Source organism: Streptantibioticus silvisoli (assembly GCF_027947535.2).
Classification (GTDB): Bacteria; Actinomycetota; Actinomycetes; order Streptomycetales; family Streptomycetaceae; genus Streptantibioticus_C; species Streptantibioticus_C silvisoli.
In genome coordinates, this window is the sequence record NZ_JAAGKO020000036.1 from 1 (window position 1) to 88600 (window position 88600).

Consider the following 88600-nt stretch of genomic DNA (forward strand, 5'->3'; position numbering starts at 1 on the left):
GTGGGTTGGTGTCGATGGATATGGGGTTGGCGGTGGGTGCGTTGGGGCGTGCGGTGGATGGGGGTGAGGTGTGTGTGACGGTGGCTGATGTGGAGTGGGATCGTTTTGGTGCGACGTTCACGTCGGGTCGCCGGAGTCCGTTGCTTGAGGGTTTGTTGGTGTCGTCGGCCGACGCCTTGGTGACCAGCGGTGTTGCTGGTGGCGTTGTTGGCGGTGTGGTGGGTCGGTTGTCGGGGTTGTCGGGTGTGGAGCGGTTGCGTGAGGTGTTGGGGTTGGTGCGGGCTGAGGCTGCGGGGGTGTTGGGGCATGGGGATGTGGGTGCGGTGGATGGGGGAAGGCCGTTCAAAGATCTGGGGTTCGATTCGTTGACGGCGGTGGAGTTCCGTGACCGGTTGGCGTCCGCTCTGGGTGTTCGGCTGGCGGCGAGCCTGGTCTATGACTACCCGAACGCGGACGTGCTGGCCGAGCACCTTCTCGAAGCGTTGAACCTTGGTGACGCCGGCGATGCGGTGGGTGTGGGTGCGGGTGCCGTGGTGCGGGCGTCGGTCGCGGTGGACGAGCCGATCGCGATCATCGGTATGAGCTGCCGTTTCCCCGGTGGTGTGAGTTCCCCGGAGGACCTGTGGCGGCTCGTCGTGTCCGGTGGCGACGCGATCAGTGAGTTCCCCGGCGACCGGGGCTGGGACACCGACGCGCTCTACGACCCGGACCCGGACCATCAGGGGACCTCGTACGTCCGCGTGGGCGGGTTCCTGGCGGACGCGGCGGAGTTCGACGCGGGGCTGTTCGGGATCTCGCCGCGTGAGGCCGTGGCGATGGACCCGCAGCAACGACTGCTGTTGGAGACGAGCTGGGAGGCGTTCGAGCGGGCCGGTATCGATCCGCGGTCGCTGCGGGGGAGCCAGACGGGTGTCTTCGCGGGCACCAACGGCCAGGACTACGCACGGCTGACCATCGCCGCGGCCCAGGCGCGGGACGGACAGGCCGCCGAGGGACACGTCGCCACCGGCGGCGCGGCCAGCGTGATGTCCGGTCGCGTCGCCTACTCGCTCGGCCTCGAAGGCCCCGCGGTGACGGTGGATACGGCGTGTTCGTCGTCGTTGGTGGCGTTGCACTTGGCGGCGCAGGCGTTGCGGAACGGTGAGTGCTCGATGGCGCTGGCCGGCGGCGTGACGGTGATGGCCACCCCCGGTACGTTCATCGAGTTCAGCCGTCAGCGCGGCCTCGCGGCAGACGGCCGGTGCAAGGCGTTCGCCGCGTCGGCGGACGGTACGGCGTGGGGCGAGGGCGTCGGCGTCCTGCTGGTGGAGCGGTTGTCGGACGCGCGGCGCAATGGTCACCGGGTGTTGGCGGTGGTGCGTGGGTCGGCGGTGAACCAGGACGGTGCGTCGAACGGTCTGACGGCGCCGAACGGTCCGTCGCAACAGCGGGTGATCCGGGCGGCGTTGGCCAGTGCGGGTCTGTCGGCGTCGGACGTGGACGTGGTGGAGGCGCACGGCACCGGCACGGCGCTCGGCGACCCGATCGAGGCCCAGGCGCTGCTGGCCACCTACGGTCAGGACCGATCGGCGGACCAGCCGCTGTGGCTGGGGTCGGTGAAGTCCAACCTCGGGCACACGCAGGCCGCCGCCGGCGTCGCCGGTGTGATCAAGATGGTGATGGCGCTGCGGCACGGCGTGTTGCCGCCGACGCTGCATGTCGACGAGCCGTCGCCACACGTGGACTGGTCGGTCGGTGCGGTGGAGCTGCTGACCGAGGCGAGGGCGTGGCCCGAGCTGGCGGGGCCGCGTCGTGCTGCGGTGTCGTCGTTCGGGATCAGTGGGACGAACGCGCACACGATCTTGGAGGCGGCGGAGGGCGACGCGGGGGCCGCGTCGCTGAGTGTGGCGGAGGACCGTGGCCCGTCGGTGGTGCCGTGGGTGGTGTCGGCGCAGTCGGCTGCGGGGTTGGGTGCGCAGGCGGGCCGGTTGGGTTCGTTCGTGGGTGCGTTGGCCGGTGTGCGGTCGGTGGATGTGGGTGTGTCGTTGGCGGTGACGCGGGCGGCCCTTGAACATCGTGCGGTGGTGTTGGGTGCGGATCGGGCTGAGTTGTTGGCCGGTCTGGGCCGGTTGGCCGAGGGCGGCGACGGCGTCGGTGTTGTTCGTGGGGTCACGGTTTCTGGTCGTACGGCGTTCTTGTTCACGGGTCAGGGTGCGCAGCGGGTCCGTATGGGCCGGGAGTTGTACGACGGGTTCCCGGTGTTCGCGGACGCGTTGGACGCGGTGTGTGCGCGGATGGACGGTGAACTCGATCGCCCGTTGCTCGACGTCATGTTCGGCGACGCGGAGTTGCTGAACCAAACCGCTTATACGCAGGCGGCGTTGTTCGCGTTGGAGGTGTCGCTGTTCCGGCTGTTGGAGTCATGGGGTGTGCGGCCGGACTTCTTGCAGGGTCATTCGATCGGTGAGGTGGCAGCGGCGCATGTGGCTGGGGTGTTGTCGCTGGATGACGCGTGCGTGCTGGTCGGTGCTCGTGGTCGGTTGATGCAGGCGTTGCCGGTAGGTGGGGCGATGCTGGCGGTGGAGGCTGCTGAGGTTGAGATCGCGGCGGAGGTGGCGGAGCGGCCCGAGGTGAGTGTCGCGGCGGTGAATGGGCCGTCGTCGGTAGTGGTTTCCGGTGATGAGGATGTAATCGCTGAGCTGGAATCGGCGTGGCGGGATGCCGGCCGCCGGGTGAAGCGGTTGACCGTTTCGCACGCGTTCCATTCGCCGCGCATGGAGGCGATGCTCGACGAATTCGAAGCCGCCATCGGTGAGTTGGTGTTCGAGGCGCCGCGGTTGCCGATCGTGTCCAACCTGTCCGGTCGTCTGGTGGACCCGGCGGAGATTCGTACGCCTGGGTATTGGGTGCGACACGTCCGCGAGGCGGTGCGGTTCTCGGACGGTGTGGCGGCGTTGCATGCGGAGGGTGTGACGCGGTTTGTGGAGTTGGGGCCGGACGGTGTGTTGACGGCGATGGTCGAGGGGTGTGTTGAGCCGGTGGTGGCGGTGCCGGTGTTGCGTGGTGGTCGGGATGAGACCGGGGCTGTGTTGGCGGCGGTGGCGTCGGTGTTCGTGCGGGGTGCGGCTGTCGACTGGGCTGCTGTTTTCGCCACCTGGCAGGCGCAGGTCACGGATCTGCCGACGTACGCCTTCCAGCGCGAGCGGTACTGGGTGAGCGGGCGACTGGGCCTTGGGGACGTCTCCGGCGCCGGACTGGGGGTGTCGCGGCACCCGTTGCTGGCGGCCGAGGTGTCGTTGGCGTCGGGCGGGGGGCTGGTGCTGACCGGGCGGGTGTCGGTGGTGACCCAGCCGTGGTTGGCGGAGCACCGGGTGCACGGTTCCGTGGTGGTGCCGGGGACGGCGCTGGTGGAGATGGCGTTGCGTGCGGGGGAGCAGGTCGGGTGCGTGCGGCTGGGTGACCTGACGTTGGAGGCGCCCTTGGTGCTGCCTGAACGCGGGGCCGTCCAGGTGCAGGTCAGCGTGTCCGGTGCCGAGGACGACCGCACGGTGGAGATCCACTCGCGGCCCGACAGCGACGGTGCGTCCTGGACGCGGCATGCCGAGGGGCGGCTGGTCGAGGACGTCCAGGGCGTTGTGCCGGGGACCGACCTCTCGACGTGGCCGCCGGTGGGTGCCGAGCCGGTGGGTATCGAGGGTTTGTATGAGGGGTTGGCCGGGGCGGGGTTGGGTTATGGGCCGTTGTTCCGTGGTTTGCGGTCGGTGTGGCGTGGGGTTGATGGGGTGGTGTTCGCTGAGGTGGGGTTGCCGGAGGGGGTTGATGCGGGGGCGTTCGGTGTGCATCCGGCGTTGTTGGATGCGGGGTTGCATGCGTTGGCGGTTGGTGGGTTGTTGGGGGACGGGGGTGGTGTGCGGTTGCCGTTCGGTTGGTCGGGTGTGTCGCTGTTCGCGTCCGGTGCGTCGGGGTTGCGGGTGCGGTTGTCCCGTGTGGGGGTGGACGCGGTGCGGGTGGAGGCGTTCGACGCCGCTGGTGGTGCGGTGGTGATGATCGAGTCGCTGGTCCTGCGTGCGGTGGATGCGGGTAGTGCTGTTGGTGCCGGGGTTGGTGTAGCGGACGGCCTGTTCGGGGTGGAGTGGTCCCGGCTGTTGCTGGATGCCTCCGGGGCTCGGCCCGTCACGGTGTGCGCGTGGGACGAGGTCGTCCGGGCGGGTACGGATGGCGATGTGGCGGCGTGGCTTCCGTCGGATGACGTGGTCGATGTCGTCAACGTCGTCAACCAGGCCCTGGAGACCGTGCGTTGGTGGCTGGCGCAGGAGAGCTCTGCTCGTCTGGTGGTGGTGTCGCGGGGTGCGGTGGTGGTGGGTGACGGTGGTGTGGTGGCTGATGTGGCGGCGGCCGGTGTGTGGGGTTTGGTGCGGTCGGCGCAGTCGGAGCATCCGGACCGGTTGGTGTTGCTGGACGTGGACACCGAGGAGCCGGATGCGGAGCTCCTGAGCGGTGTGGTGGCGTTGGGTGAGCCGCAGGTGGCGGTGCGCGGTGGTGTGGTGTGGGTGCCGCGGTTGGCGCGGGTGTCGTCGTTGCCGGTGGTGTCGGTTCCGGCGGAGGGCGTGTGGCGTCTGGAGCCGTCGGAGCGTGGTGTGTTGGAGGAGGTCTCGGCGGTTGTACGGCCCGTGGAGGAGCTTGCGGCTGGTGAGGTGCGGGTGGAGGTGCGGGCGGCCGGGCTGAATTTCCGGGATGTGCTGTTGGGTCTTGGTACGTATCCGGAGCCGGGATTGATGGGTTCCGAGGGCGCGGGTGTGGTGTTGGAGGTGGGTGCCGGCGTCACGGATCTGGTGGTGGGTGATCGGGTGTTCGGGTTGTTCGCGGGTGGGTTCGGTCCGGTGGCGGTGACGGACGCGCGTCTGCTGGCGCGGATGCCCGCGGGGTGGTCGTTCGTGGATGCGGCGTCGGTGCCGATGGTGTTCATGACGGCGTTCTACGGGTTGTTCGATCTGGGTGGTCTGGGGTCGGGTGAGTCGGTGTTGGTGCATGCGGCTGCTGGTGGGGTGGGGATGGCGGCGGTGCAGTTGGCGCGGTGGGCGGGTGCGGAGGTTTTCGCGACGGCGAGTGAGTCGAAGTGGCCGGTGGTGCGGGGTCTCGGTGTCGGTGAGGGCCGGATTGCGTCGTCGCGTGATCTGGGGTTCGAGGAGGTGTTCCGGGCGGCGTCGGGTGGCCGTGGGGTGGATGTGGTGTTGAACTCGCTGGCGGGTGAGTTCGTTGACGCGTCGGCGCGGTTGCTGGCCGAGGGTGGCCGGTTTGTGGAGATGGGTAAGGCGGATGTTCGTCGGCCGGAGGATTTTGTCGGGCGTTCGTATCGGTCGTTCGATCTTCTGGACGCGGGCCCGGAGCGGTTGCGGGAGATCCTTGAGCGGCTGGTGGGGTTGTTCGAGGACGGTGTCCTGGAGTTCCTGCCGGTGCGTGCGTGGGACGTGCGGGAGGTGGCGGGTGCGTTCCGGTTGATGAGTTCGGGCCGGCACGTGGGCAAGAACGTGTTGACGATGCCCCGCCGGCTGGATCCGCAGGGCACCGTGCTGGTCACCGGTGGTACGGGCGCGCTCGGTGCCCTCGTGGCTCGGCACCTCGTATCGGCTTACGGGGTGCGGCACTTGGTGCTGCTGTCACGGCGGGGCGGGGATGCGCCCGGCGCCGCCGAACTGGTCGCGGATCTGGCCGAACTCGGCGCCGGTGCAAGCGTCGTGGCGTGCGACGTGGCCGATCGGGCCGCGTTGGCCGGGGTGTTGGCGGCGATACCGGTGGAGCATCCGTTGACCGGTGTCGTGCACGCCGCGGGTGTGGTGGACGACGGCGTCGTGGAATCCATGACGCCGGAGCGGATAGTCACGGTGTTCGGGCCGAAGGCGGAGGCCGCGCTGCATCTGCACGAGCTGACGAAGCAGGACGACGTGGCGATGTTCGCCATGTACTCCTCCGCGTCGGCGACGTTCGGCACTCCGGGGCAGGCGAACTACGCGGCTGCGAACGCGGTGTTGGACGCGTTGGCGCAGCGGCGGCGGGCGGACGGCCTTGCCGGTGTGTCGCTCGGCTGGGGCATGTGGGAGCAGGCCAGTGCGCTGAGTGCGAGCCTGGGCGGCGCCGACCGGGCCCGACTGGAATCCACCGGTACCGCCCTGTCCGCCGAGGACGGCCTGGCGTTGTTCGATGGGGCGTTGGGGTGTGGGTTGGCGCATGTGGTGGTGATGCGGTTGGACGTGGGGAGGTTGCGTTCGCGGCTTGGTGGGGAGCCGGTGCCTGCGTTGTTGCGGGGGGTGGTGCGGGGTGTGGTGCGTCGTCGTGCGGTGGGTGCGGTGGGTGGTGCGGGTTCGCTGGCGGAGCGGTTGGCGCTGTTGTCGTCGGGTGAGCGGGAGCGGTTGTTGACGGGGTTGGTGCTGGGTGAGGTGGCCGCGGTGCTGGGGCATGCGTCGGGGGAGTCGATCGAGGCGGGGCGGGCGTTCAAGGATCTGGGGTTCGATTCGCTGACCGCTGTGGAGTTGCGGAACCGGTTGAACACGGTGACGGGTCTGCGGTTGCCGGCGACGCTGGTCTTCGATCACCCGAGTCCGCGGGCGCTGGTGGAGCGGTTGCGGGCTGATCTGGTCGGTGGGCAGGCGGCTGCGGTACGGGTGGTTCCCGCCCGACTGGAGGTGGCGGACGATCCGGTGGTGATCGTGGGGATGGGGTGCCGGTTCCCGGGTGGGGTGGCGTCGCCGGAGGATTTGTGGCGTCTGGTGGTGTCGGGGACGGATGCGATCGGGGAGTTCCCGACGGATCGGGGTTGGGATCTGGACGCCTTGTTCGATCCGGATGTGGAGCGTCCGGGGACGTCCGCTACCCGGGTGGGTGGGTTCGTTCATGACGCGGACGAGTTCGACGCGTCGTTGTTCGGGATCTCGCCGCGTGAGGCGTTGGCGATGGATCCGCAGCAGCGGTTGCTGTTGGAGAGTGCGTGGGAGGCGTTGGAGCGGGCGGGCATCGCGCCGTTGTCGTTGCGCGGTGAGCAGGTCGGCGTCTTCGTGGGTGCGGCCAGCTCGCTGTACGGGCTCGGTGGTGGTCCGCTTCCCGCGGAGGTGGAGGGGCTTTCGCTGACCGGCACGTCGACGAGCGTGGCGTCCGGGCGTATCGCGTACTCGTTCGGCCTGGAGGGGCCGGCGGTGACCGTGGACACCGCGTGTTCGTCATCGCTGGTCGCGTTGCACCTGGCCATGCAGTCGTTGCGCGGCGGTGAGTGCGATATGGCGTTGGTGGGCGGTGCGACGGTGATCGCGACGCCGGGGATCTTCACGGAGTTCAGCCGGCAGAAGGGTGTGGCGGCGGACGGGCGGTGCAAGTCCTTCGCCGCCGGGGCCGACGGGACCGGCTGGGCCGAGGGTACCGGGGTGCTGGTGGTCGAGCGGTTGTCGGAGGCGCGGCGCCGTGGCCACGAGGTATTGGCGGTGGTGCGGGGCAGCGCGGTCAACCAGGACGGCGCGTCGAACGGCCTGACCGCGCCGAACGGTCCCTCCCAGCAGCGGGTCATTCGGCAGGCGTTGGCCAGTGCCGGGCTGTCCGCGTCCGAGGTGGACGCGGTCGAGGCGCACGGCACGGGCACCGCGCTGGGTGACCCGATCGAGGCGCAGGCGTTGCTCGCCACCTACGGCCAGGACCGGTCGGCGGACGAGCCACTGTGGCTGGGGTCCATCAAGTCGAACATCGGGCACGCACAGCCCGCCGCGGGCGTGGCGAGCGTCATCAAGATGGTCATGGCGCTGCGGCACGGCGTCCTGCCGAAGACCCTGCACGTGGACGAGCCGTCGCCGCACATCGACTGGTCGTCCGGTGCGGTGGAGTTGCTGACGGAGAACCGTTCGTGGCCGCGGACCGGAGCACCGCGCCGGGCGGCGGTGTCGTCGTTCGGGGTGAGCGGCACCAACGTGCACACCATCCTGGAGCAGGCGGCGCCGGAACCGCGGGCAGTGGAGGAACCGCCCGCCGAGGCTCCCCCCGCCGTCGTCCCGTGGGTGATCTCCGCACGGACCCAGGACGCGCTTCGGGCGCAGGCGGCACGTCTGTCGGCGTTCGTCGGCGGCACCGTGGAAGGCACACCCGTGGACATCGGCGCGTCCCTGGTGGCCTCACGAACTCCGCTGGAGCACCGGGCGGTCGTGCTCGGAGGTGACCGCGACGCGTTGCTCGCCGCGCTGGCCGACATCGAGCACGGACGGCAGGGCGCTCACGCGGTGCGCGGGTTCGCCGGACATGGCCGGCTGGCGTTCCTGTTCACCGGGCAGGGCGCTCAGCGGGTGGGGATGGGCCGTGAACTGCACGCCGCCTTCCCGGTGTTCGCGGACGCGTTGGACGCGGTGTGCGCGCGGATGGACGCGGAGTTGGAGCGTCCGTTGCGTGAGGTGATGTTCGGCGATCCGGACGCGTTGGATCAAACGGTGTACACGCAGGCGGCGTTGTTCGCGCTGGAGGTGGCGCTCTTCCGTCTCATGGAGGCGTGGGGTGTGCGGCCGGACTTCCTGCTGGGGCACTCCATCGGCGAGTTGGCCGCCGCACACGTCGCGGACGTGCTCTCGCTGGACGACGCGTGCACGCTGGTGGCCGCTCGTGGTCGGTTGATGCAGGCGTTGCCGACCGGTGGGGCGATGCTGGCGGTGGAGGCGAGCGAGGCCGACGTCGCCGCCGAGATCGCCGACCGGCCGCAGGTCGGCATCGCGGCGGTCAACGGACCCACCTCGATCGTGGTCTCCGGCGACGCGGAGGTGGTGGCGGAGCTGGAGGCGGCGTGGCGTGCGGCGGGCCGGCGGGTCAAGCCGCTGACGGTCTCGCACGCGTTCCACTCCGCGCGGATGGACGCGATGCTGGACGAATTCGGCGCTGTCGCGGCCGAGTTGGCGTTCGAGACGCCCCGGCTGCCGATCGTCTCCGACCTCACCGGCCGGCTGGTGGACCCGGACGAGATCCGCACCCCCGCCTACTGGGTGCGGCAGGTGCGGCAGGCGGTGCGGTTCGCCGACGGTGTCGCGACACTGCGGGCGGAGGGCGTGACCCGTTTCGTGGAGCTGGGACCGGACGGCGTGCTGACCGCCATGGTCGGCGACTGCGTCGACGGTGCGGGCGCCGCCGACGACATCGACACGACGCTGTCCCTCGCGGTGCTGCGCGCCGACCGTGACGAACCGGCGACGCTGCTGACCGCGCTGGCCACCGCGTACGCGCACGGCGTGGAGGTGGACTGGCCCGCCCTGTACGCACGTTGGGGCGGCCGGAAGGTCGGGTTGCCCACCTACGCGTTCCAGCGCGAGCGCTACTGGCTGACCCTCGGCCGGCCCGGGACCGGCGCGGCGGACCCGGCCGAGGCGAGGTTCTGGTCGGCGGTGGAGAGCGGGGACCTGGCGGAACTCGCCGGGACGCTGGCGTTGGAGCCGGACGACGGACTGGTCTCCGTCCTGCCGGCGCTGTCCGCGTGGCGCAGGCGGCGGCAGTCGCACTCCGCGGTCAACGGCTGGCGCCACCAGGTGATGTGGCGCCCGCTGGCCGAGTCGTCGGCGACGCTGACCGGCAGGTGGCTGCTGGTCGCGCCGGGTGCGGCCGACACCGCCCTGGCACGGGCCCTGCGGGACGGCGGCGCCGACGTCGTCGACCTCGACCTTCCGGACGACACGGCGCACGATCGCGGCGAACTCGTCCAACGGCTGCGCGCGGTCGGTGAGTTGTCCGGCGTGGTCCTGCTGGGCACCGTCGACGGTGCCCGCCGCGCCGCCGAGTTGCTGCCCGCACTGGCCGAGGCGGAACTCGACGCACCGGTGTGGTGCCTCACCCGTGGCGCGGTCCGGGTGGGCCGGGCGGACCGGGGGGCCGATCCGGCGCAGGCGCAGCTGTGGGGGCTGGGCCGGGTCGCCGCGCTCGAACTCCCGCGTGGATGGGGCGGTTTGATCGACCTGCCCGAGGTACTGGACGAGCGGGCGGCGAAGCGGCTGGTCGCCGTGCTGGCCGGCGGGTCCGGCGAGGACCAGGTGGCCGTACGCGGCTCCGGCACGTTCGGACGCCGGCTGCGCACGGCGTCGCCCGCCGCCTCCTCGGCGCCCCGATGGGTGCCGTCCGGCCCGGTGCTGATCACCGGCGGCACCGGCGCGCTGGGGGCACGGGTGGCCGGGTGGCTGGCCGAACGGGGTGCCGGGCGGCTCGTGCTGCTCAGCCGCCGCGGTCCCGACGCGCCCGGCGCGGCCGAACTCGTCGAGCGACTCGCCGGGCTCGGCACCGAGGCGACCGTGGTGGCCTGCGACGTCGGCGACCGCGACGCGCTGGCCGCCGTACTGGAACGGCATCCGGTCACCGCTGTCGTGCACACGGCGGGAACCGACCGTGGGGCCCGCCTCGGCGAGCTCGACGCGGCCGGGCTGGCAGACGTGCTGCGCGCGAAGGCGGCGGGGGCGACCCACCTCGACGAACTGCTGGCGGAGACCCCGCTGGAGCGGTTCGTGCTGTTCTCCTCCATCGCCGGCACGTGGGGTGGCGCGGGACAGGCCGCGTACGCCGCGGCCAACGCCCACCTGGACGCCCTGGCCGACAACCGCAGGGCCCGCGGCCTGACCGCGACCTCGGTGGCGTGGGGGCCGTGGGCCGACGCCGGAATGGCGGCCGACGCCGACACCGACGCGTACCTGAGCCGCCGGGGGCTGCGCGCCCTCGCCCCGGACCTCGCGCTGACCGCGCTCGGTCAGGCCGTCGACGGCGACGAGAGCGCCGTGACGGTCGTGGACGTCGACTGGGCGCGGTTCGCCGCCGCGTTCACCGCGAACCGGCCGAGCCCGCTGCTCGGCGACCTGCCCGCGGTGCGGGCGGCCGCCGCCACGGACGCCCCCGGTTCCGCGCCCGGCACCGGTTCCCCGTGGGCCGGGCGGCTGGCCGAGCTGCCCGACGCCGAACGGCTGCGGACCGTGCTCGACCTGGTACGTACCCACGTCGCCGCCGTCCTGGGCCACCCGGACGCGGCGGCGGTGGAGACCGGCCGGCCGTTCACCGACCTCGGGTTCGACTCGCTGACCGCCGTCGAACTGCGCACCCGGCTGGCCGCGGAGACCGGCCTGCGGCTGCCGTCGAGCCTGGTGTTCGACTACCCGACGGCCGCCGCGCTGGGCCGCCACCTGCTGACGCTGCTGGTCGGCACGCCGGCGGCCGGGTCCGGCGGCCCGGCCGCCGCGGCCGTCACCGACGACCCGATCGTGGTCGTCGGCATGAGCTGCCGCTTCCCCGGCGGCGTGTCGTCGCCCGAGGAGCTGTGGGACCTGGTGGTTGCCGGCGGCGACGGGATCTCCGGGTTCCCCGCCGACCGCGGCTGGGACCTGGCCCGCCCGGAGGTGACGTACGCGCGGGCGGGCGGGTTCGTGCGCGGCGCGACGGACTTCGACGCCGAGCTGTTCGGGATCTCACCGCGTGAGGCGCTGGGCATGGACCCCCAGCAGCGGTTGCTGCTGGAGGCGTCCTGGGAACTGCTGGAGCGGGCCGGCCTGAGCCCGTGGTCGCTGCGCGGCAGCGCGACCGGGGTGTTCGTGGGCGCGTCCAACTCCGGCTACGGCGTGGGCGCCGACTCCCTCGACGAGGTCGCCGGCCACTACCTGACCGGCACCGCGAACAGCGTCATGTCGGGCCGCATCGCCTACACCCTCGGCCTCGAAGGCCCGGCCGTGACCGTGGACACCGCGTGCTCGTCCTCCCTGGTGGCCCTGCACTGGGCGGCCCAGGCGCTGCGGGGCGGCGAGTGCGCCATGGCGCTGGTCGGCGGCGTGACCGTCATCCCCTCGCCCGCCGTGTTCGACGAGTTCAGCCGGCAGGGCGGTCTCGCGGGCGACGGCCGGTGCAAGCCGTTCGCCGCGGCGGCCGACGGCACCGGCTGGTCCGAGGGTGTCGGCATGCTGCTGGTGGAGCGGCTGTCGGACGCGCGGCGCAACGGCCACCAGGTGCTCGCGGTGGTCCGTGGCTCGGCCGTCAACCAGGACGGCGCGTCCAACGGCCTCACCGCGCCGAACGGCCCCTCCCAGCAGCGGGTCATCCGGCAGGCCCTGGCCGGCGCCGGCCTGTCGGCCCGCGACATCGACGTGGTCGAGGGACACGGCACCGGCACCACCCTCGGCGACCCGATCGAGGCCCAGGCGCTGCTGGCGACCTACGGCCAGGACCGGGAGGCCGACCGGCCGGTGCGGCTCGGCTCGGTGAAGTCGAACATCGGGCACACCCAGGCGGCGTCCGGCATGGCCGGCGTCATCAAGATGATCATGGCCATGCGGCACGGCGTCCTGCCGAAGACCCTGCACGTGGACGAGCCCTCGCCGCACGTCGACTGGTCCGCCGGCGCCGTCGAGCTGCTGACCGAGGCCATGCCCTGGCCGCAGACCGGCGCGCCGCGCCGCGCCGCGGTCTCCTCCTTCGGCGTGAGCGGCACCAACGCGCACGTCCTCATCGAAGCGGCTCCGTCGTCCGGTGACCAGCCGCAGCCCGCCGTCGCCGGTATCCGGCAGACGTTCGGTGACCAGCCGCAGCCCGCGGTCACCGCCACCCCCGTGGTGCTGCCGTGGACGCTCTCCGCCCGCGGTGCGGACGCGCTGCGCGCCCAGGCGGAACGGCTGCGGTCCTTCCTGGCGGCGCCCGGTGCTCCGGCGGGCGCCGACGTCGCCTGGTCGCTGGCCACCACGCGGGCCGGCCTCGATCACCGGGCCGTCCTGCTCGGCCGGGACGACGAGGCGGTGCTGCGTGCTCTGCCCGCCCTGATCGAGGACCGCCCGGCGCCCGGCGCCGTCCTGGGAACGGCCCACGACGGGCGCACCGCGTTCCTGTTCACCGGCCAGGGGGCCCAACGGGCCGGAATGGGCCGTGAGTTGTACGACGCCTTCCCGGTGTTCGCCGACGCGCTGGACGCGGTGTGCGCGCGGATGGACGCGGAGTTGGAGCGTCCGTTGCGTGAGGTGATGTTCGGCGATCCGGACGCGTTGAACCAAACGGCGTACACCCAGGCGGCGTTGTTCGCGCTGGAGGTGGCGCTGTTCCGGTTGCTGGAGGCGTGGGGTGTCACGCCGGACTTCCTGCTGGGGCATTCCATCGGTGAGGTGGCCGCCGCGCATGTCGCGGGCGTGTTCTCGCTGGACGACGCGTGCACGCTGGTCGCCGCCCGCGGCCGGTTGATGCAGGCGTTGCCCGCCGGCGGGGCGATGCTGGCCGTGGAGGCGACGCGGGCCGAGATCGCGCCGGAGATCGCCGACCGGCCGTCGGTCGACATCGCCGCGGTCAACGGGCCGTCGGCGGTCGTGGTTTCGGGTGACGAGGACGCCGTCGCCGAGCTGGAGGCGGCGTGGCGTGCGGCGGGCCGCCGGGTCAGGCGCCTGACCGTCTCGCACGCGTTCCACTCGCCGCGGATGGAGGCGATGCTCGACGAGTTCGCCACCGTCGCCGCCGAGTTGGCGTTCGAGGCACCCCGGTTGCCGATCGTCTCCGACCTGACCGGCCGGCTGGCGGACCCGGCGCGGCTGCGCACCCCCGCCTACTGGGTGCGGCAGGTGCGCGAGGCGGTGCTGTTCGCCGACGGTGTCGCGACGCTGCGCGAGCAAGGGGTCACCCGCTTCCTGGAGTTGGGCCCTGACGGTGTGCTGACCGCCATGACCCGCGGCTGCGTGACCGCCGACACCGTCCTCGCCGTCCCCGCGACGCGCGGCGATCGTCCCGAACCGGACGCCCTGCTCGACGCGTTGGCCCGCCTCCACGTCCACGGCGCCGACGTCGACTGGGCCGCCGTCCTCGGCGGGGGGCAGCGGGTCGACCTGCCCACCTACCCCTTCCAGCGCAAGCGCTACTGGCTGGCACCGGCCGGGCACGAGCGGCGTACCGACGTCGATACCTGGCGCTACGCGGTCGGCTGGCAGCCGCTGTCGTTGCCGACCGGCGCCGAACTCACCGGCACCTGGCTGGTGTTGGCCGCCGCGGAGGCGGACGGCGACAGTCTGGTACCGGTGCTGCGATCCGCCGGCGCCCACGTCGACACGCTCCGCGTGACCGGCCCGGACCGGGCGGCGCTGGCCGAACGGTTGCGGGAGGCGGGCGGGCTCGCGGGCGTCGTCGTGCTGCCGGCGGTGGCCGGGAACGCCGACCACGCCGGTGTGTCCTTCACCGTGACGGCGCTCCAGGCCCTGACCGACGCCGAGGTCGACGCGCCCGTGTGGTGCGTGACCCGGGGCGCGGTCTCGGCGCACCCCGCGGACCCGGCCGCCGATCCCGGGCAGGCCGCGATCTGGGGGCTCGGCCGGGTCGCCGCGCTGGAACTGCCGGCCCGCTGGGGCGGGTTGGTCGACCTCCCGCCGGAACTGGACGCCCACGCCGGACGCCGGCTGGCCGCGGTCCTGGCCGGCGACCGCGGCGAGGACCAGGTGGCGATCCGCGACCTGGGCGCGTTCGGACGCAGGCTGCGCCCGGTGCCGCCGACCCCCGGCACCGCAGCGCGGCAGTGGGACACCGGCGGGACGATCCTCGTCACCGGCGGCACCGGTGCCCTCGGCTCGCAGGTCGCCCGCCGGCTCGCCGAACGCGGCGCACGGCGGCTGGTGTTGGCCAGCCGCAGCGGCACGCTGGCACCGGGCGCCGCCGAACTCGTCGCGGACCTGGCCTCGTCGGGCACCGAGGCGCTCGTCGTGGCCTGCGACACCGCCGACCGGGAGGCGCTGGCCGAACTGCTGGCCGCCCACCCGGTGACCGGCGTCGTGCACGCGGCGGGCGTCCTCGACGACGGCGTCCTCGACTCGCTGACCCCCGGTCGGCTGGACGCGGTGTGGCGGTCCAAGGTCGTCGCGGCCGCCCATCTGGACGAGCTGACCCGGGAGATGGACCTGTCCTTCTTCCTCACCTTCTCCTCGGTGGCCGGCACCCTCGGCAGCCCCGGGCAGGCGAACTACGCGGCGGCGAACGCCTGCCTCGACGCCCTCGTCGAGCGGCGGCGGGCCCGCGGCCTGGCCGGCACCTCGATCGCCTGGGGCGTGTGGGCGAGCTCCGGGATGGCCGCGGACGCCCCCGTCGCGGCCCGCATGCGCCGCGGCGGTGTCCTGGCCATGGCCCCGGACCTGGCGCTCGACGCGCTGACCCGGGCACTGGACGGCGACGACGGCTGCGTCATGGTGGCCGACCTGGACTGGCCGCGGTTCGCCGCCGGATTCACCGCGGCCCGACCGAGCCCCCTGCTGTCCGAACTCCCCGGCGTCGTGACGGCCCCGGGCGCTGAGGACCCGAGCGCCGCCGGCGACCGGGCCGCCGGGCTGCGACAGCGGCTCGCGGGCGCCTCGGCGCATGAACGGGAGCGCGTGCTGCGGGAGTTGGTCGGCGAGCAGGCCGCGCTGGTCCTGGGCCACGACACGGCCCGCGGCATCGATCCGGACCGCGCCTTCCGCGATCTCGGCTTCGACTCGCTGACCGCCCTCGAACTGCGGAACCTGCTGGGCACCGCGACCGGCCTGACGCTCTCCGCCGGACTGGTCTTCGACCACCCGACCCCGGCCGCGCTCGCCGACCACCTGCTGACCGCGCTGGGCGGCCCGGACGACAGCACCGCCCGGGTCGCGACCGCCGCCGCGGCACACGACGAACCCGTGGCGATCGTCGGCATGGGCTGCCGCTTCCCCGGCGGCGCCGACTCACCGGAGCAGCTGTGGGACCTGGTCGTCTCCGGCACCGACGCGATCACCGCGTTCCCCACCGACCGCGGCTGGGACCTGGACGCCCTCTACAGCGCCGACTTCGAGCACACCGGCACCACGTACACCCGCGAAGGCGGCTTCCTGCGCGACGCGGGGGACTTCGACGCCGCCCTGTTCGGCATCTCCCCGCGCGAGGCGCTGGCGATGGACCCGCAGCAGCGGCTGCTGCTCCAGACCTCCTGGGAGGCCTTCGAACGCGCCGGGATCGACCCGCTGTCGCTGCGCGGCAGCAGCACCGGGGTCTTCGCCGGGACCAACGGCCAGGACTACCTGGCCCTGCTGCTCGAAGGGGAACCGGAGCTCGAAGGACACCTGGGCACCGGCAGCGCGGCCAGCGTCCTGTCCGGCCGACTGGCCTACACCTTCGGCCTCGAGGGCCCCGCCGTCACCGTGGACACCGCGTGCTCGTCCTCCCTGGTGGCCCTGCACCTGGCGGTACAGGCGCTGCGCAACGGGGAGTGCACGCTGGCCCTGGCGGGCGGCGCGACCGTGATGGCGACGCCGGGCGCGTTCATCGAGTTCAGCAGGCAGCGCGGCCTGGCCGAGGACGGCCGCTGCAAGGCGTTCTCCGCCGGGGCGGACGGCACCGGCTGGGGCGAGGGCGTCGGCGTCCTGCTGGTGGAGCGCCTGTCGGACGCCATCCGCAACGGACACCAGGTCCTCGCGGTCGTCAAGGGCTCCGCGGTCAACCAGGACGGCGCCTCCAACGGCCTGACGGCGCCGAACGGCCCCGCGCAGCAACGGGTCATCCGCCGCGCGCTGGCCACCGCGGGGCTGACCGCCGCCGACGTGGACGTCGTCGAGGCGCACGGCACCGGAACGACGCTCGGCGACCCCATCGAGGTGCAGGCGCTCCAGGACTCCTACGGTCAGGACCGCCCCGCCGACCGCCCGTTGTGGCTGGGATCGGTGAAGTCCAACATCGGCCACACCCAGGCGGCGGCCGGCGTGGCCGGCGTGATCAAGATGGTCATGGCGATGCGCAACGGCGTACTGCCGATGACCCTGCACGCCGACGAACCCGCCCCGCACGTGGACTGGTCGGCCGGCACCATCGGCCTGCTGACCGGGAACCGGCCGTGGCAGACCGGCGGACGCCCGCGCCGCGCCGGGATCTCCTCGTTCGGGGTGAGCGGCACGAACGCGCACACCCTCATCGAGGAGTACCGGCCCGCCGCCGCCGAAAGCGGTGCGCCGCGCACCGGCGAACCGGTGGCGACACGCCCGTTCCTGCTGTCGGCCAACTCCGACGAGGCGCTGAAGCAGCAGGCCAAGCGCCTGCACGCCTGGCTGGGCGACGACGACACCGCGGCGAGCGACGCCGACGTGGCGAGCGCGCTGGTCACCGCCAGGGCCACGCTGAACCAGCGGGCCGTCGTGCTGGCGGCCGACCGCGCCGGACTGCGGGAGCGACTGGCCGCACTCGCGGCCGGCGACCGGGCGGCGGACGTGGTGCGCGGCCGGCGCGGTCGCGGCGGGCTGGCGTTCCTGTTCACCGGCCAGGGCGCGCAACGGGCCGGCATGGGACGCGAACTCTACGAAGCCCACCCGGTGTTCGCCGAAGCGCTGGACGCGGTGTGCGTCCGGGTGGACGAGGCGCTCGAACGGCCGCTGCGCGAGGTGATGTTCGGCGACGAGGAAGCGTTGAACCGCACGGCGTACGCGCAGGCGGGACTGTTCGCGCTGGAGGTCGCGCTCTTCCGGCTGCTGGAGTCGTGGGGCGTCACGCCCGACTACCTGCTCGGGCACTCCATCGGTGAACTGGCCGCCGCGCACGTCGCGGGAGTGCTGTCGCTCGACGACGCGTGCACGCTGGTCGGCGCCCGCGGCCGGCTGATGCAGGCGCTGCCCCCGGGCGGCGCGATGCTCGCGGTCGAGGCCACGGAGGCGGAGGTCACCGCCGAACTCGTCGGCCGCGAGGCGGCGGTGGCCGTCGCCGCGGTCAACGGGCCGTCGGCGGTCGTGGTTTCGGGTGACGAGGACGCCGTCGCCGAGCTGGAGGCGGCGTGGCGTGCGGCGGGCCGCCGGGTCAGGCGCCTGACGGTCTCGCACGCGTTCCATTCGCCGCGCATGGAGGCGATGCTCGACGAATTCGCCGCCGTGGCAACGGCGTTGACCTTCCGGGCGCCCCGGCTGCCGATCATCTCCAACCTGTCGGGGAAGCCGGCCGACCCGCAGCTGATCACCACACCCGAGTACTGGGTGCGGCACGTGCGCGAGGCGGTCCGCTTCGGCGACGGCCTGGAGACCCTGCGCGAACTCGGCGCCACCGTCGCGCTGGAACTCGGCCCGGACGGTGTGCTCACCGCCATGGCGCAGCGGCCGGACGCGGAGGGCACCAGCGCGATCGCCGCACTGCGGGCCGGCCGCGACGAGGCCGACACGCTGTTGCGCGCGGTGTCGCAGCTGCACGTACGCGGCGTGGCCGTGGACTGGCGGGCCGTGCTGGGCGGCGGCGACCGGGTACCGGTGGCGCTGCCCACCTACGCCTTCGACCGCGTCCGGTTCTGGCCGCGTACCGCACTCGGCAGGCGCGGCGCACCGGAAACCGACGCCTGGCGCTACCGCGTGTCCTGGACACCCGTGCGGGAGACCCGGGACGCCTTCGACGGCACCTGGATCGCCGTCGTACCGGACGACCGCACGGCCCACGGGACGGTCGACGCGACGCTCCGGGTGCTGCGCGCCCACGGTGCGGAGGTGGTCGAGGTGACGCCCACCGCCGCCGACGGACAACCGCTGGCCGAACGGCTCACCGAGGCCGGCCCGGTGGACGGCGTCGTGTCCCTGCTCGGGCTCGACGAGCGCCCCGAGCAGGGCCATCCCCACCTGACCAGGGGAATCGCCGCGACCCTCACCCTGCTGCGGGCACTGGGCGAGGCCCCGGTGCGGGCGCCGCTGTGGTGCCTGACCCGCGCGGCCGTCTCCACCGCGGCCACGGACGCCCCGGCCGGTCAAGCCCAGGCTCAGCTGTGGGGACTCGGCCGGGTGGCGGCCCTGGAGCACCCGCAGATCTGGGGCGGCCTGATCGACCTGCCCGACAGCCTCGACGAAGACACCGGCCGCAGCCTGGTGACCGCGCTGTCCGGCGCCGGGGGAGAGGACCAGCTCGCCGTGCGCGGCGCCGGCCTGTTCGCCCGCCGGCTGGTGGACGCGCCGCTCGGCCGGGTACCCGAGCAGCGGTGGGAACCGTCCGGCACGGTCCTGATCACCGGCGGCACCGGAGCCCTGGGAGCACACGTCGCCCGCTGGCTCGCCGGCCGCGGCGCCCAGCACCTGCTGCTCACCGGCCGGCGCGGACCCGACACCCCCGGCGTGGACGAACTCGTCGCCGAACTCGCCCAGTTGGGCACCGCCGCCACGGTGGTCGCGTGCGACGTCGCCGACCGGGCGTCCCTTGCCGCGCTCGTGGAGTCCGTACCCGCCGACCGGCCGTTGACCGCGGTGGTCCACGCGGCCGGTGTGTCGGTGCCGGCCGCCCTGGAGGAGACGGACACCGCCGCGTTCGCCGAGGCGACCCGGGCCAAGGTGCTCGGCGCCGCCCACCTGGACGACCTGCTGGGCGACGCGCCGCTGGACGCCTTCGTGCTGTTCTCCTCGATCGCCGGGGTGTGGGGCAGCGGCGGCCAGTCGGCCTACGCGGCCGGCAACGCCTACCTGGACGCGCTCGCCGAACAGCGCCGGGCCCGGGGCCGCACCGCGACCTCGGTCGCCTGGGGACCGTGGGCCGGGGCCGGCATGGTGGGCGACGGGCAGAGCGAGGAGTACCTGCGCCGCCGGGGCCTGCACGCCCTGTCGCCGCAGCGCGCGCTCACCGCGCTCGGGCACGCCGTGGACGGCGGGGAGACCTGCCTGACCGTGGCCGACGTGCGGTGGGAGACCTTCACCGAGGCGTTCACCGTGGCCCGGCCGAGCCCGCTGCTCGACGGCCTCGTCCCCGCGGGCCCGGCCGCCACCGCACCCTCCCCGGAGCGGGAGCAGCGCGGGGAGCAACTGCGCGAACGGCTGCGCGCGCTGGCGCAGCCCGAGCAGGAGGCGGTCGTGGTGGCCGTGGTGACCGGCGCGGTCGCCGAGGTGCTGTTGCACGCCTCCGCCGACGCGGTCTCGCCGGAGCAGGCGTTCAAGGAACTGGGCTTCGACTCGCTGACCGCGGTGGAACTGCGCAACAGGCTGGCCGCCGAGACCGGACTGGACCTGCCCTCGACGCTGGTGTTCGACTACCCGACCCCGCTCGACGTCTCCCGGTACCTGCGCCAGGAGCTGGCCGTCGGTCCCGCCTCCGGGATCACCGGTCTGCTCGACCAACTGGAGGCGGTGGAGCAGGCGTTCAGCCAGTCCGAGCCCGACGGGCTGACCAGGGTCAAGGTGGCCGTCCGGCTTCAGGCGTTCCTGTCGAAGTGGGCGGCCGGCGGATCGGCGGCGCCCGAGTCGCCGGCCGGCGGCGACGATCTCGATGATCTCGACGACGCGTCGGACGAGGAGATGATCAAAATGGTGCAGCGGGAACTCGGCCTGTCCTGACCGCGGACACCGGCTGAGAACACGACTGCGAGCACGACTGCGGGGCCCGGCGCGTGCTGCCGGGCCCCGCGGTCGTCACGGTGGCTTCCGCGACGGTCAGGTGCGTGTGGCGTGCACCATGTACGTGACGTTTCGCGCCTCGGTCAGCGGTGCCTGCGTCACGGCCGTCGTGAAACCGGCATCGTGCAGGATGCCGTTGACCTTCTCCAACTGGCCGTCCAGGTCCGCCACTTCCAGGACCGCCTGGTGGATGCGCGGCCACTGGTCCGCGGCGATGCCGAGCAGGACGTCCGCCTCCGCGCCCTCGACGTCGACCTTGAGCAGGTCGACGTCCCGGTCCTCGGGCAGGAACGACGCCAGCCGCTCCACGGTCGCGTTCACCTCCTGGACCTTGTACATCTGGTCGACGGTCTTCTGCGGCACGGCCTCGGCCATCTGGACCATGGGCAGCACCTTGGTCTCCGGGTACCGGGTCGAGTTGCCCGGCAGCATCGGATAGAAGGCGAACATGACGTTGCCCTCCGTCTCGCTGCCCAGCGCGACCTCGTTCAGCGTGATGCCCTCGAGCCGGTGCAGGGCGACGTTCTGACGGAAGACCGCGGCCGACTGGGGCATCGGCTCGAAGGAGATGATCTCCGCGTCCGGGTATTTGCTCTTGATATAGAGGACGAACATCCCGATGTTTCCGCCGACATCCACAATGAAGGGGCGATCGGGGAGATCGACGTCGTAACACCCCTCATTGAATATCTCATCGTGCATGAAGCGGGTTTCCATGATGCTCTGGGCATAGACGTGCAAGCCGCCACCCAGATCGAGGAGTTTGGACATAGGCACTCTTTCGCTGTTCTCCGGCGTACCCCTGGGGGAGCTGCAAAGAGACGGGCCAGCACCGGAATGTGGGGGGTTCGAATCGTAGCCGCTCACCTGTGGCTTTCCAACCTTTGTGACGGATGCCCCTTGTTGTACGGCCCTCGGGGGGCGCGCGCCGCGCCGCCGGGCCGACGACGGGCCGGGAATCCACCGCGTGACCGGCCCGGAAGGCGCCGACGGGCATCCCATAGGGGTGGTTAGGGGGTTGTGTGCGACGCGCGCGGGTTCGTAGGGTCGGAGACGATCTTACTCTTCAACGATTGTGTATGTATTCATTCCTGGAATGGTGACGGTGACCGGCCGCCGTTTCCCCTGAATGGATGGCGCGCGTCAGGTGTCGGGCCTGGCGGTCCGGAGAAGGTGGCATCGAGTGGCGGACGACCAGAAATACCTCGACTACCTCAAGCGGCTGACCGTTGATCTGCGGCAGGCCCGTCGCCGGCTGTCGGCCGCTGAGGCGCGCGAGCACGAGCCGATCGCGATCGTCGGCATGAGCTGCCGTTATCCGGGCGGCGTGCGCACCCCCGAGGAACTCTGGCAACTCGTCACCTCGGGCAATGACGGAATCACCGAGTTCCCCGCCGATCGCGGTTGGGAACTCGACGCGTTGTTCGACCCCGATCCCGACCGCCAGGGAACCTCGTACGTGCGCGAGGGCGGTTTCGTACACGAGGCGTCGGGATTCGACGCCGGCCTGTTCGGGATCTCGCCGCGTGAGGCGCTGGCGATGGACCCGCAGCAGCGGCTGATGCTGGAAACGTGCTGGGAGGTCTTCGAACGCGCCGGGATCGACGCGACATCGCTGCGCGGCACCGAGACCGGGGTCTTCATCGGCTCGTCGTCGTCCGCCTACGGCGCGGGCGTGCGCAAGCTCCCCCAGGGGATCGAGGGCCACCTCCTCACCGGCAACGCCCCCAGCGTGGTGTCCGGCCGGGTGTCGTACACCTTCGGCCTCGAAGGCCCCGCGGTCACCGTGGACACCGCGTGCTCCTCGTCGCTGGTGGCGTTGCACCTCGCCGTGCAGGCGCTGCGCAGCGGTGAGTGCTCTTTGGCGTTGGCCGGCGGTGTGACCGTGATGGCGACGCCGGGGATCTTCACGGAGTTCAGCGCCCAGCGCGGACTGGCCGCCGACGGCCGCTGCAAGTCGTTCGCCGCGGGGGCGGACGGCACCGGCTGGGGCGAGGGCGCGGGCATCCTGCTCGTGGAGCGGTTGACGGACGCCCGGCGCAACGGCCATCAGGTGCTCGCGGTGGTGCGAGGCAGCGCGGTGAATCAGGATGGCGCCTCGAACGGGTTGACGGCGCCGAACGGTCCGTCGCAGGAGCGGGTGATCCGCCGGGCCCTGGTGAACTCGCGGGTCGAGGCGTCCGACGTGGACGTGGTGGAGGCGCACGGCACCGGAACCGTGCTGGGCGACCCGATCGAGGCCCAGGCGCTGCTGGCCACCTACGGCCAGGAACGGCCTGCGGAGCGGCCGCTGTGGCTCGGATCGATCAAGTCGAACATCGGTCACACCCAGTCCGCGGCCGGCGTGGCCGGTGTCATCAAGATGGTGATGGCGTTGCGGCACGGGGTGTTGCCGCGATCGCTCCACGTGGACGAGCCGTCGCCGCACGTCGACTGGGCCTCCGGTGCGGTGGAGTTGCTCACCGAGGCGCGGGAGTGGCCGGCGGTGGAGGGGCGTCCGCGCCGGGCGGCCGTCTCGTCGTTCGGGGTGAGCGGGACGAACGCGCACGTGATCATCGAGGCGCCGGTCGACCGGGTGGAGGAAGCGCCGTCCGAGGACGAGGCGCCTTCGGTCGAGGTGGCGGCTGAGATGGCTGCTGTGGTGGTGCCGGTGGAGGCCGGTGTGGTGCCGTGGGTGGTGTCGGCGGGTTCGGCGGAGGCGTTGGGGCGGCAGGCGGAGCGGTTGGGTTCGCATCTGGCCGGGGTGTCGGATGTCCGTGTGGTGGATGTGGCGTGGTCGTTGGTGTCGTCGCGTGCTGGGTTGGAGCATCGTGCGGTGGTGCTGGGTTCCGATGTCGAGGTGTTGCGGGGTGGGTTGGAGCGGTTGGCGTCGGGTGGCGATGCGCCGGGTGTGGTGCGTCGGGTGGGTGAGGTGGGTTCCGGGGGGGCGGTGTTCGTCTTCCCGGGTCAGGGTTCGCAGTGGGTGGGGATGGCGCGGGAGTTGCTTGACGCCTCGCCGGTGTTCCGGGAGCGGATCGAGGAGTGCGAGCGGGCGCTGAGCGCTTTCGTGGACTGGTCGTTGCTGGAGGTGTTGCGCGCCGAGGGTGATGAGGGCGCGGCGTGGTTCGATCGCGTTGACGTCGTTCAGCCGGTGTTGTGGGCGGTGATGGTGTCGTTGGCGGGGTTGTGGCGTTCCGCCGGTGTGGTGCCGTCCGCTGTGGTGGGGCATTCGCAGGGTGAGATTGCTGCTGCGGTGGTGGCGGGTGGGTTGAGTGTGGAGGATGGCGCGCGGGTGGTGGCGTTGCGGAGTCGGGCTATTGGTGAGGTGTTGTCGGGGTTGGGTGGGATGGTGTCGGTGGCTCAACCGCGTGCCCTGGTGGAGGAGTTGATCGGTGGGTGGGGTGCGGCGGTCTCGGTGGCGGCGGTGAATGGTCCGTCGTCGACGGTGGTGTCGGGTGACGCGGCGGCGTTGGACGAGTTGTTGGAGTTGTGTGAGGAGCGGGGGGTCAGGGCGCGTCGGGTTCCGGTGGACTACGCGTCGCATTCGGTGCATGTGGAGCGGATCCGGGAGCGTTTGCTGGCCGAACTCACCGTTTCCCCGCGGCAGTCGGGTGTTCCGTACTACTCCGGGGTGACCGGTGGGTTGGTGGACACCGCAGGTTTGGATGCGGAGTACTGGTATCGGAATTTGCGGGAGACGGTGGAGTTCGAGGGGGTGACGCGGAGTCTGCTGGAGGCGGGCCGGTCGTTGTTCGTGGAGGTCAGCGCGCATCCGGTGCTGACGGTGGGTGTGGAGGAGACGGTCGCGGAGGCGGGTGCGGCGGCTGCGGTGCTGGGGACGTTGCGGCGTGGTGAGGGCGGCACGCAGCGGTGGTTGACGGCGTTGGCCGAGGGTTATGTGCATGGGTTGCCGGTGGACTGGCGTGCGGTGCTGGAGCCGTTCGGTGGCCGCACGGTCGACCTGCCCACGTACGCCTTCCAGCACCAGCACTACTGGCTGGTGTCGGAGGAGACCGACGCGCCGCTCGCGGTGGACCCGGCCGAGGCCGAGTTCTGGGCGGCCATCGAGCGCGGCGACGTCGACGAGATCGCCGGCACGCTGCGGCTGGAGACCGGCGACGAACTCGCGGCCGTGCTGCCCGCGTTGTCCTCCTGGCGCCGCGCCCGGCGGGACCGGTCGACGGTGGACTCCTACCGTTACCAGGTCTCGTGGAAGCCGGTCGGCGACCCGGCGTCCTGCGCGCTGTCCGGGACGTGGCTCGTCGTCACGCCGCGCGGCCTGGCGGAGAGCGAACCGGCCGCCCAGTGCCTGCTGGCGTTGCGGGAACACGGCGCCGAGGTGCTGGAACTCGTCGTCGAGGACGACGGGATGGACCGCTGGGCGCTGGCGGAACAGCTCGACGACCTGGTGTCGATGGGCGACATGCCCACCCACCTGCTGTCGCTCCTCGGCCTCGACGAGAGCGAGCACCCGGACGAGGCGGGAGTGGGCGTCGGCGTCACCGCCACGGCGTGCCTGGTCCAGGCCCTGATCGACATCGGTCTGGAGATCCCGCTGTGGTGCGTCACCACGGGCGCGGTCTCGACCGGCAGGTCCGACGGCCTGCGCAACCCCGTCCAGGCGCAGGTGTGGGGCCTCGGCCGGGTGGTGGCGCTCGAACAGAGCGCGCGGTGGGGCGGTCTGGTGGACCTGCCCGACGCACTGGACGAGCGCGGCCGGGCCCGGCTCGCCGCCGTCCTTGGCAGCCGCGCCGCCGGTGAGGACCAGCTCGCCGTGCGGTCCTCCGGCGTGTTCGCGCGACGGCTGGGCCGGGCGCCGATGCCCCAGGGTGCCGTCGCGGAGTGGGTGCCGTCCGGCCCGGTGCTGGTCACCGGCGGCACCGGCGCGCTCGGCGCACAGGTCGCGACGTGGCTGGCCGGCCGGGGCGCGCGGCGACTGGTCCTCACCAGCCGCAGCGGTCCCGACGCGCCGGGAGCGGCCGAACTGGTGGCCCGACTGGCCGAACTCGGCGCGACCGCGACCGTCGCCGCCTGCGACGTCGGCGACCGCGCGGCGCTGGCGGCGCTGCTGGCCGAGCACCCGGTGACCGCGGTGGTCCACGCTGCGGGCATCGACGTGTCCATGCCGCTGACCGACATCGAGCCCGGGGACCTCGCCGACCTGTTCCGCGCGAAGGTGACGGGCGCGGTCAACCTGCACGAACTGCTCGCCGACCGGCCGTTGGACGCCTTCGTGACGTTCTCCTCGATCGCCGGGATCTGGGGCAGCGGGAGCCAGGCCGGCTACGCGGCGGCCAACGCGTTCCTCGACGCGCTGGCCGAGCGGCGGCGGGCCGACGGCCTGCCGGCCACCTCGGTGGCCTGGGGCGCGTGGGCGGACGCCGGCATGGCGACCCGCGGAGGCGCGGGGGAGTACCTGCGCAGCCGGGGGATCGACCCGATGCCGCCGCAGCTGTGCGTCGCGGCGCTCGCCGCAGCCGTCGATCGCGGCGAGAGCGGTGTGACGGTCGCCAACGTGGACTGGGAGCGGTTCGCCCCGGCGTTCACCTCCGGCCGCCCCAGCCCGCTGATCGGCGATCTGCCGGAAGTACGGGCCGTGTTGGGCGCCGACGCCGGCCGGACGGCGGACGACGGCGACGTGCTGTCGGCCCTTCAGCGGGAGATCGCGCGGGCCGGCACCGACGAGCGGGCCCGGGTCGTGCTGGAGGTCGTCAGGTCGGCGACCGCCTCCGTGCTGGGCTACCAGGACCTCGCAGCCGTCGAGCCCGACCGGCCCTTCAAGGAGATCGGGCTGGACTCGCTGACCGCGGTCGAGACCTGCAAGCGGCTCAGGACGGCGACCGGCCTGCGGCTGCCGGCCACCCTGCTCTTCGACTACCCGACCCCCCGGGCGCTCAGCCGGTTCCTGGTGGACGAACTCACCGGTGCCGACGCCGGTGCCGCCGACGTGGCGCCGTCCACCGTCGTCGACGCCGACGAGCCGATCGTCATCGTGGGGATGAGCTGCCGCTACCCGGGCGGCGTCGCTTCGCCCGAGGAGCTGTGGGACCTGGTCGCCGCCGGCGCCGACGGCGTGTCGGGCTTCCCGACCGACCGCGGCTGGGACCTGGCGACCCCCGAGGGCGGCTACACCCCCGAGGGCGGCTTCGTCTACGACGCCACCACCTTCGACGCGGGCCTGTTCGGCATCTCGCCGCGGGAAGCCGTGGCCATGGACCCGCAGCAGCGCGTGCTGCTGGAGGCGTCCTGGGAGGCGCTGGAACGGGCCGGGCTGGACCCGCAGTCGCTGCGCGGCAGCCGGACCGGTGTCTTCGTCGGCGCCTCCACCTCCGGCTACGGCGTGGGTATGCGGCTGACGGCCGGACTGAGCGGCCACTACATCACCGGTACGTCGGCCAGCGTCATGTCCGGCCGCATCGCCTACTCCTTCGGCCTCGAAGGTCCGGCGCTCACGGTGGACACCGCGTGCTCGTCGTCCCTGGTCGCGCTGCACCTGGCCGGCCAGGCGCTGCACGGCGGGGAGTGCTCGATGGCCCTGGTGGCCGGCGTCGCGCTGATGACCAGCCCCGACATCTTCGCCGAGTTCAACACCCAGAGCGGCCTGTCCACCGACGGCCGCTGCAAGTCGTTCGCCACCGCAGCCGACGGCACCGGCTGGGGCGAGGGCGTCGGCGTCCTGCTGCTGGAACGGCTGTCCGACGCGCGGCGCAACGGGCACCAGGTGCTGGCGGTCGTACGCGGCAGCGCCGTCAACCAGGACGGCGCGTCCAACGGCCTGACCGCGCCCAACGGCCCCGCGCAGCAACGCGTCATCCGGCAGGCGCTCGCCAACGCCCGGCTCACGTCGTCCGCCGTGGACGTCGTCGAGGGACACGGCACCGCCACCACCCTCGGCGACCCGATCGAGGTGCAGGCGCTGCTGGCCACCTACGGCAAGGAGCGCCCGGCCGACCAGCCGCTGTGGCTCGGATCGCTGAAGTCGAACATCGGCCACACCCAGGCCGCGTCCGGCGTGGCCGGCGTCATCAAGATGGTGATGGCCATCCAGCAGGGCGTCCTGCCCAGGACGCTCAACGTCGACGAGCCGACGGCGCACGTGGACTGGTCGGCCGGCGCGGTGGAACTGCTCACCGACGCCCGGCCGTGGCCGCGGACCGGCGAACCCCGCAGGGCGGCCGTCTCCTCCTTCGGCGTCAGCGGCACCAACGCGCACGTCATCATCGAGCAGGCGCCCGCGCCGCAGGAGGAAGCCCCCGCCGCGCCCGCCGCGACGCCCCCGCGCACGCTGCCCTGGCTCGTGTCGGCCAGGACCGCCGCCGGACTGCGGTCCCAGTGCGCCGCCCTCGCCGCCCACACGCAGGACCGCCCCGACGCGGCCGTGCTGGACGTGGCACGCTCCCTGGCGACCTCGCGGGCCGGCCTGGAACACCGGGCCGTGGTGTTCGCCGCCGACCCCGCCGGCTTCCGGGAGGCGCTGACCGCGCTGGCCGACGGCGACCTGCCGCCCGGCGCCGTACGGGGAACCGTCCGCGAGGGCCGCCTCGCCTTCCTGTTCACCGGTCAGGGTGCGCAACGTGCCGGTATGGGTGCCGGGTTGTACGCCGGGTTCCCGGTGTTCGCGGAGGCGTTGGACGCGGTGTGTGCGGGGTTGGACGGGGAGTTGGACCGTCCGTTGCGTGAAGTGATGTTCGCCGATGGTGCGTTGCTGGATCGGACGGCTTATACGCAGGCGGGGTTGTTCGCGCTTGAGGTGGCGTTGTTCCGGTTGGTGGAGTCGTGGGGTGTGACGCCGGACTTCTTGCTGGGGCATTCGATCGGTGAGGTGGCGGCGGCGCATGTCGCCGGTGTGTTGTCGTTGGATGACGCGTGTGTGCTGGTGGGTGCGCGGGGTCGGTTGATGCAGGCGTTGCCGGCGGGTGGGGCGATGCTGGCGGTGGAGGCTGCTGAGGCGGATGTTGTCGCGGAGATCGAGGACCGTCCCGAGGTGAGTGTGGCGGCGGTGAACGGGCCGTCGTCGGTGGTGGTTTCCGGTGATGAGGATGTGATCGCGGAGCTGGAGTCGGCGTGGCGGGATGCTGGTCGGCGGGTGAAGCGGTTGGCCGTTTCGCACGCGTTCCACTCGCCCCGCATGGAGGCGATGCTCGATGAATTCGCCGCCGTCGCCAGCGGATTGACCCTGAACGCACCACGTATCCCGATCATCTCCAACCTGACCGGTGCCCCCGCCGACCCCGAGCTGATCCGGACCCCCGCGTACTGGGTGCGGCACGCACGGGAGGCGGTCCGGTTCGCCGACGGTGTCCGGTGGCTGCACGACGAAGGGGTCACCCGCTTCCTCGAACTCGGCCCCGACGGCGTCCTGACCGCCATGGCCGGGGAGTGCCTGCCCGCCGGCGACGCCACCGTGCTCGCCCCCGCCCTGCGCGCCGAACGCGACGAGGCCGAGACCGCCCTGCGGATGATCGCCGCCGCGCACGCGCACGGCGTCCGGATCGACTGGTCCGCCGTCTTCGCCGGCTGGGGCGGCCGGAAGGTGGAACTGCCCACCTACGCCTTCCAGCGCGAGCGGTACTGGCTGGACACCTTCGTCGAGCCCGCGGCGTTCGGCGGCGGTGCCGCCGAGGCCGAGTTCTGGGCGGCGGTGGAGGGCGAGGACCTCACCGCCGTCGCCGACGCGCTGCGCCTGGACCCCGACACCGTGGGGGCCGTACTCCCCGCGCTGTCCTCCTGGCGCCGCAAGCGCCAGGAGCAGTCGACGGTCGACGGCTGGCGCTACCGCGCCGCCTGGCGGGCGCTGACCGACCTGCCGGCCGGTACCCTCTCCGGCACCTGGCTGGTCGTCGCACCCGCCGGGTCCCCCGCGGCCGACGATGTCGCCGCCGTCGTACGTGCCCTGGGCGACGGCGGAGCGACGGTCGCCGACCTCGTGCTCGACGTCGAACGGGACGACGCCGCCGCCGTGGCCGACCGGCTGCGGGAGGCGGCCGACGCCGCGGGCGGCCTGGCCGGGGTGCTGTCCCTGACCGGACTCGACGAGGACGGCCACCCCGGCCACCCGGGGCTGACCCGCGGTCTCGCCGCGACGGTCGTGCTGCTCCAGGCCCTGGTGGCGGCCGGCATCGACGCGCCGTTGTGGGCGGCCACCCGTGGCGCCGTGGCGGTCAACCGCTCCGACCGGCCCGCCGCCGCGACCCAGGCCCAGGTCTGGGGGCTGGGCCGCACGGCCGCCCTGGAGTTCCCGCAGCAGTGGGGCGGGCTGCTCGACCTGCCGGAGTCGCTGGACCGGCGCGCCGGCACCCGCCTGGTGGCGGTGCTCGCCCACGGCACGCAGGACCAGGTCGCCGTGCGCGGTTCCGGGGTCTACGCCCGGCGGCTGGCCCGCGCCCCCCTCGCGGCCGGCGCCGAACGGCGTGAGTGGCGGCCGAACGGCACCGTGCTGATCACCGGCGGCACCGGCGCCCTCGGCGCGCGGGTCGCCCGGGTACTCGCCGAACGCGGTGCCCGCAAGCTCGTGCTGACCAGCCGCCGGGGCATCGACGCCCCCGGGGCGCCGGAACTCGTCGCGGAACTGTCCCGCTCGGGCACCGAAGCGGTAGTGGTCGCCTGCGACATCGCCGACCGCGCCGCGCTGGCCGCCCTGCTCGCCGCGCATCCGGTGACCGGCGTGGTCCACACCGCCGGGGTCATCGACTCCGTGCCGCTGGCCGACGCCGGGCCGGCCGACCTGGCCGAGGTGCTGCGTGCGAAGGTGTCGGGCGCGGCCCACCTCGACGTGTTGCTGGCCGGCGTCCCGCTGGAGGCGTTCGTGACGTTCTCCTCGATCGCCGGGGTGTGGGGCAGCGGGGGACAGGCCGCGTACGCGGCGGCGAACGCCTTCGTCGACGCCCTCGTCGAGAACCGCCGCGCCCGCGGGCTCACCGGCACCTCGGTGGCGTGGGGACCGTGGGGCGGGGGCGGCATGCTCGCGGCCGAGGGCGGCGAGGAGTACCTGCACCGCCGCGGCCTGGCCGCCATGGACCCCGAACTGGCGCTGCGCGCGCTCGCCGACGCCGTCGACCACGACCTCGGCTGCGTCACCGTCGCCGACGTCGACTGGGCGCCGTTCGCCGCCGCGTTCACCTCCCGCCGGCCCAGCCCGCTGCTCGCCGAACTGCCGGAGGCCGCCCCCGCGCGCGCCGCCGAGGACGAGCAGGCCGGATCCGCCGAACTGCGCGGGCGCCTCGCCGCGATCGGCCCCGACGACCGGCTGCGCGTCCTGGTGGAACTGGTCAGGTCCGGCGCCGCCGAGGTGCTCGGCCATGCCTCCGCCGAGGTCATCGAGGCGGAACGGCCGTTCAAGGACCTCGGCTTCGACTCGCTGACCGCCGTGGAACTGCGCGAGCGGCTGTCGCAGGTCACCGGCCTCGTCCTGCCCACCACGCTGGTCTTCGACCACCCGAACGCCACGGCCCTGGCCCGGCGGCTGTCCGACGAGCTGGGCATCACCGCCGCGGAACAGAGTCTGCCGCGGACCGGTGGCACCGCCGTCCCCGGTACGGATGAGCCCATCGCGATCGTGGCGATGAGCTGCCGCTACCCCGGCGGCGTCCGCTCCCCGGAGGACCTGTGGCAGCTGGTCGCCTCCGGCACGGACGGCATCGGCGCCTTCCCCACGGACCGCGGCTGGCTGGTCGGCGACGACGACGCCGACCAGGACGACGCGATGACCCGCGAGGGCGGTTTCGTCCACGAGGCGCCGGGTTTCGACGCCGGCCTGTTCGGGATCTCGCCGCGTGAGGCGCTGGCGATGGATCCGCAGCAGCGGCTGATGCTGGAGGCCTGCTGGGAGGTCTTCGAACGCGCCGGGATGGACCCGACCTCGCTGCGCGGCAGCCAGATCGGTGTCTTCGCCGGCATGAACAGCCACGACTACCTCGCCCTGATCTCCGGCGTCGCCGGGGTCGAGGGCTACGTCGCCACCGGCAGCTCCGCCAGCGTGGTGTCGGGCCGGGTGTCGTACACGTTCGGTCTCGAAGGCCCCGCGGTCACGGTGGATACGGCGTGTTCGTCGTCGTTGGTGGCGTTGCATCTTGCGGTGCAGGCGTTGCGGGGTGGTGAGTGTTCGTTGGCGTTGGCGGGTGGTGTGACGGTGATGGCGACGCCGGGGATTTTTGCGGAGTTCAGTGCGCAGCGTGGGTTGGCGGCTGATGGGCGGTGCAAGTCGTTCGCGGCGGGTGCGGATGGTACGGGGTGGGGTGAGGGTGTGGGTGTGTTGCTGGTGGAGCGGTTGTCGGATGCGCGGCGCAATGGTCATCGGGTGTTGGCGGTGGTGCGGGGTAGTGCGGTGAATCAGGATGGTGCGTCGAACGGGTTGACGGCGCCGAACGGTCCGTCGCAGGAGCGGGTGATCCGGCAGGCGCTGGTGAACTCGCGGGTCGAGGCGTCGGACGTGGACGTGGTGGAGGCGCACGGTACCGGCACGGTGCTGGGTGACCCGATCGAGGCGCAGGCGCTGTTGGCGACGTATGGGCAGGGTCGGGCTGCGGGGCGGCCGTTGTGGTTGGGTTCGGTGAAGTCGAACATCGGTCATACGCAGGCTGCTTCGGGTGTGGCGGGTGTGATCAAGATGGTGATGGCGATGCGTCGGGGTGTGTTGCCCGCGACGTTGCATGTGGACGCGCCGTCGCCGCACGTGAACTGGGCTTCGGGTGCGGTGGAGTTGCTCACCGAGGCGCGCGAGTGGCCGCAGGTGGAGGGGCGTCCGCGCCGGGCGGGTGTTTCGTCGTTCGGGGTGAGCGGGACGAACGCGCATGTGATCGTGGAGGCGCCTTCGGTCGAGGTGGCGGACCGTGCCCCGTCGGACGACCTGGCCCCTTCAGAGGACCTGGCTCCCTCGGACGTCCTTGCCGCGTCGGATGTCCTGGCTCCTGCGGCGGCTGCGGCTGTGGCTGGGGCTGTTGTGGTGCCGTGGGTGTTGTCCGGTGGTTCGGCGGGTGCGTTGGCCGGTCAGGCGGAGCGGTTGCTCGGGCTGTTGGAGGGTGTGTCGGAGGCGGCGGTCGTGCCGGGTGTGGTGGATGTGGCGTGGTCGTTGGTGTCGTCGCGTGCGGTGTTGGAGCATCGTGCGGTGGTACTGGGTTCTGATGTTGAGGTGTTGCGGGGTGGGTTGGAGCGGTTGGCGTCGGGTGCGGATGCTCCGGGTGTGGTGCGTCGGGTGGGTGAGGTGGGTTCCGGGGGTGCGGTGTTCGTCTTCCCCGGGCAGGGTTCGCAGTGGGTCGGCATGGCCCGGGAGTTGCTTGACGCCTCACCGGTGTTCCGGGAGCGGATCGAGGAGTGCGAGCGGGCGCTGAGCGCGTTCGTGGACTGGTCGTTGCTGGAGGTGTTGCGCGCCGAGGGTGATGAGGGTGTTGCGTGGTTCGATCGCGTTGACGTCGTTCAGCCGGTGTTGTGGGCGGTGATGGTGTCGTTGGCGGGGTTGTGGCGTTCGGTGGGTGTGGTGCCGTCGGCGGTGGTGGGTCATTCGCAGGGTGAGATTGCTGCTGCGGTGGTGGCGGGTGGGTTGAGTGTGGAGGATGGTGCGCGGGTGGTGGCGTTGCGGAGTCGGGCTATTGGTGAGGTGTTGTCGGGGTTGGGTGGGATGGTGTCGGTGGCTCAACCGCGTGCCCTGGTGGAGGAGTTGATCGGTGGGTGGGGTGCGGGGATCTCGGTGGCGGCGGTGAATGGTCCGTCATCGACGGTGGTGTCGGGTGATGCTGCCGCGTTGGACGAGTTGTTGGAGTTGTGCGGGGAGCGGGGGGTCAGGGCGCGTCGTGTTCCGGTGGATTACGCGTCGCATTCGGTGCATGTGGAGCGGATCCGGGAGCGTTTGCTGGGTGAACTCACGGTGTCTCCGCGGCAGTCGGGTGTTCCGTATTACTCCGGGGTGACCGGTGGGTTGATGGACACCGTGGGGCTGGATGCGGAGTACTGGTACCGGAATCTGCGGGAGACGGTGGAGTTCGAGGGGGCGACGCGGAGTCTGCTGGAGGCGGGCCGGTCGTTGTTCGTGGAGGTCAGCGCGCATCCGGTGCTGACGGTGGGCGTGGAGGAGACCGTTGCGGAGGCGGGTGCGGCGGCTGCGGTGCTGGGGACGTTGCGGCGCGACGAGGGCGGCACGCAGCGGTGGCTGACCGCGCTGGCGCACGGTTACGTGCACGGGTTGCCGGTGGACTGGCGTGCGGTGTTGGAGCCGTTCGGTGGCCGCCGGGTCGACCTGCCCACGTACGCCTTCCAGCACCAGCACTTCTGGCCGGAGACGTCGCAGCTCCCGACGAACGTGGCGTCGGCCGGACTGACGGCCGTGGGGCACCCGTTGATCGGTGCGGCGGTCCAACCGGCCGACAGCGAGGGCACGTTGTGGACGGGACGGCTGTCGCTGGCCACGCACTCCTGGCTCGCCGACCACGCGGTGATGGACACCGTCCTGCTGCCCGGCACCGCGTTCGTGGAACTGGCGTTGCAGGCGGGCGACCAGCTCGGCTGCCCCGTGGTCGACGAGCTGACCTTCGAGGTGCCGCTGACGTTGCCGGAGCGGGCCGGGGTCCAGCTCCAGGTCGTCGCCGGCGCGCCGGACGGTGACGGACGGCGGACGGTCACCGTCCACTCGCGGCCGGAGCGGTCCGGCGCCGACCAGCGGTGGACCCGGCACGCCACCGGCACGCTGGCACCCGGCACCGCCGCTCCCGGCTTCGACCTGGTCGCCTGGCCGCCGCCGGGCGCCGAACCGCTCCCGGTCGACGGCTTCTACGAGGCGCTGGCCGACGGCGGTTACGGCTACGGCCCGGCCTTCCGGGGGCTGACGGCGGCGTGGCGCTGCGGCGAGGAGGTCTTCGCCGAGGTCGCCCTCCCCGACCACATACGCAAGGACGCCGCGTCGTTCGGCCTGCACCCGGCCCTGCTGGACGCGGCCCTGCACGCGGCCGGACTCGGCGGACTGCTCGGCGCGGACGGCCCGGCGAAGCTGCCGTTCGCCTGGAGCGGGGTGTCACTGCACGCCACGGGCTCACCGGCGCTGCGGGTGCGCCTGACGCCGCTGGGCACGGACACCCTCGCGGTCGCGGTCGCCGACGCGACCGGCGCCCCGGTCGCCCGGGCCGAGTCGCTCACCCTGCGCCCGGTCTCCGCCGCCCAACTGCGCGCCAACCGCGGTGGCGGCGCGTCGGACGCGCTGTTCCAGGTGGAGTGGACCCCGGTGACCGCGGACGAGCCGTCGGCGGCCTTCCGCCTGACGGTGGTCGGGCAGAGCGAACCCGTCGAACTCATCGAGTCCGGCAGGCAGGTCTCCTGGTACCAGGACATGGCCGCGCTGATGGCCGCCGTGGACGCCGGACTGTCCGTACCCGAACACGTCGTGTGGTCCCCGGCGGCGGCCGGCACCGTGCGGGAGGCCACCGACGAGGCGCTGGCGACCGCGCAGGAGTGGCTGCGCGACGAGCGCCTCGCCGACGCCCGCCTGGTCGTGGTGAGCCACGGCGCGGTGGCGGTGAACGCCGGGGAGGACGTGCCCGACCTGCCGGCGGCGGCGGCCCGGGGCCTGCTGCGTTCCGCCCAGTCGGAGAACCCCGACCGGATCGTGCTCGTCGACCTCGACGCCCGTCCCGGCTCTTGGCAGGCGCTGCCCGCGGCACTGACCGCGGACGAGCCGCAGGTGGCCGTACGCGCCGGACAGCTGCTGGCGCCCCGGCTGGTCAGGGCCGGCGAGAGCGCGCTGATCCCGCCCGCGGCGGGCGAGCCGTGGCGGCTGGACACCACCGGCCACGGCGCGCTGGACGGGCTGGCGCTGCTGCCCGCGCCCGCCGCGTCCGCGCCGCTCGCCCCCGGCGAGGTCCGCGTCGCGGTACGCGCCGCGGGGGTCAACTTCCGTGACGTGGCGATCGCCCTGGGCATCGTGCCGGACCAGGCCGTGATGGGCACCGAGGGCGCCGGAGTGGTGCTCGAAGTGGGCTCCGCGGTCACGGACCTCGCCGTCGGCGACCGCGTCTTCGGACTCCTCGCGGGCTGCTTCGCACCGGTGACCGTGGCCGAGCGCCGCGCCCTGGTGCGGATGCGGCCCGGCTGGACGTTCGCCGAGGCCGCCTCGCTGGCGACGGTCTTCCTGACCGCCTACTACGGGGTGGTCGACCTCGCCGGCGCCAAGGCCGGGGAAACGCTGCTGGTGCACTCGGCGGCCGGCGGCGTCGGCATGGCCGCCGTACAGCTCGGCCGCCACCTCGGGCTGGAGGTCTTCGGCACCGCGAGCGCCGGCAAGGAGGACGTGCTGCGCTCGTGGGGGCTGGACGACGACCACATCGCGTCGTCGAGGACGCTGGACTTCGCACCGCACTTCCGGGTCACCACCGACGGGCGGGGCGTCGACATCGTCCTGAACTCGCTGGCCGGGGAGTTCGTCGACGCCTCCATCGAACTGCTGGCGCCCGGTGGCCGATTCATCGAGATGGGCAAGACCGACATCCGCGACGCCGCCGAGCTGGACGAGGAGTACCCCGGCCTGTCCTACCGGGCGTTCGACCTCGCCGAGGCCGGCGCGGAACGCCTCTTCGCGATGCTGGCCGAGATCCTGGACCTGCTCGACCGGGGCGCGCTGCGGATGCTGCCCATCACCGCGTGGGACCTGCGGCAGGCGGTGGACGCCTTCCGGTTCATCAGCCAGGCCCGGCACATCGGCAAGAACGTGCTGACCCTGCCCGCCGCCCTGGACCCGCGGGGCACGGTGCTGATCACCGGCGGCACCGGCGTACTGGCCGGGGCGCTGGCCCGGCACCTGGTGCACGAGCACGGCGTACGCCACCTGCTGCTCGCCGGCCGGCAGGGCCCCGCCGCCCCCGGCGCCCGGGAGCTGGCCGCCGAACTGGCGGAAGCCGGGGCACGGGTCGAACTGGCCGCGTGCGACGTGGCGGACCGGGAGGCGCTGGCCGCGCTGCTGGCCGCCGTACCGGCCGAACACCCGCTGACCGGTGTGGTGCACGCGGCCGGCACGCTGGACGACGGGGTCTTCGACACGATGAGCCCGGAGCGGCTGGACGCGGTCCTGCGGCCGAAGGCCGACGCGGCGCTCCACCTGCACGAGCTGACCCGTGACGCGGACCTGGCGATGTTCGTGCTGTACTCGTCGGCGTCGGCCACGTTCGGCTCGCCGGGCCAGGCGAACTACGCGGCGGCCAACGCCTTCCTCGACGCCCTCGCGCAGCACCGCAGGCACCAGGGGCTGCCCGCGGTGTCGCTGGGCTGGGGGCTGTGGGAACAGGCCAGCGCCATGACCGGACACCTGTCGGGCACCGAACTGGCCCGGGCGACACACGCGGGCGGTCCGCTGAGCACGGCCCAGGGCCTGGAACTGTTCGACACCGCCGTCGGACTGGGCCGGGCGCACCTGGTGCCGGTCAACCTCGACCCGGCAGCGCTGCGCGGCCGGCCCGAGGACGCCGCCGGGGTCCCGGCGCTGTTCCGCGCCCTGGTACGCGCCCCGCGCCGCCGGGCGGCCGACGCCGTGCGGACCGCGCCGGCCTCGCTCGCCGACCAGCTCACCCGGCTGCCGGTGGCCGAGCGGCGCCGGACGCTGGTGGAGCTGGTCAGGACGCACGCCGCCACGGTGCTCGGGCACCCCACGCCGGAGGCGATCGGCGCCGACCGGCCGTTCCGGGAGGTCGGGTTCGACTCGCTGACCGCGGTCGAACTGCGCAACCGGCTGGGCACCGCGACCGGGCTGCGGCTGCCGGCGACCGCGGTCTTCGACTACCCCACGCCCGGCGAGCTGGCGGCCCACCTGGTCACCCGGCTCGTGGCCGCACCGCCCCCCGGGCCGGCGCCGGCCGGCGACGTGGTCGACGAGGTCGAACGGCTCACCGCCCGGCTGGAGTCGATGACGGACGACGCGCTGGACCGGGCCCGCCTCGGCGACAGCCTCCAGGCGCTGGTGCGCAAGCTGGCCGCGCTGACCGGCGCCGCGGACGGCCAGGTGGCCGACAAGCTCCAGGACGCGTCGGCCGACGACGTCTTCGCCTTCATAGACAACGACCTCGGCGTCTCGTGAGCGCGCTCGCGCCAGGTGCAATGACCGACGAATAGGACAGGGTCGGATGGCCAACGAAGAGAAGCTGCTGCAGTACCTCAAGCGAGTGACGGCCGACCTGTCCGCGACCAGGCAGCGGCTGCTCGAAGCCGAGGGACGGGCGCCGGACAGCGTCGCGATCATCGGCATGAGCTGCCGCTTCCCCGGCGGTGTCGACACTCCCGAGGACCTGTGGGCGCTCGTCGACGAGGGCCGGGACGCCATCACCGGACTGCCCGAGGGCCGCGGCTGGGACACCGCGGCCGGCGACGCGATGGGCCTGAAGGGCGGGTTCGTCACCGACGCCGACCGGTTCGACGCGGCGATGTTCAAGATCAGCCCCCGCGAGGCGCTGACGATGGACCCGCAGCAGCGCCTCGTCCTCGAGGCGTCGTGGGAGGCCGTCGAACGCGCCGGGCTCGACCCGCTGTCCCTGCGCGGCACCGACACCGGTGTGTACATCGGTGCCGGCGCCTCCAACTACGCGCTGACCGCCGAACTGCCGGAGGAGGCCGAGGGGCACCTGCTCACCGGCAGCGCGAGCAGCGTGCTGTCCGGGCGCGCCGCCTACACCCTGGGCCTGAAGGGCCCGGCCATCACCACCGACACCGCGTGCTCGTCCTCGCTGGTGGCCCTGCACCTGGCGGCGCAGGCGCTGCGGCACGGCGAATGCGGCATGGCGCTGGCCGGCGGTGTCACCGTGATGACCGGCCTGGCCCTGTTCAGCGAGTTCGGCCGGCAGGGCGGCCTGGCCGCCGACGGCCGCTGCAAGGCGTTCGCCTCCTCGGCCGACGGCACCGGCTGGAGCGAGGGCGTCGGCATCCTGCTGCTGGAACGCCTGTCGGACGCCCAGCGCAACGGCCACCCGGTCCTCGCCGTCCTTCGCGGCTCCGCGGTCAACTCCGACGGCGCCTCCAACGGCCTGACCGCGCCCAACGGCCCCTCGCAGGAACGCGTCATCCGCCAGGCGCTGGCCGGCGCCCGGCTCACGCCGTCCGACGTGGACGCCGTCGAGGCGCACGGCACCGGGACCACGCTGGGCGACCCGATCGAGGCCCAGGCCCTGCTGGCCACCTACGGCCAGGAGCGCGAGGCGGACCGCCCGCTGTGGCTCGGCTCGGTCAAGTCCAACATCGGCCACGCCCAGGCGGCGTCCGGGGTGGCGGGCGTCATCAAGATGGTGATGGCGATGCGCGAAGGCGTGCTGCCGGCGACGTTGCACGTGGACGAGCCGACGCCGCACGTGGACTGGTCGGCCGGTGCGGTCTCACTGCTGACCGAGGCACGGCAGTGGCCGGACACCGGGCGTCCGCGCCGGGCCGGGATCTCCTCGTTCGGGATGAGCGGCACCAACGTCCACGTCGTCCTGGAGCAGGCCCCGCAATCCGAGCCCGCCACCGCCGAACCGGTGCCGGACGCGCCGCGCCCGGTGCCCGTCCTGGTGTCGGCCAGGACGGCGGACGCGCTGCGCGCGCAGGCCCAGCGGCTGCTGTCCCGCGTCGAGGGGCCGCACGCGCCGGACCTGGTCGACATCGCGCGCTCGTCGGCCACGACCCGCGCCGCGCTGGAGCACCGCGGCGTCGTGCTGGCCGCCGACCGCGATGCCCTGGCCGCCGGACTGCGCGACCTGGCCGCCGGGCGCACCAACGCCGCCGTGGTGCGCGGCGAGACGGGCGAGGGCGGACTGGCGTTCCTGTTCTCCGGCCAGGGCGCGCAGCGCGCCGGCACCGGACGCGAGCTGTACGACGGTTTCCCGGTCTTCGCGGCCGCGCTGGACGAGGTGTGCGCACGCTTCGCACTCGAACGGCCGCTCAAGGACGTCCTGTTCGACCCGGCCGGCGCCGAGACGCTGAACCGCACCGTCTACACCCAGGCCGCGCTGTTCGCGCTCGAGGTGGCGCTCTTCCGCCTGTGGGAGTCGTGGGGCGTCACGCCGGACTTCCTGCTCGGCCACTCCATCGGTGAACTGGCGGCGGCCCACGTGGCGGGCGTGCTGTCGCTGGACGACGCCTGCACGCTGGTGTCGGCCCGCGGCCGGCTGATGCAGGCCCTGCCGCCGGGCGGGGCGATGCTCGCGGTCGAGGCGACCGAGGCCGAGGCCGTCGAGGCGCTGGCCGCCCACGGCGGCCGGGCCGGCGTCGCGGCGGTCAACGGCCCGACGTCGGTGGTGGTCTCCGGTGACGAGGACGTCGTCGACGAGCAGGAGGGGGAGTGGCGCCGCCGGGGCCGCAAGGTCAAGCGGCTGACGGTCTCGCACGCCTTCCACTCACCGCGCATGGAGGCGATGCTCGACGACTTCGCCGCCGTGGCCGGGAACCTGACGTTCCACCCGCCGCAGCTGCCGATCGTCTCCAACGTCTCCGGTGAGCTGGCCGACTTCGACCTGATCCAGACCCCCGGCTACTGGGTGCGGCACGTACGCGAGGCCGTCCGGTTCGCCGACGGCGTCGCCACCCTGCTGGGCCAGGGCGTCACCACGTTCGTCGAACTGGGCCCCGGCGGCGAGCTGACCGCCGCGGCCAAGCAGTGCGCCGGCGACCGGCGGCTGACGGCGGTGCCCTCGCTGCGCGGGGACCGGGCCGAGCCGAAGGCGCTGCTCGACGCGCTGGCCCGCACGCACGTCGCCGGGCGGCGGTTCGACTGGCAGGCGGTGTTCACCCCGTGGGGCGGCCGCCGGGTGGACCTGCCCACCTACGCCTTCCAGCGCGAGCCGTACTGGCTCGCCGACGCCTCCGGGGCCGGCCGCGGCGGATCGCCGGAGGGCCGCGCCGAGCAGGCGTTCTGGACGGCGGTGGAGTCGCAGGACCTCGACGCGGTGGCCGGCACCTTGGACCTGGCCCCCGGCAGCGGTCTGGAAGCCGTACTGCCCGCGCTGTCCGCCTGGCGCAAGGGCCGTCAGGAGCAGTCCACGGTGGACGGCTGGCGGTACCGGGTGACCTGGAAGCCGCTGACCACGCCGGTGCCGGCCGAACCGCTGGGCACCTGGCTGCTGGCGGTCCCGGCCGGCGGCGCGTTCCGGGAGACCGCCGACGGCGTCGCCGGGGCGTTGCGCGCGCACGGTGCGACCGTGCTGGAACTGCCCGTCGAAACCGGCGAGACCGACCGCTGGACGATCGCCGGCGAGCTGTTCGACAAGGCCGCCGAGGCCGAGGGGTTCGACGGTGTGCTGTCGCTGCTGGCGCTGGCGGAGGAACCGCACCCCGAGTACCCGGCGGTCGCCACCGGACTGTCCCTGACGCTGCTGCTCACCCAGGCGCTGGGCGACGCCGGCATCGAGGCCCCGCTGTGGTGCGCCACGCAGGGCGCGGTGCTCACCGGGCGGGACGACTCGCTGGTGCGCCCCACGCAGGCCCAGGTCTGGGGCTTCGGCCGGGTCGCGGCCCTCGACCACCCCGGGCGCTGGGGCGGCCTGCTCGACCTCCCCGAGACGGTGGACGAGCAGGCCGGCGTGCTGCTGGCGTCCGTGATCACCGGCGCCGACGGCGAGGACCAGGTGGCGCTGCGCGCCTCCGGCGCGGTCGGCCGGCGGCTGGTGCGCGCCCCGCTGACCACCGCGGTCGCGCACACCTGGCGCCCCACCGGCACCGTGCTGATCACCGGCGGCACCGGCGCGCTCGGCGGGCACGTCGCCCACTGGCTCATCGACCGCGGCGCCCGCGATCTGCTGCTCACCAGCCGCCGCGGCGGTACGGCCGACGGCGCCGCCGCACTGGTCGCCGCCCTGGAGGCCCGCGGTGCCCGGGTGACCGTCGCCGCCTGCGACGTGGCCGACCGCGAGGCGCTGGCCGAACTGCTGGCCGCGCATCCGGTCACCGCCGTGATGCACGCGGCCGGCGTCGCGGTGGCCGGTTCCGTCGCCGAGACCAGCGTCTCCGACCTCGAAGAGGTCGTGCGCACCAAGGTGCACGGTGCGCGGAACCTCGACGAACTGCTGGCCGGCACCCCGCTGGAGGCGTTCGTCCTGTTCTCCTCCATCGCCGGGGTGTGGGGCGACGGGGGCGCCGCCGGGTACTCGGCGGCCAACGCCTACCTCGACGCGCTCGCCGAACGCCGCCGGGCCGGCGGACTGGCCGCCACCGCGGTGTCCTGGGGGCCCTGGGGCGGCGGCGGCATGGCGGCCGACAGCGAACTGCAGGAACACCTGGCCCGGTTCGGCCTGGGTCCGATGGCCCCGGCGCTGGCGATCACCGCGCTCGGCCAGGCGGTCGACAGCCCGGAATCCTGCCTGACCGTCACCGACGTCAACTGGGCGCGGTTCGCCCCGGTCTTCTGCTCGGCACGCCGTTCCCCGCTGCTGGCCGAGATCCCCGAGGCCGCCGCCGAACTGGAAGCGGCAGCGCCGGCCGACTCCGAGGGCGGCCGGGTGCGCGCCGACTGGGTCGAGCGGATCACGGCCATGCCCGAACACCGCCGCCCCACCGCCCTGTTGGACCTGGTGTGCGGCGAGGCCGCCGCGGTGCTGGGCTACCACACGCAGGACGCGATCGACCCGCAGCGGCCGCTGAAGGACTTCGGCATCGACTCGCTGACCGCCATCGAGGTGCGCGAGCGGCTGGCCGCCGGCACCGGCCTGCGCCTGCCCACCGGGCTGCTGTTCGACTACCCGACCGCCGAGGCGCTCAGCCGGCACCTGGTCGAACAACTGATCGGCGCGAGCGGTGAGATGGCCGCGCAGTCCGACGTCGTCGCCTCCGACGACCCGATCGCCATCATCGCGATGACCTGCCGGCTGCCCGGCGGGGTGCGCAGCCCCGAGGACCTGTGGACACTGGTGGCATCCGGCACCGACGGCATCGGCGCCTTCCCCACCGACCGCGGCTGGGACCCGGAGGGCTCCGGCGTCTCCTACGCGCGCGAAGGCGGCTTCGTCTACGACGCCACCGCCTTCGACGCCGAGTTCTTCGGCATCTCCCCGCGCGAGGCGGTGGCGATGGACCCCCAGCAGCGCCTGCTGCTGGAGGCGTGCTGGGAGGTGCTGGAACGCAACGGCACGCCCCCGTCCGCCGTGCGCGGCAGCCAGGTCGGCGTCTTCGTCGGCGCCTCCAACTCCGCCTACGGCGCCGCCGTCGAGCTGCCGGCCGACTCGCTCAGCCACGCCCTGACCGGCAACGCCAACAGCGTGATCTCCGGCCGGGTCTCCTACGTCCTCGGGCTGGAGGGACCGGCCGTCACGGTCGACACCGCGTGCTCGTCGTCGCTGGTGGCCCTGCACCTGGCGGCCCAGGCACTGCGCAACGGCGAGTGCTCCCTGGCGATGGCCGGCGGCGTGACGGTGATCCCCTCACCCGCGGTGTTCGCCGACTTCCACCAGCAGAACGGCCTGGCCGCCGACGGCCGTTGCAAGTCCTTCGCGGCCTCGGCGGACGGCACCAGCTGGGGTGAGGGCGTCGCCGTCCTGCTCGTGGAGCGGCTGTCGGACGCCGAGCGCAACGGGCACGACGTGCTCGCGGTGCTGCGCGGCTCCGCCGTCAACCAGGACGGCGCCTCCCAGGGCCTGACCGCGCCCAACGGCCCCTCGCAGGAACGGGTCATCCGCCAGGCGCTGGCCAGTGCCCGGCTGGCCCCGGCGGACGTCGACGCGGTCGAGGGCCACGGCACCGGGACCACGCTGGGCGACCCGATCGAGGCCCAGGCCCTGCTGGCCACCTACGGCCGCGAACGCGACGCCGCGAGCCCGCTGTGGCTCGGCTCGCTGAAGTCCAACATCGGCCACATCCAGGCGGCGTCCGGGGTGGCGGGTGTCATCAAGATGGTGATGGCGATGCGCGAAGGCGTGCTGCCGGCGACGTTGCACGTGGACGAGCCGACGCCGCACGTGGACTGGTCGTCCGGTGAGGTCTCGCTGCTGACCGCCGCGCGGGAGTGGCCGGACACCGGGCGTCCGCGCCGGGCCGGGATCTCCTCGTTCGGGATGAGCGGCACCAACGCGCACATCATCCTGGAGCAGGCCCCGCAGCCGCAGGACAGCGCCGAGGAACCGGCCAGGACCGCACCGCAGTTGGTGCCGTGGGTACTGACCGCCAAGAGCGAACACGCCCTGCGCGCCCAGGCGCTGGAGCTGCACCGGTACCTCGGCGCCCACCCGGAGGCCGAACTCACCGACATCGGCTACTCGTTGGTGACCACCCGCTCCCGGCTCGACCACCGCGCCGTGGTGCTCGACGCGGACCGCACCGGGCTGCTGGCCGGCCTGGAGGCACTCGCCCAGGGACAGCCCGCGCCGAACCTGGTGACCGGCAGCGGCTCGGCCGGCAAGGTGGTCTTCGTCTTCCCCGGCCAGGGCTCGCAGTGGGCGGGCATGGCCCTGGAACTGGTCGACACCTCTGCGGTGTTCCGCCAGCAGTTCGCCATGTGCTCCCACACCCTCGCCGAACACCTCGACTTCAGCCTGCTCGACGTGCTGCGCGGCAGGCCCGGCGCCCCCGACTTCGAACGCGTCGACGTGGTGCAGCCGCTGCTGTTCGCCGTGATGGTCTCGCTCGCGGCCACCTGGCGCTCCTACGGCGTCGAACCGGCCGCGGTGGTCGGGCACTCGCAGGGCGAACTCGCCGCCGCCGTGGTGGCCGGCGCGCTCACCCTGAAGGACGCCGCCCGGATCGTGGCGCTGCGCAGCCGGGCCATCGTGGAGCTGTCGGGCCACGGCGGAATGATCTCCGTACCGCTGCCGGCCGCCCAGGCGCAGGAGCGGATCGAGCCCTACGGCGACCAGCTGGCCGTCGCCGCGGTCAACGGACCCGGCTCGGTCGTGGTCTCCGGCGCCTCGGCACCGCTGGAGGACCTGCTGGAGAAGCTGGTCGGCGAAGGGGTACGGGCCAAGCGCATCCCGGTCGACTACGGCTCGCACTCCGGCCAGGTCGACGCGATCCGCGACCGCCTCGCCGAAGCGCTGGCCGGCATCACCCCGCAGCCCGGTGACGTGCCGTGCTACTCCACGGTCACCGGCGACCTGCTCGACACCGACCGGATGGACGCCGGCTACTGGTTCACCAACCTGCGCCGGACCGTCCGCTTCCAGGACGCCACCGACGCCCTGCTGCGCGACGGCCACCGGCTGTTCATCGAGGTCAGCCCGCACCCGGTGCTGACCACCGCGATCCAGGAGACCATCGAGGCCCGCGGCAGCGCGCTGACGTCCGCCCAGGTCATCGGCTCGGTACGCCGTGACGACGCCGGACGGCGCCGGCTGCTGACGAGCGTCGCCGAGGCGTACGTGCGCGGCGCCGACCCGCAGTGGACCGGGATCTTCGATGGCACCGGCGCCCAGCAGGTCACCCTGCCCACCTACGCCTTCCAGCGCACCCGCTACTGGGCGTCGGCGCCGCCGGCCGCCCCCGTCGCGGCCGCCGCGGCGCCGACCCCCGCCCAGCAGCGGTTCTGGACCGCGGTCGAGGAGGGCGACACCCGCGCCCTCGCCGAGACCCTGCACTTCGACAGCGCCCGGACCGCCTCCCTGCAACAGGTGCTGCCGGCGCTGTCGGGCTGGCACCGCGACGTGCGGGAGCGTTCCGAGGTCGACCGGTGGCGCTACCGGGTCGACTGGAAGGCGGTCGGCCGGCCGCAGTCCGCGGTGCTGTCCGGCCGCTGGCTGCTCGTGGCGTCCACCGCCCAGGCCGACGGCGAACTGGCGCGGGCCTGCGCCACCGCGCTGCGCGAGAACCTCGCCGAGGTCGAACTGCTGTCCGTCGACCCGGCCACCGCCGGCGAGGAGGACTTCACCGCCCGGCTGCGCGCACTGCGGGACGACGGGTCACCGGTCACCGGTGTCCTGTCCCTGCTCGCGCTCGACGAGAGCGCCCACCCCGACCACCCCACCCTGGCCGCCGGCCTGGCCGGCACCCTGTCGCTGCTGCACGCGGTGGTGACGGCCGACTGCGGCGCCCCGCTGTGGTGCGTCACGACCGGAGCGGTGTCCGCCGCGGACGGCGAACCGGTGGCCAACCCGCTCCAGGCGCAGGTGTGGGGCCTGGGCCGGGTCGCCGCGCTGGAGCACCCGCGCCAGTGGGGCGGACTGGTCGACCTGCCGGCCGCCTCCGCCACCGCCGCGGCCGGCGCGCTCGCCGGCGCGCTCGCCCGCGACGACGGGGAGGACCAGCTCGCGATCCGCACCGCCGGCCTGTTCGGCCGCCGCCTGGTACGGGCCGCGACCCAGGACGCGCCCGCCGCGCGGACCTGGCGGCCGGCCGGCACGGTCCTGGTCACCGGCGGCACCGGAGCCATCGGCGGCCACGTCTCCCGCTGGCTGGCCGGCAACGGCGCCGAACACCTCGTCCTGGTCAGCAGGCGCGCCGGGCTCGCCCCCTACGCCGAGGAGCTGGTGGACGAACTGACCGGCCTGGGTGCGAAGGTCACCCTCGCCGCCTGCGACCTGACCGACCGCGCCGACGTACAGCGGCTGCTGGCCGAACTGGCGGCCGACGGCGTCAGCGTCCGCACGGTCATGCACACCGCCGGCACCGGCATCCTCACCCCCCTGGAGGACACCGGCGTCGCCGACCTGGCCCACGCCACCGCCGCCAAGGTGGCCGGCGCCCGGCACCTCGGCGAACTGCTCGACCCCGCCCGGCTGGACGCCGTCGTCCACTTCTCCTCCATCGCCGGCGTGTGGGGCGTCGGCCGGCACGGCGCCTACGCCGCGGGCAACGCCTACCTCGACGCCCTCGCCCAAAGCCGCAGCGCGGACGGCGTCGACGTGCTGTCCGTGGCGTGGGGACCGTGGGACGGCGGCGGCATGGTGCCCGCCGCCGAGGTCGAGCCGATGCTGCGGCGCGGTGTGCCGCTCATCACCCCCCGCCCGGCCATGCTCGCCCTGCAACAGGCCCTCGACCACGACGACACCTTCGTCGCGGCGGCCGAGGTCGACTGGGAGCAGTTCGTCCCGTCCTTCACCTCCCTGCGCCCGAGCCCGCTCATCAGCGAACTGCCCGAGGCCCGGGCACTGCTGACCCGGGCGGCACCGCCCGACGACCCGGCCGGCTCGGGGGCCGCGGCCGAGCTGCGGCAGCGCCTCGCCGCCCTGCCGCAGGCCGAGCGGGAACGCGGCATGCTGGACCTGCTGCGCAACCACGCCGCCGCGGTACTCGGCCACGGCGACGTGAAGACCATCGCCGTCGACAAGCCGTTCCGCGGACTCGGCTTCGACTCGCTGACCGCCGTCGAACTGCGCAACCGGCTCAGCGCGGCGACCGGGCTGAAACTGCCCGCCACCCTGGTCTTCGACCAGCCGACGCCCGCGGCGCTGGTGCGCCACCTGCTGGCGCGCATCACGCCCGAAACGGCCGGGACGCCACTGCCCACCATGGCGTCCCTCGACCAGCTGGACACCGCGCTGGCCGCGCTCGCCGACGACGACATCGCCAAGGTACGCGTCATCATGCGGCTCGAAGCGCTGCTGACCAAGCAGCGCAAGGAGTCCTCCGGCGCCGAGCGGAGCGACACCGGTGGACTGCTCGACCAGCTCGGCTCAGCCACGAACGACGAGCTGTTCGATCTTGTGGACCGCGATCTGGGAGTCAACTGATGGCCGACGAGGCAAAGCTCCGGGACTATCTCGGCAGGGTGATCGCCGAGCTGCACCAGACCCGGCAGCGCCTGCGCGACGCCGAGTCGGGCGAGTCGGAGTCCATCGCCATCGTGTCGATGAGCTGCCACCTGCCCGGCGGCGTGCACAGCCCCGACGACCTGTGGCGGCTGCTGCTCGACGGGGGCGACGCCATCACCTCGTTCCCGGCCGACCGCGGCTGGAGCGCCGACCTGCCCAGCGGCGCGGAAGAGGGCCGCGACTCCGCGGCCCGCGGCGGGTTCCTGCACGACGCCGCCTGGTTCGACCCCGGCTTCTTCGGGATCAACCCCCGCGAGGCACTGGCCATGGACCCGCAGCAGCGGCTCGCGCTGGAGACCGCCTGGGAGGCCGTCGAACGGGCCGGCATCCACCCCAAGTCCCTGCGCGGCAGCCGCACCGGCACCTTCATCGGCGCCAACGGCCAGGGCTACGACGCCGCCATGCAGGCGGCCGGCGCCAGCTCCTCCGAGGGCTACCTGCTGACCGGCGGCGCCACCTCCGTCGTCTCCGGCCGGATCGCCTACACCCTCGGCCTGGAGGGCCCCGCCGTCACGGTCGACTCCGCCTGCTCCTCCTCCCTGACCGCCCTGCACCTGGCCGGCCAGGCACTGCGCGACGGCGACTGCACCATGGCCCTGGTCGGCGGCGTCACCGTGATGCCGCACGCCATCGGCTTCTACGAGTTCGACCGGCAGCGCGGCCTGTCCTCCGACGGCCGGTGCAAGGCGTTCTCCGCCGCGGCCGACGGCATGGGCATGGCCGAGGGCGCCGCGATGCTCCTGGTCACGACGTACACGAACGCGCTGCGCAACGGCTACCCGGTCCTGGCGGTGCTGCGCGGCAGCGCGGTCAACCAGGACGGCGCCTCCAACGGGCTCACCGCGCCCAACGGCCCCTCCCAGGAACGCGTGATCCGCCAGGCGCTCGCCAACGCGCGACTGTCGCCCGAGCAGGTCGACGCCGTCGAGGCGCACGGCACCGGCACCGCGCTCGGCGACCCGATCGAGGCCCAGGCCCTGATCGCGACCTACGGCCAGGACCGCCCCGCCGACCGGCCGCTGTGGCTCGGATCGCTGAAGTCCAACATCGGCCACACCCAGGCCGCGGCCGGCGCCGCCGGGGTGATCAAGGCCGTCCTCGCGCTGCGCCACGCGACGCTGCCGCGCACCCTGCACGCCGACGAGCCCACCCCGCACGTCGACTGGTCGGCCGGTTCGGTGGAACTGCTCACCGAGTCCCGGCCGTGGCCGCGGTCCGAGGAACCGCGCCGCATCGGGGTGTCCTCGTTCGGCATCAGCGGAACGAACGCGCACCTCATCCTCGAACAGGCCCCGGTCACCGAGCCGGCCGCGCCCGACGGCCCGCGTGCCGCGCCGCCGGTGATCCCCCTGCCGGTCTCCGGCCGGACCGCCGACGCGCTGCGTGAGCACGCCGGCCGGCTCGCCGCCCTCGTGCGCGCCGAACCGGGCCTGGACGTGCTCGACCTCGGCTGGTCGCTCGCGACGGGCCGTGCCTCCTTCGACCACCGCGCCGTGGTGCTCGCCGCGGACCGCGAGGCGTTCCTGACCGGCCTGGACGCGCTGGCCGACGGGGGCGCGACCGCGCCCGGTGTGGTGCGCGGCGTCGCGGCCCAGGAGCTGACCGCGTTCCTGTTCACCGGCCAGGGCGCCCAGCGCGTCGGCATGGGCCAGGAGCTGTACGCGGCGTTCCCGGTGTTCGCGCGGGCCCTGGACGAGGTGTGCGCGCACTTGGACACCGCGCTGGGCGGCTCGCTGCGCGAGGTGATGTTCGGCGACGAGGAGTCGCTGAACCGGACCGACGGCACCCAGGCCGCGCTGTTCGCCCTGGAGGTGGCGCTCTTCCGGCTGCTGGAGTCGTGGGGGGTGCGCCCCGACTTCCTGCTGGGCCACTCGATCGGCGAGATCGCCGCCGCGCACGTCGCCGGGGTGTTCTCGATCGAGGACGCCTGCACGCTGGTGGCCGCCCGCGGCCGGCTGATGCGGGCGCTGCCCCCGGGCGGCGCCATGCTGGCGGTGGAGATCACCGAGGCCGAGGCCGTCGAGGCGCTCACCGCCTACGAGGCCTCGGTCGGCGTCGCGGCGGTCAACGGACCCACCTCGGTGGTGGTCTCCGGCGACGAGGAGGCCGTCGCCGGCCTGGAGGCGACCTGGCGGCAGGCCGGCCGCAAGGTCAAGCGCCTCACCGTCTCGCACGCCTTCCACTCCCCGCGCATGGACGCGATGCTCGACGAGTTCGCCGCCGTCGTCGCCGGCCTGACCCCGCACGCCCCCAGCCTGCCGATCATCTCCGACCTCACCGGGCAGCCGGCCGACCCCGACCTGATCCGCACCCCCGGCTACTGGGTGCGGCACGTGCGCCAGGCGGTCCGTTTCGCCGACGGGGTGCGGACGCTGTACGCGGCGGGGGTGCGCACCTTCCTCGAACTCGGCCCCGACGGCGTGCTCACCGCCATGGCCCAGCACTGCCTGACCGAGGACGACGACGCCTGCCTCACCGCCACGCTGCGCGCCGGACGCGACGAGAGCGGCCAACTGCTGCGCGCTCTCGCCACGCTGCACACCGCCGGCGCCGACCCCGACTGGCGGGCCGTCTACGCCGGCTGGGGCGGCACCCGCGTCGACCTGCCCACCTACCCGTTCCAGCGCCAGCGCTACTGGCCGGCGATCAGCGGCGCCACCAACATCGCCGCGGCCGGCCTGGGCAGCGCCGACCACCCGCTGCTCGGCGCCGCGGTGTCGCTGGCCGACGGCGACGGCGCCCTGCTGACCGGGCGGCTGTCCACCGTCACGCACCCGTGGCTGTCCGAACACGTCGTCCTGGGCAGCACGCTGGTGCCCGGCACCGCCCTGGTGGAACTGGCCCTGCGCGCCGGTGACCAGGTCGGCTGCCGCCGGCTGGAGGAACTGACGCTGCGCACCCCGCTCGTGCTGCCCGAGCACGGCGGCGTCCAGCTGCAACTGCGCGTCGGCCCCCCGCAACCGGACGGCCGCCGCACGGTCACCGTGCACTCGCGGCCGGACGGTGCGGGCGACGAATGGACCTGGCACGCCGAAGCCACCGTCGCCCAGGGCGAGCCCGCCGCCCCCGAGAGCCTCACCGCCTGGCCCCCGGCGGACGCCGAACCGCTCGGCGTCGACGGCTGGTACGAGGGCGCGGCCGGCGCCGGACTGCGCTACGGGCCCACCTTCCAGGGGCTGCGCGCGGTGTGGCGGTCCGGTGACGCGGTGTACGCCGAGGTGGAACTGCCCGAACCCGGCCGCGCCGAGGCCGCCGGGTTCGGACTGCACCCCGCCCTGCTGGACGCCGCGCTGCACGCCGTCGGCGTCAGCGGACTGCTGTCCGGCTCCGACGGCATCCGACTGCCGTTCGCCTGGAGCGGCGTCAGCCTCCACGCCATCGGCGCCTCCGCGCTGCGGGTACGGCTGACCCCGGCCGGCGCCGACGCGGTGTCGCTGACCGTCGCCGACGGTACGGGCGAACCCGTCGCGTCCGTCGACCGGTTGGTCCTGCGGCCGACGACCTCCGCCCAACTGCCCTCCGGCGTCCCGCGCGACACCCTTTTCCAGGTGCAGTGGGTGCCCGCCGCACCGCCCGGCACGGCCGCCGACGCCAGCGACGCCGCCGACGGTGCCGACACCGACCGGGCCGCCGCCGACAGCGCCGTCCTCCTGCCGGTCGGGGCCACCGCGGACCCCTCGGCGGAGGCCGTCCGCACCGCCCTGCGCGAGACCCTGGCGGCGCTGCACGACTGGCTCGCCGCCGACCGGCCCGCCGACGCCCGCCTGGTCGTCCGCACCCGCGGCGCCGTGCCCGCGGACGGCACCCCCGTCGCACCGGTGGCCGCCGCCGTCTGGGGCCTGGTGCGCGCCGCCCAGTCCGAACACCCCGGCCGCTTCGTCCTGCTCGACGCGTTCGACGCCGAGGAGGGCGCCGCCGCCGACGAACCCGGACAGCTCGCCGCCGTCCTGGCCACCGGCGAACCGCAGGTGGCGCTGCGCGGCGGCCGGACGCTGGTGCCGCGGCTGGCACCGGCCGCCACCCGGCCGGCCGCCGAACACCGCGCACCCGACCCGGCGGGCACCGTGCTGATCACCGGCGGCACCGGCGTGCTCGGCGCGATCGTCGCCCGGCACCTCGTCGTCCGGCACGGCGTGCGGCACCTGACGCTGCTCAGCAGGCGCGGCGCCGACGCGCCGGGCGCCGCCGAACTCGTCGCGGAACTCGCCGCCCACGGCGCCACGGCCGACGTGGTCGCGTGCGACGCCGCCGACCGCGAAGCCCTCGCCGCCGTCCTGGCCGCCCTGTCGGCGGACCGCCCGCTGACCGGGGTCGTCCACGCGGCGGGCGTCGTCGCCGACGCGACGATCGAGTCCCTGACGCCCGAGGGGATCGACACCGTCCTGCGGCCCAAGGCCGACGCGGCGGTCAACCTGCACGAGCTGACCGCCCACCTCGACCTGGGCCTGTTCGTGCTGTTCTCCTCCGCGTCCGCCACCTTCGGCACACCGGGACAGGGCAACTACGCCGCCGCCAACGCCTTCCTGGACGGCCTCGCCCAGCACCGCACCGCCCGGGGGCTGGCCTCGGTCTCCGTCGGCTGGGGCCTGTGGGCCGAGGCCAGCGGCATCACCGGCCACCTGGGCGAGACCGACCGGGCCCGCATCACCCGGGCCGGAGACGCGCTGTCGACCGAGGAGGGACTCGCGCTCCTCGACGCCGCCCTGGCGGCCGGCGCCCCGCACCTCGTCGCGCTCCGCCTCGACCTGCGGGCCGCCCGCGCGCAAGCCGGCACCGGCCACCCGCTGCTGCGCGACCCCTCCCGCCCCCGGGCCCGCCGCACGGCCGGAGCGGCCGGGCACCCGGCGACCGCCCGGTCCCACCTGGCGGCGCGGCTGTCGGCGCTGGAGGAGGCCGACCAGCTGCGGGAGCTGACCGACCTGGTCCGCGCCGCCGCCGCCACCGTCCTGGGCCACGCCTCGGTCGAACTCATCGAGCCGCGAAGGTCGTTCGCCGAACTCGGCTTCGACTCGCTGACCGCGGTGGAACTGCGCAACCACCTCGCCGACCGCACCGGGCTGCGCCTGCCGGCCACCCTGGTCTTCGACCACCCCTCGTCGGCCGTCCTGGCGGCGCACCTGCGGCCCCGGCTGCTCGGCATCGCCACCGCCGGCCCGGTGGCTCCCCAGGGCACCGCGGACGCGGACGAGCCGATCGCCATCGTGGGCATGAGCTGCCGCTTCCCCGGCGGGGCCGACAGCCCCGAAGCGCTGTGGCGGCTGGTCGAGACCGGCACCGACGCCATCTCACCGTTCCCCGACAACCGCGGCTGGGCCAGCGAGGCGATCTTCGACCCCGAACCGGGCACCAGCGGCAAGTCGTACGTGCGCACCGGCGGCTTCGTCCACGACGCCGACACCTTCGACCCGGAGCCGTTCGGGATCTCCCCGCGCGAGGCGCTGGCGATGGACCCCCAGCAGCGGCTGATGCTGGAGGGCTCCTGGGAGGCGTTCGAACGCGCCGGCATCGACCCGTTGTCGCTGCGCGGCAGCCGCACCGGTGTCTTCGCCGGCCTGATGTACCACGACTACGCGGGCACCATGAGCTCGCTGCCCGAAGGCGTCGAGGCGTTCCTCACCACCGGCACCTCCGGCAGCGTGCTGGCCGGCCGGGTGTCCTACACCTTCGGACTCGAAGGCCCGGCCATGACCGTGGACACCGCCTGCTCCTCCTCACTGGTGGCGCTGCACCTGGCCGCACAGGCCCTGCGCGGCGGCGAATGCGACCTGGCGCTGGCCGGCGGGGTCACCGTGCTGTCCACCCCGGCCGTCTTCGTCGACTTCAGCCAGCAGCGCGGCCTGGCCCCCGACGGGCGGGCGAAGTCGTTCGCCGCGGCGGCCGACGGCACGAGCTGGTCGGAGGGCATCGGCGTGCTGCTGGTCGAGCGGCTGTCGGACGCGCGGCGCAACGGCCACCAGGTGCTCGCGGTCGTGCGCGGCACGGCGGTGAACCAGGACGGCGCCTCGAACGGGCTGACCGCGCCGAACGGCCCCTCGCAGGAACGGGTGATCCGTCAGGCGCTGGCCAACGCCCGGCTCACCACGTCGGACGTGGACGTGGTCGAGGCGCACGCCACCGGCACCAAGCTCGGCGACCCCATCGAGGCGCAGGCGGTCCTGGCCACCTACGGCCAGGACCGGCCCGCCGACCGGCCGCTGTGGCTCGGGTCGCTGAAGTCCAACCTCGGACACGCCCAGGCCGCCGCGGGCGCCGGCGGCGTCATCAAGATGGTCATGGCGATGCGCCACGGGGTGCTGCCGAAGACCCTGCACGTCGACGCCCCCAACCCCGAGGTCGACTGGTCGGCCGGCGCGGTGGAACTGCTCACCGAGTCCCGGCCGTGGCCGCAGACCGGCCGCCCGCGCCGGGCCGCCGTCTCCTCGTTCGGCGTGAGCGGCACCAACGCCCACGTCATCCTCGAAGAGCCGGCCGACCGGCCCGAACCCGGCGCCGCACCGGCACTGCGGGAGGACGGCGGCGCGACGCTGCCCTTCGTGCTGTCGGCCAAGAACGACGAGGCGCTGCGCGAGCAGGCCGCCCGGCTGCTCGCCGCGGTCGGGACCGAGCGGCCGCAGCCGGCGGACGTGGCCAGGTCGCTGGTGGAGACCCGCGCCTCGCTGGAGCACCGCGCCGTGGTGCTGGCCGCGACGGCGGACGAACTGACCGCCGCACTGGCCGCGATCGCCGCCGGCGGTGCCGCCCCCGGCGCGGTGACCCGTACCGGGGACGCCGGTCGCGGCGGAGTGGTCTTCGTCTTCCCCGGCCAGGGCTCGCAGTGGGTCGGCATGGCCGTCGAACTGCTGGACGCCTCCGAGGTGTTCCGCCGGCGGATCGAGGAGTGCGACCTGGCGCTGCGGGAGTTCGTCGACTGGTCGCTGCTGGAGGTGCTGCGCGCCGTGGGCGACGAGGGCGCCAAGTGGCTGGACCAGGTCGACGTCCTCCAGCCGGTGCTGTGGGCGGTGATGGTCTCGCTGGCGCAGATGTGGCGCGCGGCCGGCGTCGTGCCGTCCGCGGTGGTGGGCAACTCGCAGGGCGAGATCGCGGCGGCCGTGGTGTCCGGGGCGCTGACCCTGCGCGACGGCGCCCGGGTGGTGGCGCTGCGCAGCCGGCTGGCCATCGAACTGCTCGCCGGGCGCGGCGGCATGGTCGCCGTGGCGCTGCCGCGCGCGAAGGCCGCGGAACTGCTGGAGCCGTGGCAGGGCCGCGTGTCGGTCGGCGCGGTCAACAGCCCGTTCTCCACGGTGGTGTCCGGCCAGGCCGCCGCGCTGGAGGAGCTGCTGGCGGTCTGCGAGGAGCGCGGGATCCGGGCGAAGGCCATCCCGGCCGCGTTCGCCTCGCACTCGCCCGAGGCCGACGTCATGGAGGAACGGCTGCTGGAACTGCTGCGCCCGGTGGCGCCGCGCGAGCCGAAGGTGCCGTTCTACTCCACGGTGCTGGGCCGCCGGCTCGACACCGCCTGCCTCGACACCGAGTACTGGTTCGACAACATGCGCCGCGAGGTGCTGTTCGAGGAGACCACCCGCGTCCTGCTGGCCGAGGGGCGGTCGCTGTTCATCGAGATGAGCCCGCACCCGGTGATGGCCGCCGCGCTGTCGGAGACCGTGGAGGACGCCGGGGCGCGCGCCGCGGTCCTCGGCACGCTGCGGCGCGGCGAGGGCGGCGCGCAGCGCTGGACGAGGGCGCTGGCCGAGGCGTACGTCCACGGTGTGGACGTCGACTGGTCGGCGGCGCTGCGGGGCCGCGGCGGGCGGCGGATCGGGCTGCCCACCTACGCCTTCCAGCGCAAGCGCTACTGGCCGGAGTCCGGTCCCGCGATCGCCGCCGTCAGCGCGGCCGGCGTCATCGCCGCCGACCACCCGCTGCTCGTGGTGGCCGTCCCGGTGGCCGGCGGCGACGGCGTGCTCTACACCGGACGGCTGTCGGTGGCCACCCACCCGTGGCTGGCCGAGCACGCGGTGCTGGGCACCGTGCTGCTGCCCGGCACCGCGTTCGTCGACCTGGCGCTGCGCGCGGGGGAGCAGGCCGGGTGCCCCCGGCTGGAGGAGCTGATCCTCCAGGCGCCGCTCACCCTGCCCGAGACCGGCGGGGTGCGCTTCCAGGTCGCCGTCGGCGTCCCCGGCGACGACGCGGGCCGCACCTTCACCGTCCACTCCCAGCCGGAGTCGGCGGACCCGTCCGCGCCGTGGACCACGCACGCCACCGCAACCCTGCTGCCCGCCGGCCCCGCCGAGCCGTTCGACTTCGCCCAGTGGCCGCCCGCCGGGGCCGAGGCGGTCACCGTCGAGGGCTGGTACGACGGCGCCGCCGCGGCCGGCTACGGCTACGGCGCCACCTTCCGCGGGCTGCGCTCGGTGTGGCGCCGCGGTGACGAGGTGTTCGCCGAGGTGGCGCTCCCGGAGCAGGCGCACACCGGCGCCGAGCGGTTCGGCGTCCACCCCGCCCTGCTGGACGCCGCGCTGCACGCGCTGGGCCCCTCCGGACTGCTGCCGGACACCGGCCAGATCCGCCTGCCGTTCTCCTGGAGCGGCGTCAGCCTGTACGCCACCGGCGCGCTCGGGCTGCGGGTACGGCTCGTGGCGGACGGCACCGACAGCGTCCGGCTCCAGGCCGCCGACGCCACCGGCCGGCCGGTGCTCGCCGCCGAGTCGCTGGCGACCAGGACCGTGACGCCCGGCGAGCTGCGCACCGCCGGCGACGCCACCCGCGAATGCCTCTTCCAGCTCGACTGGACGGCGCCCGGGTCGCTGCCCGCCGCCGACGTCCCCGCGGTGTGGGCCGTGGTCGGCGACGACACCGCGGACGTCGCCGAGGGCCTGCTCCCCCACGTCCCCCGGCTGGAGTGGCACCCCGACCTCGGCACGCTCGCCGAGGCCCTCGACGCCGGCCGCGACATCCCGGACGTCGTGGTCTGGTCCGGCTCCCCGGGCCCGGACGACGGGCCCCTCGCGGCCGGGGTCCGCGACGAGACCACCGCGACGCTGGAGCGGTTGCGGGCCTTCCTCGGCGACGACCGGCTGGCCGGCGCGACGCTGCTCTTCCTGACCCGCGGCGCCGTCGCCACGTCCGCCACCGAGGACGTACCCGATGCCGCCGCCGCCGCGGCACGCGGCCTGGTGCTGTCCGCGCAGAGCGAGAACCCCGGCCGCGTCGTGCTGGCGGACCTGGACGCCGACGCGGCCTCGCTGGCCCGGCTGCCGCAGCTGGCGACGGCCGGCGAACCCCAGCTCGCCCTGCGGGCCGGGACGGTGCTGGTGCCCCGGCTGGTCCGTACGGCACCCGACGACACCGCGCCGCCCGCCGTCCGGGCCGACGCGCGGGTGCTGATCACCGGCGGCACCGGAGTCCTCGGCGCGATCGTGGCCCGCCACCTGGCCACTGAATACGCCGTCCGCGACCTGCTGCTGCTCAGCCGCAGCGGCGACCAGGCGCCCGGAGCGGCCGAACTGGTCGCCGAACTCGCCGAGTTGGGCGCCCGCGCGGAGATCGTCGGCTGCGACGCGGCCGACCGCGAACAACTCGCCGCGGTGCTCGCCGACCGCCCGGTCACCGGAGTCGTGCACGCCGCCGGCGTCCTCGACGACGGCGTGATCGGCACGCTCACCGCCGGCCACGTCGAGCGCGTCCTGCGCCCCAAGGTGGACGCCGCGGTGAACCTCGACGAACTCACCGCCGACAGCGACCTCGACATGTTCGTGCTGTTCTCCTCGGCGGCGGCCACCATGGGCACCGCGGGACAGGGCAACTACGCGGCGGCCAACGCCTTCCTCGACGCCCTGGCCCACCGCCGGCGGCTGCGCGGCCGGCCCGCGGTGTCCGTCGGCTGGGGGATGTGGGCCGAGGCCAGCGGCATGACCCGGCACCTGGACGCCCGCGACCTGGCCAAGGCGGCGGGCGGCGGCTCCGCGCTCACCGCGCAGGAGGGCATGGCCCTGTTCGACGCCGCGCACGCGGCGGCCACCGCCCCCGCGCACCTGGTGGCGGCCCGCTTCGACCTCGCCGCCCTGCGCGCGAGCGCCGGCTCCGTCCCCGTACCGGCGGTACTGCGCACCCTGGTGCCGCCCCCCGTGCGGCGGGCGGCCGACGGCGGCGCCGACAACGCGCCGGCCCTGCACCGCAAGCTCGCCGGACTGTCGGAGGCGGAACGGCGCCGCACCCTGGTCGAACTCGTGCGCGGCGAGGTGGCCTCGGTGCTCGGGCACGCCACGGCCGACGGGATCGACCCCGAACGCGGCTTCAGCGAGCTGGGGTTCAGCTCGCTGACCGCGATCGAGATCCGCAACCGGCTGGCCGTGGCCACCGGGCTGCGGCTTCCCACCACGCTGATCTTCGACTACCCGACGGTGACCAGGCTCGCCAACCACCTCTACACCCACCTGGTGGTCGACGGCCCCGCCGACGCGCTCCCGCTGCTGGAGCGGATCACCGAGTTCGAGGCGGGCCTGGCCGACACCGACGACGAGGAACTGCGCGACCGGGTGGTGCAGCGCCTACAGGCCCTGCTGGCCAAGTACGACCCGGACGCCGATCCGGACGCCGGCGCGGTCAACCTGGACTCCGCCACCGACGAGCAGATGTTCCTGCTGATCGACAACGAGCTGGGGGCGCCGTGACCGCGACGCCGACCCGCTCACCCGCACCGCTGACCGCAGGAGGCCCCCGTGGCGAATGAAGACAAGCTCCGGGAGTACCTCAAGCGGGCGACCACCGAGCTGACCCAGGTCCGCCAGCGGCTGCGCGCGGTGGAGGCCGCCGACCACGAGCCCATCGCGATCGTCGGCATGGCCTGCCGCTACCCCGGCGGTGTCGACAGCCCCGAGGCCCTGTGGCAGCTGGTGTCCGACGGCACCGACGCGATCGCCGGCTTCCCCGGCGACCGCGGCTGGGACATGCGGTTCTTCGACGCGGCCGACGCCGACGGTGCCTCCTTCACCCGCGAGGGCGGATTCCTCTACGACGTCGCGGACTTCGACCCGTCGCTGTTCGGCATCTCCCCGCGCGAGGCCCTCGCGATGGACCCCCAGCAGCGGCTGATGCTGGAGACCTCCTGGGAGGCGCTGGAGCGCGCCGGCATCGACCCGCTGTCGCTGCGCGGCAGCCGCACCGGGGTGTTCGCCGGCGTGATGTACAACGAGTACGCCTCCCGGGTGCTCGACATCCCCGAGGGCGTGGCGAACTACCTCGGCACCGGAAGCGCCCCCAGCGTCGTGACCGGCCGGATCTCCTACACCCTCGGCCTGGAGGGCCCCGCCGTCACCATCGACACCGCGTGCTCCTCGTCGCTGGTGGCGGTGCACCTGGCCGGCCAGGCGCTGCGCAGCGGCGAGTGCAGCCTCGCGCTGGCCGGCGGTGTCGCGGTGATGATCACCCCGAACACCTTCGTCGACTTCGGCATGTCCGGCGGCCTGTCGCCCGCCGGCCGCTGCAAGGCGTTCGGCGCGGACGCCGACGGCAGCGGCTGGGGCGAGGGCGTCGGCATGCTGCTGCTGGAGCGGCTGTCGGACGCCCGGCGCAACGGGCACCCGGTGCTCGCGGTGGTCCGCGGTTCCGCCGTCAACCAGGACGGCGCCTCCAGCGGGCTGACCGCGCCGAACGGCCCCTCCCAGCAGCGGGTGATCCGGCAGGCGCTGGCCAGCGCCCGGCTGTCCGCGGCGGACGTCGACGTGGTCGAGGCGCACGGCACCGGAACCGTACTGGGCGACCCGATCGAGGCCCAGGCACTGCTGGCGACGTACGGCCGGGAACGCCCGGCGGACCGGCCGCTGTGGCTGGGATCGCTGAAGTCCAACATCGGCCACACCCAGGCCGCGGCCGGGGTCGGCGGCGTCATCAAGATGGTCATGGCGATGCGGCACGGCGTGCTGCCCAAGACCCTGCACGCCGACGAGCCGTCCCCGCACGTGGACTGGTCGGCCGGCGAGGTCGAACTGCTGACCCGGGCCCGCCCGTGGCCGCGCACCGGCGAACCGCGCCGGGCCGGCGTCTCCTCGTTCGGCGTGAGCGGCACCAACGCCCACCTGATCATCGAACAGCCCCCCGAGACCGCCGCGCCCGCGGACGACGAGCCCGCGCCCGGACGGTCCGCCGGCGGACCGGTCCCGTGGGTGGTGTCCGGCAAGACGGCGGGCGCGCTGCGCGGCCAGGCGGCACGACTGCTGCGCCGGGTCGAGGAACTGTCCGGCGCGGACGGCGCCGACCCGGCCGACGTGGGGCTGTCGCTGGTCGCCACCCGGGCGGCGCTGGAGCACCGCGCGGTCGTCCTGGGCACCGACACCGAGGAGCTCGCCCGCGGCCTGGCGGCACTGGCCGACGGCCAGGAGGGCCCCGGTGTGGTGTGCCGCACCGGCGACATGGGCCGCGGCGAGGCGGTGTTCGTCTTCCCCGGCCAGGGCTCGCAGTGGGTGGGCATGGCGGTGGGACTGCTGGAGACCTCACCGGTCTTCCGCGAAAGCGTCGAGGAGTGCGAGCGCGCGCTGAACGCGTTCGTGGACTGGTCGCTGGTGGAGGTGCTGCGGGCCGAGGGCGACGAGGGCGCCGCCTGGCTGGACCGGGTCGACGTCGTCCAGCCGGTCCTGTGGGCCGTGATGGTGTCGCTGGCGCAGCTGTGGCGCTCGGTCGGGGTGGCCCCGGCCGCCGTGGTGGGCCATTCGCAGGGCGAGATCGCCGCGGCCGTGGTCGCGGGCGCGCTCAGCGTCGACGACGGCGCGCGCGTGGTGGCGCTGCGCAGCCGCCTGATCGGCGAGGTGCTCTCCGGCCCCGGCGGCATGGTGTCGGTCGCCCTGCCGCGCGCCGACGTGGTGCAACTGCTGGGCCCGTGGGGCGAGGACATCTCGGTCGCCGCGGTCAACGGGCGCACCTCCACGGTGGTCTCCGGCGACGCGGGCGCGCTCGGCGAACTGCTCGCCGCGTGCGCGGAACGGCAGATCCGGGCCCGCCGCATCCCGGTGGACTACGCCTCGCACTCCGCCCAGGTCGAACGCATCCACGACCGGCTGCTGCGGGACCTGGCCCCGGTCGCCCCGCGGGCGGCGACGGTGCCGTTCTACTCCGCGGTCACCGGCGGACGCGCCGACACGGCGTCCCTCGACGCGGCGTACTGGTTCGACAACCTGCGCCGCGAGGTGCTGTTCGAGGAGACCACACGGGTCCTGCTGGGGGAGGGGCGCTCACTGTTCATCGAGATGAGCGCCCACCCGGTGCTCACCGGCGGACTGTCGGAGACCGTCGAGGACGCCGGGGCGCGCGCCGCAGTGCTCGGCACCCTGCGGCGCGGCGAGGGCGGCCGGGAACGCTGGCTCAAGGCCCTGGCCGAGGCGTACGTGCACGGCGTCAACGTCAACTGGCAGGCGCTGTACGAGGGTTCGGGCGCCCGGCGGATCGACCTGCCCACCTACGCGTTCCAGCGCAGACGCTACTGGCTCGAAACGCTGTCCCTCGGGCTCGCGCCGCTGGACCCGAACGCCTCAGCGCCCTCCTCGTGGCGCTACGAGATCTTCTGGAAGCCCTCACCGGTCGCGCCGGCCACCCTGGCCGGCGACTGGCTGCTGCCCATCGCGGCCGGCACCGCAGACGACCCGTCGGTGGCCTCCTGCCGTGCCGCCCTGCAAGCCGCCGGCGCCACCGTCATCGCCTGCGAACTGCCCGCGGCCGGCAGCGACCGCCACACGCTCGCCACCCGGCTGCGCGAGCTGACCGGCGACCGGCAACCGGCCGGCGTGCTGTCACTGCTCGCCCTCAACGAGGCACCCCACCCCGGTCAGCAGGACGTCCCGGCCGGACTGGCCGACACCCTGACCCTGCTCCAGGCCCTGCACGACGCGCGCATCGACGCACCGCTGTGGTGCGCCACCCGCGGAGCCGTCTCGACCGGCCCCGGCGACCGGCTCACCGACCCCGTCCAGGCACTGGTGTGGGGCTTCGGGCGGATCGCCGCCAACGAGTACCCCCGCTGGGGCGGCCTGATCGACCTGGCCGACGCGGCCGGCGACCGTGCCGCCTCCTGGCTGCCCGGCGTGCTGGCCGGCCGGGCGGGCGAGGACCAGGTCGCGCTGCGCGCCGACGGCGTCCTCGTGCCGCGCCTGACCCGGGCCCTGGTCACCGGCACCTCTGCGCGCCGCGCGTGGAAGCCCTCCGGCACCGTGCTGGTCACCGGCGCCACCGGCGGCATCGGCACCCACGTGGCCCGCTGGCTCGCCCGCGAGGGCGCCGAGCACCTGCTGCTCATCAGCCGCCGCGGCGCCGCCGCCCCCGGCGCCGGCGAACTCGTCGCCGAACTCACCGCTCTCGGCACCCGGGTGACCCTCGCGGCGGCGGACCCGGCCGACCGCGACGTCCTCGCCGGCCTGCTCGCCGACCTCCCCGCCGAAGCCCCGCTCACCGCCGTCTTCCACGCCGCCGGCGTCGTCGACTCCAGCATCCTCGACTCCCTCACCGTCGAGCGGATGGGCAACGCCCTGCGCGCGAAGCGCCGCATCGCGATCAACCTGCACGAACTGACCCGCGACCACGACCTGACCGCGTTCGTGCTCTTCTCCTCCATGGCCGGCATCTTCGGCGCGGCCGGCGAGGGCAACTACGGCCCCGGCAACGCCTACCTGGACGCCCTCGCCCAGTACCGCAGGGCCGCGGGGCTGCCCGCCACCTCCATCGCCTGGGGCTCGTGGGACGGCGCCGGCATGGCCGAGGGCGACATCGGCGACGCCATGGCCCGGCACGGCATCCCGCGGATGGCACCGGAACTCGCGATCGCCGGACTCCAGCAGGCCCTCGACCACGACGACACCGCTGTCGTCGTCGCCGACATCCGCTGGGAGACGTTCTCCTACTTCTTCGGCGCCACCAACCCCACCCACCTCATCGACGACGTGCCCGACCTGCGGCAGCAGGCACCGAAAAGCACGGACACCCCCGCCCAGGAGGAGTCCGCGGCCGACGTCCCGCCGCTGGTGCGCACGCTGCGCGAGGCCACCGAGGCCGAACGCAACCGGGCCCTGCTGGGCCTGGTACGCGACCAGGTCCGGCTCGTACTCGGCTACGACTCCGTCGACGAGGTCGAACCCGGCCAGCCGTTCCAGAACCTCGGCCTGTCCTCCGCCGGCTCCGTCGAACTGCGCAACCGGCTCACCCTGACCACCGGCCTTCGGGTGCCCGCGACCGTCGTGTTCGACTACCCGAACTGCACCGAGCTGTCCCGCTACCTCGGCACGCGGCTCCTGGAGCCGGCCGCGCGGACCGCGGCACCCCAGCAGCGCGCCGCCGTCGCCGCGGACACCGACGAGACCATCGCCATCGTCGGCATGAGCTGCCGCTACCCGGGCGGAGTACGCTCCCCCGAGGACCTGTGGGACCTGGTGCGCAACGGTACCGACGCGATGACCGGCCTGCCGCACGACCGCGGCTGGGACCTCGACGCGCTCTACCACCCCGACCCCGACCACCCCGGCACCAGCTACGCGCGCGACGGCGGCTTCGTGCCCGACGCCACGCAGTTCGACGCCGCGCTGTTCGGCATCTCGCCGCGCGAGGCCCTGGCCATGGACCCCCAGCAGCGGCTGCTGCTGGAGACGTCCTGGGAGGTCTTCGAACGCGCCGGGATGGACCCGCGGTCACTGCGCGGCAGCCAGACCGCGGTCTTCGCCGGCACCGGCGGCCAGGACTACATCAGCCTGCTGTCCGCCTCCGGCGAGTCCACCGACGGCTACCTGGCCACCGGCGGCTCGCCCAGCGTGGTCTCCGGCCGGGTGGCCTACGTCTTCGGCCTGGAAGGCCCGGCCGTCACCGTCGACACCGCCTGCTCCTCGTCGCTGGTCGCACTGCACCTCGCGGTGCAGGCGCTGCGCCGCGGCGAGTGCGACCTCGCGCTGGCCGGCGGCGTGTCCGTGCTGTCCAGCCCCAGCATCTTCATCGAGTTCAGCAGCCAGCGCGGCATGTCCTCCGACGGCCGCTGCAAGTCCTTCGCCGCCGCCGCCGACGGCACCGGCTGGGGCGAGGGCGTCGGCATGCTGCTGGTCGAGCGGCTGTCGGACGCCCGGCGCAACGGCCACCAGGTGCTGGCGACGGTCCGCGGCTCCGCCATCAACTCCGACGGCACCTCCAACGGCCTGACCGCGCCCAACGGCCTGGCCCAGCAACGGGTGATCCGCCAGGCACTCGCCGGCGCCGGACTCGCCCCCGGTGACGTGGACGCCGTGGAGGCGCACGGCACCGGCACCACGCTCGGCGACCCCATCGAGGCGCAGGCACTGCTGGCCACCTACGGCCAGGACCGCCCCGGTGACCGGCCGCTGTGGCTGGGATCGGTGAAGTCCAACATCGGCCACACCCAGGCCGCGGCAGGCGTCGCGGGGCTGATCAAGATGGTCATGGCCATCCGGCACGGCGAACTGCCCATGACGCTGCACGTGGACGAGCCGTCCCCGCACGTGGACTGGACGGCCGGCGCCGTCGAACTGCTCACCGAGACCCGCCCCTGGCCGCGCACCGACGGACCGCGCAGGGCGGGCATCTCCTCGTTCGGGATCAGCGGCACCAACGCGCACACCATCATCGAGCAGGCCCCCGAGCAGGAACCGCTCCCGGCGCCGGCCGGTGAACTCCCGGCCGGACAACAGGAGTTCACCCCCGGCCTGGTGCCGTGGCTGGTCTCCGCCGACACCGCGGAGGTCCTCGCCGGACAGGGCGAACGGCTCGCGGCGCTGGTCGCCGCCCACCCCGAACTGCGCCCGCAGGACATCGGACTCTCCCTGGTCGCCGCCCGCGCCGACCTCGACCACCGCGCCGTCGTACTCGCCTCGGACCGCGAGGAGTTCCTCGCCGGCCTGGCGGCACTGGCACAGGACCGTCCCGCGCCCGGCGTCGTACGCGGCACCGCGGGACCGGGCCTGACCGCCTTCCTGTTCACCGGTCAGGGTGCGCAACATGCCGGTATGGGTGCCGGGTTGTACGACGCGTTCCCGGTGTTCGCGGAGGCGTTGGACGCGGTGTGTGCGGGGTTGGACGGGGAGTTGGACCGTCCGTTGCGTGAGGTGATGTTCGGCGATGGTGCGTTGTTGGATCGGACGGCTTATACGCAGGCGGGGTTGTTCGCGCTTGAGGTGGCGTTGTTCCGGTTGGTGGAGTCGTGGGGTGTGACGCCGGACTTCTTGCTGGGTCATTCGATCGGTGAGGTGGCGGCGGCGCATGTGGCGGGTGTGTTGTCGTTGGATGATGCGTGTGTGTTGGTGGGTGCTCGGGGCCGGTTGATGCAGGCGTTGCCGGCGGGTGGGGCGATGTTGGCGGTGGAGGCTGCCGAGGCGGACGTCGTCGCGGAGATCGAGGACCGTCCCGAGGTGAGTGTGGCGGCGGTGAACGGGCCGTCGTCGGTGGTGGTTTCCGGTGATGAGGATGTGATAGCGGAGCTGGAGTCGGTGTGGCGTGCGGCGGGGCGTCGGGTGAAGCGGTTGGCCGTTTCGCACGCGTTCCACTCGCCCCGCATGGAGGCGATGCTCGACGAGTTCGCGGTTGCTATCGGTGAGTTGGCGTTCGAGGCGCCGCGGTTGCCGATCGTGTCCGACCTGACCGGCCAGGTGGTCGACGCCGAGCTGATCCGTACGCCGGGATACTGGGTACGGCACGTGCGCGAGACCGTGCGATTCGCCGACGGCGTAAGGGCGTTGCACGACGAGGGCGTCCGCACCTACCTGGAACTCGGCCCCGACGGCGTGCTCAGCGCGATGGCGCGGATCTGCCTGGCGGACACCGAGGCGGCCGTGGCACCCGTGCTGCGCCTCGACCGGGACGAGACGCGGACCCTGTTCACCGCGCTGTCGGTCGCGCACGTCAACGGTGTCCCCGTCGACTGGCCGCTGGTCTTCGCACCCTGGAACGGCCGCCAAGTGCCGCTGCCCACCTACGCCTTCCACCGCCAGCGGTACTGGCCCACCTTCACCGCCGCCGCCCCGGACCGCGCAGTCCTGACCGGCGACGCGGTCGAGGAACGGTTCTGGGAGGCGGTCGAACGCGAGGACCTGGAGTCCCTCACCGGCGCACTGGGCCTCGACGGGCAGGCCGGGCTCGACGCCGTGCTGCCCGCGCTGTCCGCCTGGCGCCGCAAGCACCGCGAACAGTCCACCGCGGACGCCTGGCGCTACCGCGTCGACTGGCAGGCGCTCCCGGAGACCACCGGCGCACTGACCGGCACCTGGCTGGTCCTCGTAGGGCAGGAGACCGCGCCCACCGGCGCCGACGTGGCGGCGGCGCTGCGGCGCTCGGGCGCCTCGGCCGTCATGGAGACCGTCACCGGCGACGATTCAACGGAACTCACCCGGCGCCTCACCGCCCTGACCGACCAACACGGCGATGTCACCGGCGTGTTGTCGCTGCTCGCGCCGGACGACCGCCCCGGATGGCACGCACTGGCGTCCACCGTCGCCCTGCTGCGGGCCCTCGGCGCGGCGGGCGTCGCCGCACCCTTGTGGTGCGCGACCCGCGGCGCGGTCGCGGCGGTCCGCTCCGACCGGCCGGCCGACCCCGGACAGGCCGCCCTGTGGGGGCTGGGCCGGGTGGCGGCGCTGGAGTCCCCGCACCGCTGGGGCGGACTGGTGGACCTGCCCGAGCAGCTCGACGAACGCGCCGGTGACCGGCTCGCGCAGCTGCTGGCCGCGGACACCGGCGAGGACCAGGTCGCCGTGCGCGGCGCCGGCGCGTTCGGCCGCCGCCTGCACCACGCCCCGCTCGGGGCCGACCAGGAGCCGGCCGAGTCCTGGACCGCCCCGCGATCCGCACTGGTCACCGGAGGGACCGGCGCACTGGGCTCACGGGTCGCCCGCTGGCTCGCCGACCGCGGCACCGGCCGCCTGGTGCTGATCAGCCGCCGCGGCGACACCGCCCCCGGCGCCGCCGGACTCGTCGCGGAACTGGCCGCCACCGGCGCCGAGGCGACCGTCCTGGCCTGCGACGCCGCCGACCGCGACGCGCTGGCCGAAGTCCTGGCGGCGCACCCGGTGGACGCCGTCTTCCACACCGCCGGCGTACTGGACGACGGCGTACTGGAATCCGTCCGGCCGGAGCAACTGCGGTCCGTGCTGGACGCCAAGGCCCTCGCCGCGTCCCACCTGGACGAACTGACCCGGGACATGGGCCTGGGCGACTTCGTGGTCTTCTCCTCCCTGGCCGGCACGCTCGGCAACGCCGGACAGGGCGCCTACGCCGCCGCCAACGCCTACCTCGACGCACTCGTGGCCCGCCGCCGCCAGGACGGCCTCGCGGGCACCGCCCTCGCGTGGGGGGCCTGGGCCGGCACCGGCATGGCCGCCGACGAGGCGGACGCCGACCGCATGCGCCGGGCCGGCGTCCCGGCCATGGCACCCGAGGCGGCGCTCGCCGCGATGGGCCGGGCCCTGGGCCACCGGGACGAGTGCGTCGTCGTGGCGGACGTTGACTGGCCGCTGTTCGCCCCCCGCTTCACCGCCACCCGGCCCAGCCCGCTCCTGAGCGCGCTGCCCGAACTCCAGCGGGCCGCGGGTGCCTCCGCCGAACCCGCGGGCGACGGCCGGGCCGCGGCCCTGGCGGCCCGCCTCGCGGGCGGTTCGGCCGACGAACGCCGACAGGCGCTGCTGGACCTGGTGCTCGAACACGTCGCGCTCGTGCTGGGCCACGGCTCGGCCGGCGCGATAGCGACCGGGCGCCCGTTCCGCGACCTCGGCTTCGACTCGCTGACCGCGCTGGAACTGCGCAACCTGCTCGGCGCGGCCACCGGGCTCGCGCTGCCCGCCGGCCTGATCTTCGACCACCCCACGCCCACCGCGCTCGCCGAACACCTCAACTCCCGGCTCACCGGCGTCCAGGGCCGCGCCGACGCACCCGTCGTGGTGGCGGCGGCCCACGACGAGCCGATCGCCATCGTCGGCATGAGCTGCCGGTTCCCGGGCGGGGTCGCCTCGCCGGAGGACCTGTGGCACCTGGTGGCCGAAGGCACGGACGCCATGTCCGGCTTCCCGGTCAACCGCGGCTGGGACCTGGAGTCCCTCTACCACCCGGACCCCGACAACCCCGGAACCTCGTACACCAAGGAGGGCGGCTTCCTGCACGACGCGGGGCGGTTCGACGCCCGGCTGTTCGGGATCTCGCCGCGTGAGGCGCTGGCGATGGACCCGCAGCAGCGCCTGCTGCTGGAAGCCTGCTGGGAGGCCTTCGAACGCGCCGGGATGGACCCGACCTCACTGCGCGGCAGCCGCACCGGGGTGTTCGCCGGTACCAACGGCCAGACCTACAGCTCGCTGCTGATCGGCGCCTCGCAGGACCTGGAAGGCCACCTGGGCACCGGCAACGCCGCGAGCGTGCTCTCCGGCCGGGTGTCGTACACGTTCGGTCTCGAAGGCCCCGCGATGACGGTGGATACGGCGTGTTCGTCGTCGTTGGTGGCGTTGCATCTTGCGGTGCAGGCGTTGCGGGGTGGTGAGTGTTCGTTGGCGTTGGCGGGTGGTGTGACGGTGATGGCGACGCCGGGGATTTTTGCGGAGTTCAGTGCGCAGCGTGGGTTGGCGGCTGATGGGCGGTGCAAGTCGTTCGCGGCGGGTGCGGATGGTACGGGGTGGGGTGAGGGTGTGGGTGTGTTGCTGGTGGAGCGGTTGTCGGATGCGCGGCGTAATGGTCATCGGGTGTTGGCGGTGGTGCGGGGCAGTGCGGTGAATCAGGATGGTGCGTCGAACGGGTTGACGGCGCCGAACGGTCCGTCGCAGGAGCGGGTGATCCGGCAGGCGCTGGTGAACTCGCGGCTGTCCGCGGGCGACGTCGACGCGGTGGAGGCGCACGGCACGGGGACGACCCTCGGCGACCCGATCGAGGCGCACGCGCTGTTGGCGACCTATGGGCAGGAGCGGCCTGCGGAGCGGCCGTTGTGGTTGGGTTCGGTGAAGTCGAACATCGGTCATACGCAGGCTGCTTCGGGTGTGGCCGGTGTGATCAAGATGGTGATGGCGATGCGGCAGGGTGTGCTGCCCGCGACGTTGCATGTGGACGCGCCGTCGCCGCACGTGAACTGGGCGTCCGGTGCGGTGGAGTTGCTCACCGAGGCGCGGGAGTGGCCGGCGGTGGAGGGGCGTCCGCGCCGGGCGGGTGTTTCGTCGTTCGGGGTGAGCGGCACGAACGCGCACGTGATCGTGGAGGCGGCTTCGGTCGAGGTGGCGGACGAGGCCCCGTCGGAGGTCCTTGCCCCTTCGGAGGACCTGGCTCCGTCGGACGACCTTGCCGCGTCGGATGTCCTGGCTCCTGCGGCGGCTGCGGCTGTGGCTGGGGCTGTTGTGGTGCCGTGGGTGTTGTCCGGTGGTTCGGCGGGTGCGTTGGCTGGTCAGGCGGAGCGGTTGCTCGGGCTGTTGGAGGGTGTGTCGGAGGCGGCGGTCGTGCCGGGTGTGGTGGATGTGGCGTGGTCGTTGGTGTCGTCGCGTGCGGTGTTGGAGCATCGTGCGGTGGTGCTGGGTTCTGATGTTGAGGTGTTGCGGGGTGGGTTGGAGCGGTTGGTGTCGGGTGGGGAGGCGCCGGGTGTGGTGCGTCGGGTGGGTGAGGTGGGTTCCGGTGGTGCGGTGTTCGTCTTCCCGGGGCAGGGTTCGCAGTGGGTGGGGATGGCGCGGGAGTTGCTTGACGCCTCACCGGTGTTCCGGGAGCGGGTGGAGGAGTGCGAGCGGGCGCTGAGTGTGTTCGTGGATTGGTCGTTGCTGGAGGTGTTGCGCGCCGGGGGTGATGAGGGTGCGGCGTGGTTCGATCGCGTTGATGTGGTGCAGCCGGTGTTGTGGGCGGTGATGGTGTCGTTGGCGGGGTTGTGGCGTTCCGCCGGTGTGGTGCCGTCCGCTGTCGTCGGTCATTCGCAGGGTGAGATTGCGGCTGCGGTGGTGGCGGGTGGGTTGAGTGTGGAGGATGGCGCGCGGGTGGTGGCGTTGCGGAGTCGGGCTATTGGTGAGGTGTTGTCGGGGTTGGGTGGGATGGTGTCGGTGGCCCAATCGCGCGCGGACGTTGTGGAGTTGATTGGCCGGTGGGGTGCGGGGATCTCGGTGGCGGCGGTGAATGGTCCGTCGTCGACGGTGGTGTCGGGTGATGCTGCCGCGCTGGACGAGTTGCTCCGGTTGTGTGAGGAGCGGGGGGTCAGGGCGCGTCGGGTTCCGGTGGATTACGCGTCGCATTCGGTGCATGTGGAGCGGATTCGGGAGCGTTTGCTGGTGGAGTTGGCGGTTACGCCGCAGTCGTCGCGGGTGCCGTACTACTCCGGGGTGACCGGTGGGTTGATGGATACCGTGGGTCTGGATGCGGAGTACTGGTATCGGAATTTGCGGGAGACGGTGGAGTTCGAGGGGGTGACGCGGAGTCTGCTGGAGGCGGGCCGGTCGTTGTTCGTGGAGGTCAGCGCGCATCCGGTGCTGACGGTGGGCGTGGAGGAGACCGTTGCGGAGGTGGGTGCGGCGGCTGCGGTGCTGGGGACGTTGCGGCGTGGTGAGGGCGGCACGCAGCGGTGGTTGATGGCGTTGGCCGAGGGTTATGTGCACGGGTTGCCGGTGGACTGGCGTGCGGTGTTGAAGCCGTTCGGTGGCCGCCGGGTCGACCTGCCCACGTACGCCTTCCAGCACCAGCAGTACTGGCCGGAGCGTGCCCTCGCCGTGCCGCCGGTGGCGGCCGAGCTGTCGGCCGTCGACTCCCTGCGGTATCAGGTGAGTTGGCGGCCGGCCACCGCACTGGGCAGCGGCCGGCTGTCCGGGACCTGGCTCGTCGCGGTGCCGGCCGGGCACGCCGGTCATCCGGTGCTCGACGTGCTGACCCGGCACGGAGCCCGGGTCGCCGAGGTCGTGATGGCGGACGCGGACCCGGACCGCTGGGAGTTCGCCGACCGCCTGCACCGGGCGGCGACCGGGACCGAGGTCGGCGGAGTGCTGTCGCTGCTCGGGCTGGACGAGCGGACCACGGACTGCGGGCTGTCGGCCGGACTCGCCGGGAACACGGCCCTGGCCCAGGCGCTCGGCGACATCCGGGTCGCCGCGCCGCTGTGGTGCGCCACCCGGGGTGCCGTCTCGACCGGCCGCTCCGATCCGCCGACCGGGTTCGCGCAGGCCCAGACCTGGGGGTTCGGCCGGTCGGCGGCGCTGGAGTTCCCGAGCCGCTGGGGTGGCCTGGTCGACCTGCCGGAGAGCTTGGACCCCCGCGCCGGGGACCGGCTCGCCCAGGTCCTCGCGGGCACCGGCGAGGACCAGGTGGCGGTACGGGCCGCGGGCGTCCTCGTCCGGCGGCTGCTGCGCGCGCCGCGGTCCGGCGCCCGCCGCGCGCCGCGCCCGCTCACCGGTCCGGTGCTGATCACCGGCGGAACCGGCGCGCTGGGCGCCGAGGTCGCCAGGTGGCTGGCCGGGCAGGGCGCCGGGCACCTGGTGCTGACCAGCCGCGGCGGCCCGGACGCGCCGGGCGCCGCCGCGCTCGTGGCGGAACTGGCCGGCCTGGGGGCCACGGCCACCGTCGCCGCCTGCGACGTCGCCGACCGCGCGGCGCTGTCCGCGCTGCTGGCCGAGCACCCGGTCACCGGTGTGGTGCACGCCGCCGGTGTGGCCCGCACGGTGGCGCTGTCCGACATCGAGCCGGCGGACCTCGCCGACGAGCTGCGGGCCAAGGTGACCGGCGCGGCCAACCTGCACGACCTCCTCGGCGACACGCCGCTGGAGATGTTCGTCCTGTTCTCCTCCGTCGCCGGAGTGTGGGGCGGCGCGAACCAGGCCGGATACGCCGCGGCGAACGCCGCCCTGGACGCGCTCGCCGAGTGGCGCCGCTCCCGCGGCCTGGTCGCGACGGCGGTGTCGTGGGGTGCGTGGGCGCAGGCGGGCATGGCGACCCGCGACGGGGCGGGGGAGTACCTGGCCGACCGCGGCATCCGCCAGATGCCGCCGCAGGTGTGCCTGGCCGCCCTCGCGGAGGCGATCGACGACGGCGAGCCCTGCGTGACCGTCGCCGACGTGGCGTGGGACCGGTTCGCGCCCGCCTTCGCCTCCGTACGGCCCAGCCCGCTGCTCGGCGAGCTGCCCGAGGTCCGCGCGGCGCTGGCCGTCGGCGACGCGGGAGCGCCGGCCGGCGACGCGGCACCGGCGGCGGCCCTGATCGGCCGGCTGGCCGGGCTGCCCGCCAACGAGCGGTTGCACGCGGTGCTCGAACTCGTGCGCAAGGAGACGGCCGCCGTCCTCGGCTACCCCGACACCGAGGCGGTCGAGGCCAACCGTGCCTTCCGCGACTTCGGCATCGACTCGCTCACCGCGGTGCAGGCCCGCAACCGGATCGCCGCCGCGACCGGACTGCGGCTGCCGACCACGTTGCTGTTCGACTTCCCGACCCCGCTGGCGCTGAGCCGTCAGCTGCTCGACGACCTCGCGACGGACGGCGGCCTCACCGCCCATCCGGCCGCCGCCCCGGCGCCGGCCGTCGCCGCGACCCCGCTCGACGAGCCGATCGCGATCGTCGCGATGAGCTGCCGCTACCCGGGCGGTGCGCATTCCCCCGAACGGCTGTGGGACCTCGTCGCGGCCGAGGCCGACGGCATCTCCGCCTTCCCGGCGGACCGCGGCTGGGAGGGCGTGCTGGGCGGCGACCACACGATGGAGGGCGGCTTCGTCCACGACGTGGCGGACTTCGACGCCGCGCTGTTCGGGATCTCGCCGCGCGAGGCACTGGCGATGGACCCGCAGCAGCGCCTGCTGCTGGAGGCGTCCTGGGAGCTGCTGGAACGCGCCGGTATGGACCCGCACTCGCTGCACGGCACGCCCACCGGCGTGTTCGTCGGGGCGTCGGCGTCCGGCTACGGCTCGGTCACGCCGCTGCCCGCCGAGGCGGCCGGGCACGCGCTCACCGGCAGTTCCAACAGCGTCATCTCCGGCCGCGTCGCCTACACCTTCGGCCTGGAGGGCCCCGCGGTCACCGCGGACACGGCGTGCTCGTCTTCCCTGGTGGCGCTGCACCTCGCCGCGCAGGCGCTGCGCAGCGGCGAGTGCTCGCTCGCGCTGGTCGGCGGTGTGACGGTGATGGCGGTGCCCGCCGCGTTCGTGGAGTTCAGCCGGCAGAACGGCCTGGCGGCCGACGGCCGGTGCAAGTCGTTCGCCGGCGCGGCGGACGGCACCGGCTGGGGTGAGGGCGTCGGCATGCTGCTGGTGGAGCGGCTGTCGGACGCCCGGCGCAACGGCCACCAGGTGCTGGCGGTGGTCCGCGGGTCCGCGGTGAACTCCGACGGCGCCTCCAACGGCCTGACCGCCCCCAACGGCGCCGCGCAGCAGCGGGTGATCCGGCAGGCCCTCGCCAACGCCGGGCTCACCACCGCCGACGTGGACGCCGTCGAGGGGCACGGCACCGGCACCACGCTGGGCGACCCGATCGAGGCCCGGGCCCTGATGGCCACCTACGGGCAACAGCGGCCGGCCGAACGACCGCTGTGGCTGGGGTCGTTGAAGTCCAACATCGGGCACACCCAGGCGGCGTCCGGGGTGGCCGGCGTCATCAAGATGGTGGAGGCCCTCCGCAACGAGGTCCTGCCCCGCACGCTGCACGTGGACGTACCGACGCCGCACGTCGACTGGGCCGACGGTGGCGTCGAGCTGCTGGACCGGGCCCGCCCGTGGCCGCGGACCGGCGCACCGCGCAGGGCGGCCGTCTCCTCGTTCGGCATCAGCGGCACCAACGCGCACGTCATCATCGAACAGGCCCCGGAGCCGGAGCCGGCGCCGCAGGCCCCGGCCGCCGAGGCCGCCCCGTCCCTGGTGCCGTGGGTGCTGTCCGCCCGCTCCGCGTCCGGACTGCGCGACCAGGCCGTCCGGCTGCGCGACCACGTGGCGGCCGCGGCCGAGGTGGACGTGGTGGGCGTCGGCAGGTCGCTGGCCACCTCCCGGGCCGTCCTGGGCCACCGGGCCGCCGTCCTGGCCGCCGACCGCGAGGGGTTCCTGCGCGCGCTCACCGACCTGGCGGCCGAGAAGCCGTCCGCGAACGTCCTGCGCGACCGCGGTGACGGCCGGCTGGCCTTCCTCTTCAGCGGTCAAGGAGCGCAACGGGCCGGGGCGGGCCGTGCGTTGTACCGCGCCTTCCCCGTCTTCGCCGACGCGCTCGACGCGGTGTGCGCGCGGCTGGACCCCGCACTCGAACGGCCCCTGCGCGACGTGCTGTTCGCCGACCCCGGTGCGCCCGACGCCGAACTGCTGGACCGCACGGTGTTCACCCAGGCCGGGCTGTTCGCGTTCGAGGTGGCGCTCTTCCGCCTGTACGAGGCGTGGGGGATCACCCCCGACCTGCTGTTCGGCCACTCCGTCGGTGAGCTGGCCGCCGCCCACGTCGCCGGGGTGCTGTCCCTCGACGACGCCTGCGCCCTGGTCGCCGCCCGCGGCCGGCTGATGCAGGAACTGCCGGCCGGCGCCATGCTCGCCGTGCAGATCGCGGAGGAGCGGGCGGCCGGCCTGATCGGCGACCTGTCGCACCGGGTCGGTGTCGCCGCCGTCAACGGACCGTCCGCGGTGGTGCTGTCCGGCGACCTCGACGCCGTCGAGGAACTGCACACCCGGGCGCGGGCGGCGGGTCACCGCGCCAAGCGGCTCACCGTCTCGCACGCCTTCCACTCGCCGCTGATGGACGCCGTGCTCGACGACTTCGCGACGGTCGCGCGGACCGTCGACCTCCACGCCCCCCTGCTGCCGATCGTCTCCGACGTCACCGGGGAGCCGGTCGACGCCGCACTGATCCGCACCCCCGAGTACTGGGTGCGCCACGTGCGCGAGACCGTCCGGTTCGCCGACGGGGTGGAGTCCCTGCGGGCCGCCGGCGTCACCACCTTCCTGGAGATCGGCCCGGCCGGTGTCCTGACCGCCATGGCGCGCGACTGCCTGGAGGCGACCGGGGACACGGCCGTCGCGGTGGCCTCGCTGCCGGCCGGCCACGACGAGAGCGAAGCGGTACTGCGCGCCGTCAGCCGGCTGCACGTGCGCGGTGTGCGGCCCGACTGGCGGGCGGTCTTCGCCGGCTGGCGGGCCGGGCACGCCGAACTGCCCACCTACGCCTTCCAGCGCGAGCGGTACTGGCCCGAGGCGGTCGATGCGGCCCCCGCCGCGCCGAACGCCGCGGCCGAGGCGGACTTCTGGAACGCGGTCGACGCGCACGACACGACCACCGTGGCCGACGCCCTGCGGCTGGAGTCCACCGACGCCCTCGACGCGGTGCTGCCCGCCCTGTCGGCGTGGCGCTCCGAGCGCCGGGACCGCTCGGCCGTCGACTCCTGGTGCTACCGGACCGCCTGGCGGCCGTTCACCGACCCCTCCCGCGGCAGCGTGCTCACCGGCCGCTGGCTGGTGGCCCACACCGGGGGCGCCGAGGCGGAACGGGTGCTCGCGCTGCTGCGCGAACGCGCGGCGGACCTGGTGGACGTTCCGCTGGACGAGGGCGACCACCGCGACAGCTGCGCCAAGTCGCTGCTGGCCGGCCTCGACGGCGACCGGCCGGTCACCGGCGTGATCTCGCTGCTGGGGCTGACCGGGCAGCCGTCCGGCGCCGGCCCGGACTCGCCGGCCCTGGACCTCACCCTCGCCCTCTTCCAGGCACTGCACGACACCGGGATCGAGGCCCCGCTGTGGTGCCTCACCCGAGGAGCGGTCTCCGTCAGCGCCACCGACCCGCTCGCCGGGGCGCGGCAGGCCCAGATCTGGGGCCTGGGCCGGGTCATCGCGCTGGAGGCGCCGCACCGCTGGGGCGGCCTGGTGGACCTGCCCGCCACGGTCGACGCCCGGGCCGTCGACCGCGTCACGGCGCTGGTGTCGGGCGGCGCCGGGGCCGAGGACCAGCTCGCCGTCCGCAGCTCCGGCATCCTCACCCGCCGCCTGGTGCCCGCCGGGCCCGGCACCGCCCGCCGCGCATGGCGCCCGGACGGCACCGTGCTGATCACCGGCGGCACCGGCGCTCTCGGCGCCAGGACCGCCCGCTGGCTCGTCGGCCGGGGCGCCCGGCACCTGCTGCTGGTCAGCCGACGCGGCCCCGCGGCACCCGGCGCGGCCGACCTGGTACGGGAGTTGGAGGCGGCCGGCGCCGAGGTCACCGTCAGCGCGTGCGACGTGACGGACCGCGCCGCACTCGCCGAGGTGATCGCGTCCGTCCCCCCGCGGGCACCGCTGAGTGCCGTCGTGCACGCCGCCGGAGTCGTCGACGCCACCGAGGCGGCCGTCCTGACGCCCGAGCGGCTGGCCGAGGTGCTGCGCCCGAAGGCGTACGCGGCCTGGCACCTGCACGAACTCACCCGCGACCTGGAGCTGTCGGCCTTCGTGCTGTTCTCCTCCGCGGCCGGGGTCTGGGGCGGCGGCCTGCAGAGCGCGCACGCGGCGGCGAACGCCTCCCTCGACGCGCTCGCCGCCCACCGCTCGGCGCAGGGCCTGCCCGCCACCTCCCTCGCCTGGGGACCGTGGGCCGACGACAAGGGGATCTCCGGGCGCGACGGGGTGGCCGGCCGGCTCGCCGCCCACGGGGTCCTCGCCATGGACCCCGAAGGCGCCGTGCTGGCGCTGGACCGGGCCGTGGACCGGCGCGAGCACTGCCTCACGGTGGCCGACGTGGACTGGGCGCTGTTCATGCCCGCCTTCACCATCGCCCGCCCCAGCGCCCTGTTCGACGAACTGCCCGAGGTCGAACGCTCCCGCCGCCGGGAGAGCGAACGGCCGGCCCAACCGGCCGACGGCACCGAGGAGTTCCGGCGCACCCTGGCCGCCATGGCCGAACCCGAACGCCTCCGGACGCTGCTGCACCTGGTGCGCGAGACGGCCGCCCGGGTCCTGGGCCACCCCGGCAGCGAACCGGTCGAGGCCGAACGCCGGTTCCTGGAACTCGGCTTCGACTCGCTCACCGCGCTCGAACTGCGCAACGACCTGCGGACCGCCACCGGCCTGTCCCTGCCCGGCACTCTCACCTTCGACCACCCCACCCCGCTGGAACTGGCCCGGCACCTGCACGGCCAACTGCCCGCGGCGGGCGGCCCCGGGCCGGCGGGCACCGCCGCGGCCGGACCCGCGCTCGGCATCTCACCGACCGACAAGAACCCCATCGGCCTGCTGAACTCGCTCTACCGGCAGGCCGCCCAGGACCGCAAGATCCCCGAATTCCTCGAACTGCTCGGCAAGGCCGCCGAGTTCCGGCCCACCGCCGCCTCCCTCACCGAGCTGTCACCGGCTCCACTGGTGCGGCTGAGCAGCGGTGGCGACGGTCCCGCGCTGATGTGCTGCAGCGGTACGAGCGCGGCCGGCGGCCCGCACGAGTTCGCCCGGATCGCCTCCGTACTGCGGGGCCGCCGGGAGGTCTGCGGCCTGTCCCAACTCGGGTACGGCCGCGGCGAACTGCTCCCCGCCACCTTGGACGTGGCCATGGGCTGGCAGGCCGAGGCGATCCTGCGGCACACCGACGGCGCCGGATTCGTGCTGTACGGGCACTCCGGCGGCGCGGTCCTCGCCCACGCGCTGGCCCGGCACCTCGAAGCCATGGGCGCCGGCCCGTCCGCACTGGTCCTCGCCGACATCTATCCGTTCGACCACGACATGATGACCGCGTGGGACGTCGAACTGTCCGAGGGCGTGTTCGAAAAGGAACGCGCCTACGTCCCGATGGACGACATCCGGCTCACCGCGATGGCCTGGTACGGCGCCATCTGCACGAGTTGGGAACGGGCGCCGGTCGCGGCGCCGACGCTGCTGCTGCGGGCCACCGAGCCGCTGGGCGCCGTTCCCGACGACGACAGCTGGCGCAGTTCGTGGGAGTTCGCCAACACCGTCCTCGACGTGCCGGGCAACCACTTCACGATGACGATAGAACACGCGGAGACGACCGCCGCGGCGATCGACCGCTGGATCACGGAGGTGCTGTGAGACGACCGCCGAAGTCCTGGACCGCGCCACCGGTGCGGCCCGCGGCCCGGCCGGAGCCGCCCGGGACGGCGTTTCCACTGAACGGCCCGGCGCACGCGTGGGGCGGACCGGCACCTTCCGACGGATGAGGACCATGAGTCACCACATCGCCTTTCTCAACAACACCGGGTTCGGGCACGTGATGCCGACCATCGAGGTGGTCGCCGAACTGGTGCGCCGCGGCCACGAGGTCACCTACGTGACGGGCCACGCCCACGTGGACAAGGTCGAGCCCACCGGCGCCACCGTCCTGGGCTACGAATCGGTCCTGGACGGGGTGGACCTCACCGAGATGGTCACCGCGCAGGCCACCGCCCGGATGCCGTCGGTCTACCTGCGCGAGGGCCGCGAAGCGGTACGCACCCTCGAAGCCCACCTCGGCGACCGCCGCCCCGACCTGGTCATGTACGACCTGACCCTGTACCACGTGGGGCGCATCCTGGCCCGCAAGTGGGATGTGCCGGCCGTCGAGAGCTTCCCCGCCCTGGCGTCCAACAAGAGCTTCTCCCTGCTGGACAAGCTGATCGAGAAGATGGGCCCCGGCGACCCCGACAACCCCGCCCTGCTGGCCTTCCTGCGGGAACTGACGGCGCTGCTCGCGGAGAACGGCCAGAGCGACACCACGATCGAGGACCTCATGGGCCGCGAGGAAGCGCTCAACATCGTCTACTACACCCGCTCCTACCAGCCCGCGGGAGCCACCTTCGGCGACCACTACGTCTTCGTCGGGCCGTGCCTGGACACCGCCGCCGCCACCGAGCGGTGGACGCCGCCGGGCGACGGACGGCCGGTCATGCTGATCTCACTGGGCACCAGCGTCCACCGCCGCCCGGAGTTCTTCCGCAGGTGCGTCGAGACGTTCAAGGACCTGCCCTGGCACGTCGTCATGGCGGTCCACAAGGGCATCGACCCGGCGGAACTCGAACCGCTGCCGCCGAACATCGAAGTGCGCGCCTGGGTACCGCAGATGGCCGTACTGCGCGAGGCCGACGTCTTCATCTCCCACGCGGGCCTCGGCAGCATCATGAGCGCCCTGGCCACCGGCACCCCCATGGTGCTCCTGCCGGGCACCCCCGAGCACGAGATCAACGCCCAGCGAGTGGCCGAACTCGGACTCGGCCGGGTCATCCGCGACACCGCCCCCGGCCCGGAGCGGCTGCGCGCCGCGGTCCAGGACGTCACGGCCGACCTGATGACCCGCAAGCGGGCCGCCCGGATGCGCCGCGACATCGACGACGCCGGGGGAGGGGCGAGGGCGGCCGACGCGATCGAACGCCATCTGGCCGCCCACCCGGGACGGCGCACCGCACCCTGACGCGGCCACCCCTGTCCGGGAGCCTAGGGGTTGACCCCGCAGCGGGCGTCCACCACAGTTTCTGGAGAATGCAATTTCTTTTCGGCCCGGTCCGCTGAGGGCCTGACGGGTCCGGTCAGGACCCGAAATCTTGTGTCGCCCATAGCTGATCGCGACGGACGGATCGCATGACGGAGTATTTCGATTTCACCAGTCCCCTGCTGGAGACCCATCGGGTCGAATATTATGGGAACTTCCAGAAGAACGATCCGATCCACTGGACGCCCTACGGCTACTGGGTGCTGTTCCGCTACGACGACGCGCACACGCTGCTGCGCACCCCCGGCGTCTCCAGCAACTTCCCGGCCAACCCCAACTGGGCCGCCGCCCGCGGGGGTCCGAGCAGCCCGGCGGTGAAGTCCGCCCACCAGTGGATGCTGATGCAGGACGGCGCCGCCCACCGGCGGCTGCGCGGCAGCGTCGGCAAGCTGTTCTCGCCCCGCATGCTCGAACTGATGCGGACCCGTATCCCGCAGATCGTCTCCGGGCTGCTCGACGAGATCGGCGACGCCGGCGAGATCGACCTGATGAGCAGCATCGCGCTGCCGCTGCCGACCACGGTGGTCAGCGAACTGCTCGGGGTCCCCGAACAGGACCGCGAGATGTTCCGCAGCGTGACCGAGCCGATCGGCCAGCTCATCGACCGCGTCGTGTCACCGGAACGCCTCATCGCCATGAACAAGGCCGAGCCCAAGGCCCGCGCCTACGTCTACCGGCTGATCGAGAAGGCCCGGCAGGGCGAACCGGACAACACCCTGGCCTCGGTGATGGTCCGCGCGGACGACGACTTCACCGACGACGAGATCGCCGCCAACACCGCGCTGCTCTACAACGCCGGCTACGAGACGACGTCGAACCTGATCGGCAACGGGATGCTGGCGCTGCTCCAGCAGCCGGACGCCATGCGGGCCCTGCGCGACGACCCGTCCCTGATACCCACCGGCGTGGAGGAGCTGTCCCGCTTCTACCCCTCGGCCCGCTTCGTCGCCCGCATCCTCACCGAGGACCTGAAGATCCGCGAGACCGTGATCCCGGCCGGCGAGTGCGTGTTCGTGGCGTTCGACGCGGTGGGCCGCGACCCGGAACGCTATCCCGATCCGCACCGGCTGGACATGGCCCGTACCGGGGTGAAGTCACTCGCCTTCAGCGCCGGCCCGCACCACTGCATGGGCAAGGCGCTCGGACTGCTGGAGGTCAGCAGCCTGCTCACCGAGCTGTTCCGCCGCTACCGCAGCATCGAACTGGCCGGCCCCCCGAAGTACCACGGCCACTTCAACCTGCGCGCCCTGACCGAACTGCCGTTGCGGCTGCGCAAGTAGCCCGACGGGCGCCCTGCGCACCGCCGGACGCCCCGGCCCCCGGTCGGGGGAGGGGCGGGGCGTTCGCCGGGCCTCAGGCGTGCCGGCGGGCCAGCGGTATCCGGCCCGCGCCGTACTGCTCGGACTCGCGGGTGGCGATCCTGGGCCGCAGACCGGCGGGCAGGTCCTGCCGGCGCTGGATGTTCAGCTTGCGGTAGACCCGGGTCAGATGCTGCTCCACCGTGCTGATCGTGATGCACAGACTGCTGGAGATCTCCCGGTTGGTGCGGCCGAGCGCCGCCAGCTCGCTCACCCGGCGCTCGGCGTCCGACAGGTGGGCGAGCTTGTCGTCCATCCCGTCGTGCCGCTGCACCGCCGAGTCCCGCGAGACGTCCAGCAGTGCCACGCAGTGCGCGCCCTTGGCCTGGCACTCCTGCGTCAGATGCCGGGCCCGGCGCACCGCGACCCGCTGCTGCTCGCTGTCGCCCAGCGCCTGGTAGGCCTCCCCCAGATCGGCCTGCACCTCGGCGAGTTCCAGCTTCCTGCCGAGCCGCTGGAACATCTCGGCCGCCTTGTTGAGCAGCACGACCCGTTCCTGGGGCCGGCGGGTCAGCCCCAGCAGGCGCAGCGACGCGCCCCGGACGGTCGAATCGTGCGGGGTCAGCAGCGCGAGCTGCTCCTCGACCAGTCGGCCCGCCTTGTTGGTGTGGCCCAGGTGCAGCCACACCTCGGCGGCGCTGGACCGCCACGGGACCAGGGCCGGCCGGTCCAGCCGCCAGCTCGCCATCAGCTCCCCGCAGGCGACGAAGTCGTTCAGCGCCGCCTGGTACTGCCGGCGGGCCAGGCAGCAGCGGCCGCGGGCGTGCAGGTAGACCAGTCCGAAGGGCGTGCCGAACATCGCCTCCGGCACCGGCCGGTTGAGAATCCCGGTGGCGTCGGCGTGCTTGCCCATCCCGGTGACCGTGTGCAGCAGCGTCGCGTACGGTCCGCCGACCCGCACACCCCAGGCGTCCAGCGGCAGGTGGCCGATCGCCGCCTGCGCGTGGCGTTCCGCCGACGGCAGGTTGCCCTGCCGCAGCGCCACGGACGCGCGGGTCCAGGCGAAGGACGCCAGCCAGCCGGCCGTCCCGCGCGACTCCGCCTCGCCCAGCAGCCGGTCCGACCACACCTCGGCCTCCGACAGCCGGTCGGCGTGCACCAGCGTCCACAGCGCCATCGTGATGGGCGGGAAGGTGGCCTCCGACAGCGCACTGCCGTTGAGTATCTGCTTGGCGTCCGCCACCGCGCCCGGGTCGGCGCCGCGGGCCAGCGCGGTGTCGTACGCCGCCAGCGCCTTCAGCCGGTTGTTGGTGGCCAGCGCCGAGGTGGTCAGCGGCTGCCGCGCGGGTCGGCCCAGCACGTCGGACACCTTCTCGGCGAGCTGCGGGAACGTGCTGGACAGCAGACGCCGGATGACCTCGGCCTCGGTGTCGAGGTCCGGCTCGGCGACGGCCATGAGCTTGCCGAGCAGGTCCGGCAGTTCGTCGAACGCGTCCACCTGGCCGTTCCACAGCAGTGATTCGCACAGCCGCAGGGCCTTGCGGCCGGGGACGAGCCCGGCCCGCAGCGCCGCCAGGAGCTGCGGCACCCGGCGGCTGACCGCTTGCGGGCTGATGCGGCACTCGATCTCGGCGAGCGCGATGCCGATCGACGCGCGCTGCCGGTCGTCGGTGCTGAACCGGTGGCCCAGTTCGAGGTAGGTGCGGGCGGTCACGCTGCGGCCCTGCTGGAAGAGGGTGTCGGCGGCGCTGATCAGCGACTCGATCATCCACGGCTCGTCGGCCGACCCGGTGCTGAGCAGGTGCGCGGCCACCGCGGGGGCGGGCGCGTTCATCTCGTACAGCACCCGTGCTGCCCTGCGGTGCAGTGCGTCGCGCTCGCCGAGCGGCATGTCGCCCAGCACGGCCGCCGCGGTGGCCGGGTGCCGGAACCGGGTGCCGTCCAGAATGCCGGTCACCGTGAGTGCGTGCAGCGCCCGCGCGACCGTCTCGCGCGGCAGCCGCAGCAGCAGGGCGAGCACCTCCTGCGTCGCGCAGTCGCCCAGCAGCGCCAGACCGCGCGCGGTGCCGCGCAGCACCGGCTCCTCCGACGCGAGGCAGCGCACCACACTTTGTTCGAACGCCGAGCCCGGTACGGGCCCGTCGGTCCGCCCCGCCGGGTCCTCCCCCGCGCGGTCGCGCAGAAGTGCCTGAACGAGGGAGCAATTTCCCCCGGTCAATGCGTGGTATTCGGTTCCCAGTTCCTGGGCGAATGCGTGACCCGCCGTCACGGACACCATTTCTGCTACGCCTTGGAGGGACAGCGGGGGCAACCAGAGGGGATGCACGTTCGGTTGGCGCAGCAACTCGGTCTGGAGCGGGGAGTGCGGTCCGTTGTGACAGGCGCGTTCGGTCAGGATCGCCAGCACGCGCGACGCGTGGACACGGCGCAGGATGTGCTGGAGGTACTGAAGCGATTCCGGATCCGAGTGGTGAACATCGTCCACGCTCAACACGACCGTCTTGGTGCGGGAGAGGTCGAGAATGATGCGGACCAGTTCCAGCATCACCTGCGCGCGCGGTCGTTCGGCCGCGGAACCACCCGCCGGCCGGTGCCACTCGCTCAGCAGCTCCGCCGCCCGCTGCGCGTCCTTGGCCTCCAGGGAGGGGCTGTCGAACAGCTGGGTGAGGGCGGCGAGCGGCACCTTCTGCTCGGCGCCGGCACAGCTGGCGTTGAGGGTCACGCATCCTTCGCGTCTGACGACCTCGCCGAACTTCCGCAGCAAAGCGGTCTTCCCGTTGCCGACCGCGGCTGTGATAAGCGCGATTTGGCCGTTCCCGTTATGAGTATGTGCAAGGAGATCATTCAACGTGGAAAATTCACGGTCACGTTCGAAAAGCTCCATGTGTTTTACCCCCGTGTATACGCACGCCTGGCATGGTAAAACTCGTTTGGTATTTTCACTCGGCCGTGCACGTATTTATTAAAAGCCTGTTGTTTTCTTGTCGACTGCGGCACCGGGAGCCAGTCCGGCCACGTCGTCAACGTATCAGATCTGTCACAAGTTGTCTGCGGACGTTTTGGCTCGGGGGATCATTCGGTGTGACACGTGCAAACCTCGTGTTCACCCCGAATGCGGCAGTGATCGGACCGCGCTGACTGGGGGTCAGTATTAGACACAAGGAGCGGGAGCTGCGGAGGAAATGTGCAGGCCGCCGGTCGGAGGGCGTGCGGCGGGCGGTTCGCAATGGGGTGGGAATATCCGGCGCCGAACGCCTCGCGCGTGTTGCCGTGATTACATTGCGTGTGCGCCCGCGGCCGGTGCCGGCGGAGGTGAACTCCGTTGTGGGGTGCGTTTTGCGCTGCCGGCCGGGGAAGCGCCACCGGTGGTGACCGTCGGCGGGCGGGTCGCCAGGCCCTCTTTAGGGGGTGCTAGGGGTTTGCTTTTCGGACCCCGTTCCTGATGATATTGTCATAATTTCGGCTCGTCGTTGAGGTCAGGTGGATGCGCTTCGCCGCAGGCTCGAATTGCCGGACTTGACGGTTTCCCCGCTCCCGCTCCGCACATCGGCCCGAAGATGTCCCGGCGGAATGCGGTGCACTGTCCCGTCCGGCCCCGGAAACAGTCGATGTCCCGTATATTCGCATATCGACGAAATTGCCGGATTGCGGAATTCGACGCCGTACCGAGGGAGGAGCCTGCCATATGGGCCGATGGGCGGTTTCGCCCCGCGGTCTCATATGCCGAAGCACCCGTCGCCGTCCACCAGTAGAGGAGCACCAGCACCATGGCGAAGCCAGTCGAGGACGACAGCCTGTGGATTCGTCGGTTCCACCCTCGTCCGGACAGCGAGGTGCGGCTGGTGTGTCTGCCGCACGCCGGCGGATCCGCCAGTTTCTACTTTCCGATGTCGGACATGATGGGAACCTCGGTGGAGGTTCTTTCCGTCCAGTACCCGGGACGGCAGGACCGCCGCGCGGAGCCGTGCATATCCAGCATCCCCGAGCTGGCCGACCTGGTGGCCGCGGCTCTGGTGCCCTGGGCGGACCGGCCCCTGGTGTTCTTCGGGCACAGCATGGGCGCCACGCTCGGCTTCGAGGTCGCCCGGCGCCTGGAGCGCGACCACGGCATCGTCCTCGTCGGCCTGTTCGCCTCGGCCCGCCGCGCCCCCTCCCGCAAGCGCCACGAAACGGTCCACCAGCGCGACGACCGGGGCATCATCACCGAGTTGCAGCGGCTCAGCGGCACCAACTCGCAGATCATGGGTGATGAGGAACTGCTGCGCATGGTGCTGCCGGCGATCCGGGCCGACTACCGCGCCGCCGAGACCTACGAGTACGACCCGGGACCGAAGCTGCGGTGCCCGATCGTGAGCCTGGTGGGCGACGACGACCCCAAGGTGACGATGGACGAGGCGCGCGCGTGGGGCGAGCACACCGAGAGCAGCTTCGACTTCCAGGTCTTCCCCGGCGGCCACTTCTACCTGGCATCGCACCAGTCCGAGATCGTCAACGCGATATCCGATCATGTACTCACGCAACTGCGTCTGAAGCCCTCCCAGTGAGCGCTGGGGGGCGCGCGGCGGTTCAGGAGGGAAGTACGGGAATGCAGAACACCGGGAAGATCCTGCGGTTCGACGAGACCCGCGGTTACGGCTTCATCGCCCCGGAGAACGGTGACGAGGACGTTTTCGTCCACGCGAACGACCTGCTGGAAGAGAAGTATCTGTACCGGGCGGGACGTGCGGTCGAATTCTTCGTCGAATCGGGTGAGAAGGGGCCGAAGGCGTCCGAGGTGCGACTGATACGGACGTCCACCGCTTCGTCCCCCTTCTCCACCCCGGTCGCCTCGATCGGGTCGGCCGTCCCGGCGCCGGAGCCGGCGGAGCGGTCCGAACCGGTCGACGGCGCGCTGTGCGACGTGTTGTCGGCCGCCGAGCTGAGCGCCGAACTCACCGAGGTGCTGCTCGCGGCGGACGAGACGCTCACCGCGCGGCAGATCAAGCAAGTGCGCTCGTGCTTCCTGGCGTTGGCCCGGTCGCACAGCTGGACGGACGTCTGAGCCCTTCCGCCACCCGAGCCGCGGTCAGCCCTGCGCTGGCCGCGGCTTTCGCTTCCCCCACGCGTTCGGCCCTCGTTCTGCCCGGCGTCCTCGCCGGTCGCGGCCGCCGGGGGTAGGGGTGGGGAACCGCTGCGAAGCCGTCGTCCACTCCGCGGGCGCGGGCGTGTGCCGGTGCGGCGTTGACCAGGCGCGGCACCCGGAACGCGGTCCCGGCTTACCGGAGATCCGCCGGGACCTTCGTCGTACCATAGCCGCCCACTCCGCCCGAAATCCGAAATAATTAGTTATGCCGACAAGGCGTTTCGGTGAAATCGACTCATTTATCAAGAAGGCGTACGGATGGTTTTAGGGGGAGGCTATTCCGCCTTAGGGGTGGTCAATGTCCTGCCGCTCTGTGAACATTCTCGGGCACGAAGTCCCATCAATTCAGCGCAGAATTGGGAGAAGAAATATGAAGCGTGTTACCCGCGGAGTGCTGGCCGGCGCGGGCGTGGCTGTGGCCGTCGCCGTCGCCGTCGTCTCTGGCCCGGGCGCGGCCTTCGCCGCCACTCCCGCGACCTCCGTCGTCCCTGCGGACACCTGCACCTCCACCACGTCGGGCAACTCCGTCTCCGGTGGCTGCACCATCTCCACCGCGCTGGGTACCTTCGGCAGCACCTTCAGCGGCACCTTCGGCTCCAACGGCATGGGCTCGGGGACCATCGTTCTCCAGGGCGGCATCATCGGGAACATGAACGGCACCTGGAGCGGCGGCCCCTTCACCGGCGGCCCGGCGACCATCAACTACACCGTTCAGACCCCGGCCGGCCCGGTCAGCGGTTCGTTCCCCGTCACCGTCAACTGACCCGACGGACACCGCAGTCCGCACAGACGGCGGCCGGCCTCCCCGATCGGGGGGCCGGCCGCCGGCATGCGGTGCGACGGGTGCCGCTACCCCGCGCTGTAGGTGAGCAGGTCGCCGGGCTGGCAGCTGAGCACGCGGCAGACGGCGCTGAGGGTGCTGAACCGGATCGCCTTGGCCCGGTCGTTCTTGAGCACGGACAGGTTGACGACGGTGACGCCGACGCGTTCGGCGAGTTCGGCCAGCGTCATGTCGCGTTCGGCCAGCAGGCGGTCCAGCTGGACCTCGATCCGGTGCGGCTCCTCCGGCGGCATCAGACCAGCCCGTCGGTGTCGTCCCGCAGTCGGGTCCCGCTGCGGAAGGCCGCGGCCGCCGCGGCGATGAGGATCGCCAGGACCACCGGAAGCATGCTCAAGTGGTAGGAGGACTGGACGGCCGACGCCACCGGCGTCCCCTTGACCAGGAACTTCGTGGTGATCACGTCCAGCGCCGGGGTGAGGACGCCGATCAGCAGCACGAGGGCGGCGACCAGGCCGAGGCGCCGCGCGTTGCGGGGCACGAAGAAGTCGCCGTCCCGGAAGGTGCGGGCCGTCCTCAGCAGGATCTCGAAGACCTGGAGCAGCAGCAGGCCGCCGACCAGGGCGGGCAGTACGAGCAGCAGGCGGTCGCCGACGCCGGGGTGGGCGAAGGTCAGCGCCGCGGTCGAGGTGCCGTGCAGCGTCACGGCTCCGTGGGCCACCGCGTCGGGCACCCGCGTGGTGGCGTCGATGCGGACCGTGCGGGTCGTGTCCATCGCCGGCAGGGGACCGGTCACGCCCAGGATGGGGAACAGGACGCGGAAGAGCCCCACCAGCAGCAGGGCCAGTCCCAGGGTCATCTCCAGGACGGGATTGCCGACCCGGGACCATGTTGTGGTGGTCATGCCTCCACCTTCCGTTGGCATATCGTTTCTCGATGGTATCGCAAAACGATATGGCCCGCCACCGTGTCCCGCCGCCGGGCCGCCGCGGCCCCGGGGGAGGGCGGGTCGCCCGGGGCCGCGGCTGAGGGGGTGTCAGTGCCAGGTGTCGTTCCGGGTCATCGCGCTCGTCCCGGTCGTCAGGGCGTTGTTGTCGCCGCTCTCCCAGGTCACCGAGCCGTCGGGGTTCTTCATGATGTACTTGTACTGCACCGCGGTGTCGGCCGGCAGTTGCACGGTGGCGTCCCACACCGGGTAGGCGGCGGACGACAGCGGGATCGCCTTGCCGGTGTCCCAGCCGCCCAGCGCGGCCACCGAACCGGTCACGTAGACGTTCTGGCCGAAGGTCGTCGTGGCGTTCACCTTGAAGTCGACGTTCACCGCGGAGGGCGGCGGAGGCGTGGTGCCGCCGCCGGACACCAGGGAGTCGGCGTCGATCGCGACGGCGCTCATGCCCGGTACGTCGGCGGTCGTGTCGCCCGCGGAGTCGACGGTGACCGTGGGGCCGTCACACGTTCCGCCGGTGACCGTGCCGTGGACGACGTCGCAGTAGGTGCCGGCGGGCAGCCCGGTGGCGAAGGTGCGGCTGAAGTCGCCGCTCTCCTTGTTGATCGCCACGAAGCCGGCCGAACCGCGGCTGAACGCGATCCGGTTGCTGCCGTCGCTCCACCAGTTGCCCACGGCCGCGCTGCCGACCGCGTTGTGCCAGCCGACCATGCCGACCATCGCCGGATCGCGGTCGAAGCAGGTCCACCCGTTGCCGCACGAGGTGTCGGTGACGTGGCCGGCGGAGTCGGCGGGCGGTGAGTCGTCGCTGTTGTTGAACGTGAACCCGGAGTAGACCTGCGGCGTGCCGTAGTTCCAGGCCAGCATGAAGACGTTGGCCAGTGTGTAGTCGGCGCCGTCCTTGTAGCTGAGGGAGTTGCCGTTGCGTTCGGTGTCGTGGTTGGTGACGAACGCCAGCGCCTTGTCACTGGGGTTCATCCCGCTCCAGCTGTCGCCGAAGTTCTCCAGGGCGGAGATGTTCCCGGAACCGAACTCCTGCTTGAGGTAGATCCCGAACTGGAAGTCGAGCACGTCGCCGTCGCCGTAGTACTGGCTCGGCTGCACCACGTCGTCGGCCCCGTAGATCACCTCCTGGTACATCTGCGGCGAACCGGTCAGCCGGGACTCGATCGCGGCGAGGTCGGCCGGGTCGATCTGCTTGGCCGAGTCCACCCGGAAGCCGTCGACGCCCATCGCCGTGAGGCTGTTGAGGTAGCCGGCCAGCTCACCCTGGACGTAGGAGGAACCGGTGTTGAGGTCGGCCAGACCCACCAGTTCGCAGTTCCAGACGTTGCGCGTGCTGCTCGTCCAGTCGCTGTCGTGGATCGTGCCGTCGGAGTTGCCGCAGTCGTTCGGGTAGTGGTGGAAGTCCTGGCTCTGGTAGATCCCGGGGTAGTCGTACTTGGTGAAGCTCGCCCCGCCGTAACTGGCACTGCCCTGGCCGGTCATGTGGTTGATCACCGCGTCCACGATCACCTTCACCCCGGCGTTGTGGCAGGCGGTGACCATCGACTGGAACTGTGCGGCGTCGCCCATCCGGCTGGTGAGGTTGTAGTCGGTCGGCTGGTAGACCTCCCACCACGGGTGTCCGGAGACGGATATCGAGTCCTGCGGCGGAGCCACCTCGACGCTGCCGTATCCGTCAGGGCCCAGCACATCGGCGCACTCCGAGGCCACCGAGGGCCAGTTCCACTCGAAGAGGTTCGCGCTGACGTCGTGGCTCCCGTCGTGCGGCCCGGTCACCGCCGGTGCCGGTGCCGCGACGGCCGTCGCACCGGGCACCGCGGCCAGCGCGGCGAAGGCGAGCGAGACCGCGGCGCAACCGGCCATGACCGTGCGCCGCACCGGGCGTCTGCGTGATCTGTTCCCGAGCATGCGTCAACTCCCTTGCCGGGGCCCGCCGTCACACGTTGCCGACGTCCTGCGGCGAGCCGGCGTCACCGCGCCCGGACCGGACGCGGCGGCCGGCGGCCCACGCGCCGGACCGCCGGGGGAGGCCCCGGAGCCGCACGGCGGCCGGGTTCCCGAACAGGAGCGTCCAGCGGGCCCGGAGCCGCGTCAAGAAGCCGTGCGGAAGCGTCCGAAAGACGCCGACCGGGACCCGGGGAAGGGGCCGGGCGGCGGGCCGCGCCACGAC

Annotated in this window: 14 protein-coding genes and 2 pseudogenes; 11 read left to right on the forward strand and 5 right to left on the reverse strand. The window is 73.4% G+C overall.

The annotated features are described in order from the left end of the window. Positions 1 to 158: 158 nt before the first annotated feature. Positions 159 to 18149 (forward strand): annotated as a pseudogene (locus POF43_RS22570) (type I polyketide synthase); the annotation flags it as partial. Between the two features lie 228 nt (positions 18150 to 18377). Continuing rightward, positions 18378 to 20249: pseudogene (locus POF43_RS35340) on the forward strand (beta-ketoacyl reductase); the annotation flags it as partial. Between the two features lie 96 nt (positions 20250 to 20345). Here POF43_RS35340 and POF43_RS22575 read toward each other — a convergent pair. Continuing rightward, on the reverse strand, positions 20346 to 21080 hold the full coding sequence (locus POF43_RS22575) for an FkbM family methyltransferase (RefSeq protein WP_271313946.1): 735 nt from the start codon (positions 21078 to 21080) through the stop codon (positions 20346 to 20348). A 412-nt stretch (positions 21081 to 21492) separates the two neighbouring features. Here POF43_RS22575 and POF43_RS22580 point away from each other — a divergent pair, with 412 nt between their 5' ends. The 6 genes from POF43_RS22580 (at position 21493) to POF43_RS22605 (ending at position 79560) form a co-directional block, all read left to right on the forward strand. Then, positions 21493 to 37332 (forward strand): type I polyketide synthase, encoded by a 15840-nt coding sequence (locus POF43_RS22580; RefSeq protein ID WP_282704718.1) that lies wholly within the window; start codon positions 21493 to 21495, stop codon positions 37330 to 37332. Between the two features lie 85 nt (positions 37333 to 37417). Further along, positions 37418 to 46867, forward strand: a complete 9450-nt coding sequence (locus tag POF43_RS22585; protein WP_443732108.1) for a type I polyketide synthase — start codon at positions 37418 to 37420, stop codon at positions 46865 to 46867. Further along, positions 46867 to 57597, forward strand: a complete 10731-nt coding sequence (locus POF43_RS22590) for a type I polyketide synthase (RefSeq protein ID WP_282704720.1) — start codon at positions 46867 to 46869, stop codon at positions 57595 to 57597. The genes POF43_RS22585 and POF43_RS22590 overlap by 1 nt, the downstream gene beginning before the upstream one ends. A gap of 48 nt (positions 57598 to 57645) precedes the next feature. After that, positions 57646 to 76848 carry a type I polyketide synthase gene (locus POF43_RS22595; protein WP_282704721.1) on the forward strand — a complete coding sequence of 6401 codons (19203 nt, stop codon included), beginning with the start codon at positions 57646 to 57648 and terminating at the stop codon, positions 76846 to 76848. A gap of 133 nt (positions 76849 to 76981) precedes the next feature. After that, complete coding sequence (locus tag POF43_RS22600; protein ID WP_271321939.1) at positions 76982 to 78202, forward strand: macrolide family glycosyltransferase; 1221 nt, start codon at positions 76982 to 76984, stop codon at positions 78200 to 78202. Between the two features lie 167 nt (positions 78203 to 78369). Beyond that, on the forward strand, positions 78370 to 79560 hold the full coding sequence (locus POF43_RS22605) for a cytochrome P450 (protein ID WP_271313533.1): 1191 nt from the start codon (positions 78370 to 78372) through the stop codon (positions 79558 to 79560). Positions 79561 to 79633: 73 nt separating this feature from the next. Here POF43_RS22605 and POF43_RS22610 read toward each other — a convergent pair whose 3' ends face one another. After that, entirely contained in the window at positions 79634 to 82462 is a 2829-nt protein-coding gene (locus tag POF43_RS22610; RefSeq protein WP_271321940.1) for a helix-turn-helix transcriptional regulator, read from the reverse strand. Between the two features lie 883 nt (positions 82463 to 83345). Here POF43_RS22610 and POF43_RS22615 point away from each other — a divergent pair. The 3 genes from POF43_RS22615 to POF43_RS22625 all read left to right on the forward strand — a co-directional run bounded on the left by POF43_RS22615 (position 83346) and on the right by POF43_RS22625 (position 85463). Further along, positions 83346 to 84122, forward strand: a complete 777-nt coding sequence (locus tag POF43_RS22615) for a thioesterase II family protein (protein WP_271313535.1) — start codon at positions 83346 to 83348, stop codon at positions 84120 to 84122. A 41-nt stretch (positions 84123 to 84163) separates the two neighbouring features. Beyond that, complete coding sequence (locus tag POF43_RS22620) at positions 84164 to 84619, forward strand: cold-shock protein (protein WP_271313536.1); 456 nt, start codon at positions 84164 to 84166, stop codon at positions 84617 to 84619. Between the two features lie 451 nt (positions 84620 to 85070). Then, positions 85071 to 85463 (forward strand): hypothetical protein, encoded by a 393-nt coding sequence (locus POF43_RS22625; RefSeq protein ID WP_271313537.1) that lies wholly within the window; start codon positions 85071 to 85073, stop codon positions 85461 to 85463. A gap of 86 nt (positions 85464 to 85549) precedes the next feature. Here the strand turns inward: POF43_RS22625 and POF43_RS22630 are convergent, their stop codons facing one another. The 3 genes from POF43_RS22630 to POF43_RS22640 all read right to left on the reverse strand — a co-directional run bounded on the left by POF43_RS22630 (position 85550) and on the right by POF43_RS22640 (position 88338). Beyond that, positions 85550 to 85774 carry a helix-turn-helix domain-containing protein gene (locus POF43_RS22630; protein ID WP_271313538.1) on the reverse strand — a complete coding sequence of 75 codons (225 nt, stop codon included), beginning with the start codon at positions 85772 to 85774 and terminating at the stop codon, positions 85550 to 85552. Continuing rightward, on the reverse strand, positions 85774 to 86382 hold the full coding sequence (locus POF43_RS22635) for a DUF2975 domain-containing protein (protein WP_271321941.1): 609 nt from the start codon (positions 86380 to 86382) through the stop codon (positions 85774 to 85776). Before POF43_RS22635 ends, POF43_RS22630 begins: the two co-directional genes overlap by 1 nt. A 132-nt stretch (positions 86383 to 86514) precedes the next feature. Further along, complete coding sequence (locus tag POF43_RS22640; protein ID WP_271321942.1) at positions 86515 to 88338, reverse strand: carbohydrate-binding module family 20 domain-containing protein; 1824 nt, start codon at positions 88336 to 88338, stop codon at positions 86515 to 86517. Between the last annotated feature and the right edge of the window lie 262 nt (positions 88339 to 88600).

Bases quoted from the DNA above. Each gene is read 5' to 3' on its own strand.
- POF43_RS22590 (WP_282704720.1), top strand. From the start codon at position 46,867: ATGGCCGACGAGGCAAAGCTCCGGGACTATCTCGGCAGGGTGATCGCC.
- POF43_RS22635 (WP_271321941.1), bottom strand. From the start codon at position 86,382: ATGACCACCACAACATGGTCCCGGGTCGGCAATCCCGTCCTGGAGATG.
- POF43_RS22615 (WP_271313535.1), top strand. From the start codon at position 83,346: ATGGCGAAGCCAGTCGAGGACGACAGCCTGTGGATTCGTCGGTTCCAC.
- POF43_RS22575 (WP_271313946.1), bottom strand. From the start codon at position 21,080: ATGTCCAAACTCCTCGATCTGGGTGGCGGCTTGCACGTCTATGCCCAG.
- POF43_RS22630 (WP_271313538.1), bottom strand. From the start codon at position 85,774: ATGCCGCCGGAGGAGCCGCACCGGATCGAGGTCCAGCTGGACCGCCTG.
- POF43_RS22620 (WP_271313536.1), top strand. From the start codon at position 84,164: ATGCAGAACACCGGGAAGATCCTGCGGTTCGACGAGACCCGCGGTTAC.
- POF43_RS22640 (WP_271321942.1), bottom strand. From the start codon at position 88,338: ATGCTCGGGAACAGATCACGCAGACGCCCGGTGCGGCGCACGGTCATG.
- POF43_RS22610 (WP_271321940.1), bottom strand. From the start codon at position 82,462: ATGGAGCTTTTCGAACGTGACCGTGAATTTTCCACGTTGAATGATCTC.
- POF43_RS22625 (WP_271313537.1), top strand. From the start codon at position 85,071: ATGAAGCGTGTTACCCGCGGAGTGCTGGCCGGCGCGGGCGTGGCTGTG.
- POF43_RS22600 (WP_271321939.1), top strand. From the start codon at position 76,982: ATGAGTCACCACATCGCCTTTCTCAACAACACCGGGTTCGGGCACGTG.
- POF43_RS22605 (WP_271313533.1), top strand. From the start codon at position 78,370: ATGACGGAGTATTTCGATTTCACCAGTCCCCTGCTGGAGACCCATCGG.